This is a genomic window from Sporocytophaga myxococcoides, assembly GCF_000775915.1.
Taxonomy (GTDB): Bacteria; Bacteroidota; Bacteroidia; order Cytophagales; family Cytophagaceae; genus Sporocytophaga; species Sporocytophaga myxococcoides_A.
Genome location: NZ_BBLT01000002.1, coordinates 461371 through 576474 on the forward strand (window position 1 = coordinate 461371; position 115104 = coordinate 576474).

Consider the following 115104-nt stretch of genomic DNA (forward strand, 5'->3'; position numbering starts at 1 on the left):
GGTTAAGAGAATATTCAGGTAACAATGCCATGTATTCCAGTATTTTTTGAGGACTCAGGTAATACTGGTCAATCCAGTCATTATCACCTTCCATTTCGGGAAGGCTTCTTACATAAGCAGCATATTCATAAAGTTGCCAACCTAAACCATGTCTTATGGTCCTGCGATCAGTATCTTTTTCAAACTGAGATCTAGTATTAGGAAAGATATAATCTAAGGCCACAGATGCCAATTCTTCTCCACTTTTATTGATATAAAAAGCAGTGTGCGCCAGTTCATGTCCGATAACGCCTATTTGAGCATTAAAAGATAGACTTTTCAGAATTATATTATCCATGATAGGACTACTTTGACTGCTAATAATGACCAAATATTCTCTTCGGTCTGTTTTTCTTAAAACTGTCCAGAGATTGGGCTGTGAGGTGAGAGGAATATAAGCTGGCTTCATGACAAATTTAATTTTTACTCCTTTCAGTTCTGGAAAATGAGATAGGGCTATCAAAGCCTGCAGTTCATAGCCTTGAGGCAATATTTTGTTTTGCCCGAACTCTTTCAAAAGGCTGTCATATTTAGAAATATAGTCTGCTTTTTTATACTCCTTTTTGACTTCATATTGAGTCTGCTCCATCTTTAATGTTCCTGAATACAGACTGTTAAAAAATGAGGCAAGGAGTGCTAAAGCCAAAAACAAAATGCTATTTCTCACCATCATATTAATTTACCTAAAATTGTTAGTTCAGTACAATTTGCTTTAAAAATGTCTATTAACCAATTTATTTAATAAATCTCATTAATAAGAAAGAGCAATATCATTTTAATAAAAATTACCTCTAAAATAAAATATTGTTTTAAAACTATTCTGGTATGTTGAGCTGAGTCAAATACCAGAATAGTTATACTTTCATTTTTGATCTGTACTGTCACTCCCACTCTCACTAGCCTGAGCGTCTGCGTTCTTTGTGTCAGACTCAGCTGCTCCGGGAGCAGACGGTTTTGTATTTACAAGATTTGCGGGATCTTTGTCCTGAAGTACTTTGTTGGGTACTCCATTTATCGTTAATGTGTCTTTAAATGCAGCATCAACGGTTTCATAATCTCTGCCACAAGAAAACATTATACTCACTGCAATCATTAACAATCCCGAATTGAAAATTCTTTTCATTGTATTGTTATTTTGATTTTATTCTTTAGTTCTCCCATTGAAAAACCATGCATTGGTACCGTGTGCCCCCTGTTGTCCTTCAATAGGACCATTTTCGGCTTCGGGACTTGCGCTATTATAATTGTATTCCGTGTTTTGGGATGCGCCTGCAGGCAATTCCCGCTCAGTATTGATGTTATAACTTTCGCTATTGGCCTGGCTTTTACAGCCAAACCCGAAAATTACCACTACCAATGAAAGAGCTATTGAAATCTTTTTCATAATTTTTACCAGTTATATTGCTGCCATTCCTGCTTATATGAGCTTGTATCAGAGTGTTTGTTGCTGCTATATGCAGTGTCCGGCTCAGGATAACTTTGTTCTATATATGCAGTAGTGTCAGTATAAGATTTTTGGACTGATGGGGAAGGCTTTGAAGGATGTTTCTTTTTTTCTGCAGCCATTTTCTTGTCTTCACCAGCGAAATAGGTAGATGCATAGCTTCCTCCCATACCCATTCCCGAAGCTCCCTGAAAATTTATTCTAGTTCTCGAAAAGCTGTATGCATAACCATCTGAATCAACATTGCTTTCTTCGGCTTCTTCTTTTTTTGTTGAAGGACTGGCAGAAATATTTCCCTTGTTTACCCCTTTGGTATTCATATAGGATCTGCCTTTAAATCTACCTTTGCTACTGCAGGATCCCAATACCAGGGAAAAAATTATTATGCTATAAAATACCCTTCTCATCACATACCTCCTTTTATAAAATTAAGTTGTGATTCTCAGGAAATGTTTTTTGAAAAATTATTGTGTGGTGATAATTAATGAGTTATACTGGTTCTCTAGGGAAGGGAGAAAGAAAAAATGTGAACAGATTCCTGATCAAATAAGAAGGCCTTTTGGTCGCTCAAAAGAGCAAAATTGTAATTCGTTCCGGTCGGCAGTTCTATTTCTCTTGCATTTTTGGTATAAAGATCAAGAATAACAAGTTTGTTGTCTTTAATATAATAAAGATTGTTTTTGATGAAACTGAAATAATCTAATCCTTGTACTTGAATTCTTTCTTTGAGATTACCCATGTTATCAAAAATTAGAATTCCCGAGTTTTTATCATTAATAAACAATAAATTCTGGTACTCTCTTAGAAAGGTTAAGTCATAATTCTGAGGATTCAGAATTAGCTCAAGAGGATTTCTGATATCAAGTTTATGATAAGTCAGATTATATTTTTTCAAAGAAAAGTCCGTCTCGTCCACAAGCCAAATATTATTGTCAGACGAAGGGGCAGCTATTCTGGCAAAGCCAACTAGTTCTTCATTTAAATCTGTATTAGGAGAGGGTGTCAGGAACCTGTTTAGAAACAGGAACTGTTGAAAGTTTCTGTAGAATACAAAGATGTTCACATTTCTCCATGCTTCCAGCAAAGTAACATTACTTTTTTTCTGAGGAGAAAAGGTTAACAAAAAATTTCCTTCCGAATCAAATTTACTAATGTTACCATTGGCATCAGCTGTATAAAAATTGAAATATGTATCTATAGAGACTTTTTTTACAGTACTGTTGATTTTTACAGATTTTAAAAATTTGAGATCATTTTCTTGTGCAAATGAATTTTGGAGAGAAAGGAAAAGGAGGATTGAGGAAATAAAAAATTTAATTCCTGAATTCTTTAAGCTCAAGTTTATTTCCATCAAATTCTGCATAGGTATAGTAATTAATCCAGTCTCCAATATTGACATAAACGGAATCAGGTCCCACTTTCATCTCAAGTTTCAGATGTCTGTGGCCGAAAATGTAATAATCTCTGTGTTTAAGCTTCTCCTGTTCTAGGCAATATTGGTAAAGAAATTCTTTATCGCCCAGAAACTCCTCTCCATGTTTACGAGTTTTGTTTCGACTGTTTTTAGAAAAATAGTTTGCAAGTCCTATACCAATATCTGGATGGATCCAACTAAAAAGAAATTGACAAATGGGATTGTCAAAGAATTTTCTGAGCAATTTAAAAGTTCTTTCACCAGGTCCCAAGGCATCTCCATGTCCTATCAGAAATTCTTTGCCTGCCACACTTATTTCTATTGGATTTCTGTAAACCGGAATATTTAATTCTTCAGTGAAGTAATTAAATATCCACATGTCATGGTTTCCAGTAAAAATATAAATCGGAATGCCAGCATCTGATAATTCTGCCAGTTTGCCCTGAAGCCTGATAAATCCTTTGGGAATTGCATGCTTGTATTCAAACCAGAAATCGAATAAATCACCCAGCAAGTAAATTGCCTGAGCATCATTTTTGATAGATTCCAGCCAGGCTACGATTTTTTTTTCACGGAGAAGGCTTTCCTCTGCAGTTGGCACGCCAAGATGGAAATCAGAAGCGAAAAATATTTTTTTCCCGGGGGGAAGTGAATTAATTACCTGTTTCATCAATTAAAAACAAAACAACTTCTTTTGGCGGTTGCTCTGTATTTGAAGAAGATTTTGATCCTGTTAAAATTGAGATTAAAGATGGTAAATTTTTCTGATACTTTTCTTCCAGATGTCGGATTCCATCACTGCGGGAAAGTAAGACCTGGTCAACAAATGCAATGATAATATGAATGTTAGAATGAAAGTATATTGGAGATTGAATTTGTTGTTGGTTGGAAGAAACTATTATACTCCCCGAATCTGCTAGCAATGACTCGCAAGTTGATATAAATAGATTATTATCTGAAAGTTTATCAATTTTATTCTTGCACTTTATCCCAAAATCTCCTGCCATTTCACTGATAAGTGTTTCAGCACTATAAGAAGCACAGTTTTTTTTCTGCTTTATAAATTTAATGAATGCGTTCTGAAAATGAACGGTTGATTCGCAGTAGACAAATGTACCTCCTGCTTTCGTAAATTTTTCAGCAAATGATATTTCCGCATCTTCAGATTTATCGATGCAATAAATAGGGGAGGAAAAATCAGGAGTGCGAGCTGCTCCCTGAACGGTAGAACTCGCACTCCTGATTTTATTAAAAATTTTGTCTTTTGATAAATTGAATCCCATTAATTATTTGGCTGATCTCCCTCTTCTTCTTGTCTTACCTTTTCAGACTGAGATTCTGATTCTTTCTTTTTTTCCTGCTCTGAAATCTTTGCTTTGTGTTCATCTTCAAGATTTTTCAAGGCATTTGTATTCAGGTCAACATTACCATCGCCAGATACTTTTCTATTCGTGTATGCCTGGTAAGTTGTTTCTCTTTCAAATGGCCTTTTTCCGATTAACACTTCAAGATCAGTCTGGAAAATGATTTCTCTTTTTAAGAGTTCCTGAGCAATTAACTCAAGTTCATTTCTTTTATCCGAAAGAAGTTGTTTAGTTCTATCGTATGCTTCCTGAATAATTGTCCTTACTTCCTGGTCAATTGTTTCTGCGGTAGCTTCTGAATAAGGCTTGTTAAAAGAATATTCACTTTGTTTTGAATCATAAAATGAAATATTTCCGATTTTATTATTCATACCGTACATGGTTACCATGCTGTAAGCCATTTTAGTGATTCGTTCAAGGTCACTTAATGCTCCGGTAGAAATTTTTCCGAAAACAATTTCTTCAGCAGCTCTTCCACCAAGCGTCATGCACATTTCGTCAAACAACTGCTCTGTAGTGTAAAGAAACTGCTCTTTTGGCAGGTATTGGGCATATCCAAGAGCAGCAATACCTCTTGGTACTATACTTACTTTTACCAAAGGATCTGCATGTTCCAGGAACCAGCCAGCAACTGCATGGCCAGCTTCATGATATGCAACGATCTTTTTCTCTTCCGGAGAAATAATTTTGTTTTTCTTTTCAAGACCACCTATGACACGGTCAATAGCATCTTGAAAATCATTCATATCAATCTCCTGCTTATCTTTTCTTGCTGCAATTAAAGCTGCTTCGTTACAGACGTTTGCTATTTCAGCTCCTGCAAATCCGGGAGTTTGTGCTGCCAGTTTTTTAGCATCAAGCTCCTTTGACAGTTTCAATGGTTTTAAATGAACATTGAAAATTTGTTCTCTTCCGACAATATCTGGTTTGTCAATGCTTATTTGTCTGTCAAAACGTCCTGGTCTAAGAAGAGCAGAGTCAAGAACGTCAGGTCTGTTTGTAGCTGCAAGTATGATTACTCCTGAATCAGTAGAAAATCCATCCATTTCTACAAGTAGTGAGTTAAGAGTGTTTTCTCTCTCATCATTAGCTCCGGGAATCTGGCCTCTGCCTCTCGAACGTCCTATAGCATCTATTTCATCTATGAAAATGATACAAGGTGCTTTTTCCTTGGCTTGCTTAAATAAGTCACGAACCCTTGCCGCTCCGACTCCCACAAACATTTCTACAAAGTCAGAACCTGAAAGAGAGAAGAATGGTACACCCGCTTCTCCTGCAACTGCTTTAGCAAGTAAAGTTTTACCTGTCCCGGGAGGGCCTATCAAAAGTGCTCCTTTAGGAATTTTACCTCCAAGTTTAGTAAACTTCGTAGGATTTTTAAGGAAGTCTACAATTTCTTTTACTTCTTCTTTACCTTCTTCCAGGCCGGCCACATCAGCGAAAGTGATTTTTACTTTATTCTCTGCATCAAATAATGCCGCTTTAGATTTTCCAATATTGAAAATCTGACCGCCAGGACCTCCTGAGGTCATTCTTCTCATAAGGAACCAGAATCCCAGTAGTATAAGAAATAGTAATCCCCAGTTTACAAGGAAGGTAGAAAAGTCAGATCTATCATTGTCAACTTCATAAGCAGCTCTTTGATCTTTAGGTACTTTGCTCGCAAGTTTGTCCAAATCTTCTTCAAATTTTTCAGCAGAACTTATCTGGAATTGAAAATGAGGTCCCTGTGTAAGGGCAAACGGCCCCCTCTGAGCAAACTTATCTTTATACTTCTCATTCTCAAGAGCTGTATCTTTAAGATATACCTCTACATATTTTCCGTTTACTACCACTACCTTTTTTACATCATGGCTTAGGTACATGTCTTCAAACTTCTTCTTGTCAATTTCAATGACAGAATTGTTTTTGTTAAAGTAGGTAATACCAAATACCAGCAACAGGAGGATAATTATAACCCATATCTGATAATTTGGTTTTTGTGGTGATTTTGGAATGATCTTCTTCTTGGATTTATTATCAGTCATTTTGCTTATTATAAAAAAATTAAATTAATCTTCAATATTAATGATTTTAGCGTCTCCCCAAAGTTCTTCGAGTCCATAAAATTGTCTTCTGTCGCGCTTAAAAACGTGTGCTACCACCTGAACGTAATCCAGAAGTATCCACTCTTTGTTGGTTTTACCCTCCTTGCGCCATGGATTTTGAGCTATTCCTTTATAAACTTCTTCTTCTATTGAGTCTGCTATTGCATCAATTTGTGTATCAGAACCACCTGTACAGAGAATAAAATAATCTGCCACTGCATTCTTAATACTTTTTAAATCTATTATTGTTATGTTAGTAGCCTTTTTTTCCTTCATTCCTGATACTATCAGGTCTTTCAGATCTTCTTTTTCTTTAACTATTTTTTCTTTCACTCTTAATTTAAAATTAATTTTGATTCTTAGTTCATCTACAAATATAGAAATACCTTGTACAATATTACAGCCAACACGCTTTTTATCGGAAAACCTTTGATTTATCTGCCATCTTGTCATTCAACTAATGAAATTGCTGCAGAAATGGTTCAAAGTCCGAATATTACGGAAGGAACGACGATCATTGCAAATTTCCAGACAGCAGGAAAGGGGCAAAGGGGTAATTCTTGGGAATCTCAAGAAGGAAAAAATCTGATGTTTTCAATCATTTTAAAACCTTCTTTTCTTTCTCCTACAGAACAGTTTCAGCTGAATATGACAATTTCACTTGCCGTATCTGAGTTTTTAACAACTTATCTGGGAAAAAAGATCAAAGTGAAATGGCCCAACGATATTTTTTTTGAGGATAAGAAAATTTGCGGAATTTTAATACAAAATTTTATTAAATCTTCAAAGATTGAAACTTCAATAGTGGGAATTGGCATCAATATCAATCAGATTGAATTTTCGGAGGGCAGGGCCACTTCTTTAGCCAAAGTTCTCCTCAAAGAATTTGATCGGAACGTTCTCTTAAATGAATTTCTCATAATCCTGGAAAAAAATTATTTGAAGTTAAGAAACGGAGGAGTGGAAAGTCTGAAAAACAGATACATTGATAATTTATACAAGGCTGGTGAAATAAGTTTTTATAAGACAAAAGAAAGTGTTTTTAAAGGGATGATCATTGGGATAGATGAAATAGGTCAGCTTTTAATCAAAGAAAATGATGATATACACTCATTTCAATTTAAAGAGGTTGAGTTTCTTAATATTAAGGATAAATGAGCTGATTTCGTTGAATTTAATAAACCGACTGGGTATATTTGCTGAAGTGAAAAGATAAATCTATACTTAATTTTAAACTTTTGCGATCAAATGGTTGAGACGTATATTAAATACAAAGTTAAAGACATTGCCCTTGCTGAATGGGGAAGAAAAGAAATAAAACTGGCGGAAGCTGAAATGCCAGGTTTAATGTCTATAAGAAAAGAATTTGGCCCTTCCAAACCATTAAAAGGCGCTAGAGTTGCAGGGTGTCTTCATATGACAATTCAGACTGCTGTCCTTATCGAAACTCTTATTGAATTAGGTGCAGAAGTTACCTGGTCATCTTGTAATATTTTTTCTACACAAGATCATGCTGCTGCCGCCATTGCTGCTGCTGGAATTTCTGTTTATGCTTGGAAAGGCATGAACGAAGAGGAATTTGATTGGTGTATAGAGCAGACTTTGTTTTTTGGTGAAGACAGAAAACCTCTTAATATGATCCTTGATGATGGTGGAGATTTGACTAATATGGTATTAGACAAATATCCTGAGCTAGTTAAAGATATCAGAGGAATTTCTGAAGAAACTACTACTGGAGTTTTGAGATTACATGAGCGAGTGAAAAATGGAACACTTCCTCTTCCTGCTATTAACATTAATGATTCTGTAACAAAGTCTAAATTCGACAATAAATATGGCTGTAAAGAGTCTCTGGTAGATTCAATCAGAAGAGCAACAGACATTATGATGGCTGGTAAGGTTGCCGTAGTTGCTGGTTATGGTGATGTAGGAAAAGGCTCAGCTCTGTCTTTAAGAGGTGCAGGAGCAAGAGTTATTGTTACTGAAATAGATCCAATCTGTGCTCTTCAGGCTGCTATGGACGGTTTCGAAGTAAAGAAAATGGATGATGCAGTAAAAAGAGCAGATATTGTTGTTACTGCAACAGGAAATAAAGATATCATTGTCGGAAGACATTTCGAGTCGATGAAAGACAAAGCTATCGTTTGTAACATTGGTCATTTTGACAATGAAATTGACATGGCTTGGTTAAACAAAAACTATGGTGCTACAAAGGATACTATCAAACCTCAGGTAGATAAATATACTATAAAAGGTAAAGATGTTATTGTACTTGCGGAAGGAAGACTTGTAAATCTTGGTTGTGCAACAGGGCACCCATCTTTTGTAATGTCTAACTCTTTCACGAACCAGACTCTGGCTCAGCTTGAACTTTGGCAGAATTCTTCAAAGTATGAAAATAAGGTTTATACTTTGCCTAAGCACCTGGATGAAAAAGTTGCCAGTCTCCACCTTGAAAAAATCGGTGTTGAACTGGATGTTCTTTCTCCTGATCAGGCTAAATATATTGGCGTGGCAGTGGAAGGACCGTTTAAATCTGATTCTTACAGATACTAAAATAAAAAAGCCCCGAAGAGGGGCTTTTTTTATTTTTATTTCCATCCTGTAGCAGGCACATATACTACTTTTTTCGTTTCGAAGAATTCTTCTTCAAAGAATTCACTTATATCACGAACCCGAAAGGATTTAATATTTTTCAATTCTTCAGTAAGATCGCCACCTTTCAGGTAAAGAAGACCATTATCAAGATCATTAAAACCGCCTTTCAGGTATTTACCTTTTGCCCATTTCCCGATTTCATCAAGAGTTGTTACGGCTCTACTCACAACAAAATCAAATTTTTCAGGAATTTGCTCGGCTCTTGCCTGTCTCGCTTTAAGGTTATGCAAACCAACCCCGGAGCTTACTTCTTCTACAACTTTTATCTTTTTACCAATCGAATCCACCAGTAAGAAATCAGTTTCAGGGAAGTAAATAGCTAGGGGAATTCCTGGGAATCCTCCTCCGGTGCCAATATCCAAAACAGTTGTCTGAGGTTTAAATTGAATGACTTTGGCAATAGCCAAAGAGTGTAATATATGACGTTCATACAAAAGATCAATGTCTTTACGGGAAATAACATTGATCTTTTGATTCCATTCTTTATATAAATCTTCTAGTTTTTCAAATTTGGTAATTTGATCCGAAGATAATTCTGGAAAATATTTTTTGATTAAATCCAAAGGTTTAGATAGCGTCTTTTCTGTTTTTAACCAGATCATAGAGCAATTCTCTTGCCCTGTGCAGTTGAGCTTTTACAGTTCCAAGAGGTGCATCTATTTCAGCAGCAATTTCTTCATAGGAAAGCTCATTGAAATATCTCAACTTTACTAATACCTGATACTTTGGAGGAAGTTTTGTTACTATAGTCTGAATGATTTCAACTTTCTCAGATTTGATAGCCTCTTCCTGAGGGTTTAGGCTGGCATCTTTTATGTCAATATCAACATTATCTCCATTGTCATCTTTGAAAGTATTGCTGATACTAAAGGTATCAAGCTTTTTCTTCCGGATAAAATCGATACAGTTATTGGTAGCAATTCGGAAAAGCCATGTACTGAATGTAAACTCAGGATTGAATTTTTTCAGATTTTTAAATGCTTTAGCAAATGCTTCAATGGTAAGATCTTCGGCATCATCAACATTTCTTACCATTTTTAAAATCATATGGTAAACCGGCTTTTTATACCTTTGCATTAATTCTGCGTAGGCTTTTTCATCTCCACGCTCCTTGGCCAGCTCTATAAGTTGAAAATCTTTTTTAGCCTTTTCTGAAAATTGCTTATTACTTAAATCCATTTAATTTTTCTTGAAAATAAGGCAGATATGCCAACCAAAAGATAATTTAGATAATAAAAGAAATCTAAAATGGGGAACCAATACCATGCTAGGGAATCTTTTAGCTTTCTAGTTATCAACACAAAATTAGAAATTATCAACAAAGTTCTCAAAATAAATACAATTATAATAATTTGATGAATACTTTCAAGATAAACCATTAACAAAAAGCTAGCATAAAATCCTAAATTGGCCATTACGAATATCCCTAAAATTAGTTTGCTTTTTAGAGTATAAAGTTTTCCTACAGACAAATGCCGTAGTTTTTGTTTAAACCATTGTCTATAAGTATTTTTTGGTATTGAAATAGTCTGACTGCATTTTTTAGTTATGATTGCTGTTTTTGAATACTTTGAAATTTCCTGCACTGTAAGATCATCATCACCTCCTTGTATGCTGCAATACCTGTCTAAAGAATTGGATTGCATAAGGGTCTTTTTGCGGTAAGCAAGGTTTCTGCCGACTCCCATATATGTCATCCCGGTTAATGACAGAGAGAAGTATTGCATTGCTGTATTAACGGTTTCAAAGCGAATTATTTTATTCAAAAAAGTATTTTCTTTCGAATAGGGGGAATAACCAAGAACTAGTGAAATCTCTGAGGTAAATTTTTCCGCAACTGTTTTAATCCAAAATTCTGAAGCAGGAAGACAATCGGCATCCGTAAGAAGGATGATTTCTCCACCTGCAAGATCGATTCCTTGTTTTAAAGCATATTTTTTTCCATTCCAGCCCTCGGGCAAAGAATATACATTTAAGAATCTGAACTTTGAATCTTGGAGAAATTGTTTTTCAATAAATTCCTGAGTACCGTCTTCCGATCGATCATTAACCAGAATTACTTCAAAATCAGGATGTTTTTGAGCTAAAAGATTTGGGATTAATTTTTTTAAATTATCTTTTTCATTTCTCGCACAAATAATTACACTGACTTTTAATGATTTAACATTCCCTGAAATTTCTTTATAAAACCAAAGTCGGGAAAATACAAAAAGGATATAAACCGCCTGAATGATTGTAAATAATATAAATAAAACTGTTAGAATCCCCATCAGGCAAAAATTAAAAATTAAAATTAATAAGAATTACGATATTTTTGTGGAATTGAATTAGCAAGAATGGTATTTAAAATACAATCAACAGACAAAAAAAGTAAGGCAAGAACGGGGACAATCCAGACAGACCATGGAGAAATTAAAACTCCAATTTTTATGCCTGTGGGAACTGCCGGAACAGTTAAAAGTATCCATCAACGAGAACTGGAAAGTGATATCAACGCACAGATCATATTAGGAAACACCTATCACTTGTATCTGCGTCCTGGATTAGATGTATTATCACAGGCTGGAGGGATTCATAAATTCAATGGCTGGAACAGACCTATCTTAACTGATAGTGGAGGGTACCAGGTATATTCGCTATCGGGTACAAGAAAAATTAAGGAAGAAGGGGTAACTTTTGCTTCCCACATAGATGGTAGCAAGCATACCTTTACCCCTGAAAATGTAATGGATATTCAAAGAACCATTGGGGCGGATATTATCATGGCGTTTGATGAATGTACACCATATCCTTGTGAATATAAATATGCCAGAAAATCCATGGAAATGACACATCGCTGGCTAAAAAGATGTTGTGATAGATTCGATTCCACAGAACCTAAGTATGGATATGGCCAGACTTTGTTTCCAATTGTTCAGGGAAGTTGCTTTAAAGATCTGAGGTTGGCTTCTGCAGAGAAAATAGCTTCTTTTAATCGTGAGGGAAATGCAATAGGTGGCCTTTCTGTGGGTGAGCCTGCAGAAATTATGTACGAAATGACAGAAATTGTCTGCTCCGTACTTCCATGGGAAAAACCAAGGTATCTGATGGGAGTTGGAACTCCAGCAAATCTGCTTGAATCTATAGCTTTGGGAATCGATATGTTTGATTGCGTAATGCCTACCAGAAATGCCAGAAATGGGATGATTTTTACAACAGAAGGGATTATCAATATAAAAAATGAGAAATGGAAAAGTGACTTTTCTGAAATTGATCCCGGTTTGCCTTCTTTTCTGAAAAATTATTACAGCAAAGCATATCTTCGACATTTGGTGGCTTCCAAAGAAATTTTAGGTGCCCAGATTGCAACTTTGCAAAATCTTACTTTTTACCTTTGGTTAATGAATGAGGCCAGGACTAAAATAGAGGAGGGAACATTTTCTGAATGGAAAGACTTGACTGTTAAAAAAATAATGACAAGACTATAAACTGATTTAAAGTGAAAATTATAGACAGATATATCTTAAAGAAATTTTTAAGTGCATTCTTTTTTACGGTAATACTTTTAGTGGCGATTATTTGTGTTATTGACTTTACTGAGAAAAATGATGACTTCATTAATAGCCATGCCCCTTTTAACCTGGTAGTGAAGTATTATTTAAATTTTGCTCCATACATAGCCAATATGCTGAGCCCAATTACAGTATTCATTGCAACTGTATTCGTTACAGCAAAAATGGCCTCTCACACCGAAATCATTGCAATTTTGAATGGAGGAATCAGCTTTAGAAGAATGCTTTTGCCCTATCTGATGGGGGCCAGTATGATTGCTGTGTTTATTTTTATCCTGATCGGGTGGCTTTTGCCGAAGGCGAATAAGGAAAGGGTAGCATTTGAGAATGTCTATGTAAAAGATCAGTTCTATTATGAGGGCAGAAATGTCCATCTCAAAATAGCTCCGGAGACGTATGTTTATATGGAAAGTTATAACAACCAGATCAGTACTGGATATCAGTTTACTTTAGAAACAATTGATGGAAAGGACTTAAAAAGTAAACTAAAGGCAATGAGAATTACCTGGATGCCAGAAAAAAATAAGTGGGAACTGGAAAATTACATGGTCCGAAAGTTTGTGGATGGTAAGGAATCTATCAGTTTCGGAACCCGCACAGATACTACAATAAATCTATACCCCAAAGATTTTGAAAGTACCTACTTACTCCATGAAACTTTTACAATACCGGAACTTAAAAATTATATACAGGAACTTAGGGATAAAGGGGTAGAAAGTGTTGCAGTCTACGAAATTGAGATGTATGAGAGATATACTTATCCTTTTGCAATCATTATCCTTACTGTAATTGGGGTGGTAGTTTCCGCAAGAAAGACGAGGGAAGGTGCAGGATTTCAGATTGCATTCGGATTTTTACTGGCCTTCATATATATCATATTTGTAATAATGAGTCGAAGCATAGCAAATGCAGGAACGCTTAGTCCATTATTAGCAGCGTGGCTTCCAAATTTAGTGTTTGCTTCAATAGGTTTAATAATGTATAAAACGCTCCCGAGATAATTCAGAAAGAAAAAGAAAAACTAGTGCATCCTGATAATGATACACTGTGAAGTTGGTCTTTATTGGTAAATATTCCGAACATTGTGGAGCCACTACCGCTCATGCAAGCATATATTGCTCCTGAAGAATACAATTTTTCCTTGATGTCGTTTAACATTGGATAGATTTCAAAAACCGAATCTTCAAAATCATTATGCAACTTATTTTTCCATTGTGCGATGTCTTCTCCTATGACTTCTTGCACCGGATATAGAGGGGCCTTGGGGGTAACTTTACTATAGGCTTCTTTAGTTGAAACTCCAAAGGGAGGAAATATCAACAATCCAAAATAACCATCTAAAGACAAATTGATAGGGGAAAATACATTTCCTTTTTCTTTTCCTATAACAGGTTTATTATTTATAAAAAATGGACAATCACTGCCAATTGGAGCAACTATATCTTCCATTTCGTGCGTTGAAAGACCAAGTTGAAATAATTCGTTGAGAAGTTTGACCGTAAATGCAGCATCTGAAGAGCCTCCGCCCAAACCTGCACCCATTGGAATAGCTTTGTGAAGGTGAATCTTTACCTGCCCAATTCCATATTTCTTTTGCATTGCCCTGTGAGCCTTTATTACCAGATTATCTTCTCCGGAAGAACTTTCTAAACCGGAATGAGTAAACTCAAACAGATCTGAATGAAGTATTTCAAGGGAATCAAAAATTTTTACAGGATAAAAGCATGTCTCAAGATTGTGAAAACCATCAGGTCTTTTAGAAACTATATTTAATCCAAGATTAATTTTGGCATTAGGAAAAGCAATCATTAATGAATAAGAAGCTATTTTTGAAACAAAAATAGAAAAAACGCTTTAAAATTCGTTAGACTTCAAAAGCAATGTATCAAAGGATTGTAAAACCGGTTTTTGATTTTCTTTTTGCCTCTTTGGCAATAGTAGCTTTATCCCCCCTAATATTTCTTATTACACTCTTTATTTTAATTTTTTCAGAAAAACCTGTATTTTTTATTCAGGAAAGGATCGGATATAAAGGGAACAGATTTAAAATAGTAAAATTCAGGACAATGAAGAACAACTTGCCTGATGGTCAGGTAGAATATACGTTCTATGGTGAATTTTTAAGGAAAACAAGTCTGGATGAATTACCCCAGTTATTAAATATTCTCAAAGGGGATATGAGTTTTGTAGGCCCTCGCCCTTTATTAACGGAGTATCTACCACTGTACAATAAACAACAAGCAAAGAGACATGATGTTAAACCAGGAATGACGGGTTGGGCTCAGATAAATGGACGAAATGCAATTTCATGGAATACTAAATTTGATTTTGATTTATATTATGTAAATAATTGTTCGATGTTCCTGGATTTGAAAATATTGATACTTTCGATTAAACATGTACTTTCAGGAGCAGGTATTAATACAAATTCAGGTAGTTTTGTAGAAAAATTTAAAGGAAACTAAAATGTTGTTATACGGGGCAGGTGGCCATGCTAAAGTAATAAGGGAATGTGTAAAATCGATGGGAGATGAAGTGTTCTTTATCTTTGATGATTTCAGTAAGTCTGTTATGTTGGAAGACATTCCGGTTATTGGTCCTTACAATGCTGAATTTAATATTTACGATAAAATTCTAATTTCCATAGGGGACAACCTGACCAGAAAAACAGTTGCAGAAAAGATTGTACATAAGTTTTCAAACGCTATTCACCATGAATCTGCAATTATATCTCAATATGCAGCTCTGGAAAAAGGAACAGCAGTAATGCAGGGGGCAATTATTCAGGCCGGAGCTCAGGTTGGAAAGCACTGTATTATAAATACAGGAGCCAATATTGATCACGATAGTAAAATATCAGACTTCGTTCATATAGCTCCGGGGGCGATATTATGCGGAGATACAGAAATAGGAGAGGGGGTATTAGTCGGGGCGGGTGCTATAGTAGTTCCAGGAATTAAAATAGGGAAATGGTCGGTGATTGCTGCAGGCACAGTTGTTACAGAAAATGTGCCGGATTATTCTTTAATTGCCGGAGTCCCAGGTAGGTTTATTAAATCTCTGGTGAAAACTATCTGAATTATCATTTAAATGAATAAAAGAATTTACCTCTCTCCACCTCACATGAGTGGAGCAGAGGAAAAATATATCAAAGAGGCATTTGATAAAAACTGGATTACTACAAGTGGAGAAAATATCGAATCATTTGAAAAGGGTTTATCATCATATTGTAACATACCTTTCGCTTTAGCTGTCAATTCGGGAACATCCGCCTTGCATCTTGCTTTAATGGCATTAAATGTAGCTGAAGGAGATGAAGTAATTTGTTCTACGCTGACTTTTTCTGCAACAGCGAATCCAATTTTGTATTGTAAGGCCACCCCTGTATTTGTGGAGAGTGAAAAATGCACTTGGAACATGTCTCCTGAATTTCTCGAAATTGCAATTAAAGAAAGATTAAAGAAGGGGAAAAAAATTAAAGCTATTATTCCTGTACACTTATTCGGAAATCCGGCGCAAATGGATGAAATTATGTCATTGTCAAGGAATTTTCAGATCCCTGTCATAGAAGATGCTGCAGAATCATTAGGGGCGACTTATTCAAATAAGATGACAGGAACAATCGGAGATATTGGAATTTATTCATTTAACGGAAATAAAATCATCACAACATCCGGGGGAGGGGCTCTTATAACTAGTCACCAGAATATTTATCATACAGCTAAATATCTGGCTTGTCAGGCTCGTGAAAATGTGAAATATTATCTTCATAAGGATGTTGGGTATAATTATAGAATGAGTAATGTACTTGCAGGTATTGGAAGAGGGCAACTAGAAGTTATTGAAGATAGAATAAGGTCCAGGAGAGAAAATTTTGAAACTTATAAGAAACTTTTAGAGCCTTCAGGCAAATTTAAATTTCAGTCTGAGATAGAAAATTGTTCTTCAAACAGGTGGTTATCAGCTGTATATATAGATGGAGATACTCATCTGCGAGATAATATTATGACGAACCTTGAATCATTTAATATTGAATCAAGGCATGTTTGGAAGCCATTACATACTCAGCCTATTTTTAGTAAATATCCATATTACGGAGATCGGTTTTCAGAATCACTTTTTTTGAATGGATTATGCCTTCCTTCCGGTTCAGAGTTGAAAAAAGAAGAAATTCAGTTTATTGCAGAAATGTTAGTAAAGACAATTTCTCGCAGTTAATTAATGATTTTAGACTCTGGATATCTTTTTTGCGTAGGCTAAAATGGTTAAGTTTATTAATAGTTAATTAGTATTTTGATTTTGCTCAATTATGGGAAAGTTCCTCACTCTTTTCGTTTTTACATTTTTTATTGGTTTTCAAATCTCTTTAGCAGCAGATAATCACGATGATGTCTTACTAAAAGTAGACAAAGATTACAACAAGGGTGACTACAAACAAGCTTTATTGAAGGCCAAAAATCTTCTGGCAAAATCCCAGGAGTCTGAAGATTTATTGAAGATTGCCCGAGTGAATTTTAAACTTGCCAAAATTTATGATGCTCTTTGCAGATTTGAAGAATACAAACAACACGTGGAGGAAGGAGCAGCGAGGTTATTAAAAGCAGACCGCAAAGACACCGTTTCCTACATTAATGCTTGTCTTGAAGGCAGTGCTGCATACATGGAGTATGGAGAATATTATAAGGCTTCAGTATTGCTGGAAAATGCGAAAAAATTTACACATAAAATCGGCAGTCGCTGGATCAGGGCCAATCTGCAGGAAAAGGAAATTCTTAACCTATTTCTAATGGGGTATTACAATCGAGCAGAACAGTCTTCTATGGATCTGGTAAAAGTGCGCAAAGAAATATTGAATGATCGTTCAGAAAAATCAACTGCTAAAGAATTGCGTTCAAAAAAATCGGACCTGGCAAGAGCAATAAATCTACTGGCTGAAATAAAATTAATTAATTCTGATTTTAAAGTTGCCGACTCTCTGATCTCCTTAAATCTAAAATGGATATCATCCAATATTGGAAAAAAGAGAATTGAATATTCGAGAGCACTCTTTCTAAAAGGATTGATTTATGAAAATAGGGGAGAAGCAGCAAAAGCCGGAGCAAAATTTTCAAAAGCTTTAAAAGTCTCTTATAAGAGTAGAGATATAAAACATAAAATTCATAGTAAGCCAGCAATAGCCTATTTTGAAAAATTGATTCCGGCTTTAAGAAAAGCAGGCCATCCGAGAAAAGCCAGTAAAAGAGAAAAACAACTTGAAGCACGAATAAAGAGATATTATGGAAAAGATAATTATGCTTATGCCAAAACTCAACTGATTACCGCAGATCGTTTATTCAAGGAAAAAGATTATCATAAAGCTCAGTCTAAGTTACAATCTTTACTGAAAGAGAAAAATTTTTTCCCCCAGGATCATATTGAGAGAGCAACTGTGTTAAACACTCTATACAGGGCTCAAATTGAAAATGAAGATTATATAACGGCAGAATCAACCCTTCAGGAAATTTCAGAGTTAAATCTTAAGGTCTATGGGAAGCTAGCACCTAGGTATCACCTGGGACTTGTAGAAGAAGGAAAGTACATAATTAATTATGGATCTCAGTTGTCGAAAGCAGAAAGAATATTTGCAGTAAGTCTTAATGGTGTTTTGGCATTAGAAGTACCGCACAATAATGTCCAGTATATAGAAGGGCTTTATAGCCAGGCTCAGTTGTTACAATATGTTGACAAATTTCCCCAAGCACTAGCAACACTTCATCAGGCCAAAGATAAAGTAGAAAAATTTTATGGAAATACTTCAGATTATTATGCAGTAGCTCTAAATAAACTGGCAGCTATACAAATTGCACTTGGCCAATACAATGAAGCTGAGGAAAATATAAATAAATCTCTTTCTTTTTATAATACCAAAAAGAACAAAGAGCAGAACATTGATTATGCACATAGTCTTGAAACATTATCAAAATTTTACATTGTCCAGGGGAAATTTCGTGAGGCCGAAAGAACGGTTAAAAAAGCATTAAAGATTACAAAGAGTGCTAATGAAAATGAAAAGGTTTCAACAGTTGCAGAAGAGCTGATAAACTTGAATATCCTCAGAGGAAAGTATGCTTCAACGGAAGGAGCTCTTTTAGAAATTATAAAAACAAGAGAAGGCAAATTTGGCATCAAACACCGCAGCCTTATCAGCCCTGTGAGTCAGCTCTGCAACCTTTACCTAATTACAGGAGATTATAATAAAGCTGAAAAACAGGCCAGAAGAGCATATGCAATAAGTGAAGAAATATTTGGATCTAATTCTGTCATTCATGCAAATAGTATTAAGCTACTAGCAAAGACATTTACAGCTATAGGAGACTATGAAAAGGCAGAAGATGCCGGCAGCAAAGCTTTATCCATTCAGTCACTTCACTATGGCCATAATCATTTAGAGATAGCTTCAACACTGAATGAACTTGCTAAAGTAAAATTCTATAACAATCCTTATGATCAAGAATCAGAAAGACTTTATACAGAAGCAGCGTCCATAATCAATTCTTGCCTTGGGAGTGACAACCTTCATTATGCAGAAATATTGAAAAATTTATCAATGTTTTATATTGAAAATAGAAAGAATAAACCTGCAGAAGATAGTCTGAACAAAGCTAATGCTATTTGGATTGCAAAACTTGGAAATGCTAATATTCATTCAGCCGAGGCAGCTTATATGAAAGGAATATTCTTTTCCAAAATAGAAAAGTATACAGACGCCAGAGAATCCTTTGAAGCTAGCAAAAACCTTTACGGAAAGATATTTGATGCCCACCATCCTTACTACATAAAAGCACTCAGTAAGGAAGGCCAGATGGCATTTATTTTAGATGATTTCAAAGCCGCAATAAGATGTCTTGATGAGACAACTGTTGCTGACTTAAAATTTATTAGAAAATACTTTCCATCTCTAAGTGATAGAGAAAAGAATAAATTCTGGAATCTGATTAAAGATGACTTTGAATTTTATAATACCCTTGCTATAAAATTAGCAAAAGAAAACCCAGAACTACTTCAAAATGTCTATGACTTTAGCCTTAAAACAAAAGCAATTTTGTTGAACTCATCCATTAAGGTTAAAGAAAGGATTCTGAGCAGCAATAATCCGGAATTAATAAAAAAATATGAGAGCTGGATAGATAAAAGAGAATTCCTTACATCTGCCTTATCTATGGATGCAGCACAACAGAAAGAAAATAACATTGATGTAAAGCTATTGGAAAAAGAAATTGAAGCACTTGAAAAAGATCTGAGTGAAAAATCAGAATTCTTCTTTACAAATTATGAAAAGTCTGATGTCAACTGGAAACAAGTAAAAGCAGTTTTGAAGCCCAATGAATATGCAGTAGAAATAATTAGATTCAGGTACTTCGATAAAAAAATTTCTGATTCGGTAGTTTATGCAGGCCTGGTTATCAATGAAAATTCAAAAGCACCGGAGCTTGTGCTGATACCGTATGGAAATGACCTTGAAAATAAATATCTTAACTATTACAGAAACTGTATTAAGCTTAATGTTGAAGATCAGTATTCCTTTGAAAAATTCTGGAAACCATTTAATAATCTGATTAAGCAAAATGCCACAGTTTTTATTTCTGGAGATGGAGTTTATAACCAGATCAATATAGAAACAATTTGCGGCCCTGATAAGAACTATCTTTTGAACAAATATGAATTTGTTCTTGTCAGCAATACCAGAGATTTGCTGAGTATACATGTTAAAGCTTCAAAAAAAGATAAATTAAAACCTTCAGTAGGGAATAAAATAAAATTGTTTGGCAATCCAACATACTATGAAGAATCAATTGATGCAAATGGAGATATAAAAGATTCCATTTATTTCAGAACTTCTCTTAGCTTGACAGACGGAAAAAGAATACCACAGCTCCCTGGGGCAGAGGGAGAGGTAAAGCATCTCAATGATTTAATGACTAAAAATGGCTGGGAAACAGAAATCTATTTAAATAATCACGCCACGGAAAGCAATTTGAAATCAATTAAAGATCCAAAAGTATTTCATATCGCAACTCACGGTTTTTTTATGGAAGATATTGAGCCGGATTATAATGAAGGGCTTTCAGACAAAAATCTTCAAAATCCCCTTTTAAGATCAGGGTTACTGTTGAAAAATGGAGGAGCACTTCTTGCTAAAAATAAAGTATATGAGTTGAATTCAGAAGATGGAATATTAACAGCCTATGAAGCAATGAATTTATATCTGGATCATACGGAATTAGTAGTATTGAGTGCTTGTGAAACAGGAGTTGGGAAAGTTCAATTAGGAGAAGGCGTCTGCGGTTTACAAAGAGCCTTTTTGATTGCAGGTGCAAATTCAGTGATAATGAGTCTATTTAAAGTTTCAGATAATGTAACAAAAGAGCTTATGACTATTTTTTATGATAAATGGCTTTCTACAGGAGCTAAAAGAAAATCTTTTTTAGAAGCTAAGAGAGTGATCAAAGAGAAGTATAATGATCCGATCTATTGGGGGGCTTTTATTATGGTTGGATTGGAATAAAAAAATATTTTTCTTTTAAGAAGAAGATGAATTGCTTGTTTGTTATTGATAATTAGTGTGTTATCGTTTTTTTGTGGATTGAACAACAATTTTTTAAAAAAAATATAAAATATAGTTTTTGCAAAAGATTCTAATTTCCGTATCTTTGCCCTTCCAAAAAAAATAAGGGATTTAATTCTTTTTAAGTAAATGCCTACTATACAACAATTAGTAAGAAAAGGTAGAGAGAAACTGACCTCTAACTCTAAATCTCCCGCGTTGGATTCGTGTCCACAAAGAAGAGGAGTATGTACAAGGGTATACACCACCACTCCAAAGAAGCCAAACTCAGCAATGAGAAAGGTTGCAAGGGTAAGGTTGACTAACGGAAAGGAAGTTAACGCTTATATTCCGGGAGAAGGTCATAACCTACAAGAGCACTCAATAGTGCTAATCAGAGGCGGAAGGGTAAAAGACTTACCAGGTGTAAGATACCATATTGTCAGAGGTGCCCTTGATACCGCGGGTGTAAATGGAAGATTACAATCAAGATCAAAATACGGTGCTAAAAGACCTAAGCCAGGTGCTGCTGCAAAAACACCTGCCGCAAAAGGTAAAAAGAAATAATACGTTATGAGAAAGGCTAAACCTAAAAAGAGATACCTTCTGCCTGATCCTAAGTTCAGGGATACACTGGTAACTAAATTTGTGAACTCTTTGATGTATGATGGAAAGAAAAGTATCGCATATGATATTTTTTATTCTGCATGTGACCTAGTAGAGAGCAGAACCAAGGAAAATGGACTAGAAGTCTGGAGAAAAGCATTAAATAATGTAAGTCCACATGTGGAAGTAAAGAGCCGTCGTGTTGGTGGAGCTACTTTCCAGGTTCCTACTGAAGTAAGACCAGAGAGAAAGGCAGCTTTAGGTATGAAATGGCTTATTCAATATGCTAGAGGAAGAGGCGAAAAAACCATGACTGAACGTTTGGCAGGCGAGATAATCGCTGCATCAAAAGGTGAGGGAGCTGCTGTGAAGAAAAAAGACGATACACACAGAATGGCAGAGGCGAACAGAGCATTTTCACATTTCAGAATATAATTCTCTATAGAAATTAAATGGCACGCGATTTAAAATATACAAGAAATATAGGTATAGCTGCACACATTGATGCTGGTAAAACCACAACAAGTGAGCGTATACTTTACTATGCGGGTGTGAGCCACAAATTGGGAGAGGTGCATGATGGCGCGGCTACGATGGACTGGATGGCTCAGGAGCAGGAAAGAGGAATCACGATTACTTCTGCTGCAACAACAGTAAACTGGAGTTACAAAGGGGAGAAGTATCACGTGAACGTAATTGATACGCCAGGTCACGTGGATTTTACTGTTGAGGTAAACCGCTCTCTTCGTGTATTGGACGGTTTAGTGTTTTTATTTAGTGCAGTTGATGGAGTAGAGCCTCAGTCTGAAACTAACTGGCGTTTGGCAAACAACTATAATGTGCCTCGTATTGGTTTTGTAAACAAGATGGATAGAGCTGGTGCTGATTTCTTGAATGTTTGCAAGCAGGTTAAAGAAATTTTAGGTAGTCATGCATTACCTCTTCAGTTACCAATCGGCTCGGAGGATACCTTTAAAGGCGTAGTTGATCTTGTAAATTTCCGTGGAATTCAGTGGAATGAGCATGATAAAGGAATGACGTTTACGGAAATTCCTATTCCTGCAGATTTAGAAGAGGAAGCTAAAGAATATAGAGAAAAACTACTTGAAGCAGTTGCAGAGTTTGATGAGAAGATCATGGAAAAATATTTCGATGATCCTTCTACTATCACTGAAGACGAAATTCTTACTGCACTTAGAAAAGCAGTAATTGCGATGAAAGTAGTTCCAATGGTTTGTGGTTCATCTTTTAAGAATAAAGGTGTGCAAACAATGTTGGATTATGTAATGGCACTTTTACCTTCTCCTCTTGATAAAGAAAGTATCAAAGGAACAGATCCTGATACAGGAGAAGAAATTTCTCGTAAGCCAGATGAAAAAGAGGCTTTCACAGCTCTTGCATTTAAAATTGCCACTGACCCTTATGTTGGTCGTCTGTGCTTTATAAGAGCTTACTCTGGAATACTTGAGTCTGGATCTTATGTATATAATTCTAGATCTGGAAATAAAGAGCGTATTTCACGTGTATTCCAAATGCACGCAAATAAGCAAAATCAAATAGAACGTTTACATGCTGGAGATATCGGAGCAGTTGTTGGTTTTAAAGATATTAAGACCGGAGATACTCTATGTGATGAGAAATCAAAAATTGTACTAGAGTCAATGACTTTCCCTGATCCTGTAATTGGGTATGCTATTGAGCCAAAAACTCAGGCAGACGTGGATAAGATGGGTATGGCAATTGCTAAACTAGTTGAGGAAGATCCTACACTTCATGTGTCAACTGATCAGGAGACAGGCCAGACAATCCTTAGGGGAATGGGAGAGCTTCATCTTGAAATCATCATTGACAGGATGAGAAGAGAATTTAAGGTTGAAGTTAATCAAGGAGCTCCTCAGGTTGCATATAAAGAGTCTCTTACTAAAAACTTTGAGCACAGAGAGGTTTATAAGAAACAAACAGGTGGTAAAGGTAAATTTGCAGATATCGTATTTGAAATAGGGCCTAGACAAGATGATAAGACAGGTCTTGATTTTGCAAATGAGATCGTAGGTGGTGTTATACCAAGAGAATTTATTTCTCCTATTGAGAAAGGTTTTAGAGAAGCAATGAGTAATGGCCCACTGGCTGGTTACCCAGTAGAAGCTATGCGAGTGAGGTTATTCCACGGATCATTCCACGATGTCGATTCAGATGCATTATCATTTGAACTTGCAGCAAGAGGAGGTTTCAGAGAAGCAGCGAAGAATGCAGGACCGAAGTTAATGGAGCCTATCATGAGTGTGGAAGTACTATGCCCTGATGAGTATATGGGACCTATAACTGGAGACTTGAATAGAAGAAGAGGTATTATGAAAGGGATGGATACTAAAGCAGGAAGCCAAGTTATTAAAGCTGATGTACCTTTGTCTGAGTTATTTGGATATGTAACAGATCTTAGAACAATTTCTTCAGGTCGCGCAACAGCAACATTGACATTCTCTCATTATGAATTTGTTCCGAGTAACTTAGCGGATTCTATTATAGCAAAAGTAAAAGGAGCAGCAGTAACGAAATAATTTTATGAATCAGAAGATAAGAATTAAATTAAAATCTTACGATCACAATCTAGTAGATAAATCATCTGAAAAAATTGTGAAGGCAGTAAAAGCAACTGGAGCAGTTGTAAGTGGACCAATTCCTCTTCCAACAGAGAAAGAAATCTTTACTGTTTTAAGATCTCCACACGTTAGTAAAAAGTCACGTGAGCAGTTTCAACTTTGCACCTACAAAAGACTTGTTGATATTTATTCCACAAGTACCAAAACAGTTGATGCATTGATGAAATTAGAATTGCCAAGCGGAGTTGATGTTGAGATCAAAGTCTGATTTAACATAGTAGGTACTACAAAAAGGACCAATAATAGTAATATTGGTCTTTTTTTTCCCCTCCAATACCCATTTTTAAAAATATTGTTCAAAACAAATTTGCTGGGAATTTAAATTTTGTTAACTTTGCAGTCCGTTTTTAGAAATACTAATAAGTTAACGGAAAGAGTCCTTAGATTAAGAAATAAAGCGACAAGAAAATGTCAGGGATTATAGGTAAAAAAATAGGCATGACAAGCATCTTCCAAGATGGTAAATCAATTGGGGTTACCTTAGTGGAAGCTGGACCTTGTGTGGTAACTCAGGTTAAAACTGTCGAGAAAGATGGTTATACTGCAGTTCAATTAGCATATGGAGATAAGAAGGAAAAAAACACTCCAGCTGCTTTGTTAGGACATTTTAAAAAAGCAGGAGCTACGCCTAAAAGTAAATTGGTTGAGTTTAAAGAGTTTGAAAAGGCTTTGAATTTGGGAGATTCAATAGCAGTTGCAGATGTTTTCGTTGAAGGAGACTTTGTTGATGCTATTGGAACATCTAAAGGTAAAGGTTTTCAAGGTGTTGTTAAACGTCACGGCTTTTCAGGAGTTGGAGGACAAACTCACGGTCAGCATAACAGACAGAGACACCCTGGTTCTGTAGGTGCATGTTCTTTCCCTTCCAGAGTATTTAAAGGTATGAGAATGGCTGGTAGAACTGGAGGAGATAGAGTTAAAATTCAAAACCTTAGAATAGAAAAAATTTATCCGGAGAAAAATCTGCTATTGGTTAGTGGATCAATTCCCGGCGCTAAAAATTCATTCGTAATTCTGGAGAAATAACAATGGAACTTTCTGTAGTAAATAATAAAGGAAAAGATACTGGTAGAAAAGTTGTTTTATCAGATAATATATTTGCAGCTGAGATCAATGATCACGCAATATATCTTGATGTTAAGCAATTTCTTGCAAATCAGCGTCAAGGAACGCATAAGGCAAAAGAAAGAGCTGAAGTTGCATTCTCAACAAAAAAGCTGAAAAAACAAAAAGGTACCGGAGGTGCAAGGTCAGGAAGTAGAAAATCACCTGTATTTGTTGGAGGAGGTACTATATTTGGTCCTAGACCAAGAGATTATAGATTTAAGCTAAATAAAAAGCTAAAAACTCTTGCTAGGAGATCTGCATTGACTTATAAAGCTAAATCAAATAATATTTCTGTTTTAGAAAATCTATCTTTTGATAAGCCTAAAACTAAAGTATACATTGACTTGCTTAAGAATCTAAGCTTAAGTGATAAAAAAACACTCTTAGTACTTGGTGATTCAAACAAGAATGTATTTTTGTCAAGCAGGAATTTGAGAAATGCTAAAGTTATAACTTTTGATCAATTAAAAACATTTGATGTTCTTAAAGCTGATAAAGTTGTGCTTGCAGAAGGTTCAGTTGCAAAATTAGAAGAATTACTGGGTTAATATGAAAAATATTTTAATTAAACCCCTTGTAACTGAAAAGGTTACAGTCCTTAATGAAAAGGGAAAATATGGGTTTGTTGTAGATAAATCTGCTAATAAGATCCAGATAAAGCAGGCTGTTGAGAAACAGTATGGTGTAAATGTTGAAGAAGTTAAAACATTGATCGCACCTGGAAAGAAGAAAACGAGATATACCAAAGCTGGAATTATGGCAGGTAAAACTTCTTCTTATAAAAAAGCAATTGTTAAAGTTGCTGAAGGTGAAATTATTGATTTTTACGGAGGACTATAGAATTTAATCAAGATGGCTGTTAAAAAATTCAGACCCATAACTCCAGGAACTAGATTTAGAGTCGGTTCTACTTTCGATGAGATTACTTCAGATGTACCTGAGAAATCTCTTTTAACTTCGGTTAAAAGAAGTGGAGGAAGAAATAACTCCGGGAAGATGACCATGAGATATATCGGAGGTGGTCACAAAAAGCAATATCGTATTATTGATTTTAAAAGGGATAAGAATAATATTCCAGCGACAGTAAAATCAATTGAATATGATCCAAATAGAAGTGCAAGGATTGCTTTGCTTTATTATGCTGATGGAGAGAAAAGATATATCTTAGCACCAGATGGATTAAAAGTTGGTACAAAGGTAGTTTCGGGTAAAGGTATTGCACCAGAAATTGGAAATAGCTTAGCTCTTTCAGATATACCATTAGGTACAATTATACACAATGTTGAGCTTAAGAAAGGTAAAGGCGGTGCTTTAGCTAGAAGCGCTGGAACTTATGCTCAATTGGTTGCTAGAGAAGGAAAGTACGCAACTGTTAAGCTTCCTTCCGGCGAAATGAGATTGGTACTTGCTGAATGTGTTGCAACCGTTGGCTCAGTTTCTAATCAAGATCACATGAACCTTACTGCTGGAAAAGCGGGAAGATCAAGATGGTTAGGTGTTAGACCAAGAACAAGAGGTGTTGCAATGAACCCTGTTGATCATCCAATGGGAGGTGGGGAAGGTAGAGCTTCGGGTGGTCATCCAAGATCAAGAAAAGGACTTTTAGCTAAAGGCAAAAAGACTAGAAATAATAATAAATATTCCAAGGATCTAATTGTTTCAAGGAGAAAATAAAGGCTAAACGATGGGACGTTCTCTAAAAAAAGGGCCATATATAGATTTCCGTCTGGACAAGAAAGTTCAGACTATGAATGAATCAGGAAAAAAATCAGTTATTAAAACTTGGTCTCGCAGATCAATGATATCACCTGATTTTGTAGGCCACACATTTGCAGTTCATAACGGTAATAAGTTTATACCTGTATATGTAACAGAAAATATGGTAGGACACAAGCTGGGTGAATTTGCACCTACTCGTAACTTTAGAGGTCACACAGCTAAAAAAGACAAAGGTAAAAAATAATTATGGAAGCAGCTGTTAAACAAAGAAGATCTGTAGTTAAAAAGAAAAAGAAAGAGGCTGCATTAAAAGCTTCTTTTGATGGATCTGTAGTTGCGAAACTACGCAATGTTCCTACATCTCCAAGAAAGATGAGATTAGTTGCTGACTTAGTTAGAGGTATTAAAGCAAATGCAGCTTTAGCTATGCTAAAATATCAGCCTCAGTCTGGTGCTAAGAAAATTGAGAAATTATTATTATCTGCTATTTCTGATTGGCAAATTAAATATCCTAATGAAAGACTTGAGGATGCTGACTTAGTAATAAAGGATATATTTGTTGATGGTGGAAGAATCCTTAAAAGATTACGTCCTGCCCCACAAGGAAGAGCTCACAGAGTTAGAAAAAGATCTAACCATATAACACTAGTATTAGCTAGCCTTAATGGTGTTGCTTCACCTGCTACCGAAGTTAAGAAGGAAGAGACTAATTCAAAGTCTGTTGAAGGAGAGAAGAAGGAGGCTAAAGCGAAAAGTCCAAAGGCAAAGAGTGCTGCAAAAACCGAAGTTAAAAAAGCTACCAAAAAATCCGAAAAGTAATAAACATGGGACAGAAAGTAAATCCTACTGGTTTTAGATTAGGAATCGTAAAAGGATGGGATTCTAATTGGTATGGAGGTAAAACCTTCTCTGATAAGTTAGTTGAAGACGAAAAAATCAGAAAGTATGTTTTTGCCAGAATTCCAAAAGGTGGTATTGCTAAAATCATCATAGAAAGAACTCTAAAAAGAATTACACTTACTATAAATACAGCTCGTCCAGGTGTTGTTATCGGTAAAGGTGGAGCTGAAGTTGATAAGATCAAGGAAGAGTTAAAGAAAGTTACAGGTAAAGATGTTCAAATTAATATCTTTGAAATTAAGAGACCTGAGCTTGATGCTAAACTTGTTGGAGAATCGATAGCTCAGCAATTGCAAGCTAGAATTTCTTACAGAAGAGCTATGAAGCAAGCAATTGCTTCAACAATGAGAGTTGGTGCTCAAGGTATTAAAATTAAATTAGGTGGACGTTTAGGTGGTGCTGAGATGGCTCGTAATGAGCAATATAAGGAAGGAAGAATACCACTACATACATTAAGAGCTGATATTGACTATGCTGTCTCTGAAGCCTTGACAGTTTATGGAAAAATCGGTATCAAGGTATGGATTTTCAAAGGTGAAGTTTTTGGAAAAAGGGATTTGTCTCCTAATGTAGGTCTTGCAAGTGCATCTGCAAATGTTCCTGCTGAAGGTAATGCACCACAAAATAGAGGTGGAAAGAAAAAGTCCGAAGGTGGACCAAAAAGAAAAAGAAAATAACAAGAGGTTTTTACTGCAATAGTAAAGAGTTGGTTAGGCAACTGTAAAAGTTTAAAAGAATGTTACAGCCAAAAAGAACAAAATTTAGGAAGCAACAAAAGGGTAGAAACAGAGGGATTGCGACAAGAGGTTTTAGTATAGAATTTGGATCTTTCGCTATCAAGGCTCTGGAGCCTGGTATGATAACCAGCCGTCAGTTAGAGGCTGCTCGTATTGCTATGACTAGAGCAATGAAAAGAGAAGGACAAGTTTGGATAAGAATTTTTCCAGATAAGCCAATAACTAAGAAGCCTGCTGAGGTTCGTATGGGTAAAGGTAAAGGAGCTCCTGAATATTGGGTGGCTGTGATTAAGCCAGGAACTATTCTTTTCGAATCAACAGGTATTTCGAAAGAAACTGCAATGGAATCTCTGAGACTTGCAGCCCAAAAATTACCAGTAAAAACTAAATTTGTTGTTCGTCCAGATTACGAAGGTTAATTCAATGAAAACTTCTGATATAAAATCTCTAAACGCTGCTGATTTAAAGAGTAGAATCTCTGCAGAGCAAGAGGCTCTTGCAAAATTAAAATTTGCACATGCTATTTCTCCAATTGAAAATCCTATGAAGATTAGGGAGGCAAAAAAAGTAATAGCTCGTCTTCAGACAGCTTTGAGTGAAAAGGTTAAATCCAAATCCTAATCTTTAGATTATTATGGAGCAAAGAAATTTTAGAAAAGAGAGAGTTGGTAAAGTCGTTAGTAATAAAATGACAAAATCAATTACAGTAGCTGTAGAAAGAAAAGTTAAGCATGCTAAATATGGTAAGTTTCTAAACAAGACTACTAAATTTATGGCTCATGACGAAAAAAATGAATGTGGTATCGGTGATACTGTAAAGATCATGGAAACTCGTCCGCTGAGCAAATTAAAAAGATGGAGATTAGTTGAAATTATTGAAAAGGCGAAATAACCATGATACAGCAGGAATCAAGATTAAATGTAGCTGATAATAGCGGAGCTAAAGAGGTTTTAGTTATTAGAGTTTTGGGTGGAACAAAAAAGAAATATGCTTCCATCGGCGATAAAGTAGTAGTAACTGTTAAACATGCTCTTTCGTCTAGCAACTTAAAAAAAGGAACAGTTTCTAAAGCTGTTATAGTTAGGACAAAAAAAGAGGTTAGGAGAGTAGATGGTTCTTACATAAGATTCTCTGATAATGCTGTTGTTTTACTAAACAACAATGATGAACCTAGAGGAACTCGTATCTTCGGACCAGTCGCTAGAGAATTAAGAGAGAAACAGTTTATGAAGATTGTATCACTTGCTCCTGAAGTATTATAATATTATGGCAACTACAAATAAAAAATTACATATAAAAGCAGGTGATACTGTAAAAGTTATTGCCGGCGATTTTCGTGGTAAGACAGGAACAATTAAAAGTGTTGATGTTACTGGTAACAAGGCTATTGTTGAAGGCCTTAATATGGTAACAAAGCATACAAAGCCTACGGCTACGAATCCAAATGGTGGTATTGTAAAAAAAGAGGCGCCTATTCATGCTAGTAACTTAATGGTAGTGGATTCAAAGGGGACAGCTTCAAGAATAGGAAGAAAGTTAGATTCAAAAGGTAAGCTTCAGAGATACTCAAAGAAAACTGGAGACATAATAAAGTAAGGATATGGCTATTCCAAGACTAAAGGATAAATACAATAAAGAAATTGTTGCTCAATTAAAAAGCAAATTTCAGTATAAATCTCAGATGCAGGTTCCAAAATTAACAAAGATTGTTGTTAATAAAGGTATGGGAGCCGCTGTTTCAGATAAAAAGATTGTTGATGTTGGAGTTGAAGAGTTGACAATAATTACTGGTCAAAAGGCATTAGCAACAAAATCGAAAAAGGCTATCTCAAATTTTAAGCTTAGAGAAAATATGCCAATTGGCGCAAAAGTAACTTTGCGTGGAGATAGAATGTACGAATTTATGGATAGATTAATGTCAATTGCATTACCAAGGGTTCGTGACTTTAGAGGGATAAGCGATAAAGGTTTTGACGGTAAAGGCAATTACACTTTGGGAGTAAAAGAGCAAATAATATTCCCTGAGATTAGTATCGATAAAGTAAGTAAAATTTCTGGTATGGATATTACTTTTGTTACTACAGCAAATACAGACGAAGAAAGTCTGGAGTTATTAAAATCATTCGGTCTACCTTTCGCAGGACAGAAAAAATAATTGAAATGGCAAAAGAATCAGTAAAAGCTAGAGAGAGAAAAAGAATCAAACTCGTAGCTAAATACGCTAAAAAAAGAGAAGAGCTTAAAGCTAACGGTGATTTCTTAGGTCTGGATAAATTACCGAGAAATTCCTCAAAGGTGAGATTACACAATAGGTGTAAATTAACAGGGAGACCAAGAGGTTATATGAGGAAGTTTGGGATCTCCAGAGTTACATTTAGAGAAATGGCCTCTGCAGGAAAAATTCCTGGTGTAACGAAAGCAAGTTGGTAATTTTTTAATAAAGATTTTCTTTTTCAAAAAATCTTCTTAAATTTGCAGCCCTGATTCGGGGCTTTTAATTTTAATATATAAAGAAAAGTTTAAAATGGATCCTATCGCAGATTATTTAACAAGATTGAGAAACGCTATTAAGGCGAATCATAGGATAGTTGAGGTTCCTGCTTCAAATATAAAGAAAGAAATAACCAAGGTTCTTTTTGATAAGGGTTATATTCAGAATTATAAATTTGAAGAAGATGATAAACAAGGGAAAATAAAAATTGCCTTGAAATATAATCCTCTAACTAAACAATCTGCAATTGTTAAAATAGAGAGAATAAGTTCTCCAGGATTAAGAAAGTATTCTAAATCAGCTACTTTGCCTAGAGTTTTAAATGGCTTGGGTATTGCAATTTTGTCTACTTCCAAAGGTGTTATTACTGACAAGGAAGCTAGAGAATTAAATATTGGTGGTGAAGTACTTTGTTATATTTATTAATATTATAAAAAAATAATATGTCAAGGATTGGAAAAAAGCCAATTGCAATACCTGCTAAGGTTGAAGTAAAGGTTGGTTCTGGAAATTTGGTAGAGATTAAGGGCCCTAAAGGGACTTTGGTTCAAGCTGTTGACTTAGATATTAAGGTAACTGTTGAAGGATCCAACTTGAATGTAGAAAGACCTACAGATCAAAAGAGACATAAGGCTTTACATGGATTGTATAGATCATTGCTTAGTAACATGGTGGTTGGAGTTAGTGAAGGTTATAAAATTGATCTCGAATTGGTCGGGGTTGGTTATAAGGCTGCTTCTACTGGTTCCGTGCTAGAACTAAGTTTAGGATATTCACACAATATATTTGTGGCATTGCCTAATGAAGTTGCTGTAAAAACTTTAACTGAAAAAGGTAAAAACCCAATTGTAACTTTGGAATCAATTGATAAACAGTTGATTGGACAAGTGGCTGCAAAAATTCGTTCTCTGAGAAAGGTTGAACCATACAAAGGTAAGGGTATCAGATTTGTTAACGAAGTTGTTAGACGTAAAGCTGGTAAAACTGCTGCTAAATAATAAATTGATTTAAGATGGCTACTAAAAAAGATTTAAGAAGACTGAGGATAAAGAGAAGTATCAGAAAGAAAATTTCTGGTACAGGAGTTAAGCCAAGACTCTCAGTTTTTAGAAGCAATACAAGTATATATGCTCAAATTATAGATGATATAGCAGGAAAAACAATTATCAGTGCATCTTCTGTAGAGCTAAAATCCCAAAAAGGAACTAAATCTGAACTTTCTAAAAGTGTCGGTTTAAAGATTGCTGAAAAAGCAAAGAGTAATGGTATTTCAGAAGTAGTATTTGATAGAGGTGGATATCTTTATCATGGTAGAGTTAAAGCTTTAGCTGAAGGAGCTAGAGAAGGAGGCCTTAAATTCTAATCGATATGTCTCAGGTAAATATTAGATCAGTAAAAGCTAGCGAAATTGACCTTAAAGAAAAGGTAGTAGCTATTCAAAGAGTTGCAAAAGTTGTAAAGGGAGGTCGTAGATTTAGTTTCTCTGCAATTGTTGTAGTAGGAGATGGTCATGGTGTAGTTGGTTACGGCTTAGGTAAAGCTAATGAGGTAACAGATGCTATCACAAAAGGTATAGATGATGCAAAGAAGAACCTTATTAAGGTTCCGGTTTTGAAGGGTACCGTACCTCATCCGATTCATGGAAAATATAGTGGAGGATTTGTATTCTTAAAACCTGCAGCTCCTGGTACTGGAGTAATTGCAGGTGGTGCAATGAGAGCTGTACTTGAAAGTGCTGGCGTTAAAGATGTCTTAGCTAAGTCAAAGGGGTCTTCTAATCCTCACAACGTTGTTAAAGCTACTTTTGATGCTCTACTAAGAATGAGAGCTCCACACGTTATTGCTCAACAAAGAGGTGTTACATTGGCAAAAGTATTTACCGGAAAGTAAAATGGCTAAGATTAAAATAACTCAAGTTAGAAGTACTATTGATCGTCCAATCGATCAGAAGCTTACAATTAAAGCTTTAGGACTTGGTAAAATTAATAAAAGTGTTGAGGTAGAAGCAACTCCTCAAATACAAGGAATGGTTAAGAAAGTAAATCACTTGGTAACTGTTAGCAAAATCTAATTATGAACTTAAGTAATTTGACTCCTGCAAAAGGGTCTGTTAAAAATAGAAAGAGAATTGGTAGAGGTACCGGATCAGGACGTGGCGGAACTTCAACAAGAGGTCACAAAGGAGCAAAGTCAAGATCAGGATATTCTAAAAAATCAGGTTTTGAAGGTGGTCAAATGCCTCTTCAAAGAAGAGTTCCAAAATTTGGATTTAATAATCCTGACAAAGTAATATTCAAGCCCATTAATTTAGATATAATAAATAATCTTGCAACTGAAAAGAAGTTATCATTGGTAGATGATAAAGTTCTTTTAGAGAACGGATTAGTTGCTAAATCTGATAAAATTAAAGTTTTGGGAAGAGGAGAGCTAAAAGCGAAATTAGAGATCAAAGCCCATTCTTTTTCTGAATCAGCTGTTAAAGCAATTGAAAATGCAGGTGGTAAAGCAATAAAAATTGCATAATGAAAAAGTTTATCCAAACCATTAAGAATATATTTTCAATAGAAGACCTAAGAATCAGGATACTGAACACTATAGGTTTTCTTTTGATTTTTCGTCTGGGATCTTATGTTGTACTTCCTGGTGTTGATCCAGCTTCAATAGAACAGGGTTCTAATAAAGACAACATTTTAGGATTGTTGGATACCTTGGTTGGAGGTGCATTCAGCAATGTTTCTATTTTTGGTTTGGGTATCATGCCTTATATTTCAGCAAGTATAGTTTTGCAACTATTAACCTTCGCTGTTCCTTATTTTCAAAAACTTCAAAAAGAAGGAGAATCTGGTAGAAAAAAGATCAATCAGATTACAAGGGTACTTACAATATTTATAACCTTAGCTCAATCGGTTGGATATTTGGCAGCTACGGTAAACCAGGAAATGTTATTTCCAGGTGTTGACAGAGCTTTCTTTACAATTAGCGCTATGTTAATTCTGACAGCAGGTACGATGTTTTGTATGTGGCTGGGTGAGAAAATTACAGATAAGGGTATTGGAAATGGAATCTCTATGCTTATAATGGTAGGGATTATCTCAAGATTCCCTCAAGCTATTGTAGTTGAAGGAGCAGCAAAAGGAATGAAGGGAGCTTTACCATTTATAATTGAGTTAGGGGTATTATTCTTTATTGTTATGGGAGTGGTGATGTTAACACAAGCCACAAGAAAAATACCTGTACAGTATGCAAAACAAGTAATTGGTAATAAGGTATATGGCGGTCAAAGGCAATATATTCCTTTAAAGGTAATTGCTGCAGGAGTTATGCCAATTATCTTTGCTCAGTCAATAATGTTTTTGCCAGCAATGGTTGCTTCTATGTTTTCTGATACTAGTGATTTTGCAGGATCGATAGGTGCAACATTTTCAGATTTCACTAGCTGGCAATATAATTTAACATTCGCTGTATTAATTATCCTGTTTACCTTCTTCTATACAGCCCTATCTGTTAATCCAAATCAGATTGCAGATGATATGAAAAGAAATGGTGGTTTTATCCCTGGTATAAAACCTGGAAAACAAACTTCAGACTACATTGATGATGTTTTGTCTCGAATCACTCTTCCTGGTGCTGTTTTCCTGGCGGCTTTAGCTATACTACCAGCAATTGCACATGTTGCTGGAGTAACCAGAGATTTTTCGTACTTCTTCGGTGGTACTTCTCTTTTAATAATGGTTGGTGTAGTATTGGATACACTTCAACAAATAGAAAGTTACTTACTGATGAGACATTATGAAGGTATGATGCAATCAGGAAGAATTAAAGGAAGGTCAGAAAATGTAGCGATTTCTTCTTCTAACTAATGATATATTATAAAACTGAAGAAGAAATTGATCTAATAAAGAAGAGTGGAGATCTTTTAGGCCGTGTACATGGTGAAATTGCAAAGGCTATCAAGATTGGAGTAACTACTCAAGAGTTAGATGATTTAGCATATAATTTTATTATTAGTGGTGGAGGGGTTCCTTCTTTTAAAGGGTACAACGGATTTCCTTATACATTGTGTATCTCCGTTAATGAGCAAGTAGTTCATGGTTTCCCAGGGAAGTATGCCTTGAAAGAAGGAGATGTTATATCTGTTGATTGTGGCGTAAATTTAGGTGGATATCATAGTGATAGTGCTTATACATATGGTATAGGCAAAGTTTCGGAAGATGTCAGGCAATTGTTGGAATTTACAAAGCAATCTTTGTATTTGGGTATTGAAGAAGCTGTTGTTGGGAAAAGAACAGGTGATATTGGTTTTTCAATACAAAACTTTGTAGAATCTAAAGGATATTCTGTTGTGAGAGAGTTGGTTGGTCATGGTGTAGGAAAAAAGTTACATGAAGGTCCAGAGGTTCCTAATTACGGTAAAAGAGGTAAAGGCGTTAAGTTGGAAGAGGGTATGGTCATAGCCATTGAACCCATGATAAATCTTGGTAAAAAGGAGATCGTTCAAGAAGAAGATGGTTGGACAATTAGAACTAAAGATAGAAAGCCCTCAGCTCATTTTGAACATACCGTTGCCATACGAAAAGGAAAAGCTGAAGTATTAACTACATTTAAATACATAGAAGAAGTAATATAATGGCAAAACAGTCCTCGATAGAGCAAGATGGAACAATAGTAGAAGCATTGTCTAATGCTATGTTTAAAGTAGAGTTGGAAAATGGACATCAGGTTATCGCTCATATTTCTGGTAAAATGAGAATGAACTATATAAAAATTTTACCAGGTGATAAAATACGTTTGGAAATGTCTCCATACGATCTTTCAAAAGGAAGAATTGTATATAGATATAAATAGGTTTTAGCGAATAGCTACTTAAATTTATCAAAAAATGAAAGTTAAAGCATCTATTAAGAAAAGAAGTGCTGATTGTAAAGTAATCAGAAGAAATGGGAAACTTTACGTTATCAATAAAAAGAACCCAAGATTTAAACAAAGACAAGGTTAATAATTATTACTATGGCTAGAATTTCAGGTGTAGATATTCCGGATAACAAACGCGGGGAAGTTTCATTAACTTATATTTACGGTATAGGTAGAAAATCTGCTCAATTTATTTTAACAAAGGCAGGCGTTAATTGGGATAAAAAAGCTAGTGAGTGGACCGAAGAGGAATCAACTGCAATTAGGAATATTATTGGTGCTGAGTTTAAAGTTGAAGGAGTTCTTAAATCAGAAGTTCAACTAAGCATTAAACGTTTATTGGATATTGGATGTTACAGAGGCTTAAGACATCGTAAAGGACTTCCAGTTAGAGGGCAAAGAACTAAGAATAATTGCCGAACTCGTAAAGGTAAACGTAAAACAGTGGCTAACAAGAAAAAAGCTACTAAATAATAAATAAATATCTAGATAGATAAATTATATGGCTCAACAACAACAAGCAGGCAAAAGAAAGGATAAAGCCAAAAAGAGAGTAGTAGTTGTAGAATCTACAGGTCAGGCTCATATTAAGGCTAGCTTTAACAACATCATTATTTCCATCACTAACAATGCAGGTCAAGTAATCTCTTGGGCTTCTGCAGGAAAAATGGGTTTTAAAGGTTCTAAAAAGAATACTCCTTATGCTGCCCAAGTAGCTGCTCAGAATTGTGCCCAGGTAGCATTTGATTTAGGATTAAGAAAGGTAGAAGTTTTCGTTAAAGGACCTGGTTCTGGAAGAGAATCTGCAATCAGAACTATTCAAAATGCTGGTATCGAGGTATCGATTATTAAAGATGTAACTCCTCTACCGCATAATGGATGCAGACCTCCAAAGAAGAGAAGAGTTTAATTACAGTCTAAAGGTTAATTCCTTTTACTTTTAAGTATTTAAAATAAATAATTGTTCAGAAATGGCAAGATATACAGGCCCGAAAACAAAAATTTCAAGAAAATTCGGAGAACCGATCTTAGGAGCGAGTAAGGCATTACAAAAGAAGAGCTATCCTCCTGGCATGCACGGTAGAGGAAGAAGAAAAAAGCAATCTGAGTATGCTGTTCAGCTTGCTGCTAAGCAAAAAGCAAAGTATACTTATGGTGTATTGGAGAGACAATTTTCTAATACATTTGATAAAGCTGCCAGAATGGGTGGTGTTACTGGTGAGAACCTACTTAAGCTTCTTGAATCAAGGCTTGATAATGTTATCTATAGATTGGGGATTGCCCCATCAAGAAGAGCAGCTAGGCAGTTGGTATTGCACCATCACATAATTGTTAACGGAGATGTTGTTAACATTCCGAGTTTCTCTGTGAAACCTGGTGATATAGTAGCTGTTAGAGAGAAATCAAAATCTTTAGAAGTCATAACTGCAAGTCTATCTGCTAAAGGTGGAAAAAAGTTTGCATGGTTTGAGTGGGATAGCAATTCAATGACTGGTAAGTATATAAACTATCCTCAAAGAGAGGAAATACCTGAGAATATTCAGGAACAGCTTATAGTCGAGCTTTATTCCAAATAATATATTGTTTTATATTTTCTTTTTATCGGATCCAAAAGAAATAACGGAATATGTCAATATTAGCATTTCAAATGCCTGAGAAGGTTGTAATGGAAAAAGCAGACGATTTTCATGGTCTGTTTGAATTTAAACCTCTCGAAAAGGGCTATGGAGTAACGATAGGTAACGCTCTTAGAAGAATTTTGCTTTCTTCTTTGGAGGGTTATGCTGTAACAGGAATTAAAATTCCAGGAGTTCTTCATGAGTTTTCTACAATAGAAGGTGTAATGGAAGATGTATCAGAAATTATCTTAAATCTTAAAATGGTAAGATTTAAAAAGATTGCTGATACAAATGAAAGTAAAATTGTAGTTTCCCTAAAGAAGCAAGAAGTTTTTAAAGCTGGAGATATAGGTAAATTTACTTCATCATTTCAGATTTTAAATCCTGAGCATGTAATATGCCATCTTGATAATTCTGTTAGTATGGATGTTGAACTTACTCTTGAGAAAGGTAGAGGATACGTTCCGGCAGAAGAAAATAAGCCAGCTGAACAAGTGTTTGGTTTTATTCCAATTGATGCAATTTTTACGCCTATAAAAAATGTCAAGTATAGCGTAGAGAATACAAGGGTTGAACAAAAGACTGACTATGAGAAATTGATTCTTGATATCGAGACCGATGGCTCTATTCATCCAGAAGATGCATTAAAAGGTGCTGCCAATATTCTTATTAAGCACTTCATGTTGTTCTCTGATCAAACTATGACTTTTGAAACGGCAAAGCCGGACGAAGAAGAGACTGTAGACGAGGAGCTATTGCACATGAGGAAATTATTAAAGACACCAATTTCTGAGTTAGATTTGTCAGTAAGGGCTTATAATTGTCTTAAAGCAGCAGATATTAAATCTCTAGGAGATTTAGCAGCTTTAGATATTTCAGATATGATGAAATTTAGAAATTTCGGTAAAAAATCATTAGCTGAATTAGAAGCTTTAATTGCCGATAAAAACCTAACATTTGGGATGGATTTGGCTAAGTATAAACTTGATGAAGATTAATTACAATGCGACACGGTAAAAAAGATAACCATTTGGGGAGAACCCATAGTCATAGAAAGGCTTTACTTTCAAATCTAGCCTCTTCTCTAATTATTAGTAAAAGAATTTCAACTACAGTTGCAAAAGCTAAAGCTTTGAGAAAGTATGTTGAGCCTCTAATTACAAAAGCAAAAGATGATACTACACATTCTAGAAGGGTTGTGTTTTCTTATCTTCAGAATAAAGATTCTGTAAGCACTTTATTCTCTGACGTAATTGAAAAGGTTTCAAATCGTCCAGGTGGATATACAAGAATCCTTCGTACTGGAAATAGATTAGGTGATAATGCAGAAATGTGTATCATTGAATTAGTTGATTTCAATGAACTTTACACTAAATCTTCTGCAAAAGAGGCTGGAAAAGCTAAAACTAGGAGAAGTAGAAAATCTTCTAAGGCTGGTGAAGCAGTTGTTGAAGCTAAATCTAAAGCTAAAGTTGAAAAATCTACTGAAAGTAAGTCAAGTGATAATACAGAAGCTAAAGACAGCGAATAATATAGCTATTTTAAAATAGTATAAATAAAAAAAGGATTTGACTTTTGTCAAATCCTTTTTTTATTTTGCGCAAATATATTCCTCAATGAAATACAACACTCGCAAGGAGGCCCTCCTTGTTCTTGAAGATGGCACTCTATATAAAGGCCTAGCCGTAGGTAAAATTGGTACAACCAGAGGCGAAATCTGTTTTAATACAGGAATGACAGGGTACCAGGAGATTTATACTGACCCCTCTTATTATGGTCAGATTATTGTGAATACTACTGCTCACATAGGAAATTATGGTGTTGTGAATGAAGAGCAAGAGTCTGATTCTGTGAAATTTAGTGGACTTGTCTGCAAAACTTTTTCAGATATTTACTCGCGAAAAAGTGGAGAAGGGACACTTCAGGAGTACTTTGTAAGAAACAATATTGTTGGTATAAGTGAGATAGACACCAGAGAGCTAGTAAGGCATATCCGAAGTAAGGGAGGGATGAATGCAATTATTTCTTCTGAAATACTTGATGCTGAACAACTACTTGCTGAGGTAAAGAATATTCCATCAATGAGTGGATTAGAATTGTCAAGTAAAGTAAGTACACCAAATGCATATTATGCGGGTGATGAAAATGCTTCCTTAAAAGTTGCAGTTCTCGATTTAGGGATTAAAAAAAGTATTTTAAATAATTTTACAAGTAGAGACGTATTTTGTAAGGTATTTCCTGCAACTACTTCTTTTGAGGAAATGCAAGAATGGGGACCTGATGGTTATTTTATATCAAATGGACCCGGTGATCCAGCTGCGACTATATATGCAATAGAAACTGTTAAGAAGATCTTGAATTTTGATTTACCTCTATTTGGTATTTGTCTAGGGCATCAGATTTTGGCTGAAGCTAATGGAATTCCTACTTACAAAATGCACCATGGCCATAGAGGATTAAATCATCCTGTTAAGAATCTACTTACTGGTAAAAGTGAGATTACTTCACAAAACCATGGATTTAGTGTAGATGCTGAAGCGGTTAAAACTAGTGAAACAGTTGAGGTTACTCATATCAATCTTAACGATAATACGGTAGAGGGGATTAGAATTAAAAATAAAAAGGCGTTTTCAGTTCAGTATCATCCTGAGTCGTCCCCAGGACCGCATGACTCCCATTACTTATTTGAGGAATTTATTTCATTACTTAGAAAATAAATTTTTAATTAAATTTTTAACAAAAAAATGAGCTTAATAGAACAAATCGTTGCCCGTCAAATATTTGACTCAAGAGGTAACCCTACTGTAGAAGTAGATGTAATTACAGAAAATGGGTTTCTTGGGCGTGCTGCCGTTCCTTCAGGAGCTTCAACAGGAAGTCATGAAGCTGTAGAATTGAGAGATGGTGATAAATCAAAGTACATGGGCAAAGGAGTCTTGAAGGCTGTTGCCAATGTAAATGATAAGATTGCTGCAGAGTTAGTTGGTGCTTCAGTTTTTGAGCAGAAACTAATTGATCAGATCATGATCGAGATGGATGGAACCCATAACAAAGGTAAGTTAGGTGCTAATGCAATACTTGGTGTTTCTCTTGCTGTCGCTAAAGCTGCAGCTCAAGAGGCTAGTATGCCACTTTATAGATATGTAGGTGGTGTAAATGCAGTAACATTGCCAGTTCCAATGATGAACATATTGAATGGTGGAAGTCATGCTGATAATTCTATTGATTTTCAGGAATTCATGATTGTTCCAGCAGGTGCAGCTTCGTTTACTGAAGCGATGAGAATGGGATCTGAAATTTTCCACAATCTGGCAAAAGTGTTGAAATCTAAAAAGATGTCAACCAATGTTGGTGATGAAGGAGGTTTTGCTCCTAATATTCCATCCAACGAAGAGGCTTTAAAGATCATTCTTCAGGCAATTGAAACTGCTGGTTACAGACCTGGAGAAGATGTGTTTATTGCACTTGATGCTGCTGCTTCTGAATTTTATGATGCTGAAACCAAAATGTATCATTTCAAAAAGTCTACAGGAGACAAATTATCATCTTCTGATATGGCCAATTTCTGGAATGACTGGGTTAATAAATACCCGATTGTTTCTATTGAAGATGGCATGGCAGAAGATGACTGGGCTGGCTGGAAGCAATTAACTGACCTTGCTGGTAAGAAAACTCAGTTGGTAGGAGATGACCTTTTTGTAACAAATGTTAAACGTTTACAAGAAGGAATTGATAAGGGGGTTGCTAATTCAATCCTGATTAAAGTAAATCAAATTGGTTCTCTTTCTGAGACTATCGATGCTGTAACTTTAGCTAAGAGAAATTCTTACTCAAGCATTATGTCACACAGATCTGGAGAAACTGAAGATAATACTATTGCAGATCTGGCAGTAGCTTTGAATACTGGTCAAATTAAAACAGGATCATCTTCTCGTTCTGATCGTATGGCTAAATACAATCAACTTCTTAGAATTGAAGAAGAGCTCGGAGAGATTGCTTATTACCCAGGTAAAAACTTCAGAAAAATCTAATATTGAAAGTCCCTTGAGAAAGGGACTTTTTTTTTACCCTCTCATTTTCTATTTTTAGCAAAATATCTTCTGTAAAAAATCATGTTATCAAAACTTCCGCCATTTACTAAGAACTTCTTTTTTATTTCAAGTATCATTTTTTTAATATGGATGATATTTTTCGATTCTAATGATTTTATTAATCAGTTTAGAGCTAGCCGAAAAATTAAAGATTTGGATGGTCAGAAAGTATTTTATGAAGAAAAGATAGAAGAAGTGAAGAAAGAGCGGGAAGCACTTTTTAATAACCCTAAAGAATTGGAAAGATTTGCCCGTGAAAATTATTTAATGAAAAAGAAGAACGAGGATGTTTTTATCATCGTAGATGAAGAATAAATTTCGAACAATAACACACATTAAGATTAGAAGTTAGTTGCGGGGTCATGGAGAATACCAGGAAGTTTGATTATCAACAATTAGCCAAATACATTTGGATTATAGGGGGCGGAGTTCTTTATTATATAATTGGATTTGTAATATTGTTGCAAATTAACTTTTTATGGCTGTTTGGACAGATTCCAGGCATTGATGATCTTGAAAATCCCTCTTCAGATCAAGCTTCAGAAATTTATTCAGCAGATAATATTCTATTAGGTAAATATTTCAGGGAGAACAGAAGTCCAGTTGATTTAACCCATATATCTCCCAATGTTATTAAGGCCCTGATATCAACTGAAGATGTACGATTTTATGAACATTCGGGAATAGACGCCAAAGGATTTTTCGCAATATTCTGGTATATGGTCAGAGGTGATCAACGAGGCTCGAGCACATTGAGTCAGCAATTGGCTAAAAACCTTTTTAAAACTAGAAATGATGAATTTCAAGGAATACTTGGCTCTGTACCCATAATTAATGTCCTTTTGTATAAGGCCAAAGAGTGGATGTTGGCAATAAAGTTAGAACGAAATTATACAAAAGAGGAAATTATAAATATGTACCTGAATACTGTTGATTTCGGAAGTAATGCTTTCGGAATTAAAGTAGCAGCAAGGACATTTTTTAATACGTCACCAGATAGCCTCACAATAGAACAATCTGCGACTTTGATAGGGGCATTAAAAGCAACTACTCTTTACAATCCGGTGTTCAGACCTGAAAATTCTTTGGAGAGAAGAAATGTTGTACTTGATTTGATGGTTCAGAATAAAGTTCTTGATGCAAAAGATTACGATTCCATAAGAAAAATTCCATTGAAAGTAGATTTCAAAGTAGAAAATTCCATAGATGGCATTGCGACATATTTCAGAGGAGTTTTAAATAAATACTTATTGAAGTGGTGTAAGGAGAACGGAAAAGATTTGTACGGCGATGGATTGAGGATTTACACTACAATTGATTCAAGAATGCAAAAGCATGCGGAAGATGCTGTTGGAGAGCATATGAAAGTTGTTCAAAAAAAGTTTTTTGAACATTGGAAAGGGCAAAATCCTTGGAGATATGAAAATAAAAAAGAAATTACCACCTTTATTGAGGAGGTTTCTAAAAGGACATCGACCTATAAAATGCTTGTTAAGAAATTTGGAGAAGGTCATGATTCCATAAATATTGTGATGAATACACCTGTAAAAATGACTGTATTCAGCTGGGATGGGGAGAAAGATACAATAATGAGTCCTATAGATTCTTTAAAGTATTACAAGCATTTTCTTCATTCTGGATTTATGTCGATGGATCCTTCAAGTGGTGAAATTAAAGCATGGGTTGGAGGAATTAATTACAAATACTTTAAATATGACCATGTAAAACAAGGAAGAAGACAGCCTGGTAGTTCTTTTAAGCCTTTTGTTTATGCAGCTGCTATTGAGAAGGGGTACACACCTTGCTATCTGTTGCCAGACGCGCCAATTACCTTTAGATATGAAGAAAAAGGTGAAATGAAAACCTGGTCACCGAAAAACGCAGATTGGATATTTACAGGTGATAGTATGACTTTAAGACAGGCTATGGGGCGTTCTATTAATTCAGTAGCAGCACAGGTTCTAAAATTAATTGGTATTGATGCTGTTATTAATGAAGCAAAAAAATTAGGAATTACAAGTAAGCTTGAACCGGTTCCATCTATTTGTCTTGGTTCCAGTGATGTAAGTGTCTATGAAATGGTAGGGGCCTACAGTGCTTTTGTAAATAGCGGGGTCTGGGTAGAGCCATATTTTATTTCAAGAATAGAAGACCGTAATGGAAATATTCTTCATGAAGTAATTCCTAAAACCCGAGATGCGCTATCTGAAGATGTAGCATATGTAATGGTACATATGCTGAAAGGAGGAGTTGAAGAAAGAGGAGGCACCTCTCAAGCTTTATTTAAATACAATATTTTTAGAGGAAATGAGGTTGGGGGGAAGACAGGAACAACTTCTAATCACTCTGATGGCTGGTATATGGGCATTACAAAAAATTTGGTTTCAGGTGTATGGGTAGGAGGAGAAGATAGAAGTATTCACTTTAGAACTTCGCAATTGGGAGAAGGGTCAAAAATTGCACTGCCAATATTTGGCCTCTACATGGAAAAAGTATATGCTGATGAAAGTTTAAATATCCCTAAAGGTTATTTCAAACGACCTAAAAAATTGTCTATTAACATAAGTTGTCCTCCCAGACCAGAGCCAGTATTAGCAGATAGTATTGCATCTGATTCGCTATTGGAAGTAGAAGACCAAGAAGGTTTTTATTAAACTTGGCAGTAATGTTAAATTTTTCCCTTTAATAGTACAATTTTTTAAAGGATATTTCCTTTTTTAATTGTTAAGAATGAGTTAATTTCGCTTTTTGTTGGTAGATTTTGTCCAGTTTTGATGGTTTCTAGTTGTAAGTCTACCAATTTAAAATTTTTAACGATTAATCTCACTATGAAAAGGAACATCTACAGTTTGATCTGTATTATTTTGTTTTTCGCATCTTTTACAAAAGCGAATGGTCAAAGTCGTGCTGTGAAAAAACTAGAGCAAGAAGCAACTAGTTATTACCAGACGGAGCAATTCCAAAAAGCTTTAGTATTATATGAAAGATTGGACAGCTTAAAACCCGGAGATGCTGAAATTCCATACCGTATAGGAGTTTGCAAGTTTAATCTTCAACATAGAAGAGAATCTTTACCTTATTTTCAGAGAGCTCAAAATCAAGGCTATTCGTTTTTAGATTTAAATTATTATTTGGGAAGAATTTCTCATTTAAATCATCAGTTTGATGAAGCTATAAATTATTATAAAAGTTATCAGATCTCATTAAGTGATACCCTTACTGCAAAAACTAAAGTTAAAGACAGACTTCCAGTTGAAGAGTACATAGAAATGTGTCAGATCGGAAAAGAACTTGTAAAAGACACATTGACCCTTGAGGTTAAAAACATGGGACCTGGAATTAACAGTTCTTATCCGGATATTGTACCATTGACATCAGCTGATGGTTCTACTCTTGTATTCACTTCCAGAAGAGCAAGTACTACAGGTGGGAAAATTGATATTCAGGATAATCATTATTACGAAGATATTTATATAAGTTATAAGGATTCTTTGGGGAAATGGAGAACTCCTGTAGATCTGGTGTCCTTGAACACAGAATTGCATGACGCTTGTATAGGAATATCACCTGATGGGCATAAACTATTTCTTTATAGATCTCACATAGGTAAAGTCAGAAGTGGTAGTATTATGGTAAGTACTCTTGAAGGAAATCATTGGTCTGAGCCCATACTACTGGATGAGAGCTTTAACAACATTAACTGGGAGCCCGGAGCAACTATTGCAATAGCTGCAGATGAAAAAACTATTTTCTTCAGCAGTGACCGCTTGGGTGGTTTTGGAGGGAGTGACATTTATGGTGTAAGAATGGATGCTTCTGGAAAGTGGGGACAACCTTATAACCTTGGAAGAAAGATTAACTCCGAATTTGACGAAAAACCTACTTATTTAAGCATAGATAATAAAACACTTTTTTTCTCCTCAAATGGGCATAAATCAATGGGTGGTTTTGATATACTGACTTCAGTTTATGATGATGTAAATAAGGAGTGGTCAACTCCGGAAAATGCGGGGTATCCTATTAATACAGCTGATGATGAAGATAACTTTATCTGGTCTGCAGATGGTACCAAGGGGTATTTTTCATCTTCCAGACCTGATAGTTATGGAGAATCTGATATTTATGTAATTAATAGACCGCATCCTACTTCTAATCTTGCTCTGGTAAAAGGAACAGTGCTGGATGAAGAAACAGGGAAACCAGTTTCAGCAACTATATCAGTTGTGAATAATAATAATCAGGAAAAAATAGGATTTTATAATTCCAATTCACTTACCGGACAGTATACTTTAGCGTTGCCTCATGGAACTAATTATGGAATAACAGTAGAAGCTAACGGATATATGTTTCATTCTGAAAATATCAATATAGATACTAAAAACCCATTTTTTGAGATTACAAAAAATATAAAGTTGGAGTCTCTCAAAGCTGGAAATTCTATTGTGCTAAACAACATGTTCTTTGACTTTAATAAATCAGAACTAAAAAAAGAATCTAAGTCAGAATTAGAAAGATTGGTGACTTTCTTAAAAGAACACCCAGAGTTGAAAATAGAATTGTCTGGACATACGGATAATGTAGGAAAGGCTAAGTATAATAAAAAATTATCTGAAAAAAGAGCGACAGCAGTATTGAAGTATCTTGCCGAGAAAGGAATTGGTAAAAGAAGAATGGTAGCTAAAGGTTATGGTTCTACAATGCCTATAAGTACAAATGAAAATGAAAGAGGCCGGCAGTTGAATAGAAGAACTGAAATGAAAATACTCGATAATGATATGGTGGTATTGAACAGATATCAAGATATTCAGATAAATTATGCTATTCAAAATCAGGCACATTTAAATAATCCACCTGTAAAAGAAGTGCAGTCCGGTGACGTTCCTACAAAAAGTTCTCCAGCTGTTGGAAGTGTTTTAAAGCCTAAAGTTCATTTCACTTACAATTCCTATCAGGCACTTACAGAATATTCTACACAAAAAGTAATGGAAGTAGTGAAGATGATGAAAGAGTATCCCAAAATGAAAATTAAGATTTGTGCATATGCTGATCCTATAGGAAGCTCTACATACAACCAGCAATTGTCTGAAAAAAGGGCTCAGACGATCATGAATTTTATGATTAAAGAAGGGATTGAAAAGGACAGGCTTACGATTGAAAGTCTTGGTGAGCAAAAGGGAGTAATACAAAGCAATGATAAAAAAGAGAATTTGGTAAACAGAAGGGTTGAATTCATTGTAATTGGCGAGTAAAGAGATTTCTCAAAAAAAGAAGAGGCTGATTCATTAAAATCAGCCTCTTCTTTTTTACCAATTTTTATCTTTCGTTACATACGAAGGATTAAAGCTAAAGCAAACACCTGCGTAATAATCTTCTCTTAAAGAATTAAACAGATGTACGAAGATAGTCTCTCCTAGTTCAAGGATTTCACACAATTGCCCTTTATAATTTACAACGATATCAGACAACTCTCTCTTCTTATCTTTCTCCATATCACCCTTTTTTCTATAAAAACAATGACATAGAAAAGAAGGTGTCATTTTTTCCTTTTGGTCTCAAACTTAGGATTAAAGGCGAAGCAAATCCCATAAATCAAGTGTTCGCGAAGACAATTAAATTTTATTTCTACTGTTTCCCCCTCAAAGGCGATCATCTCACATAATTCTCCTTTATTATTTATGCATAGTTTTGAGAACAATCTTTCCGACAAGTAATCTCTATCATAATAGTGGTGCATAATGCCCTCCTCAGTTTCCGTTTTAAAAAAATAACTCAATATTCTGGAAGAAAGTTATAAGGGTGCATATTGTTGCTCTTTTAGCTAACACTACTGTATGATCAAAGTATTATGTTCAATTTGCTCTTTTACCCGTGGATAAGCTAATTGATTTTTCTATTAAAGGGATAATTAGAAGAAATAAGAACTTTCTACAAATTGTTTCGGAATAACTTTCATAAATTTTCAGAAGTTACTTTAAGTAAGGAGAAATGAAGGGATGAGAATTATGAAAAATAATATAGTTATTGGGTTGATGATTACACTTTCTTTAGGTTGGGGGGGAGCAACTCAAACTTTTGCATACTCTCAAAAAGAAGCGAGTGAAGTTTCCCCATTAAAAGGGCCGAAAAAGATGAAAAAGAATCTTTTTAAAAGGAAAAAGAAAAGATATAAAAATAACACCGTTGTAAAAATAAAAAGGAGTGGAAAAGGTCCTAATAGAGGGAGAAGAAATTACTCAAGTAATTTTAGATAAGAGCAAATGGGGTAATTCCCCATTTTGCTCTTAAAGAGTTTATTACCAATCTTCTGATTTTTTTTCTGCAGCTGCAGGAGCTCCTGCAAGCTCTTGTTTGAGGCTGTTTACTGTAGCCTGAGCAGATTCAGCCGATTTTGTTTTGATGGTACTCCAACCCGCAGGAACCAAAGTGTATTTGCCACACTGTGGTAGTTCATTTTCAAGTTTACCACCATTCCCTTTCGGAGATTCATGTACAAAGTCAACCAGCTCATATTTGTACTTACCGTCTTTCACTGAAATAGAAAAAAGATAGTTGACTGTTCCTGAATGGTTCATTCCTCTCATCGGACTGGGATACTGAACACCAAAATGTCCTTTTGCGACAAATTTGCCCTCTGCTTTAGAATCCGTTACTTGTTTGAATCCATTAGCAAGCGCCCAATTTTTAGCTTTCAGATATAGATCATCTTTTTTGGCTCCATCTACCTGGACAACCTCTGTATAAGTTATTTTTTTAGTTTCAGCATCTATTGGAAGCTGATTCTGAGCTATCAAATTGCTGATCATGAGCAATGAAAGAGCAAATGAGAATAGGACTTTTTTCATCTTAATACCTGTTTGTGGATTTAACAAAGATAAATTTTAATAATTTAAATAAAAAGACGGACTGGTTTGATAAGGCTAATAATTTATTTCTTGTTGTTTTTGTTTTGTTTTTTATTGAAATAATTATATATTTTAAACAAAAACGAAATAATGTTGTAAAATATTTGTAAACTAACCAAGGATAAAAATGAAAGAAACTAAACTTACCTACTCATTTTTCCTCTCGCTAATTTCGTTTGTTGCTCTGTTTGTTTTTATTGTAGGCCTTTCGATTTTGCTTCGAGTGCTTTCTTTTGGAAGGTATAAATTTAATTATCCATTAAAATATTTAAAGAAATACATCGAAGCCCAGCAAAACGTTAATGTCTTTGATGGTTTTTAATTTATATGAGAAATCTATCATTACTTTCTTGTAATTTTGTAAAATGACTTGGGAGGAGTATTGTATTAGTAAAAAAATTGATTCTAAGGCTTTTAAGGAATATGATCCTTTAAAATGGCAGGAATTGAAAGAAATCTTTGAGCAGGTTCATCCGAACAGCTTTACAGAACAAAAGAAATTTTTAATTAATGATATTCGCAGAAGATTTTTACTTCAGGAAGTTGTGGAAAAAAAATCTGACGAAGCAATTGTTAAAAAGGTTGCCCTTCCATTTATGAAAAAGAAGGAATAGACTTTAATTTTCTATTTCCTCTTTTTCACCCTCTTTTATTTTTTCCTCATCTTCAAATAAATAAAAGTGGAGCTTTTGTTTCAATTCTGATTTTGAAAGATTGGTATGTATTTTACCATTAATTGCCAACGAAATCTGACCTGTTTCTTCAGAAACAATTAAAACTATACTATCTGTAACTTCAGTAAGGCCGATTGCAGCTCTATGTCTAAGACCCAGGTGGGCAGGTAAATCTGTGTTTTCACTAACAGGCAGGATACATCGGGCTGCCTTAATTCGGTTATTTGCGATAATAACTGCGCCATCATGGAGAGGACTATTTTTTTGAAAGATAGCAATTAGCAATCTTTTAGAAATCAGTGCATCCATTAAATCGCCTGATTCCGCATAGAACTTCAATTCTGAACTTTTCGCAAATACAATTAAAGCTCCTGTATTAGTTCCTCCCAATATTTTAGCACTTTCAATTACCGGATTTAAATTGAGGCCATCGGCATTGGGCTGAGAATTTTTTTTCCAGAGAAGTCCCTTTAAGAAAGATCTGTTAAATGCTGTTGTTTTCCCGATGATGATTAAAAATTTTCGAATTTCCTGCTGAAATAAGATAAGTGCGGCAATGACACCAACTCCAATAAACTGACCCAAAATGGCAGTCAATAATTCCATTTTAGCAGCTTTTACAACGAGATAAATAAGATAAATAGAAAGAAATCCCAGAAAGATTTTTACAGCGATACTTCCTTTTAATAATTTGTATAGTTGGTAAAGCAAGAAACTAACAAGCAGGATATCAAGGATATCTATCCAGCTAATTTCTAAGAATCCTATTTTATACAATAATGTCAATTCTTTAATTTTTCTAATAGAGCTATAATTTGCTTAGCTTCCCGGGTATCATGGACTCTGACAATGCTAAGATTTTTTAAGAGTCCTATGGTATTAACAACAGTGGTGCCGTTTAAAGCTTCTTCCTGAGAAATGTTTAACGTTTTGTATATGAAAGATTTCCTGGAAGCACCTAAAAGGACTGGTAGATTTAAGGCACTGAAGATATCTAACTGGCTAATCAAATGAAAGTTTTGCAAACTATTTTTAGAAAAACCTATTCCCGGATCTATTATTATATCCCAGACCCCCAGGTCATTTAGACGATATATTTTCTCCTGGAAATATTGCAGCATTTCTCCAATCAGATCGTCGTATTGGTTAAGTTTTGCCATGGTTTCCGGAGAACCTTTCATGTGCATTAAAATATAGGGGAGCTTCAACTCTGCAATAGTTTCAAACATTTTTTCATCTAATTCCCCTCCGGAAATGTCATTTATTATTTCTGCTCCTTCTGCCGCTGCAATTCTGGCAACTTCAGATCTGAATGTATCTACAGAGACAATACAATCAGGGAACTCTTTTTTTATGATTATTAAGGCCTTGGTAACTCGTGATTTTTCTTCTTCAATTGATATATTTTCAGCTCCAGGTCTTGATGAATAACCTCCAAGATCGATAATATCAGTTCCGTTTTCCAGCATTGAGGCGGCCCTTCTGACAATATTTTCAGAAGTAAGATATTTTCCGCCATCATAAAATGAATCAGGGGTTACATTTAGAATCCCCATTATCAATGGACGATTGGATAAATCAATTAATTTACCTCTAACCAGAAGTGTTTTTTTTGTCTCAAAAATTCTATGTTTCAAATTCTAGTATTGTAAATTTGACCTAAACAAAACTACTAAATAGAAATCAAAATTGGCAAACAAGACTGAAAATGAGTATAGGAAGGTAATAAATAAGTGTAAGGACTTATTTATCAAAAAGACGCAGGACTATGGAACCGCATGGAGAATTTTGCGTTTGCCTTCAATTACAGATCAGATATTTATCAAAGCCCAAAGAATCAGATCAATTCAAGATAAAGGAACTCAAAAAGTGGCTGAAGATATCAATTCGGAATTTATAGGAATAATAAATTATTGTCTTATCGCAATGATGCAGCTTGGGCTAAAAGATACTGATCCCATGGAGCTTCCCGCAGAGAAAGTAGCTGAGCTATATGATAAATATTCTGAAGAAACTCTTGAACTTCTGATCAATAAAAATCATGATTACGGAGAAGCCTGGAGGGATATGCGTGTAAGTTCAATAACAGATATCATTCTTATGAAGTTGTTAAGGGTCAAGCAAATTGAGGATAATAGCGGCAAGACATTGGTTTCTGAGGGTGTTAATGCCAATTATCAGGATATGCTTAATTATAGTGTGTTTTCTTTAATTAAATCCAACTTCATAGATGGTGAAAATCATTAATACTATAAGCAGGATCATAGTTGGCTGCTTGTTTATTTTTTCCGGATTGGTAAAATTGAATGATCCATACGGAACAGCTTTTAAGCTTGAGGAATACTTTCATGTTTTTAGTGCGGATTTTGGATCTTTTTTTGAGGTATTTACCCCATATTCATTATTCTTGTCGATTGCCATTGTAGGATTGGAAGTGATTCTGGGTATAGCATTATTGCTTAATTACAGGATGAAACAAACAACATGGATACTTTTGCTTTTAATAGTGTTTTTCACATTCTTAACATTTTATTCCTTTTATTTTGATAAAGTGAAAGAATGTGGATGCTTCGGAACCTTGATCGTTTTAACCCCAAAACAGTCCTTCATCAAGGATCTTATTCTTCTGTTTTTCATTCTAATAATATTTTTCCTGGGAAGAAATCAAGTTTCTGTTTTTAATACTTTAAAAGGAGATTTATTGATGCTAATCGTTTCGTTTGTGACTTTCTATACCGGATATCATGCTGCGAATCATTTACCATATTTTGATCTTCTGAATTTTAAAGTGGGGAACAATATACCTCAATTAATGAAAGCAGAAGAAACTCCGAAATACAAGTTTATCCTGTCTAAAGGAGGTAAGGAATTCGAGTTTTTACAAGAAAACTATCCTTCTGATACCTCGTATAAGTTTGTCAGGTATGAGCTTTTGAATAAAGACACAACCAAACTTGTCCCTAAAATTATTGGATTTAATGTTGATAGCGACGAAGGTGACAAAACCAAAGAAATTCTGACAGGTAAAAGATTACTAATTACAATACCTGACGTGAATAAAGCTTTTAAGAATTGTGAAGGAGGATGTGTTGAAAAATTAAGGAATTTGATAACTCAATCAGAAAAAATGGGATTTTCACCGGTTATTTTAACCGAACCTGGTTCTTCAGATGTAATGGAGGCATTCAGACATGAGTTACAGCTTGCGGTACCATATTATTTCATGGATGATGTCATTTTGAAAATGATGGTGAGGTCAAATCCGGGGATATTGGTGTTGAAAGATGGAACAGTGCTCGAAAAATGGCACTATAATGATATTCCCGATAGTGATAAATTAAAAATGCTACAGAAGTAGGTAAATGATAAAATTTATATCGACTAGGTTTTTATATGGCTTTCTGGTACTGTTCGGTGCTTTGATAGTTGTATTTTTTCTTTTTAATGTATTGCCGGGTGATCCAGTAGCCATGATGGCAGGTCAGAGAACTGACGTTTCCACCCGAGAGGCCATTACCAGAGAGCTTGGCCTTGATCAGCCACTTCCAGTGCAATTGGGCTATTATCTGAATGATCTTTCTCCTGTTTCTATTCACCGAGATACTGAAGCAAATGAAAAGAATTATGAATATAAAAAGCTTTTTAAAGTAAAAGATAAAGTTGTTGTAGTAAAATATCCATATCTGAGAAGGTCATTTCAAACCAACAAAAAAGTTAGTGAGATCATAATTGAAAATCTTGAGGGAACTTTCTGGCTGGCTTTTGCAGCAATGTTATTTGCTACAGTGTTTGGAATACTCTTTGGAATGATGGCTTCTGTCAAGCCCAACAGTCTTCTTGATCATTCGACCATTTCCCTTTCAGTTTTAGGAATTTCAGCCCCTCCATTTGTAATGGGGGCATTAATTGCAATGGTTTTTGGATACTACCTTTCTGATTATACGGGTTTGAATACTTCCGGGCAGTTATGGGAGGATGATTTAAATGGAAGAAAGCTGGTGTTGAAGAATCTTATTTTACCAGCATTTACTTTGGGCCTCAGGCCATTGGCTATAATTATTCAGTTAACAAGAAGCAGTATGCTGGATGTTTTGTCACAGGATTATATAAGAACGGCGAGAGCTAAAGGGCTTCGATATTATAAAATAATACTTAAGCATGCGTTGAAAAATGCTTTGAATCCAGTTATTACTGCAGTTTCAGGGTGGCTGGCTTCGCTAATGGCAGGAGCATTTTTTATCGAATACATATTTAACTGGAAGGGAATTGGCTCCGTTACAATCGATGCGGTATATAAGCTCGATTTCCCTGTAGTGATGGGTACCACCTTATTTGTAGCTCTCGTTTTCATAGTTGTTAATATTTGTGTAGATATTTTATATGCAGCCATTGATCCACGGGTCAGATTGCATTAATTTTACTTGCATGAAGCTTTTTTTAATTGGACTTCCGGGTTCTGGGAAATCTACCCTTGGCGTAAAGCTTGCGGAACTACTTAATTTTGACTTTTTAGATACCGATGCATCAATAGTCAAAACAGAAGGATTGACAATTAATGAGATATTTCATCAGTTTGGTGAAGAATATTTCAGACGACTGGAAGAATCAACCTTAAAGCAACTCAATCATCTGGATAATATTGTCATATCGACAGGAGGAGGTTTACCATGTTTTTATGATAATATGAATTTAATAAAATCAATGGGGTTCAGTATATATCTGAACGTTTCTCCGGAATTAATTACAGAAAGGCTGTATGCTGTAAATGATCAAAGCAGACCGATGGTAAAGGGCAAAAGCAAAGAAGATATGCTGGCTTTTCTTATTCAAAAAAGTGCAGAGAGAACAGATTTTTACAAAAGGGCTAACCTGGAAATAAGCGCAGGTATTTCTCCGGAAGAAGTAATAGAATTGTTGAAAGAAAAGAAAATTATTTTTTGAAGAAGGTATTAACAGTTCCTTCAAGGCTGATGTAGTAATTGCCGGAAGAAAGATCCTGAACCATAATAACTTCTCCAGATCCTTTCTTAATCAGTTTACCTCTTTGATTGTATATTTCGAAATTAGCGTTTTTAGATAAAGTAATTTGATCATCTACCCTTTGGGGATAAAAAGTAACAAGCGCCTGATCGTTTACTTTTTTGAGAAAGAGAGATGACTTACCTTCGTACCTGATAAGGTATTCAGAGGCCGCTAATCCTGTAATATCAACTTCTTCACTTTTGCCTTTCAGTAAAACATTTCCTTTTAGATCTTCAATCTGATACTTTGCTTTTGCGGTGAAAAAAAGTTTGCCGGCGGCGGTTTGTGGATAAAACTGAACTTGCTCATTGAATAGAAAGTTAAGCTTTTTGTCAAGATCGTATTCGTCAAGATCAGTCCCGATGATAATACCCTTTTCATCAATTAAAAAGGTAGCGGGAATTCCTGAAATGTCATAAAGTTCAGCTACTTCATTTTCCCAGCCTTTTAAATCACTTCCATGGAAGGGCCATGATAGCTGGTCTTTTTTTATGGCATTAAGCCAGGCTTCTTTTTTAGTATCCAATGAAACACTGAAAATTTCAAATCCTTTATCATGATACTTATGATAAAGTGCAACTATTTCCGGATTGACTTGGCGGCAAGGCATACACCATGAAGCCCAAAAATCAAGTAATACGATTTTGTCAGAAAGATCTGAAAGACGGATTATTTTTCCGTTAGGATCTTCAATTTTAAAATCAGGAGCTTTTTGGCCCACTTTGGGTTGTGCGAAAGAAAAAAAGAAAGATGAAGAGAAAGCCGCCCATAATATGATTATTTTAAGCACTTTGCTCTTCATCTTGATATAAATTTTCATTTAAAAATTAAAAACTAGTTCCAATTGTAATTACAACACTCGTATTTCTGTTATTTACGATTGCCATAGGTTCTCTGCCACTGTTTAAGTGATAAGAATAGTAATTACTTTTGTAGAATGTATTTACAAATGCAATATCAGCATAAAAGCTTTCGGATTTCAAACCAGCTCCGAATGTAAAAGTATTGATAGTTCTATCCAGATTATCGACTATTCCATGCCTGTATGGATCTCCCAAACGGGCATATCCTGCTCTAAGTCTATAGTCTCCAAGTCTGGCTTCTGCTCCGAGGTTAAAGTTTAGTGTAGTTTTATAAAGATTCTTTATTACATCATTATCAGCATCCAATTCCTGAGGATCAGCACCTTTTAATCTTGCCCCGCTATAACCAACAACTTCAACATCTCCTGAAATAAACCCTGATTTTCCAGCAAATAAGGCTACTCCTGCTTTAGCCCTTGCCGGAGTTGTCAGATTATAATTATAAGTTCCGGGAAGGGTGGAGTATGTAGGATCAGAGTCAGGTATGACAAATTCATTTACAAAATCGGCATTTAAATTTGTTCTTAATTTATAATCGTAAATGGTTCTGATAGCATAATATGTTGGTGTTTGGCCGGTAACTCCAATTCTTATCCAATCAGCAGGTTTTATAATTGCACCTACCTTGAAATTAATTCCGGTTCCCCTTAGTGATAAATTATCATAAAATGAAAAGCTATCAATAGTATCTCTTGTTTGAGTATTTGTTTCTGTAAATACCTTGTTAGCTTCATATCTTATTGTTGCAATGCCTAAAGAGGCTCCTAAATACACTTTATCATCAATATTTCCACCATATGCTATGTCCCATTGACTCTGATTTCCTTTTGTAGCAACAATTTCTTTTTGCTTTACTATATTGTCGCTCATAAGTGAATGCCATGGATTTCCAGGGCATTGAATTGGATTTTTATCTGCGTCAACTCCACAATTTACCGGATCAATAAGATAGGTATTGTAAGCTATTCCTACAATATCAGTAAGGGCATTAATATCTTGATTTGAAACTTCATCAATTGAATATCCTCTTGCTAATTCAGCTACATACTGTCCGAATGTATTAGATTTATTAAACCCACTATAACTAAATTGATTTTGAAAGTTATTGGTTCTTGTCATGCTGATACCAAATGAACCTCCGCGGTATTTTCCAGGAACAATATCATCTTTAGCTCCTGAAAAGACAATTCCGATATTAGCTATATTAAAGCTGACTTTATTATCCCTTGTCTCTGTGCCAAGCATATTGGTTGTGGTTCCTGCGAAGTTTAGACCAGGGCTAATACTCACATCAGATTTTCTGTAAAATCCCAGACCTGCAGGGTTGCTATTAAGTGTTCCCATATCTGCACCAAGTGCCGTTGTGGCTCCTGCGATACCCTGGAAGCGGGCAGTACCTCCAAATGTACTTTGAGAAAATCTCAATGCATCATTATAGTAACCAAATGGACCTTGAGAAAAAGCAGAAACAGAAAACAGGCTTAAAAAGCCTGTTGTAAAAATGAATTTTGATATCTTCATATTATTATGCTAAAACCTTCTTCTTCCTGCAGGAGAGCTGTTTTGGGATGGAGCCGAACCACCTCCGCTGCTACCACCTCTTGGAGAAGGCGAACTGTAGTTATGATTATTATAGTTATTGCTATTGTTATAATTGTGATTATTATAGCCACTGTTACTATTGCTATTGCTATTACCATAAGAAGAACCTCTCTGATTATTGTAAATCTGTCTTCTATTGCTATTGTTATTGTTATTGCTTCCTCCTCCTGAGTTCCCTGAATTATTTGAAGGAGAAGAATAGCGGTCATTAGATTGATAAGTTGAACGATTATCGGGAGTAGTAGTAGGTGAAGACGTGCCAGATTGTTGGCTATTACTGCCGGAATTATCTCCCGGATAATAGATTTGTTTTCTGCCATTCTTGTCTTCTTTGATTACTCTGCCTTGATTGTTATAGGTTTCTTGTGTATTTCCGTTAGAGTATCTTTGCGTTCTAGGGTCATTATTATTTTGAGGAGTATTAACTCTCCCTGCTGTTCTGTCTTGTCTAGGACCATTGTTAACTGGTTTGGATTTTACATTTCCATTATGATAGCCTTGAATGTATCCATTATAATATCCTCGGTCAAAGCTGCTGTATGGATATCCATAGTAGGGATAGCTATAATATGGAGTGCCCCACCAAGAGGTAGCCCAGTGAGGAGAGTAGAATCTGTTATATGGTGAATACCAAGGAGAATAATAATCATAAATACCTCCGTAATAAGGGTTTCCCCAGCCTGTGCCGCAAAAGATATAATTACCATAACCATATCCAGGATAGAATGAATTGTAGCCATAATAGCTATTCCAACCCCATCCTGTATTGTAACCAAAGCTTACCGTAATTCTTGAAGTTGGTCCAAAGAAAGCGTAAGGGTTCCAGCCCGTTGTATAACCCATTCCCCAGTTATATCTTCTTGCAGAATTGTTACTATAGTAGTAATCGTCGTTGTCATAGTAATTATTATTCGTGATATATGTATCACCTCCAGAGCTTGAAGAAGATGATGTACTGCTTTTATATGTATATCTTGAATAATCTACAGGTTTATCACTTGAAGAGTAACTGTATTCTTCGTTGGATGAAGACTGGTTATAATTATTTGAATAATTTTGATTATTATCAGAATTGTAATTCTGAGGTCTATCATTTCCTGTATATGTCTGGTTAGTAGTGGCAACAGGTTGTATCTTCCTTTTATCTTTAGAAGAAAAATAAAGGTCATCATTTTCAGGAGAAGATGATGTGAACTGATTACCGGTACAAGCACCCATTATTCCCAATACTGTCAGCACCAGTAATTTTTTGAGTCCAAATGATTTCATAGAAATACTATTTATCTGTATTAATAACTAACGACAAGGACCTTCAGTCCATTATGCATAAGCAAATTAATTTATTTTTGGCTAAAGGACTATGAAAAACCGTTTTATTCAACTTTTAAAAACAATTTTCTAGTCTTATAGTATATTTGCCACTTCAATAATTAAAGATCAAAAGGTATACCAAAATAAATAAAAATAATGAGCAAAGGATTGCCAAAAAGAAGTGAAGATTATTCTGCATGGTATAATGAACTGGTAAAAAGAGCGGATCTGGCTGAAAATTCGGCGGTTAGAGGTTGTATGGTTATTAAACCCTATGGTTTTTCCATTTGGGAAAAAATGCAGTCGGTTTTAGATAAAATGTTTAAAGATACAGGACATTCCAATGCCTATTTTCCTCTTTTTATCCCCAAATCTTATTTAAGCAAAGAAGCAAGTCACGTCGAGGGTTTTGCAAAGGAATGTGCAGTAGTAACGCACTACAGATTAAAAAATTCTCCGGATGGAAAAGGTGTAATTGTAGATCCGGAAGCAAAACTTGAAGAAGAACTTATAGTAAGGCCTACTTCAGAAACCGTAATCTGGAGTACATATAAAAACTGGATTCAGTCATATAGAGATCTTCCATTGCTTGTAAATCAATGGGCTAATGTGGTTCGCTGGGAAATGAGAACCCGGTTGTTTCTGCGTACTGCAGAATTTCTGTGGCAGGAAGGTCACACTGCACATTCTACCTCTCAGGAAGCAATCAGAGAGACCGAACAAATGCTTGAAATATATGGAAATTTTGCTGAGCAATTTATGGCAATGCCTGTTGTAAAAGGTAAAAAGACAGCAAATGAGCGTTTTGCAGGAGCGGAAGATACATACTGTATTGAGGCTCTAATGCAGGATGGAAAAGCTTTACAGGCAGGAACTTCGCATTTTCTTGGGCAAAATTTTGCCAAAGCTTTTGATGTAAAATTTGCAAACCAGGCAGGTCAATTGGATTTTGTCTGGGGAACATCCTGGGGAGTGAGTACCAGATTAATGGGAGCACTTATTATGGCTCATTCAGATGATGAAGGCCTGGTTTTACCTCCGGCCCTGGCTCCGATTCAGGTGGTAATTGTACCTATTTTCAAAGGAAAAGAACAACTAGAACTAATAAGGGAAAAAGCTGATGTTATCAGGAAACAACTTCTTGCAAAGGGAATTTCAGTGAAGTTTGATGACAGAGATACCCAGACTCCTGGTTTTAAATTTGCTGAATATGAGCTTAAAGGAGTGCCTGTTCGTCTGGCACTTGGTGCACGAGACCTAGAAAATGGAACAATTGAAATTGCACGTAGAGATACAAAAGAGAAAAAATCTTTTAAAATTGAGGAAGCCGTTACGCAAGTAGAATCCTTATTAACGGATATTCAGCAGAATATTTTTAATAAAGCTTTGAAGTTCAGGGAAGAAAATACCACAAAAGTTGATTCTTTTGATGAATTCGTAAAAATTCTGGATACTAAAGGTGGATTTATTTTAGCCCACTGGGATGGTACTTCTGAAACTGAGGAGAAAATTAAAGAAGAAACAAAAGCCACTATCCGATGCATACCTCTTGATGCCAAAGAGGAACCTGGTAAATGTATTTATACAGGCAAGCCTAGTACAAAGAGAGTGGTATTTGCCAGAGCATACTAAACAATTTAAAAGATTGTCCCAATTATTGCTTGGGACAGTCTTTTCTCACTGTAAGACATTGTTCCACTCTAATTCCTTGAAAAATAAACCATTTTTCTTTTATTTTAATGGCATCATAGGATAATTTCATTGTTTTTCCATTCATATCCTGAACTGCCATAAATACAGTATAATTATAGTCATTTTTTTTCATCTCCTGCTGATCTACCAACTCTGTCTGCGACCAGTTTAATTGATGATCAATTCCTGCTTCCTCTACAATTTCAAAATTTTCTTTGGTTTGATTTTTAAAGGTTTCAGGATCAATTTCGTCATAGATGTACTTATCTTTTTGAGAAGCGTGTTTTTTAAGATAAATAAGTTCATTTTCTTCTGGAATATATGACGAAAGTAGATCAAAACTATTCATTTTAAGAGCGCTGGCTATAGCTCCTGTAATCTCCTTACGCTTTAAAGCTCCTCTTTTTTCAATATCAACTTCATCATCCACGAGATTGATTGAAAAAAAGATTAATAGAATAGGTATAGTTTTTAGCATGTTTTTTTACATATATCAATACAACCCTGGATAAAAACCAATAGTTATTTGGGTTATAATACCTCCTGTAAGTCACAGATTTCAATAATAGGAAAGGGAATAAAATTGGCCTATTTGGATTAATTACATACCTTTAAGGAAATTATCAATTTAAATAACCGTTTTTACAGAGCATTATTAAAGTCAGATGTCTGTTCACAAATCAGAAATTAGAAAAGTAACTACCCACCAGTTACAGGAAATGAAGAATCGTAAAGAGAAGATCTCCATGCTTACTGCTTACGATTATTCAATGGCAAAAATTCTGGACACAGCTGGTGTTGATGTTCTGCTTGTTGGAGACTCTGCTTCGAATGTGATAGCAGGACACGAGACTACCTTGCCAATAACTCTTGATCAGATGATTTACCATGCGAGTTCTGTGATAAGGGCGGTAAGCAGGGCTTTGGTCGTAGTGGATCTTCCTTTCGGATCTTATCAGGGAAACTCTTCTGAAGCTTTAAGATCTGCCATCAGGATCATGAAGGAGTCAGGGGCCCACTCAGTAAAGATTGAAGGCGGTATAGAAATAAAAGAAAGTATTCTAAGAATATTAAGCGCTGGTGTACCAGTTATGGGGCATCTCGGACTCACTCCTCAGAGTATTTATAAATTCGGAACATACACAGTAAGAGCAAGAGAAGAGGCGGAAGCTAAGAAACTTATTGAAGATGCCAGACTTTTAGAAGATTGTGGGTGTTTTGCTATTGTACTGGAAAAGATTCCTGCAGAATTAGCAAAAACAGTTGCCGAAGAGCTAACTATTCCTGTGATTGGTATTGGAGCCGGTCCATTTGTTGATGGACAAGTACTTGTTACTCATGATATGCTTGGAATTACCAAAGAGTTTAAACCAAGGTTTTTGAGAAGATATGCGGAGCTTGATAATATCATTACCAATGCTGTTGAAGAGTATATTAAAGATGTAAAGTCTGTGGACTTTCCCGGACAAGATGAATATTATTAAATTTATTATTATCAGTCAGACTATTTGACCTGACTTTAAGGCTTACCAAAGTGGATTTCTCAGATAAATTTGAGGTTGTCTTCGAGGACAATCATCTTATTATAGTTAATAAAAGAAGCGGCATTCTGGTGCAGGGTGATGAGACTGGAGATAAGGCATTACCTGATTATATCAAAGATTACTTAAGGATTAAATACAATAAGCCGGGAAATATTTTTGCCGGTGTTGTACATAGACTTGACAGACCTGTAAGTGGGCTCGTCGTCATTGCCAAAACTTCCAAAGCTTTGGAAAGGATGAATGAGATCTTCAGAGAAAGAAAGGTTGAAAAAGTATATTGGGCCATTGTTGGAAATAAGCCTCCGGATCTTTCAGGAAAGCTGGTTCACTGGATGAAGAAAGATGGTAAAATTAATGTATCCAAAACCTATGATAATCAGATAAAGGATAGTTTACGAGCAGAACTGGACTATCAGATGGTTGGTAAATCGGGGGAGTCATATTTGCTTGAGGTGAGTCCTCATACAGGCAGACATCATCAAATAAGGGCTCAATTGTCATCTATGGGATGTCCGATTAAAGGCGACGTGAAATATGGATTTTCTGAAAAAAATGCTGATCACAGTATTTGTCTTCATGCCAGGAGATTAAAATTTATTCACCCAGTAAAAAAGGAACCCATTGAACTTATTGCCAATTTGCCGGGTTCGGGAGCTTGGGGGAAGTTTAGAATGTTTGAATAACTTCAGAATTTATTCATAATTGATAATTAATTTTCAGTTAAATAAAATTATAAAAGAATGAGCTTTTGGTTAAGATTGAAAGATAAGTGGGGGATAAGGAACAATTGGCAGATGGCGATTATTTTTATCGTTTTTGCAATAACAGGAATGTCAGCCGTTGAGGTCAGAAAGATTTTATTTCCATTGATAGGAGTAGTAGAGGATACTCCCTTTTATGTGAAGTTCCTTCTCTGGTTATTTGTGATCTTCCCATTTTATTATGTTTTTCTATTAACATATGGATTTATTTTTGGCCAGTTTCCATTCTTTTGGGCAATGACAAAAAAGACATTCGGAAGGTTTGGAAAGCCTTTTAAAAGGTAAAAAGTTATATCATAAAATATAACTTAAATACAAAGGGGAAGAAATTCCCCTTTGCTATTTAAGCACCCCTATAAAGCTATTTTACTCCGGAACTTCTGATAGCCTGAAGTCCGGAGTAAAAATAACCACACTTAATAAGATTATTATAATACATAGTAAGATTCTATGTGAGCTTTTGTGGTAGTTGCATCTTCACTAAGTATTTGCATAAGATTTTTTTCAATAGTATTTGCTAAAGCGGTTACAGGTATATCTGTTGGTCTGTTTTCAAAAGGATCCTGTAAATGAATAGCCATTTTCTCAACGAGTAACAATGCTGAAGTAATAGCAATCATCAATGGAATTTCGAACAAGCCAAAGTAGCTGGTAAGCGCAAATGGAAACAACATAATGAATATCCACAGGGTAAAGTTTATGTACATACTATAAGTAGTAGGAAAAATAGTATTTTTTATTCTTTCGCATTTACCCATAGAGTCGCATAGGTTGGTTATAATATGTTCTATTTTTACCTGTTGATATGCATTGATCCAGCCTTTTTCCAATGCAAGATTTATATCCTGACTATGGAGATACAGTAGTGCGTTCGGCTTATTATCATGTTTGGAAACATATTCCAGTTCCTGCTCTGAAAGAAAAGGTTTTATTCTGCTAAGGCTTACTTGATTGCGCAGAGAGTCTCCCAGACAGTAACACCAGGCGATATGGCGTTTGATAAACTTTTCTTTGAAGGAGTGTTTTTCGACAGAGAAGTCAGGGTCGTTTATAAAAGAAGATACAAGTCTGGAAAGTGTCCTTGAATCATTCACGATTGCTCCCCAAATAACTCTTGCTTCCCACCATCTGTCATATGCCTGGTTGGATCTAAAGGCAAGGAGTAAAGAAATTATGGTACCTAATATTGTAGGTACACCGGTAGAGACCGATATGTTTTCCAGATGTAATGAAGAATCAAGGTAACCAATAACAGATGCATAGATAACTATAAAGACAAGTTCATATTTGATCTTGCCCAATACATATTTTATGGGAATATTTTTCTTTAATAGCATAGGTTTATCTTAAGCATTTTAATAATAATTGACTCTTAATAAAGGAATACCTATTTCGAATTGAAAGTTTGCAGATGTACTTTTCTTGAGTAATGATTTTTTTCTTTTTGAATTCATCTCAATCAATAAATTAACCTGCATTTCTTTTAACACTGAAGCTGCCTTGGAAACAGGAACTGATTTATCATTAATGTTCACCAAGCTATCAGACTCGTTAAATATAAAAAGCCGTCGTGAGGGCAATATGTTCTGAAGATCCGAAGGTATTGCTTTATAACCTTTGGGAATGATAATCCCGACAGAAGGATTCGTGTTAATTTTACATCCCTGAGGAATATGTATGACTGGTGCATTACTTTTCTTTAATATATCAAACAATTCCCGGTCTGTGGAGTGCCTGTCAGATAATACAGAAAATTGTATACCATATTCATTAATTATATGATTAAGTATAGCTTCAGAGATACCATATTGACAGTGAATGTGAATATGCATATCAGATCTATTTGCTTCTGCCTTTATCTTATCTAATTCTTTTTGAAAATCACTGCCTCGGTAATCTTTGTATTTAGGCAGAAATAATGTTTCAATGATTGAGTTTGGAAGTGGTACTGAATAAAATAAGATAATCTTTAAAGAACCGGAATTAACCAATGCTTTAAGATTTTTAATTGTTGTAAATGTTTCTTCCGAGAAATCTGTTGGAATCAGAAATGTTAGCATATCTGCTCTGTTTCCTTACAAAAGTAGACTACGGAAATTAAAATGAGTTGAGACAGTTATAAAAATGTGATTAGTAATTTCCGGAAAAAAGTTAACTCTTCTTCTTTAAATCCCCGCATATTCTAGCAGTTTTATTAATCAACGAAGTTTGGATTAAAATAAAATTAGAAGAATGTTAAAGTGAATTAATATTTAATTACTATTCACTTAGCTCTTCCCGGTTAAAGTATATACTTATTTTTGTTCCGATATCTTTTTCGGAGTTGATGGAAATTTTTCCATGATGCAGACGGATAATCTTTAGTGATAGCGGAAGACCTATGCCATGCCCGGCAAAGTTGGTTGTATTGCTGCCTCGGTAAAAGGGCTCAAATACATGAGTAATGTCTTCAGCAGGTATTCCTATTCCAGAGTCAGTAACGCTTATTTCAAGAAGTTTTTCGTTAGCAAATAGCTTTACAGTTACCATTTGATTTTCGGAATATTTAATGGCATTGTGAATGATATTGATAATAGCAAGTTTCATCCACATTCTGTTTACAGAAAGAGATATCCACTCAATTTTTTCAGGTATTTCAGAAAATTCAATACTGACCTGGTTGTCTGGTATTCTTCTGGTAATATCTGCTTTTATTGCAAGTAAGAGTTCATCCATCTGAACCTTTTCAGTAATCAGTTTTTTTCCGTCAAAGCCAAGCTGAGACATTTTTAATAAACTCGTAATGAGTTGGTCCAGTTTATTCGCCTCCGATGCGATTGTATGTAACGACTGGATATATTCTTCCGTACTTCTCGGCCTTTTCAGGATGATTTCAGATTCACCCAGTATCGTAGTCAGAGGGGTTCTCAATTCATGAGAAGCATTGCTTACAAAATGACTTTGCATTTCAAAAGAAGCTTCCAGCCTGTCCAGCATATTGTTGAAAATATTTGCCAGATGAGATAACTCATCCTTGCCATTTCCTGGCTTTAGCCTGAGGTGAAGATTAGATGCACGTATCTGGTCAACTTCTTTTACAATTCTGGTAATGGGTTTTAAAATTTGAGTTGAAAATAATATGGCAGCCACGAGTATAATTACACAACATGCAATGAACCCGACAATAAGCAGATTTCTCAGAGATGACAATAACTCATTTCCCTCCTGATCAATGGCAGTAAGTATTACGACATAACTAGGATACTCATTTTTATAATATACACCAACATAAAAATCATCTCCGTCTTTATATTCAGCATATCCCGTCATTAAGATTTCATCAAGAAATGCTGAAGGCAAAACATTTAAAATACTTCCTTTAGATTTGGAGTATATTGTATCTTTTTTAATTAAATATTCTTTTTCGCCTGTTAAAGGTACAAGATGTTTTTTCCGGACTTCTTCATATACTGGTTTAGCATTTAAATCTTCCTCCATGTGATTGTGGGCAGCTATAGAAGCCCTGGCCTTTAGTCTGGTAAAAAAATTTTTGGTAGCGAAATGAGAGGTAAATAAGAAGATAAAAATGCTTAACAACAATAAGGTTGCTGCAGTTAAAGAAATATAAAGAATAATAATTTTACTACGTATTGTCATTTCAGTCGTCTTTTCTCATAACGTAGCCCATGCCTACTACAGTATGTATTAGTTTTTCTTCAAAACCTTTATCTATTTTTTTTCTGAGATAGTTAATGTAAACATCCACCACATTCGTGTTCATGTCAAAATTGATATCCCATACATTTTCAAGTATGCTTACCCTTGATAAAACTCTACCCTGATTAATCATGAGATATTCCAGAAGCTTGAATTCTGTGGCAGTGAGTGTTATTTTTTCGTCTCCTCTTTTGACAGTTTTATTAGAGGTGTTTATTTCCAGATTGGAAAACTTTAAAATAAAATTTTTGGGATTATTTTTCTGTGTTCTTCTTTTAATAGCTTCTATACGTGCTAGTAGTTCAGAAAATTTGAAAGGTTTTATCATATAATCATCAGCACCAGCATTCAGACCGGATACAACGTTTTCGGTCGTGCCAAGTGCTGTTAGCATAATGATAGGGACATCGGTATTATCCTCTCTTATTCGTCTGCAAATTTCCATGCCATTGATGCCAGGAAGCATCAGATCCAATATTACAAGGTCAAATGTATGATCAGTCATCATCTGAAGACCGGTAGCACCATCCATAGCTATGCTTGCGGAATGTCCTTCTTCCTGGAAGCCCCTCATAATAAAAGAAGCGACATTTACTTCATCTTCAATGATAAGAATTTTCATTTTTTTTTATAAATCTAAATTCAAATATACTTACCGTTTTATTTTAATTTTTAGTATGAAGAAAATTTCCTGATGTTTTTATGAGTTTTTACCTAAAAAACTTGAGGTTTTAAGGGCAGATTAGTTAGGTAGTGTATTGATTTTTAGTAATTTTTTAAGAGTTTTGAATTATGTTTTTTCAACAGAAACTTTTTTATGATAGTTTGAAATAATTAAATAAGTTTTATTTTTACCTCATACAATTCTATTAAAAGAGTCTCCCGCTCTTTCCCTTGAACTTAATAATACCAGGAAAATGACAATGCAAACCGAGGTCATTCAGCGGACATATGCTGCTTTAAATATGGATATCTCCTGGCTGGAATCTGTTCTTGATCTGAGAATTTCATTCCAGGTTTTTGAAGGAGATCTGCTCTCTCTTGTACCCGCACCTAGCGTGGTAAATGAAGATATCTATGGTTCTATTATTGAAAAATGTAAACTCTCGCCAGCAGAAAGACTGATCCTTGTCCTTAGCCTTAGTCCATTTCTGAAACCGGAGCTTAGCAATAGGTTTCTTACTGTAAAGAATCAGATGGAAATGATTCCGTCGGAAATAGGCGGTGCTTTGGGAAAGTCTTACAGAGGCTTTATTCCTACTATACAAACAGCTCTCTATCTGCTTGCTGGAAGACAGGGGAATGTGCTCGATTGGTTGTATTTATTTAATCCGGAAGAGAAGCTAAATGCATTTCATCTTATATCTCTGCATTTAACTCAGCCTGATGAACCATTCACAAGTCAGTTGCTTAATCCTTCAAAAGAAGTTATGGATTGCCTGATTAATGGAAAGGCGCTTGAACCCCATTTTTCTCCAGATTTTCCTGCACAGAAAATATCGACTTCACTGGAATGGGAGGATCTTGTGCTAAATAAGGAAACAATGGATCAGGTAGAAGACATCCTTGATTGGGTTCGTTTTGAAAAACAGTTGTTAAGTAATAAAGACTATACGCGGAAAACAATGCCAGGCTATAGAGCATTATTTGCAGGGCCTCCAGGAACAGGGAAAACATTAACAGCATCCTTAATAGGAAAGGCTACAGGAAGAGAAACTTATAAGATTGATCTGTCTATGATTGTCTCTAAGTATGTGGGCGAAACGGAAAAAAATCTTTCAAAGATTTTTAGCAGGGCACAAGGACAAAATTGGATTCTTTTTTTTGATGAAGCTGATGCATTATTTGGTAAAAGGTCAGAGACGAAAGATGCACATGACAGATATGCTAATCAGGAAGTAGCTTACCTGCTTCAGCGTGTGGAACAGTATGATGGGTTGGTGATACTTGCCAGCAATTACAAAAAGAATATAGATCAGGCTTTTTATAGAAGACTTCAGTCCATTGTAAATTTTCCCCTGCCAGATTATTCTGAGAGGTTATTGCTATGGGAAAAATCAAAGCCGGAAGGTTTTGTTTATGATGAAGATGTGGACCTGTCTAATCTGGCTGAACGATACAAAATTTGTGGCGGCTCCGTTACGAATGTATTGCGTCACTGCTGTCTTAAGGCAGTTTCCAGAAATTCAGATAAAATAAAAGCTGGAGATTTAATGACTGGAATTAACAGAGAATTTGCCAAAGAGGGAAAAACTGGTGTTTAACATTTGTAAGAATTAGTTCTGCTAAGTATGACTTCAAATTCAGAAAGAGTTCAGAAAGAATCCTCTATACAAAGAAGGAGTAGCCAAAATTCCCATAGTACATCCAGTGCTCGGCAATATGGCAAGGTATCTGGCCTGTTTGGTCAAGGTGAAGTAAGCGGATATGGTGATGCAGTGTTGCAGTCTATGCAGACGAAAGAAACCGATGTTAGTTATGGTTCAATCCACAACCCTATTCAACAAAAGGAAGAAGAAAATCCACTCCAAAAGAAAGAGGAAAAAGGAGCGTCTGGGTTTAGTGATGAAGGTAATTCAGCAAAAAAATCAGGAGGCTTGCCAGAAGGGTTAAAGAGCGGAATAGAATCTTTGTCTGGGATCTCTATGGATGACGTTCAGGTGCATTATAATTCGCAAAAACCTGCAAGTGTCAATGCGCTTGCCTATGCTCAGGGGACAGATATCCATTTGGGGACAGGTCAGGAGAAACATCTTCCTCATGAAGCTTGGCATGTGGTGCAGCAAAAGCAGGGCAGGGTGAAGCCAACGATGCAGATGAAAGGCGCTGTTAATATCAATGATGATGAAGGGTTGGAAAGAGAAGCTGATGAAATGGGAGAAAGGGCAGTGCAAAGAAAGGCATCGGGCAGTAATAATAAAGTTTCCAAAAGTAGTTCAGCATTCAATGTAATGCAAAGACGAATTGGTTTTGAAATTGAAACAGGGATACCTATCACACGTAGAATTCCTAATCCGGACCCTTTAACAGTGGGCATTCACCCACATCTATACAGAGATGCGCATCCGCAAACAATGGCTCAGAATTTAAGACAGGGAACATTAACAATTTCAGCAGATCATTCAGGAGCACATGCGCAAACGATACTGGAGCCATTTAATCAATGGTCTATTATAGAAGCTGTAACAGATCCGATAGATGACAGTCTGACACCTAGCCAATTCGATGCTATTGCTACGGTATGGTTGTCAAGAATTATAAACATAAAACAGCTTGCGCAGCAGGGGCCACCTGCACAGCAGCTATTAGGAACAAACTATTATGTGGGCCTTCCTTCAGCTCAGAATTATGCAAACTGGGATCGTATAGCTCCTCAGGTTACAGTTGGTGTTCCTCTTGATCAGGCTGCGAAACTCATAAGCGCATTCCCCTTAAGTGGTACGGCAAGTACATATAATGCAACAAAATTGGCCAAAGAGTCTCCGGCTAAAGCCCTTAAAGTAATGCAGGGACTTATTGGTGCTATACCACCAGGTTCACAAAATGGAGTTCCTGAACTAAAAGGTTTGGTAACATTGATGATGAACTACCTTACTGCCGGTAATGATAACGACATTGCCAAAGTGATTTATATGAAAAACAGACCTGCAAATGTTTTTTATAAAAGTAAACTCTCTGATGTCAGAAACAATCTGCTTACAACTACTTATGGAAATCTGATACTTAATGATGCCAATAACAGGGCTGCATTAAGAACATTATTATTGCTGGAATCCGGAAGAACTTCAGGAGACTCATTATTCAAAGCGGATCCGAGTCCGGTCAATCCACAGGGCATTGCGTCAACGGTAACTGTTCATCAGTGGATTACAGAAGTATTATCAGGTGTAGATGACAGAATTTTTGATGAAATGAAGAACCCATGGGCAAATCCAATAGCCCCAGATGCAAATGATGAGGTGGTGATTGAATTGAGAAAATTAGGTTATGATCTTACTCATTCTAATTTTACACTGGAAGATTTTAACGGAGGTTTGCTTCAATATATGAAAAAAGTATACCTTGCTAATAAGCGGCTGAAAAATCATGAAGTCTAAAATTTTCCTTTAAAAGTTTTATGATAAAAGATAAAGGAGTACAACAATATTTCAATTCATTGCCAGAAGATAGAAAGGTAGCAATGACAGAGCTTAGGGATGTTATTGTAAATAATCTTCCCGAAGGTTTTGAAGAGGTAATAAGTTATGGCATGCCCGGATATGTAGTTCCGCATTCTTTGTTTCCACAAGGGTACCATTGTGATCCTAAATTACCACTGCCCTTTATTAGTATTGCTTCTCAGAAAAATTTTATTGCCCTTTATCACATGGGTATTTATGCTGATAATACTTTGTTGAAATGGTTTGTCGATGAATATGAAAAATTGGGCAAAACAAAGCTGGATATGGGTAAAAGTTGTATAAGGTTCAAAAAGATAGATCAGATCCCTTTTAAGTTAATTGGAGAACTTGTATCTAAAATGACTCCGCAGTCTTGGATAGCGCTTTATAAGAAACAGCTAAGGCCGTCATGAAAGGATTTTAAGCGCAAAGTAATGTAATTTAATAATTGTAATTAGTTAGTAATTTTGATAAAGACATGGGATTTGAGTATTTTATTCACGTCGATCTTTCAGACGGTAATAAGGAAGAGCTAAGGCAACTGGTGGATTTTGAATCAGATGATGAAACCTGGGGAGATGTAATTGAGGTGGAAGAATCGGGTATTTATGTATGTAAAAGTATTAAACGAGAAGTTTGGGAAGGACTTGAAGAGCTTAAGTCGTATCTTGATAGAAATAAGCTAGTTTATAGTATTGAAGAATTGTAGTTTTGATCATGTACCAGATAATATTTTCATTTCATTCAATAATAAGATGGTTATTGGTATTGGGGCTTATAGGTACCATCATGGTTTTTGCAACCAATAGAAATAATGAAAAGCCTGCTTTTAAGTTAGGTGATATATTTAAATCAACAACAGTTTCCTTTGCTCATATCCAGCTTATTCTTGGTTATTATCTTTATTTTGAAAGCCCAATGGTAAAATATTTCAGAGCTAATATAAAAGAAGGCCTGGCTATACCTGAAATGACTTTTTTTGGTTTATATCATGTGATAATGATGACAATCGCGGTGTTCGTATTAACAATAGGATCTTCTATTATAAAAAGAACCCAGACATATGAGCTAAAAAGAAAATATGTATTGATCTATTTCGGAATAGTGATACTCATAATATTTCTTGCTGTACCATGGCCATTTTCTCCTTTTATATCAAGGCCATATTATAGAAGCTTCTGATATGAAGCCAAGAGTATTAGGAATAATACTCTTGGCTCTTTTAATGTTCAATTTCTTCTCCAGTTAGCACTTTTTTATCCTGTTTTTGGAAATATATTTTATCCATTAATTTTCGGTTAGGCATAATTTGTTTGTCAAGATAGGTGAGTTTCCAGTTGGTCCCGTCTTCAGGATCTTCAGCAGCATATCTAGCAATACCTGCGTCTGCCCATATTTCAAATTTGGTAATAAGTAGTGTAGATAATTTTAAAACAGGGAAAAGGAGTTTTAACCATTTGTTATTAACTGCCATTTGCACGAATACCTGGATTTTTGATTCATTAGCATTTACAGGGACAAGAAAGCTTGTTATGATAAAAGAGACAGCCCGTTCGGCCTTGGTATCTTTATCAGTCCAATAGTTTCTGTATGATCCATGAAGAGGTTTAAACCTAAACACCCAATCATTATGATAGTGATCACCTTTTTTTATTCCGAAAAATGAACTTAAAAACAACGGCATGTTTCTGTATTTACAATCCAGAAATCCAAAAGTCTGTTCTTCTTCAATTTTAACTTTAAAGTCTACAGTATTCAGTTCATTAAGTCCTGGCCCTATAAAAGTATGCACTTTAAATGCATGTTCAATTTCACCGAAATTATCCAGTGCAACCTTTATTGGTGCATCAAAGTGAGAGGAAAATTTGCCTATCAGTTCATATCCAGGTCTGATAAACTCCGGAAATGCTTCATCTGGTGTGTCTTTATTTGCAATCCATATAAAGCCATATTTATCCCATGTTTTTAAGCTATGTACTTCGCAGGTTTTGTTAGGTACCGAAGGGCTCTGAGCTTTGCCTGAGGCATTGATTCTCCACGCATGATACGCACATACAAGTTCTCCTTTTTTATTTATTTTACCTTTTGATAAAAGGGCACCCCGATGTGGGCAAGCTATGGGAAATGCAACAGGTTTACCGTCGTTGTCCCTGTATAGTACATATTTTTTTTCATTCAATGTAATCTCTTTTATCTTTTTCTTTAATGAAGAAGACTTAAGTACAGGATGAGGAAATTTAAGTATATCTGACTCTTCACAATGTTTTTTCATATGAGATCGATTTATTTGTCTGAAATTCTGGCATGTACCATTCTTACATGTCCTAGTGTCTGGCCAATAATCTTTCCATTTCTGTTTCTCAAATACATATTCTCTTGCTCTTCAGGTCCACAATCAGTTACCACAGACAAGTTTTGTTTGGATAAAAAAGGACTTATTTCATCTGCATTTAGACCGAACAGAAATGGTTCTTTAATTTTTGCCAGCCACTTAGCAATTTCTTTACCTCCATGCGTGCTATGGTCTCCATTTACAAATTTTCTTGTAGCATAGTCAAAAACTATAGAGCTTCCTGCTGCACATTGAGATATAAAGCTAAGTACTCCTACAACGACTTTTTCAGGTAGATAATAAGAAACACCTTCCCACAAAAACAAGGTCCGTTTTTTCTTAGAAAACCCTGCTTCTATGAGACCTTCTTGAAAAGGTCTTTCATTAAAGTCCAATGGAATATAATGAATATTAGAAGGAATTTCTTCTGGAAGATGCACAAGCTTTTTTCTTTTATTTTTCTGTGTTCCCGGGAAGTCGACTTCAAATACTTTTATATTCTTAAGATGTGCTTTGAATCTGATTCCCCTTGTGTCATATCCTGCGCCAAGTATCACCACTTGTTCTATATCTCTGGATATTTCTTTGAGAAGGATTTCATCAAAGAATTTTGTTCTGATGATAGCAAAACAGTAACTTCCAGGAGACATGGCTTCAATGAGCTTTTGAAGAAGCCATTGAGGTTTTATGCTTGTAATAAGACGGTACTTGTATCCAATGAAAAATTTAGCAAGATAATCTTCACACTGGATACAAATATCCTCTTCTTGAGCCGTGGCTGCTCTTAGGGCAGCCACGGTTTCCGCAGAGCGGATTGCATTGCTTTTTTGTTTATTCATGAATTGGATTGAAGGCAAGTACAACAGACCCTTTGCATTTAATACCATCTCCATCGGAGAATGAAACAGTAGTGTAAGCAAAGTGAGCATCATTAGAAGAGATTACTTTATCAATCGATATTTCTCCAAAGAAACCATCGCTGTCAAGTTGTTTTAAAAATTTTCCTTCTATTTTTACTATAAGCATTGAGGAAAGTTGTTGCCTCAGGAAAATGTCATAGTCAAGTTTTATTTTACTTTCCCATATTGGTATCAGCCTTTGAAAGATTCCTTCCTGAAGGCATTTCCCAAACATTACATATGCAAGTTGATTAAAACATATATTGAACTCAACAGCATTGAAATGTCCAGTATCATCTATATAACAGCTTTCAGGAATTGAAAATTTTCCTCTGGCAGTGATCAGACTGGTGGTAGAATTAGGTTCCAGTTTTTCCAGGAAATGAGTAATCTCTGCTTCATACAGGTATTTTGCATGATTTCTGTATGGCTTTAGTATAAGATCAAGAAAGTCAGGGGAGATTTCTATTACAGGTGCCCCACTTTTATAGGTGTTTTTTATTGCAGTTGTCATAGTGGTTTCAGTTTTGTAATGCGTTAACATTTTCATGGAGTAGAGAGGCACACAAAGGAAATGCATCCTTTAAGGTAATTCTGTACATCATCGTTTCTTCTTCTTTCTTTACATCTTCGTGGATGTTTTCAGTGACGGCTTTTTTTCTTCCTGAACAATGAGCGAGAAAGCGATTATCCCATATGATAAGATCACCAAGAGACCAGGTAACTTCTCTGATAAACTGATCTGTTTCTGCAAAGTCAAAAATTTCATTTAATATTCTTTGAGAGTCATCCAGAGATTTATTCTTAATCCCTATTGTAAAGCCTCTTGTACCGTATACAATTTTTTCTTTAGTATATGGATGTTCAAGAATGGCTGGGTGATTGACAGGAGGGGCGTAAAAGTCAATCATTTCAAGCATTTCAGAGATATCTATACCTGCATCTTCCGGACGGATTTTATATTTCCATCTTCCGCTATGGATAAATTCTTCTCCTTCTATTTCCTTGAGAAGCTTCTTGGGAAGTGCTTTGTATACAGCGTTCATGTCAATAAATTTAGTTGTTCTTTTAACCGTTGAAGGAAGTACTTTAGGCAATAACATAGTAAGTACTTTTGGATCCTTCTCAAACGATGTGTCAGAATGCCAGTATCCACCCGTACGAGGTACGCCTATTTGTTTTCCATCTTTTTTTACATTTGATGATACGAAGATCAGCGGAAACTTCGGATGGTGATAGTTCTCTTGAAGATAGGGTATGGGAGTTCCGAATCTAGTAGCAAAGTTACAATAAGCTTCATCGGATATATCCTGATTTTTAAGAATGATAATCCGGTTTTTGTACAACTCATTTTGGAGTGAACTTATTTCAGTATCTGAAAGGTGGTTTACGTCAACGCCGTATATATTACAGCCGATAGCAATTTTTTCTGTTTTCATAAATGTTTTTAATAAGTATTGTTTGAATATTTTAAAGGGTATAGCTTGCCTGGCTCAGGTTCATTTTAACTGAATGAGATACAGAGAAAGCCAAAACGGTACTTTGTTATTATGTCCTAGTAAGACATAACAGATTGGTGGTTTTTTAAGAATTCAGCGCGCTTGAGTTCCTAGATATATGAGGGTTACAGAAGAACATTGTTCATAAACATAGCTAGCGTTTGTGACCATAACCCGGATCAAAAGTATAGAATAAAAATACATCTAAAAATTTTTGAAATACTTTTTTTGCTTTTGTAATTAAAAATGCAGTAAAGGGGTAGAGCTTTTAAATGGTTGTCTTTAAGGAAATTAAATTACATCGTTATAGTCTGCCTTTTCGGCGATACGGAGATTAATGTTATGGGTATTTGGGATTTTATGAAGGGGATATTGAATTAATATATGATTGTGTATACATAGTTAACGGAAGAAGTAAGGGGAAAAAGTTATATTTTTTACTTTGTCATAAAAGAACAGATCTTTTTTTGTTTGTCTTCTTCTTTCAAAGAAACCAAAAAAATAATTCTACAATATGAGAGAAATAAAAAGCAAGCCCTTTGACTCAACATGTAATCAAAGGGCTCGCTTTTATATTATTCAGATAGTTTAATCAGCAAAAACGCCACCTGTCTTTTTCTTTCTTTCCATTTCTATTGCCATTACATTATTTGCAGCTACAAATATTTCATTTTCTACAGGATTTGGAAAAATGATCTCAGTAAATTTTTCATTTTTATCTCCCAGATCAACTTTATGTTTGCTAAGTTTAATCTTACCTTCTTTTACTTTTTTATCTGTTAAGAAGATATAATAATGATCATCTTCCTGTAACAAGCTGGAGCGAGGTACAGTTGGAGCGGGAGTGTTATTACTCTTATTCTCTAGTATAGCCATTATGTTCATGTCTGGAAGGATAATGCTTTTGCCCGGAGCAGTGAATTTAACAAAGACATTGATTGCTTTTGTGTTCTCATCAATTACTTTAGCTATATTGAATACAGTTCCCTGTACTTCTCCGAATGAGTGATTGATAAAGTCAAGGGTTACAGATTGGCCGGCTTTAATTAAATCAATATCTTTTTCATAAACATAAATTTCAGCAAGAAGCTGACTCACATCTATCAATTCAGCCAGAATTGTTTCAGCAGATGCAATCATCCCAACGCTGACAGGCAGTGAATGTATGTATCCGGAGATTGGAGCTTTGATTGATAATTTTGTTCTTATTGCTTCAGATCCATTTCCTTCCATATCAATACCCAGCAACGCAAGTTTTGCTTTCAGCGATGCTTGTCTGTTTAGGGAAGCCCTATGCTTGGTTTGTACTGTCTGAAGATCTACAAGTGCACCGACATTATTTTTTCTGAGTTCTTCCTGTCTTTTAAGTTCAATAGTTAAGAAATCAGTTTCATTTTTAGCTGCAAAATATTCTTCCTGAAGTTCTACCAGCCTCATGCTGCTTAGTTCGACAAGGGGTTTACCTTTTTCAACAAAATCACCTTCATGAACAAACACTTTTTCTATTTTCCCTTGCACATTGGAACTTACCTCTGCTCTATAGTTTGGTAAGGCCACAATTTTTCCATTAAAATGAACATATGATTCCAATGCCTTTTTCTCAGGAGATACAAGGTTTATATCCAACCTTTTCATTTGGTCTTCAGTCAGCTCAATAGAATTTTCTTCTACTACCGGCACAGATGCACTTTTGTTATCTTTATGGCAAGCCTGAAATACTACGATAAGCATGCAACATAGATAGCTTGTTATTAATTTATTCAGAATTGAATTTATCATGATAAATATAGTTAGAGAATATTAATTGTTTTCGGGAAGGTATTTTTTATACCAGCTTTCTGATTGATCTTTCTTAAATATTGTATAAAATACGGGTAATACAATTAGTGTGAGGAAAGTCGCAGTAAACAATCCCCCGATAACCACAGTGGCAAGAGGCTTTTGAACTTCAGCACCAGCGCTGGAAGATATAGCCATTGGAAGAAAACCCAAAGCAGCTACAAAACTTGTCATTAATACAGGCCTTAATCTGTCTTTAAGTCCGATTAGTACACGTTCTTTTGGATCTGTTATTCCTTCAAGCAGCAAGTCGTTGAACTTACTTACAAGTAAGATCCCATTCAATACTGCAACACCGAAAAGTGCAATAAATCCTACTCCTGCAGATATACTGAAGTTCATATCCCGGAGTAATAAAGAGAAAACTCCTCCCACTGCTGAAAGGGGAACAACTGAAAATATAAGGAAGCTATCTCTGAAAGTGTTGAATGAAATAAACAGTAGTATAAAGATGATCAATAGTGCTATAGGCACTACTATTGATAATCTGTTTTTAGCTCGTTCAAAATTTTCGAATTCGCCACCGTATTCTACTGTATAACCCTGAGGGATGAATATTTCATTATTGATTCTGTTACGCACATCTGATACTACAGAGGCAAGGTCTCTGCCTCTTACGTTAAATCCTATGTTGGATTTCCTTTGAAGGTTTTCATGTCCTATTTCGGAGGGACCTACATCTTCGCTAATTTCTGCAAGGTGCTGCAATGGAAGTGGATTTCCGTCTCTATCACTAATTAGAAGATTATGGATGTTTTCAGTTTTGCTTCTTTCATCACTGGAAAGTCTGACACTTAAGTCAAAACGTTTGTTGTTTTCGTAAATAATACCGGCAATTCCTCCCGCAAATGCTGTCTGAATTGCTCTGTTAATTTGTGAAACAGTAACACCATAATAGGCCATATGATCTCTGTTATATTTTATATTAATCTGAGGAAGCCCGTATATTTTGTTCTCCTGCACATCAGTAGCACCTTCTACTTCTTTTATAATGCTGATGATCTGGTTGCTTTTATTCACAAGGGTATCAAGGTCCGGGCCGAAAACCTTTACGACAACATCTGTTCTTGCACCACTCATCAGTTCATTTACTCTGTTTTCTATTGGCTGCTGAATTGAAACTACGATCCCTGGAAACTTTTGCATTACATCAGATACCAGGTCTGCGAGGTCTTCCTGAGTTTTGGCTTTTTCCCAGTGTTCTTTATCTTTTAATACGACTACAATTTCCTGAGCTTCCAGAGGCATTGGATCTACAGGCACTTCTGAGGTTCCGATTTTAGAAACAATCCGTTCAATCTCTTCAGGAAATTCTCTGAGGAGTTCTGCCTGGATCTTGTCGCTTAATTTTAAAGATTCAGAAAGTGATGTTCCTACAGGAAGATTTACTTCTATAACAAGATCACCTTCCTGAAGTTTTGGAATAAATTCTCCACCGATGATAGCAAATCCGAATATCCCGGCGCCAAGTACAGCAAGAGCAAATCCGACAATTGCAGCTTTTTTTTCCATACCCCATACAAGGATCTTTCGAAGGAAGTTGTATATCGCATCGATGAGCTTTTGAGAAATTCCATGATCTTCGTGGGAAGAAGGTTTTATGATCAATGCAGACATCATAGGTACATAAGTGATCGATAAAAGTAACGCTCCGATGATTGCAAAGCTTACCGTTTTAGCCATAGGTGTAAACATTTTACCTTCTATACCTGTAAGCGTGAGTATGGGAAAATATACAATAAGAATAATCAGGCCTCCGAATACTACTGATTTTTTTACATCTGTTGCAGCATTTATAACAATTTCCTGTCGTTCTGCATAGCGCATTTTCTGTGTCTGCCTTCCGGCCATTTTTAAGGAAAGGTGCAAAACTGCAGCCTCAACAACGATGATGGCAGGATCTACAAGTAGACCGAAGTCGATTGCACCAAGACTCATCAGGTTTCCAACTACACCAAATTCTTTCATTAGTCCGAATGCGAAAAGCATGGATAGTGGAATTACAGAAGCCGCAAGCAAACTGGCTCTCCAATTGCCCAGGAAGAAAAGAATTACCAGCACTACTATTATAGCGCCTTCGATAAGATTTGTATAAACAGTCTTTATTGCCTTGGATACAAGCTTCTCTCTATCTATGAATGGTTCAATGATCAAACCTTCGGGAAGGGAAGCTTCGATTTGTTTCATTCTACTTTTTATTCTTGCGATTACCTCACTTCCGTTTTCACCCTTCATCATCATGATAATACCTCCGACTACCTCTCCATTCCCATTCATTGTCATAGCTCCATAACGTATACTATTACCATAATCTACTTCAGCTACATCTCTTATTAATACAGGAGCTCCCACGTTGTTTTTAACAACTGATTTTCCAATTTCTTCAAGTGTTGTTGCTAGTCCGATTCCTCTTATGGTAAAAGCTTTATTGTTCTTTTCAATATATGCTCCTCCTGTATTGCTGTTTCCCCGGCTTAGCGCATCAAATAGCTCATCAATTGAAACTCCCAGCGCTTTCATTCTGTCTGGTTTTATCTTAGCCTGGTATTCTTTTTTGTATCCTCCAAAACCGCTCACTTCCGCAATTCCAGGGATTCCCAGCAGTTGTTTTCTTATATTCCAGTCCTGTAGGGTTCTGATCTCCATTAAAGAAAAACTTTTATCTTTAGGATTTTCAGGTCTTACTACATATTGAAATACCTCTCCAAGACCTGTTGAAACAGGCCCCATATAAGGTTTTCCAAGTTCTTCCGGAATCTCAGCCTGTACTGCCTGGATTCTTTCAAATACTTGTTGCCTTGCCCAGTAAACATCTGTATTATCTGTAAAGACGAGTTTTACAACACTTAGTCCAAACTTAGAGGTTGATCTCATTTCAATAAGCCCAGGGATATTGGACATAGCCATTTCAATAGGGGCTGTAATGAATTTCTCAATCTCAAGAGAGGCAAGACTTGGACTATTGGTAATAACATCTACCTGATTGCTCGTTACATCAGGGACTGCATCCACAGGAAGCTCAGACAAAGAGTAACTTCCCCATAAGATCAATATTAATGTTAAAACAAGAACAACAATGTAATTGCGTACACTGAAACTTATAATCTTTTCAATCATGATTAAATGTCTCCTAAAAGATAATTAAGGTGAGTAATGGACTGGTTGTAGTTTTTCAGCGCTTCAAGATGATTGAGCTCTATTGAGAATGCTTGTTCGATATTTAATAAGTATACATAATATGTTATACTTCCAAGTCTATAGCTCTCTGAAGCGGACTTTAATGTCTGGGCAGCTTCCAGAAGGCCAGCGGATTCATAGTAGTTTAACTCCTGGGTAAATTGTCTATACCTGCTTACTGCCTGTACATATTCTCCGTTAAGTTTGTACTTGCCAAGTATCAACTGATTTTCTGCTATTTCAATGCCTTTGTTCGCTGCTTTTATTCTGGAATGATATCCCCAGTAAAATATAGGTAAGGTAACGCCAAATCTCAATCTGTATTTAAATGAAGTGTGTTCATCCCCCTGATTTAAATAACCTACAATCAATCCAGGCATTCTTCTGGCTCTTTCAAGTTTTAAAAGCCTTTTACTCAGGTCCTGTTGTCTTTGATAGTAGTGATATACAGGATTGTTGGTTATGTTTTCCGTTGAGGAGGTGTTAAGAATAAGAGGGGGAAATTTTTCTATGGTTCTATCCGGAACAATAGAAGTATCTTCCGGAGTACCAATGGCAAGTAAAAATTGTTTTCTTGAATTTCTGAATTCCGCAGAAGCTTGCAATAGCTGAAGTTCAATTCCTTTATACTTTGCTTCTCCGCTTATTTTCTCGAGTATACTAATTTGACCCACATTGTATCTTACCTCATTGATCTTCAATAGTCCTCGCAAAATGGAATCTTGATTCTTAAGTATTTGAAATCGCTCTCTCCAGTATTGATAGCTAATATATGTGTTTCGGACATTATACTTTATCAGGTTTGTATTAACAGCCCTGTCAGCTTTCATCAGGTTAACATTTGCCTGCTGTGTTTTATACTGCTGCATATAAACAGTAGGAAAGTCAATAGCCTGAAGTATGCCTGGCCTTAGTTCATCTCCTTGGGGAGCCTCAAACAGCAATTCAGTATTGTAAAACTGAAGGGTACTTCCTTTTAAAAGTTGTTGTTGCTCAACCTGAAGATTGGAGACTTTTATTTGGGGGTGATTAATCAATGCTATCTGGATAGCAGAATCCGGGGAAATACTTTTTTGGCTGTAGCCAAGCCTGTAAAGCAGGAATAACCCTCCCCAAAGGAGAAATTTTACTTGTAAACTCATTGTTAAAAATTAAAATTAAATCTTCGAATTGTTCAATCCTTGTCATATTCTCCTCTATTAGAATAAGACAATTTTGGTTTTTTCTCCTGAGGTAACGTTAGGAGCTGAATAAATATATTTCAATGTTTTGTAATTGTCAAGTGAGATTAATGAGACTAATAAACTTGGAATTGTAATAATTTGGCTCTTTATTGTCGTGTTTTTGTCTTAAGAAAAAGACAATTGTATTGATTTTTAATGCCTTGTCAGAATGTAAAGAAATTAAAATGCAGTTAAAAGTACATTAAAATGTTATTAAAAAATACTAATCTTTTTCTTCGTAAACATCCTTGCTGGAATAAGTGAGAGCTTGAATGAGGATTCTAAAAGTGGTTCAATCTTTGAATGACAGTAAATTAAAAACAAATTATATAGATAAATAAATTTATGTAATTATAGAGATCGGGATTTTCCACATCGGGGAATATTGTTCGTTCAAACTTTAAGCTTTTAATAAATTACTTTAATTTTTATTTACCTAAACATGGAATTATTATGAATCAAAAACCTTCAAATGCATTTATTGCAGCTTCCTGGATAGCTTTAGGCGCAGGAATGTTTGGCTATTTAATTGGTCTGTGGAGAGCTGAAATGCTACTTAATGAAAAAGGATATTATTTTACAGTACTAATGTTTGGTTTGTTTTCAGTAATATCAGTACAGAAAAGTGTGAGAGACAAGCTGGAAGGCGTTCCTGTAACGGATCTGTATTATGGATTAAGCTGGTTTGCAACCTTATTGTCAATAGTATTGCTGGTTGTAGGACTTTGGAATGCTGTGTTATTGCCTAGCGAAAAGGGCTTTTACGCTTTTGCATTTCTGTTAGCGATTTTCGGAGCAATAACAGTACAGAAAAACACTAGGGACGTTCAGGCATCCAACAAGGCCGCATAAAAAAGTAATTCACTTCAAATTAATTAGCCAGTCAAAACGAGACATCTTTCGGTTGACTGGCTTTTTTAATTAGAGTATTCTGCAAATCATTGACCTGTATCAAGATCCTTTCTTAATCTGGATCAAGGAGGATTAGGAATATGGTGTTCTATCTTTGTGTTATAGTTCAGAAATGGAGAAGGTTTTCCGCTTCTGAGAACAATTGAAGAAAGTTATACTTATACTAATAACACTAAAGTTATGAAAGACACTATATTAGGTTTACATCATATAACTGCAATTGCAGGTTCTGCACAAATCAATCTTGACTTTTATACAAAAGTATTAGGTCTCAAACTAATAAAAAAGACTGTGAACTTTGACGATCCTGGCACTTACCATTTTTATTTTGGTGATCAGATTGGTACTCCGGGTTCTATTCTGACTTTCTTTCCCTGGGAAGGTATAACTCCTGGAAGAAGAGGTACCGGAATGGCCACTGAAATAGGTTATGCTGTTCCGGAAGGTAGTCTTGAATTCTGGGTTAAAAGGTTTGAAAGCCATAATGTTACTTATAATAAGCCGTCAGAAAGATTTGGAGAAAAGTATCTGACCTTTCTTGATCCCGATGGATTAAAGCTTGAATTGTATGAAGCAACTGATAGCCGGACGCCTTATGTATCAGGTGATATTGCGGAAAATGTAGCAACAAGAGGGTTTCATAATGTTACGCTGACTCTAAGCTCAATCAAAGATACCGCTGCGGTATTAACTGATATTTTCGGTTTCAAATTAGATGCTGAAAATATAAATCGTTTCAGATTTAAGACAGATACAGTAGAAAACGCCAATATAGTAGATCTGGTAGAAGCTATGGGAGAAGGTCGTGGTCATGTTGCTGGTGGTACTGTTCACCATGTGGCCTTTAGAGTAAAGGATGAAGAAACATTGATGAAATACAGAGATATCGTAGAAGGTAAAGGTTTTAATATTACTCCTAAGATTGACAGGAATTATTTCTATTCCCTGTACTTCAGAGAGCCAGGTGGGGTTTTGTTTGAAATAGCAACAGATAATCCGGGTTTTGCAGTGGATGAAGATGTGAATGAATTAGGAAAAAACTTGAAACTTCCAGCTCAATACGAATCTAAAAGAAGTCAGATTGAAAAAGTTTTGCCTAAACTTGTAGAAGCTTAATAATTTTAAATATGCATCAGAATAATATTGTATATAGGGGCAAAAAACTTGAAGAGGCAGGGAAAGTGCTTATTATGTTGCACGGAAGAGGGGCATCAGCAGAAGATATCCTTTCCCTGTCTTCTTATTTTAAACTGGATAATGATTTTGCAATTATAGCTCCTCAGGCAACTAATCACACCTGGTATCCTTATTCTTTTCTCGCAGAGCCCTCTCAAAATGAGCCGTTCCTGTCATCTTCGATCGATTTATTGAATGGGGTAGTAAATGATATAGTTTTGAAGGGAATAGCGAAGGATAAAATTTATTTCCTAGGCTTTTCACAAGGGGCTTGTCTTACTTTGGAATTTGTTGCCAGAAATGCAACCAGATGGGGCGGAGCCATTGCATTTACAGGAGGTCTGATTGGTGATAAGTTGTATCCCGATAAATATAAAGGCGATTTTGCAGGTACTCCAATCTTTATAGGTACAAGTGATCCTGATTTTCACGTACCCGTTCAAAGGGTGCAAGACAGTACTTCTTTACTTACAAAATTGAATGCAAATGTTAAAGAAATTGTATATAAAGACATGGGGCATACTATTATTCAGGAAGAGATAGACTGGGCCAAAAAATGGGTTTTAAATAATGCTCAAAATGTTTAGTGTTACCAAAGTATACAGTGATGTTAATGGAGATAGTCATTTTGAAGATATCTCTATTGATTTGAAAGAAGCCGGTACCATAGGAAGGCTTTCTGATACTTATCCTGCTAATGGAGTAATATTCAGAGAAGTGGAGCCCACTTATGATTTTGATTTTCATACAGCTCCTCAAAAGCAATATATTATATTAATTGATGGAGAAATTGAAATTGAAACTTCCCTGGGTGTAAAGAGAAATTTTAAAGGAGGAGATATACTTCTTATGGAAGATACAAAAGGGAAGGGGCATAGAACAAGAAACGTTACTCCCATAAAACGAAAATCAATTTTCATTACTCTGCCAGAATAGTTTAGAGGGGATTATAATTTAAGAGATAATCCTTCATTCTTGATGTAGATCAATCTGTTTAAGTATATAAATTTTTATTTTTATATCGTTTACTGTTTTTCACCACCGATATGAAATACTTGATTTTATACTTTCTGTCCGCATTGGTTTTAAATGCTAATGCTCAGACAAAACCTGAAGGTCAATTTAAATACGTTCTTCATAAAGCTAATACCAGGGGAACTTCTGAAATAGCCTGGCTGCTCAGTTATCATACATTTTCCTTCAGTGATTATTATGACCCTGAAAGAATGAATTTTGGCGCACTCAGAGTTTTGAATGATGACAGAATAGACGGTGGAAAAGGATTTGGAACACATCCTCATAATAATATGGAGATCATAACCATTCCTTTGGAGGGAACTGTTGAACATAAAGACAATATGAAAAACAGAGGCCTCATCAATGCAGGGGATGTACAAATAATGTCTGCTGGAACAGGTATTACGCATTCTGAATATAACTATTCTAAATCTGAACCTCTAAAACTCCTTCAGATCTGGGTATTCCCTAATCAACAGAATGTTAAGCCAAGGTATCAGCAGAAAAATGGTATTTTAAAAAATCAGCCTGATAATACCTTGGTAAAAGTAGTTTCTCCTACAGATACCAACGCACTTTTTCTTTATCAAAATGCTGTATTCTCTGTCGGGAAGTTTAAAAAGAATTATAAGTTGAACTATTCTTTGGCTTTTAAAGGGAATGGCGTATATGCTTTCATCATTAAAGGAAAAGCAAGAATAAATGGTATAGATCTGGATGTAAGAGATGGGCTTGGTGTCTGGAATACTGAAAAGATTTCCATAGAGGCTTCTGAAGATCTTCAGATTTTATTGATGGATGTTCCAATGATTGATTAATGTATCTGCATATTCTTTACCATCTATTTGACGCTGAGTTTTCAGATTACTTAAAACTTGGTTGGGATCATATCATAGATATTAAAGCCTATGATCATCTCTTGTTTGTTATGACTTTATGTGCCTTGTTTACCTTTAATGAGTGGAGGAAGATACTGGTAATTATTACAGCCTTTACTATTGGTCATTCTCTTACCCTCGCATTGTCAACACTTAACTATGTACTTTTACCTCAGAATTGGGTCGAAGTACTAATTCCTATGACGATATTTCTTACAGCAATGACAAATATTGTAAGGAAGAAAAATGTGTCTGCTGAAAAAACTTTTGATAAAGCTGTTGTGGTGAACTATATCATTGCCTTATCCTTTGGACTGATTCATGGTTTGGGGTTTGCCAATAATTTTAAATTTATGATGGGAGAGGATTCGAGTATTATAAAGCAACTATTTGCATTTAATTCCGGACTTGAACTTGGGCAGATAACAATCGTAATGCTATTCCTTGTCATCTTATACATTTCAACAAGGGTTTTTAATGTTTTGCACAGGGAGTGGACTGTATTTTTTTCTGGTGCAGGTGCAGGTCTTTCATTCATGATGATTGTAGATATACTGTTTAAATGAAAAGGGCTTTATTATGTGTGGTTGTATTTTTTTTTATTAAAGATGAGTCTTCAGCTCATCCCTTAAAAATGGCATATACTTCAGTAAAATATTCTGCTGTAAAAAAAGTATTTGAAATCACTCACAGAGTATTTCAGGATGATTTCGAAAATACTTTACGGGAAGAATATAATTATTCAGGAGGGGATGTTTTTATCAACCAAAAAAATCAAATTACCCAAAAGTTTGTTAATGATTTCTTTCAAAAGAATTTTTCAATAAAGTTTAATAAAACAGCTGTGAACCTGAAGTTTGTAAAAACGGAACAGAAGAACCAGATGGGAATAATTGTTTATTATGAAACAGAAAAAGTGGATTTATCAAAGATCAGTTCAATTCAAATTTATAATTTCATTATGATGGAGAGTTTCAAAGAACAGGTAAATATGTTTCACCTGAACATCAATGATGAGATCAAGAGAACGATAAAGTTTGAGATTGATAAAACTAATGAAAATTTATTGTTTTAAGCATAATGTTATAATTTCAGTATATGGATATTCAGAATAAAGAAACTGAAGATGAAGGTACATTTTTCATTGAGGAAGGAAATGAAAGATTGGCAACTATGTATTACAGATGGAGAGGTGATGATAGAGTCATTATTGAGCATACGGAAGTTTCAGAAAAGCTTAAGGGAAAAGGTATAGGCAAACAACTGGTTGATCATGCAGTGGCATTCGCCAGAGAAAGACATGTAAAAATTATCCCCTTGTGTCCTTTTGCAAAATCAGTATTTGAAAAATCTAAAGGGTATGAGGATGTCTTGTGAATCATACATTCCAACATTCAAAGTCAATTTCTGACTTTTGCTGAATATTTTTGTGTTTTTTAGATTTAAAATTTTTCTTGTAAAAAAGCTAACTTTTTCTACTTTCCTCTATTGACAATGGATTCAAAGGTTTTAGTAACTTATTGATACGTTAACTCGTTTGAATTTATAGAACGTATTCTCTCACGTTTTTTTCAACAAAAGTTAATTAGAGCTATAGATTCATGAGTTATTTACAGAACTATAAATATGTTGTTCTCGGCAAAATTTTCAAGAGAAAACAATTTTCTTCTTCCTGTTTAGCTTTGATTTTGATAATATTCCTATACTGTTTAGTTAATACCGGATTTGCGAATGAAAACCAAATGCGCATAAGCGAGATTGGGGGGATTAATGTAAATAAAACATTATTAGTAAGGGGACCTTACCTTCAAAAGGCTACCCCGACTTCAATTGTATTGCGTTGGAGAACTAATAACAAAGTTAGTAGTATAGTGAAATATGGATTGTCTCCTTCTGAATTATATCAAAGTGTTGAAGATCAGCTTGCAAAAACGGAACATTCAGTGTCGCTTTCTAATCTGAAGCCATATACAAAATACTATTATTCTATTGGGTTCGGAGATAGTATTTTACAAGGAACAGATAAAAATTATTTTCTTACACCTCCTGTTAAAGATTCTCAGGGGAAGTATTCTTTCTGGATAGTAGGAGATTGTGGTAATAATTCAACAAATCAAAAAAACGTAAGAGATCAGTTTTATAAATATAGGGGAAATGCCCCTACCAATGGCATGCTCTTATTAGGTGACAATGCCTATTGGAATGGTTATGATGGTGAATACAGAGCTGGCTTTTTTTCAATATATGAGAGTGACGCATTAAAAAATATACCCGTCTATCCGGCTCCTGGAAATCATGATTATGCCATGAGCAGTGACAGACAAGTGGATCATAAAATAGCGTATTATGATATTTTTGATATGCCCGCAAATGGCGAAGCAGGTGGGGTACCTTCTGGAACAGAAGCTTTTTATTCTTTTGATTACGGAAATATTCATTTCCTTTCCCTTGATTCATATGGTAAAGAGGGTGGTGAAACCAGACTCTATGATACTCTGGGTGCTCAGGTGGAATGGGTGAAAAGAGATCTCGAAGCGAATAAGAGTAAATGGATTATCGCTTACTGGCACCATGCTCCATATACTATGGGGCATCACAACTCTGATACAGAAATTGAACTTGAATTGATTAGAAGGAACTTTATAAGAATACTTGAGCGCTATGGTGTAGATCTTATCATATGCGGGCATAGTCATAGTTATGAGCGAAGTAAGCTAATCAAAGGGCATTATGGTAAGGAAAATTCCTTCGATCCTAATGTTCATAATATAAGCCATTCTACAGGAAGATATGATGGCTCAGAGAACTCATGTACATATCTTAAAGATTCTTTTCGCAGGTCGGATGGGACAGTTTATGTAGTTTCAGGGGTTTCTGGCGCTGTAGGAGGAAATCCACATTTGCCTTATCCCCATAATGCGATGGAAGCATTTAATGATATAACAAATGGAGGGTCTTTGATCCTGGATGTGGAAGGTTCCCGGCTAGATATGCAATGGCTTAATGCAGATGGCCTAATCAGAGACAGATTTACAATTATAAAAGATGCCGGAAGAGTGAAGGATATCAAAGTCAATCTTGGGGATTCTGTTTCTTTACGTGCGTCCTGGAAAGGGGATTATGTTTGGTCTTATGGTAATAGTGAGGATCGAGTTCTTTCGTTCTACCCAGAAGAAGACCAGGTTGTTGTAGTGACAGATAAATATCAATGTATTGCAGATACGTTTAATATAAAGGTAGAAGCAACTATAGAGCTGATTACAGATGTCTCTGCTCGGGAATTTGAAGAGGAAATTAAAGTTTCTCCAAATCCTTTTAATGAGGAAATTGCAATCTCCTACAATGGTTTCTTGCCCGTTACTATTGAATTATTCAAACTTGACGGATCTCTTGTAAAAACTCCTGTTATTTCAAGATCAATAACTCCAGGAAATAATTCTTTTACTTTAAATGCAAAGGCCTCTGGAATTTCAACAGGTATTTATCTGCTTAAAATAGGAAACGAACACAAAAGCAAGATTTTCCGTATCAATTATATTTCAGATTAAAAAAGAATTGTCCGGCTTTTCATTTATGAGTTGTAATAGAAGTGAACCTAACAGTATTTAACTTCTTTATAACAGAGTTATTATTGAAGATTTTTATGCTATAAATAACTACTTAAAATGGTTACTTTGTTAATTTTAATTTAATCATTTGGAGATTTATTTAATGAAGTATCCTAAGCTTGAGATTCAGCTATGGAAATAACATTGGTTTTGAATTCAGGTATATACTTTTTGAAGGGTGACTCCCTAAAGCTACTGTTTAAAGGACAGTTCTTATTTCCATTTTATAATCAGTTGGTATGAGATCCTGGATATTTATTCTGTCAATAATAAGTTTTATAGCTTCCACAGGAGTATGCTTATATAAAAGCCCCCCAGATAAAGCATCAAAGCTATTCAGACCCTATATGCTTGAGGAGATGTCAAAATGCAAAGAGCATCTTTACCTTATTTTAAATGAAAAATCTTTTAGCCAAAGCAGATTAAAAAAGCATTATATAAATGCAAGAAAGCATTATAAGCATATTGAGTTCATAGTTGAATATATTTCTCCTAAAGAAGCTAAGTATTACGTAAACGGGCCCTTGGTTCCAAAGTTTGATCCCGATATGGGTAGCAATGTCTTTTATCCGAATGGATTTCAGAAGATTGAAGAGATTATCTATGAGGGAGAAGTTAACCAATTACAGTTGCTTAAAAAAATAACAAGTGATTTAATTGATCAGTTAAATTTACTGAATGACTATTATTCAAATATAGCAATTAATGATGGCCAGCTGCTTGAAATGATGCAGTTACAACTCTTCAGAATAGCCACAATGAGTTTCAATGGCTACGATGCAACCATTTCCCTTGATGGTATTAAAGAATCTGAGTGGAGCCTGGAAGGGGTGAATAAGACATTTAATTTTTTTGACATATATGCAGAAAGCGAGCCTTCGGTGATGCTTTTATTTCATAGAAATGTTGCTTTGTTTAAATCAGCACGTAAGCAATTGAGCGCTCATACGGATTTTAATTCATTTGACAGACTGGGCTTTATTGTAAAATATATAAATCCTCTTAACGAAAGTCTTGTTAAATTTCATAACGCTGCTCATCTGCCCTGGTCAGCAAGAAAACAGGCTTTGAATCTAAATAAAAACTCCCTTTTCAGCAGAGAAAATTTTAATCTGCAATATTTCTCTATTTATTATGATGATACTTTGTACAATGCAAAGCAGGCTGCGTTAGGAAAATTATTATTTTTTGATCCGAGGCTTTCAGGCGGTAATAACATGTCTTGTGCTACTTGTCACAATCCTGAAAAGGGGTTTACAGATGGAAGAATTACAACAGTAACTGCAGGGTTGATTAATGATAATGTCAGGAATACTCCATCTCTGTTGGATGTGGCTTTTCAGAAAGCATTCTTTTATGATGGCAGGGCTTATCAGCTGGAACAGCAGATCTTTGATGTTGTTCATAATGAAAATGAGATGCATAGCACTTTGGATGAAGCAGCAAGCAAGCTGAATAGGAGTTTGGAATACAGAATGCTTTTTGACAATGCATTTGAAGATAAGTCTGGGATTACTGTTTATAAAATTCAAAAGGCTATTTCAGAATACGAAAAAACTCTGGTGACTTTCAATAGCCCATTTGATAAATATATTCAGGGAGATCTTACCAGTCTTAGTAAAGAAGCTATTGATGGGTATAATTTATTTGCAGGAAAAGCGCTTTGTGGAAGTTGTCATTTTTTTCCAGTATTCAATGGTGCAGTACCTCCATTTTACAATGATTCAGAATTTGAAGTGTTGGGTGTGCCAGCTTCTCCGGGATCCAAAGAAATTGATACAGACAAGGGACGATTTAATGTTATCGGTATAAAAGAATTTATGTATGCATTTAAAACACCGACAGTACGAAACAGCGCATTAACTGCTCCATATATGCATAATGGAATTTACAATACATTGGAGGAAGTGGTAGACTTCTATCACAAGGGCGGAGGTGCAGGAATGGGAATTGCAATCGAGAATCAAACATTGCCTTTTAACTCTCTTGATCTTAGTACATATGAGAAGAAAGCTATTGTTTCTTTTTTACAAGCTTTGACAGATACGGTGGGTGTGATTTCAAGGCCGGAGAGATTGCCAGAGATAAAGGAGGTTATAATTAAAATGGATGATTCTTATTAAATAGATTGAAGTTTTTAGAAATCTTCTCAGTATAACTCTTTGTCTTCTCTGTGAAATAATTACAAAGAAATGCAGAGGTCATATTTAGTATCTTTAGTTTGAGGGGATTTAGCTATGACAAAAGTAGAGTTAACCTTTCTGAGTATCTTCATCATTTCGACTTTTTACTTTCCTCTTGGAACCGATATCTTGGTCCAATACAAACTCGATGAACTTTAGTGATAAAGTGTCTATAATTTTTTTTATCGCGGTATATCTTCCTGATCTCACCCTTTTCATTAGGACCTTTTTGTTTAGTCGACCATGAAGTGATTTCTCTCAAGTTGGATTTATAATATACTTTTGCTTTTCTGGAATCAATCATGTTAAAAATTTCATTTCTAAATGATATATATATACTATCCTGTTCGTTACTATCATTTATAAATTGAAGACTCATTTTATCCATTTGAATTTCGTCAGTCTTCGTAATAGAATGTCTACGAGAAATTTCTCTTTTTATTTGTGCTACTTTGTAGGCTGGATAACTGTTACCAATGGCATTATAAAAAGAAGCAGTATCAACTTTTATAAAAACTTTTTCAGATTCAAAAACCAAAGTATATCCGAAGTTTTTAAAAAACGGAATAAAAGTTAGCAAAAAAATTAATGTTATAGTTTTCATTACTTTCAACTTTTAACTTTCAACTTCTGAAAGCACTTTCACAAGCTGTTCCACCCTGATATCTTTCGCGCATTTGAAATGTCCTTGAGGACATGCCTTATATCCATGAAGGTTACAAGGACGGCATTGCAGTTCGGCTTCCATCTGAACTACTCTTGAAAAATCACTTAGTGGTCCGAAACCAAAAGACGGCACAGTAGAGCAGAATATCGCACACACATTTGCATTTACGCTGCTTGCAAGGTGAAGAGGGCCTGAATCATTTACATAATTAAGCACAGCGTCCTTCATCAGTGCACATGACTGAAGCAGAGAAAGTTTTCCTGCAAGGCTTTCAACCTTTTTATTTTCAGTTTTGTTTATGATAGAATTACAAAGGGTTGAATCACCTGGACCCCCGAGTAAATATATTTTGTATTTAGAGGTTATCCTGTTGATAAGCTCCACCCACTGATCTTCCGGAAATTGTTTGGTAAACCAGACAGATGCCGGGGCCATGCATATATAGGAATTACCTTTAAGTGGTTGTACCTTTTGCTCGTCTTCTTTGCTGTAATAAAGTCTTGGTTTTTCAGGCTTGCTATCTGTTATGTCTTCAATAAGGCTCAGATTACGGCTTACCTCGTGAGTGTTGTCGCCGATTTGATGTATTACTTTTTTGTTATAGCAAAACGCAAAAGGATTTTTATCAAAACCTATTTTATACTTTGCTCCTGATAAAAAACTTATAATACCTGAAGAACCGAAGCGATGAAGATTGATAAGGAGATCATATTTATTGGAGCGAATCTTTGAAATGATTTTAGACAGGTTTCTGATCTTATCTTTTTTCTCAAATACCAATACTTCGTTCAGGATAGGATTGTTATTCAGAAGACTTTCATTGCCTTTTTTTACAAGGAAATCAATTTGGGCATTGGGGTAATGTCTGCGCAGTTTTTCTGCAAGAGGGGTTGCCAGAATTACATCGCCCAGAAAGGCTGTTTGAATAATCAGTATTTTTTTAAAATCTTTTTTCACACACTTCAATATTAGGCAAAAATACTGTTTTCTTAAACCCAAATTAAGCATTAACCATTGAAAAAATCCTGTTAATCGTTATAATCAATAGCTTAATTTACCCCAGATTGGGATTGTTACTATCTACCACTTTTTAAATGCTTAATCCCGATTAGGTTTTGTTTAGCCTGACTATTAACGAAGAACCTTCCTTTTTCAACAAAATATTTTCATGTTTAGTTAATTTCTTAAGGGAAATGGAGGAAGAAAAATGAGATCAATGTGGTCAGGTGCAATCAGTTTTGGTTTGGTGAACATACCAATTAAACTGTACAGTGCCTCAGGGGAGAGCAGTCTGGATCTGGATATGCTGGCAAAAAAGAATCTGGCCCCTATACGATATGCAAAAATTAATACCATTACTGGTGAAGAAGTTGATTTTAAAGAGATTGTAAAGGGGTACGAAATCGATAAGGGCAAATATGTGGTGCTGGAAGATAAAGATTTTGAACAGGCTAATGCCCGCAAAACAAAAGCAATAGAGATAAAGGAATTTGTAAGTGAAGAGGAGATAGATCCGCTTTATTACGAAAAACCATATTTTCTTGAGCCTGATAAATTTGCGGAGAAACCGTATGCCTTGCTTAGGGAGGCTCTTAGAGAGTCAAAGAAAGTAGGTATAGGAAGTTTCGTTCTTCGAAACAGAGAACATATCTGTGCTTTGAAAGCTGTAGGAGATGTGATTATCCTGAATCAACTGCGGTATTATGCAGACCTGAGAGACTATAGAGAATTGAAGCTTCCTCCGGCTGATATAATTGGTAAAGGAGAAAAATCAATGGCGCTTAAGCTTATAGACCAGTTGACAGAGAAGTTCCAGCCTGAGCAGTTTAAGGATACCTATATCGATGAATTGAAAAATATAATTGAGGCTAAAGCTAAAGGGTTAAAAATAGAGGTAACAGAAAAAGCACCTGAACCTACGCAGGTAAGAGACCTGATGGAAACATTAAAAGCCAGCTTGTCTGCTTCAAAAGAAAGAGTTCCTGAAAACAGAGAGCCTGAAAAGAAAAAGGTTGCAGAAAAGAAACCTGCAGCAAAGAGAAAAGCTAAAAAGGAGTAAGGAACTATGGGACTTCAGGAATACAGAAAGAAAAGAGCATTTGATGAAACACCAGAACCACAAGGCGAAGAAAAGGAGGGGGAAGGAAGACTAAGTTTTGTTGTTCAGAAACATGATGCCTCTCATCTACATTATGATTTCAGACTTGAGATAGATGGTGTGTTAAAGAGTTGGGCTGTTCCAAAGGGGCCATCATTGAATAACAAAGATAAACGGCTTGCTATGATGGTAGAAGACCATCCTATTGAATACGGAAGTTTTGAAGGCATTATTCCAAAAGGAAATTATGGGGGAGGTACGGTAATGCTTTGGGATCGGGGTGTATTTTATGCTCCAAATATCGATCCTGAGAACAGACAGGAAAATGAAAAAGCTCTGAGAGCTGGGCTTCATGCAGGAAACCTGAAGTTTATTCTTCATGGAGAAAAACTCAATGGAGAGTTTGCTCTCGTAAAGACGTACAGGCCTGGAGGAAAAGGGAATGAATGGCTGCTCATCAAAAAGAATGATGGATATGCAACTGAGGATGATGTGAAAGAGCAGGATAGGTCTGTACTTTCGGGTAGATCGATGGAGGAAATTGCCAGGCAGTCTGAAAAGGAAGGAGATGTATGGATTTCCGGTTCTAAAGAAGTTCCTTTTGATTTGAGTGATGCAGTTGAAAAGCCCATGCCCCATCAGATTCAGCCCATGATGGCAACACTACTGGAGGAGCCTTTTAATAATAAAAATTGGATCTTTGAAATTAAGTGGGACGGTTATCGTGCAGTAGCAGAAATCAATCATACGGATGTTCAGTTGTATTCCAGAAATAACAATTCCTTCAACCAGCTGTTTAAACCTGTTCTTGTTGAGCTTAAAAAGCTGGGGTTGCAGGCAGTTTTTGATGGAGAGATCGTAGTCCTCAACGATCGTAATATAGCTGACTTTGGATTAATTCAGAATTACAAAAGAACAGGAGAAGGAAATCTTGTTTATTATGTCTTTGATCTTCTTTACCTCAATGGATATGATCTGACTTCTTTGCCATTATTGAAAAGGAAAGAGTTATTGAAACAGGTTTTGCCTCACAATAATATTATCAGATATAATGATCACATAAAAGAAGCTGGTATTCCATTCTTTGAGAAGGCCGTACAGCAAGGAGTTGAAGGTATTATTGGGAAGAAATCAGATAGTGTTTATATACTGAATAAAAGAAGCCGGGACTGGGTTAAAATTAAAACAACTCAAAGGCAGGAAGCTGTTATTGCCGGGTTTACAGAACCAAGAGGATCACGCAAACACCTTGGTTCATTGATTCTTGGTGCATATGAAAACGGCCACTTTGTTTATATCGGGCATTCAGGAGGAGGCTTTGATGATGCTGCCCTCAATGATATTTATGACAGATTAGTCCACCTGGAAAATAAAAAGGCTCCTTTCAAAAGCGTTCCGAAGCTTCCTGGTATTATTCACTGGGTAAAACCTGAAATCGTATGTGAGATAAAATTCCAGGAATGGACATCAGAAGGATTAATGAGAATTCCAATCTTCATGGGACTTAGAGAAGATAAATCTCCTGAAGAAGTGGTGAAAGAGATTAAAGCTGATAAGAGGGAGGCTGAAGTAATCATTAATGCCCCTAAAGAAAAACCATCCAAAGGGCAGCGTGAAGCAGTTCCCCGGAAAAAAGCACTGGAAGGAAAAATAAAGAAGAAGTCGAAAGTTGTTACAGCACTTCCGGATGAATCATATGAAAGCGTTATCAGTGAAGAGACTCTGGATAAAAAGAAGCAGGATGCTTTGGTGGAAGTAGAAGGAAAGTCATTAAAATTTACAAATCTTAAAAAGGTCTTTTGGTCTGAAGAGGGCTATGTGAAACAAGATCTGATAGAGTATTACGATCACATAGCCCCCATTATACTACCTTATCTGAAAGACAGACCGGAAAGTCTGAGGAGGAATCCCAATGGTTATGATAAACCAAGTTTTTTTCAGAAAGATATGCCTGATTCCATTCCTAAATGGGTAGAAACCGTGAAAATATACTCAGATTCAAATGAGAAGGAACTGAACTATATGTTATGTCAGGACAAAGCGACTTTACTTTATATGGCCAATCTGGGGTGTATTGAAATAAACACCTGGAGCAGCAGGATACAGTCTCCGGAGTACCCTGATTATACTGTGATAGATCTAGATCCTGTAGGGGTCTCATTCGACATTGTGGTGGAGGTGGCGCAGGCAGTGAAGCATGTACTGGATAGAGGAAAGATAGCAGGCTTTTGTAAAACATCCGGTTCAAAAGGAATTCACATTTATATTCCATTAGGTGCTCAGTATACCTATGATCAGGGCAAGGACTTTGCATTTCTCATTGCTATGCTTACTAATAATCTGGTGCCTCAGCTTACAAGCCTTGAACGTATGCCTAAGAACAGGCAGAATAAAGTCTATCTGGATTTCCTTCAAAACAGAATGGGACAAACCCTTGCAGCACCTTATTGCCTGAGGCCTAAGCCTGGAGCTACTGTTAGTACACCACTCGAGTGGAGTGAGGTTAAAAAAGGTTTAGATCCAGTGGAGTTTAATATTAAAACGATATTTCAAAGGATTAAAGAAAAAGGAGATATATTTAAGGAGATGTTAACTCATGGCAATGATATGGATAAAAGTCTGACTTACCTCAGACAGAACGGTTAATAATTCTTATTTCAACTTAATTCTAAATGGCGCAATTGATTATCGTTCGACACGGGCAATCTGTCTGGAATCTTGAAAACAGGTTTACAGGAATGACAGATGTAGACCTGACACCGCTGGGAAGAGAAGAGGCAAAACAGGCAGGTATATTGTTAAAGCCTTATAACTTTGAAATAGCTTTTACTTCTGTACTAAGAAGGGCTATAGAAACTTTAAATATCATTCTGAGGGAATGTGATAAAATAAGAATACCGGTATTCGGTTCACCTGCATTGAATGAGCGACATTATGGGGACTTGCAGGGGTTGAATAAAAAGCAGACAGAGCTAAAATACGGAGAGCAACAGTTTCTGTTATGGAGAAGGAGTTATGACGTTGCACCTCCTCATGGAGAAAGTCTGAAGGATACCAGAAATCGAGTGGTTCCTTACTATCAGAAAGAAATTGAATCGAAGCTAAAAGCAGGTAAAAATATTCTTATCTCTGCACATGGAAATAGCCTCCGAGCATTAATGATGTATATGGAAAATATTAGTCCTGAAGAGATTCCGAATATTACGTTAGCCACAGGAGTGCCAAGAGTGTATGAGTTTGATCAGGATATGAAGGTTTTAAAAGTTTTTAATTTGTAGAGACGCTATGCATGGCGTCTCAAAATGTTCAATTTCAGTAAGAATAAACCTACATTAATTCATGATTTTTAGTAATTTTTTTGAATTCCGAAAAAAAAATAAAAATTCTGGGTGACCTTTGCAATTCGGACCCATTAAGCCAGAAAATTAAGACATTTTATGAATGATTCAAAAATCTTAGAATTATTACGGCTGGGCAAGCATTCTCCCGCATTTGATATACTGTATAATGCATATCCTCCTATCTGCAAGTTTATAAAGAACCATGGAGGTTCTGATGATGATGCCCGGGATATATTTCAGGAGGCATTAATAATTTTTTGCCGAAGAGCTGAACAACCTAACTTTCAGTTGACTTCAAAGATAAGTACATACCTTTTCAGTGTGTGTAAATTTTTATGGAAAGACAAACTTCAAAAGGAAAATCGCTATATCCATTCCTACGATTTTGATCAGGCTGCAGACGAATCGGATTTAACAGAAGAGTATCAACAAGAACAGAAATACCGGTTTCTTGACAATGTATTATATGCAATAAGCGCCAAATGCAAAGAAATTCTGGAAGCTTACTATTTTCATAAATGGAGCATGCTACTAATTGCGGATAGACTGGGCTATGGTTCGGAAGCATCTGTCAAAAACCAGAAATACAAATGCCTGGAGAAAGCAAGGAAGATAGCCAAACAGGAACAATTATCATTTAATCAAACGGAGGAGGCCTGATCATGGAAAAGTTTACAGTAGAAATGATTGAGCTTTATCTTGAAGATAAACTGGATTCTGGAGAAAGAATAAAAATGGACGAAGCCATGGCTATAAATCCGGAGCTTAAAGAAGAATTGATGCTTCAGAAAGTTTTGGTTCAGAAACTTAAAGATCAGGCATTAAGGTCATTGATACATGATGCCCATTTACGTCATCTAAATTCAGGGAACTCAGGCTTCTTATCAGGAGGTAAATGGATCTTTGGAATTATATTCTCAGTAATTGTAGTAGCTGGTTTAATACTTTATTTATTCACAAAGAATGAGAACAAGGACTTGAATAATAAAGAGGTAGTGGGGATCAGTAACAAAGAGAATATAATCTCTTCTATTAGTCAAGGAACACTGGAAACAGCAAATGAAAACTTTCCTGAGTTGCCATTTATGGTCTATAGGTTTTTCGCAGAGAAAGGTGCAATAATAAAAGATCGCAGATCTGGAGCTGTTATCAAAGTGCCTGCTAATATCTTAACCCGTAAAGATGGTACAATTGTAAGAGGCGAAGTCATGTTGAAATATCGTGAGTTCAGAACCTGGGCCGATTTTGCTTTGTCAGGAATTCCCATGACATATAAAGAACAGAATTTTGATTCTGAGGGGATGTTTGAAATATATGCTTTACAAAATGGAGATACATTAGGTATTATGAATAATGCTGAAATATCTATGGAATATGTAATGACTAAAGATGGAGAAGGAATTGGATTTTATAAGCTAAGTGAAGAAAGCAAAGAATGGGAGTTCATACATCCGATAGAAAGTAAAATAAGGGATGAAGCTGATACCGTTATGTCTCTAATGACGGAATCTATAAATCGATCTTATAAAGGTCCCTTCATACGGTCATTAATTTATCAAAAAACAGCTATAGGGGGGAATGCTTTGCCTGCAGAGCCGAGAAAGGATTTTAATACTCAGTTTGCTGATAAAAATTACAAACAAATAGCTGGTGTTGATACAAATACTTCGAATCGTATAGTGGTCGAAGAAATTAACAAGCAGCTGAAGAAAAAAGAATCAAAACTCGTTTCCTTCCTCAAAAGAATTTTTCTTTCCGGTGGAGCTATTACAATTCCTATTAACACGAACGAAGCCCCAAAGGTGGATACAAGTCTGAGTATTGTGGTTAAAGATAAAAGGTATACTATTTACGAAAATGGCAGGAATGTAGTAATGGGAGAACTGGCATCTTTAAAGGGAACGCAGTTTGTTTATGATGGTGATGATGTTTTTGATCGACTTACTAATCTAACTTTTTACGATGTACGTCTTACAAGAGATACAACTGTCTTGAATAGATTTTATCTTGAACTAAAGACAGATGGAAAAATCTTAATGTATCAATTGAGATTGAGCAAGCCTGACTTTACATCTTTTGAAGAATATGAGAAGCAGCAAAAACTACGTATACTCACTTACGATAAAAGAATAACCCTTAAAGAAAAAGAATACCAGGAGTTAATTAAATTAAGTAATGAAAGATCAAGGGTGCTTGATAGCCTAAGTTTTTATGGAAATGAAAGTATATTCCGAATGGCGCGTCTCATTATGACTGAAGATGAACTGAATATGTCACAGAGAGAATGGTTTGCTTCACTGGATACAAACAGAGCATTACGGAAAAGAATAGATTCGCATCTGGATTCCATTAAAGCATATGGAGATAATGCGGATCAATATATAAATAAGCTTGCAAGAGAGCGTAAGTTAGACCTTTTTAGATCTGGTTTAAATCGGGTAATTAATCAAGGTATAAATGAACTGGTCATTCCTGGTCAATATATTGATCCTCTCGTGCGCAATTTAAAGATAAAAGGCTTTGGGGTATATAATTGTGATCAGGTATACCGAATAAAAAGACCGATCTTAATTAAAGGAAAGTATGTAACAGAAGACAAAGTTGAAATAAGCAATTTCAAAGGACTTTCTCTTATTGATCCGAATATAAATGCTGCGTTTAGTTTTGATCCGAAGATATTTCAATGCAGTTCGACAGGAGATAATATGTTATTACTTTTTACAAGGAATAATAAAATCTATTTCTTTGATAGAAGCAAATGGAAAACTAAACAAGTTAAAAGAGGAGGAGTGTATACTTTTGAGATGACAGACATCACTGATAGAGTACGAACCTCCGAAGATTTACAAAGAATATTAGAAGGTAATTTATTGTAGAGACGCCATGCTGGCGTCTCTCCTGTCAAAAACAGTATCTCTTTCTACTTGTATAATTTTTCAATTGAATAAAAGTGTTTTTTGATTGTCGATAGATTGGGTTGAAATTTATTTAATATCTGCTATTGAAAAAGGAGACGCCAGCAGGGCGTCTCTACGCTTTTATTGTCTTATTAAACTCTTATCAACGCTTAAAATTCTTTCTTGCCCGTCTTCCTTATTATAAGAAATCAAAAGCTTGTTTTCATTTAAGCCTATAATAGTACAAGGCTTAACAGTCTTGGTATTTGTTTTAAGGTTTAGAACTTCTACAGAAGCCTTTTCCCCTATGTCATAGCCAAAGTAGTTTTTGTTGGAAGTATGTTCTGTTATTTTAAATATAACATTTTGACTCACATTTTGCTTTTTGAGACGACCATTGTTGTATTGGAAAGTAATGGCACATCTTTCTTTACTCAGATGTTTTGATACCAATCCTTTATGGAAGCCATTGTACTCATATATAATGCTGTCTCCTGGTAATAGCCCTCCAATCATAGATTGATTGTCAGAGTCAGCATTAGGAGAAGAATCTTCTGTACCACTACAGTCAAAAAGGTCTGCAGACACTGTTGCAATGGTTGAAGAATAAAAAAGAATGTAAGTAGTCTTAAAATCAACTGAAAAATTGGTAAGCTTTAAATTCTTTTTGACACTAATTTTTCTGTAAAGGTCTTGCTTGGCATCCACAATCAAAGCATTTTTACTTAATCCTCCCAATCCTAAAAATTTAGAGGTAGATGCCTGACCTGTTATGATGGTCTTCATAGGGCAATCAACTATGGATCCCGAAGACACATTTCCTGAGTGAAAGGCGCATGAGGATAAAAATGCTATAAATGAAATAGCCAGATAAAAATTTTTCATAATTTTTTAAAATTCTTTAATGGTAACTTTCAATTAATTTAACTGTTTGTGAACGTGTAATTTCGGCAAATATTTTTTGGGATAAAAAGTTGTCTATAGTAAAAATATTAAGCACATCGCATTGGTTTGATAGATTATAGATATATGTATTGAATATCAATAGATAAAGGGTGTTTGTTCTTTTTGGAAAAAATTAAAATTGTAAAAAAACTTCCTGACCTGCATTACGATGAATGACAAATCAAGAAGTTTTATAAATGATTAAGTTGATGACGCTTTATGAAGCCATCAATTTATACATCACATCTGATCTTAGCGCATATTTTACACCTTTCTTCACAGGGCAGCCTTCATGCTTCAATTCATGAATAAAGCACAATGCCATACCTGTTCTTGGGAAAATTGTCACCTCATCAAATGCTGTTTCTCCTCCTTCATATTCCTCATTTAAATAGATCATAAATGTGATACGGCTTTCTTCTGTTTCGTTTCTTCTGAATCTACCATCGATATGTCTTTTAAATCTCTGATCCAGTTCATACTTATAAAATCTGAATTGTTCATTTAACCCTAAAGGAAAAGAGTTGTCAAGATCTTTAGGACAAAAGTCTTCGAGCCTGGTCCAAAGCATAGAGGCGAGGCCAATATCTGAATGGAGTACTCTTTCATTGTTTCTTAAACTCTTGATCATCTTTGCGCCGGAAGGAAGGCTAACTTCAGCTTCTTTAAATCCGATATTTTCACTCAGTGTTATCAGGTCATTACACTCTGACCTGGAAAGGAAGTTTTCAATAGACCAGATTTGATCGGTGTGAAAAATTGCATTCATAATTTTACTAGATTAGGTGTTAGTATTATAAGACTGCTTAATATCCAAATTAGAAGTTTAATGGATAACTAAAAGTGAATTGAATAGAATTTTCAGCAGATAAGAAAATCTGGTGGAAGGTTAATATTTTAACTTGAAAATTCCTGTATGCTCTGTTTTTTTATCTAAGACTATCCATAAGTTTTGTTATGGAGAATTTATCTGATTTGGTTTTCGAAAGCTCTAAAGCCTTTACTAAATAAGACTTTGCTTTCCCTTTATTTTCTTTTTTATAAAGTTCAGCAAGAAGGATAAAGTAAAAGTGGCTATCTGTTAGTTGTAGCTTTTCAGCTTCTTCAATCGCTTCTGCATTACTTTTTACTTTAGAAAGTGCATATGCTCTGTTAAGTGCAACAATAGGAGAGTAGGTTATTTCCAATAATCTATTATAAAGTTGTAATATATTTTCCCATTTTTCAATCGTATCATTCTTTTGAGTATGCCAATATGCAATAGCAGCTTCCAGATGATATTGTGAGACATAATCTCCTTGAGATGCTTTGTTGAGATAGTATGCACCCATAGATATTAACTCATAATTCCATAAGGATTCATTCTGTTCATGATATAGAATCATTTCTCCTGAGTTATTTATCCTTGCTGGAAATCTTGAGGCATGCAAACACATAAGAGCATAAAGAGCATTTACTGGTGGAATGTCAGTTTGTTCATTTTTAATCAGTAGCATCGTAAGTCTCATGGCTTCCATACAAAGATCTTCACGGATCAGGTTATCATTGCTTTCTGAATAATATCCTTCATTGAATAATAGATATAATGTTGTGAGGACGGCATCGAGTCTTGTATTAATTTCAGATTCTGAGGGAAATTCAATTTTTATTTTTTCTGTTTTTAATTTTTCTTTCGCTCTGTATAGCCTTTTATTGATGGTTTCTTTGTTGGTTAAAAATGCTGAGGCTAATTCTTCAATACCAAATCCGCAAAGAATGCGTAATGCCAGTGCAACCTGGGCTTCATTTGGAATAGCTGGATGGCAGATTGAAAACAACATTTGCAATTGACTATCAGTAATGTTTTTTTCTGAGAGATCTAATTCAAATGTAGTTACCAAATTGCCTGACAGTTGTGGAATAATTTTATCAGTAAAAAGCTGAGTTCTGTTGAAATGATTTCTGGCTTTGTTTTTCGCAACTGTATAAAGCCAGGCAACAGGATTTTCCGGAATTCCTTTGTAAGTCCATGTTTCCAGGGCAGATAAGAAAGTTTCGCTTACTATGTCCTCAGCAGTATCACAATGTTCAATACCCAGCAGTCTGGTGAGAACGGAGCATATTTTGCTAAACTCCGTTCTGAATAGATGTGGTATCAGTTCATTCTGTTTCATTCGTGGAATGTAAATAAGGTAATCATTGCTTAATGTGTTCCATCATCTTTAGCAATTTTTCGAACCTCAATGCTATTTCCTTCTCCCTGCAATACAGGGCTCCCTTTTGCAAATTCCACTGCTTCTTCAACCGAAGCAGCTTTGATTACAATAATGCCTCCGATAGTTTCTTTGATATCACCGAATGGACCATTAGTAACGATTTTTCCTTTATCGCTTGCTTTTATCACGCGGGCATTATCAAATGGAAGGCCAGTCCCGCTTACAAATTTGTTCTTAGCGGATATGCTGCCAATCCAGTCCATTGTTTGTTGCATCCATATTTGAATTTGTTCCGGAGAAGCAACTTTTTTGCCGTCCTCATGTCTCATAATCAGTGCGTATTGTTCCATGATTAATTTTTTTTAATGAAATTGAATTTTGATTTCAATCTTATAACAATTGACATTTCCTGTATTGGACAAGATTGATAAAAATATTTTAAAATCCTTTTACTTCTTAAATAATGAAATTATTTAGGATTAAAAGATAAAAATCGAATGGTATAATTGGTTGTATTAATTCCTGTTGCTAAAAACTATTTTAAAGGATGTGCCTCTTCCTTCTTCGCTTTCAACCGAAATTGTTCCTCCGTTCTTTTCGACAAAATCTTTTGAGATTTTGAGTCCCATCCCTGACCCTTTTTCATTTGCTGTCCCTGCTTTCGAATAGGTGATATCCTTTTTAAATAATTTGTTTTTTACTTCAGGTGGCATTCCAACTCCATTGTCAGAGACGTAAATCTCGATGTTCCCATTTTGATATTTGGAAGTTACCTTAACATAGCCGTTTAAATCGGTAAATTTTATTCCGTTTGAAATTAAGTTACGGATAACAGTGCTTAACATTTCATAATCTGCCCAAACGATAGTAGAGAGCTCTGTTTCATTTAGAAGTTTAATGTTTTTATTATTTGCCATATCGCTTAAAACATTAATGTTCTCTTCAACTAATTCATTCAGCCTAATACTTTTTGGTGATATTTTGATCGAATTCATTTGAATGCTTGCCCAGTTCAGTAAATCGCTTAGTAGTACATGTACCTTCCTGCTTGACAATTCGATCATTTCATTAATTTTCCTTAATTCTTCCTGGTCTTTGGTTTCTACTGCAAGTTCTGACAGTTTTAAAATGTTGCTCACAGGTCCTTTGAGGTCGTGACTGATTATGGAGAAAAATTTATTCTTGTTTTCGTTTATTTCGATTAAGTTGTCTTTTATTTTTTTCTCATTTGCAATATCTTTTATAATGAATATAAATAAATAAAAGCCAACAATGCAGCTAGCAATAAAACTGAATAAAACTCCATAAATAGTTTTCTTGATATCCTCATTGGAGGCATTTTGTTTATGATCCAAAATTGTAGATTCTTCCGCCTCCATCACCTGTTTGATTTTTTTTATTTTTTCAAGATAAGTTCTCCCTAGGTTAAATCTTAACATTGTCTGTTCGATTGTTAAAGCTTCAGTTTTGATAAAACGTATAGCTTCATTCTGGAGAATTAGTTTTTTCCTTACCAGTTTTTTGATCTCTTTAAAATTATCGATTTGGACGGGATTAACTGATAGCGATTTTTCAATGTTTTCAATGTCTTTGTTTACTGATTCTACCGTTTCGTTATATCTTTTTAAGAAGGTATCGTCTTTGGTCATTATAAACCCAAATAAAAGGGATTCAGATTCGGAAATATTCAGAGTCATTGATTCTAGTCTGATAATTAAATTGCTGGTGTGTTTTACCCATTTTAAAGTACCTTGTAATTTCTGAACCTGAACCAATGCAAATAAAATAGAAGATAGTAGGGCAAGAACAGGTATTAAAAAAAATATTAGTCGTTTAGAGATTACCAATTTCATATCATAAAAATTATTTCATAAAAGTATTTAAAAGATTGTTATGGTTATTAATGAAATAAAATGTTAAAAAGATTCAAGGTAATCTGAGTTATATCATAATTCCCGTTTTCGTTTATTTATGATTTTTCTTATCAATATACTCAAAAACTCATTCTTGTAAAGAATGTTTCTTGTAGTAAAAAGTTGATTTTTAGGTGTTTTTTTCTTGTGGTGAAATCGTCGAGGATTATATCCCCGATAGTTTTTTCTGTGCTTCCTTAAGGGAAGAGACAAAATTGACATGCCCTAGTTTATTACTTTCAAACATGAAATCCTTTAGACTTTTACTTGGATATGCTGAAAAATCTCCGATAATAGCCAGCTTTATTCTGTAGTTTGAAAATTTCTGCAATATTTCTCCTGCGAGGCCTGAACTGAGATCAAAAAAAGTAGGAGCAAAATTTTTCTCATAAATCATAATACCATCGAAACCTTGATAATAAAGATCAGCAAGCAAGTCCAGGGCATCCTGAAGATTTGTGATAAGAATTGAATCTGATATAACCTCTGCCAAAGGAATATTATTTAAAGTCTGTGCCTCGATCTTCATATTTATGTCTGTTTTCTATGTTTGACAGAACTATCAGTTTTGTATAAGGCCAATTTAATGAATATTCCTTTAATCATACTTAAAATACTTTCTATGTTCTATTGCTCCCATTGACCAGATTCTTTTGCTATGTCAATCATCAGTTGTCCATATTGAGTCATCCTGCCTTCTTTAATCATTCTTTCTGCCCTTTCAATATTGGGTTTACTCCATTTGCTCCTTTTGGGATTGCGAGGTGTAAATGTGAGGTAATAACTTTCTTCATCTCTTTTTTTGGCCAGACTGTCGATCCAGCCAAAGCAAAGCGCTTCCTCTGTTGCTTCAATAATATTCACAGAAGGGAATTTGCTTTTTTTATGATAAAGAATAAGCCAGACAGATTTTTCTGTCTGACTGTTCTGCTTTAGCCAGCTTCGCCAGTCCTCCCTTGTTTTAGCATAAATAGCAGGTTTTCCATCTTTAAATTCCATAGTCTATCTGTTTGTTTTTTCAAGGATCTCCAGATAATGTTTGTTAGTCATAATGCCAAGAATGTTTCCGAAGGGATCAGTAACAGAGGCTGTAACAAACCTTCCAGCACCCTGACTATGGTCAGTAATTGGTTGATAAAGGGTTGCTCCAAGGTTGATGAGCCTATCAAGGGTCTCCTGCAGATGATCAACATGCCAGTAGGCAATGGCTCCAGCTGGTTTTTCTGACGCTCCGGAAGGAGCATATTTACTGTCAATGATACCCAATTCGTGCTGATAGTCTCCGAGACGAAACTCTGCATATCCAGGAACATTGAAATATGGTTCTACTCCTAAGAAAACGCTATACCATTTCTTTGCAGCTTCATGGTCTTCAGCGTAAAAGCTTATGGTTGCTAACCCTCTCAGTACATGTTTGTTTTTCATTTTATTCTTGATTTTAATTGATGATGAATCAAAATTAATGGTCAGGAGTGACAGCAGTATGTCAGTAGCTGGAAGTCTTTTTTTAAAAATACCGGAAGGAGGGGGGTAGAGAAACCATGTATGGCGTCTCAAATGTTCAATAATATTCAAACATTTCGCATAGCAGTTATTAAATTATATCAATTTGTCCGTTTGTTCATATGAAGTTCTGGAATTCAATAGAAATTATTACAACAAGTTTCGTTCTCATTTTGTCAGGATTAATGATATTATTCTTGCAAAAGTATAGCTCCCTAGAGGTAAGATGAAAAAGCAAGAATAAATTTTTACCTTAAATCTTTATTATCCCATCTCTATACAAATCCAGAGCTTGTTTCAGAATAAGATGAATCTTTTTTATAGGTAAATTTCTATTCGGATTAACTCTAAAGATCTTCATCCTTGCTCTGTTGCCCACTTCTAATTCTGGGAAATCAAGGTGTTTTCCTTCAACCATCAGAATATAGGGTTCATTCGTTTTTTTATCTGTCCATAGATAACAGAATGCCTTTTTTTTATAGATGAAGCAAGGCATTCCATACTTTTGAGTTTCTGCAACGTCTTTATCTTGTTCGAGGATAATACTTCTCAAAGCAAGCAAACAACTTTTATTAGGTTCTTCCTTGGTCAAATAGTAGTTGTCAATATCTCGTAGCATGGAAAAAAAGGTTATTGGTAGTAGAGTTTAGCAGGCAAAATACATTGATATTAAAATCTGATTTTAATCTCTCTATCTGTTCCATCTTTTAGTTAAAAATTTTAAAGATAAAGATAATCGTTCTTTAAATTGTCAGTAGTAATAGTTAAACAAAAAGAGTCTGCCTCAATATAAAGCAGACTCTTTCTGTTCTCCCCTTTTAAAAGACAAATAGAAGGAGATGAGTTTCTTTTAAAACAATCCCAGGATATTATCCCAAAGCTTTGCATAGTTAGTGTTGAAAAAAGTCCTTAAACTTAGCACTATAATTAACAAGGAAACTGTAATCATAATTGGCTTACGTTTAACTCTCGAAACTAAGAATGCTGCAAAAGGAGAAGCAATGATACCGCCTATTACAAGTCCTATGATCGTTTGCCATCCTGATATTCCGGTAAAGATCAGGAATGTACCGGCACCAGCAAGAGCAATGAAGAATTCGGCAAGGTTTACAGATCCGATTGTATAGTTTGCTGTTCTTCCTCTGCTTAAAAGAGTAGAAGTAACTATAGGACCCCAGCCACCGCCACCAACGGCATCCATAAATCCTCCGAATCCGGCAAGCCATCCAAGGTTTTTAGTTTTCTTTTTAACCTGGGTTTTACGGAATGCTTTTCTGAGTATAATAACTCCGAGTATTAAAAGATAAACAGAAATGAATGGTTTTATAATATCGCCATTAATGATATCAGACAGGAGGTAAGCTCCCAGAATAGCTCCAAGCATTCCTGGTATCAGAAGGTATTTAAATAATTTTTTATTGACGTTACCGAATTTAAGGTGCGAAATTCCTGAGGCTCCTGTTGTAAAAATTTCAGCAACATGTACACTTGCACTGGCTACTGAAGGAGGAACTCCTAAAGTTAAAAGAAATGAACTACAGGTTGCTCCATATGCCATACCTAATGCCCCGTCAACCATTTGAGCTGCTAAACCTACAAGTATGAAATCGATAAGATGTACGTTAAAGACGCTCTCTAGAAATAGTGCGATTGGTTGAACCAAATCCGGCTGAGAAGCTATAATGTTATAAGAAATCAGGAATGCTGCAACTACAAATGCAATGGTACCACCAACAATCCAGCGCATTTTAGGACTCTTAGCATTAAATTCATTAATCTTGTCAATGAGCTGTTCGTTTACCTCAAGATTAGCTCCGGCATTCTCTAGCTGTTCTATTTCTGTTTCAATTTTATTCAGCTCTTGATCTTGTGCTTTCTCTTTATCAGTACCTTCCGCAGGTAAGAATGTCGAATTTGGCTCCATGGGCATATTGTTTTTGGGTGGTTCTTGTTTGTAATTCTGAAAATCCTATCGAGGTTGTTTCATCATACAAATATACAAAAGTTTTGATGCAATACTCATACTCTATAGAATTAATATAGAATTAAATTAAAAATGGAGCAATTTGTTTTCTTTTTTTCACAATATTCAAGACTAAACTCTTCTGGATTGCCTTTTAAAATGTTGAATGGTAGTGTTTTTGTTAAATTTCTATCTTCTAATATTTTAGTAGTTTTTATCAAAATTGGTTTGATGTTTAATCTTCTTGTTAGTGGAAAAAGATCCTCTTTTTTCCCAAGTGCCCCCTCTCATCCAAAAATTGTCTCTGAAAAGGCAGTCCAAATAGTCGTATATTTAAATGTCGAAATTTATATATAATGTCTTTCAACTCTCTCGGTTTGTCTCTGCCTTTGATAAAAGGCATTGAAAAACAGTATCAAACAGCTTACCCGATTCAGCAACAAGCTATCCCTGTAATTCTCAGTGGAAAGGATGTTTTAGGAATAGCACAGACAGGCTCAGGCAAAACTGCAAGTTTTGTATTGCCGGTTTTAGACCTTTTACAAAATAAAATTCCTTCAAGAAACAGGTATGTTAAAGTCCTGGCACTGGTGCCAACGAGAGAACTCGCTGTGCAGGTCTCAGAAGTTTTTCAGCAATTCAGTTCAGGTCTTCCTGAGAAATTAAAGACCCTTGCTGTTTATGGCGGAGTCTCCATCAATCCTCAGATGATGGCTATGAGCGGAACGGATATTCTGGTTGCAACGCCTGGTCGTTTGCTTGAACTCATTGATAATAATGCAGTATTTCTATCAGATGTCAGAATATTGATTCTTGATGAGGCAGATAAAATGCTGAATCTGGGTTTTGAAGAAGAAATGAATAGAGTATTTAAACTTCTACCAAAGCAGCGCCAGACAATACTTTTCTCAGCAACCCTTGGAGAAGCTGTTAATTCTATCAAAGAAAATTTCCTTAAAGATCCTGTTACCATAGAGATTAAAAAAGATGAACAATCAGTTGAGCTGATAAAACAATTGGCCTACCACGTTCATCCGGACAAGAAAGGAGTGTTATTAAGATATCTTATCAAAAGCCGTGATATGCAACAGGTATTGGTATTTGTTTCTTCCAAAAAGCGGGCTGATAATGTCGTCGTTAAGCTAAATAAAAATGGGATTGAGGCAGCAGCTATTCATGGAGATAAGAGCCAGGGAGCACGTATGGATGCATTGAAGAAGTTTAAGACAGGAAAACTAAGAGTGCTCGTAGCTACAGATATTGCTGCCAGGGGTATTGATATTCAGTTTCTTCCTTTTGTTATCAATTATGAACTGCCGAGATCGCCGATAGACTATGTTCATAGAATAGGGAGGACGGGAAGAGCAGAATCTCCGGGTGAAGCCATTACTTTATTATATGAAGAAGATCATCATCATTTTGGCATCATTCAAAAGAAGATGAAAAAGCAGGTTCCTATAATTGATACCAATGAACTGGACCTTAAAGGTTATTGATATGATATTAAAGGCGTTAAGACATCATGAATTTATTGAGAAATTAGAAATACCTTTGCTGAATGTTTGAGATAGGAAAATTTAACAAATTAAGAGCTTTAAGGCTGACACCTCCAGGAATGTTTTTGGGTAAAGACGGTGAAGAAGAGGTTGTATTATTACCTCACAGGTACATTCCGTCTACCCTTGTTGTGGATGATGAAATAGAGGTATTTATATATCTGGATTCTGAAGACAGAGTTATTGCCACTACCCAGATTCCTAAAGTGCAATTGAATCAGTTTGCATGCCTGGAGGTAAAAGATGTAAACAGCGTAGGTGCCTTTCTGGATTGGGGGCTGGAAAAAGATCTGATGGTTCCTTTCAGCGAACAGAAAAAGAATATGAAAAGAGGCGAAAGCTACCTTGTCTATTTATTTCTTGATAAAGAGAGTAACAGACTTGTCGCAACCAGTAAGATTGAGCCTTTCCTTGAAAAAGAAATCATAGAGCTTAATGAAGAAGATGAAGTAGACCTGCTCATCGGGGAATCTTCTGAAGTTGGTGTAAATGTGATTATTAACAATCGATATAAAGGATTGATATATCATAATGAAATATTTAAAAACATATACCCCGGAGATAAAACAAAAGGCTATATCAAAACAATCAGAGAAGATAATAAAATTGATGTAAGCCTTCAGCAACAAGGAGTTAAGAATATAGATCCAACTGCTGAATTCATTCTGCAAAAACTTAAAGCCAATGATGGATATCTTGACCTTAATGATGACAGTGATGCCGGTGAAATAATGGTCAGATTGCAGATGAGCAAGAAGTCTTTTAAAAAAGCTGTAGGACTTTTATATAAGAAAAGGCTTATTGTACTGGAACAAGATGGAATTAGACTGGCTAAATAAGTAGTAAAGTATAAGGTTTTCACTTACAATCAGATGCTTGTTTTCCCTTAGTGTTAATGTTATATTTGTAGGGAAAAACCCTTAATTAACTTTACTATATGAAAAATCCGTTACTATTAATAGTTTCAATGTTAGTCATCTGTGTTGCACATGCACAGACAAAGGACTATCTCCAAGGCCATGGAAAAGAAGTTCAGGCTGTTATAAAAAGTGAAAAAGGAGTCATAAGAGGATATGATTTTGGAGTTCCTGCTGAAACGGTGAAAAAAACAGAAGATGCTCAGTTCATTGCAGATGGTAAGAACTTTATGATCTTCAAGAAAGAAATAGATAAGAAAGAATATGCTGAAATCATTTATTATCTTGATGATCAGCAAAAAGTAAATGGCTTTGGTATAGCATTCATCGAAAATATTAATCTATCATTTGAAGAGTCTCTTATCGATGATTTTCAAAAATATTTTAATGAACGTTATGGTAAATTCATTACCAATGACAAAAACGATGAGGTATGGACTTCTAAAGAAGGCGGATATTACGTGGAAATGGGGGACTCTAGTGAAGGTGGTGATTTGATGGAGATTGAAATAGAAATTTATAAGAAATAAGTTATTTGTTTTAAAATGCAGTTGCTGGAAAAAGCATCTGCATTTTTTCAAGAGTTAAAGGTTTCTGAACTACTTTGAAATCACCTAGAAGACGCAGCTTTTCTTCTTCTCTGTTAAAATTAGTAAATACTAGAACCGGTATTTTTTTATCCAGTCCCGATTTTTTTAATTGATTTATAAATTCATATCCATCCATCACCGGCATATCAATATCAAGAAAAATTAGTGAAGGAAGCTTTTCTGATACAAGAAGATGTCTATATGCTTCAAGGCCATTGGTAAAGATTTTTACTTCTTTACAGAAATTTAATTTTACAAGCAGCTTCTCTACAAGAAAGTTACTTATGGAATCATCATCAATTACAAATATCTGATCCATTATTCTATATAAATATCGTTGTAGCAAAATACAAAATTGTTTTGTTATAATAATGATTTAATCGTTAATAATACTCGTTTAGTCCTATAGTTGTTAATGGTTGTAGAATCTTTCTACAGGTTTTTCAAATTTATTTTATGATACAAAAAAAGACAGTTTGATAGAATTGTTTCATAATCAGGTTGAAATGCGTTGTATCATTAGATGTAGTATAAAATAAGACTGCATAGATTGAAACATGAATTTGATAATCAAATTTCTTAGTAAGATATTAGCTGAATAATAACAGCTCCCTTCATGAAAACCCTGGAAAGCAGAATATCTCAGGAAAGAATTAATAAAGCATCAACAGTCATTGATCCGGTATTCCTGAATTCTCCTCAATATTTGAGTGAATCATTATCTGAAGTTCTTGGAACTAATATTTATTTAAAAGTTGAAATTCAGAATCCTGTCGGTTCCTTCAAAGGAAGAGGTGCTGAATTACTGGTATCAAATCTGAAAGACGAGACTGAGCTAATTTGTGCAAGTGCCGGAAACTTTGGTCAGGCAATGGCTTATTCCTGTCAGAAGAAAGGCATAGATCTTACTGTATTCGCAAGTTTTAATGCCAATACCGTTAAAGTGAACCTTATGAGAAAGCTGGGAGCCAATGTGATTTTATTTGGTGATGATTTTGAAGGAGCTAAGGAAGGTTCAAGATATTTTGCTAAAAGATCTGGTGTAAGAGTTGTTGAAGACAGCCTTGATATTGAGACTGTTGAAGGTGCAGGAACTATTGGTGTGGAGCTTGCTGCATTGCCGGAAAAATTAGATTACCTGTTAGTTGCATTGGGTAATGGAGGCTTATATAATGGAGTTGCCAGTGTTTTTAGAAAACTTAGCCCACAAACTAAGATGGTGGCCATTCAGGCTGAAGAAGCATCTGCAATGATTGACTCATGGAAAAAAGGGGAGGTAGTTGTTCACCATAGAAAATTAAATACCGTGGCTGATGCCATTGCTGTACGTGTACCAATTCCTCAGGCGCTTCAGGACATGAATGGATTAATTGATGAAGGCTTTTTAGTTAAGGAAAAGAGTATCATAGAAGCAGTTAAATTGATCTACAAACATACGGGCCTGAAAGTGGAGCCATCCTCTGCTGTAGGTATTGCTGCCGTGATGGAATACAATAACAAATTTAAGAACAAGAATGTAGGCATAATCCTTTGCGGAGGCAATCTGACTGAAGAGCAGGAGAAGGAGTGGTTTGGGTAAAGAACAATTCAATTTTTCTTTGATGAGGATATTTTTATTAACACTAATTTTTTTGTGCGGAAGAAATGATTTGTTTGCCCAGACATTTAATAACATTTCTTTTGACCTTATTGTAAACTCAGTTCGGAACTGTACTCAAGAAGTTCTGTTTGATACTTTAAGGAAGAAAGGTTTTGATATTGACATGTATAAAAGTGAGTATCTGGGTTTTAAAGTGACATCCAGTGATACTTCAAAACCGGATATGTCAATTAAGAAATTATTAAGCAAAGAACCTCCTTATCTATTATATTTTAACTGCAATCCTACAGAAAAGGAGAAAATATATCAAGCCGCCTTATTCTATGTATTTAGTATTAAAGACCTGCCGCATTATTTATTGGAAGCGAATAAATCAGCAGTAATTTTTGAAGGAGATAGTTCTAATAATATTTGGGCATATAATTTTATTAAAGATCTCAATAAAGAAGCTTCTATTTTTCATTTCTACCCACTACGTAAAAAGGGAAAAATTACCTTTCATACAGAAATAATATTGTATGATAAAAAGGCATTATTGATGATTTCAGAAATACCTGCTCAATAAAGAATTCAAAAGCAGTGTATATTTAAACTTGACAATTGAGAATGTGCAATATTTATAAGTGTTACGCTTTAACTTTTACTCTTTTTATCTTTCTAACCAGTTCCATCTTTGCGCAAATACCCCGAAATATAACATTTGATTTCATTAAAAAATCATTGGCTCAAAATGATTATAAAATTAGTGATAGTTTACAGTCTTGGGGATACGTTAAAAACGGTATAGGTTGGGGGATTGATTCATCTTATAATGATACATTTAAAACAGAAGACCTCTCGGTTAAGAAATTATTCTCTCTGCCTGCTCCCTTTATTGCATTTGATTTTATTGGATCGGGTACCAAGAGATGTGTTTATTATGTGATTAACATTGAAGATGTGCATTATTATATTAAGGAAGCATTGAAAACTGTTAATAAGGATAAAGTACAAACAAATATCGTGGTTGAAAATTCTAATAAAGGTTTAGAAATGGAGGTAACCAAACTTCATTTTGAACCTAAGAGAATTACTAAAGGAGCTATAATTACAGATATTTATTTGATGCCGCTGTTTTGGTTTCCAGACCTACTCAATAACATTTATATCTTTCAGCACATTTTTACTTTCATAAAAGATCTCATATCTTTGCATTATCATAAAAGACAATTTTTTAAATAATTGAAGTCATGTAATTTCTTTTATTCCTCACCTTTAATTACTTGCTGCTAAAAAAATAGCAGTCAGATATCCTATTATCCAAAACAATTCATTTTACGGGACTTGTAGCAAGCTGAAAAAGCGCAATTGCCCTTTGCTTTAATTTTACTTTTATGAGCCTTTCGAATAAATACGGAAGGACATATCATTATCCCTTTTCTCCTGGTACCACCAGCGACGACAGGATAAGCCATCATTATTGGAATGATATGTCCGCTATAAAGCAGGTGATCCATACAGAAAAACTGGATGGTGAAAACTCCTGCCTGAATAAATATGGTGTTTTTGCTAGATCACATGCGGCACCTACTGTCCATCCATGGGCAAGGCACCTGCAACAAAAATGGGAGTTGATCAAAAGTGATCTCGGTGATCTGGAGATTTTCGGTGAAAATCTTTATGCTGTTCATTCCATTAAATATGTAAATCTGCCAGAACACTTCTATGTATTTGGTGTCAGAGAGCATGATCAATGGCTTTCGTGGGAAGAGACTAAGTTCTATGCAGCAATGCTTGATTTTAGTACTGTACCTGAAATAAAGACAGTAAACCCTTCCAGCGAAGAGGAGTTTAGAAAAGATGTTCTTTCCATTGTATCTCAGCAAAGTGTATTTGGTTCTGAAGATGTTCATACCAAATCGGCATGTACAATGGAAGGCTTGGTAACGCGCAACACAGAAGGTTATCGTGTTGGCGCTTTTAAAAA

At 35.3% G+C, this 115104-nt stretch carries 129 protein-coding genes (2 of these 129 cut by a window edge); 84 read left to right on the forward strand and 45 right to left on the reverse strand.

Annotation, left to right across the window (positions count from 1 at the left end):
- From MYP_RS24800 to rsfS, 9 genes are all read right to left on the reverse strand, one after another.
- Window positions 1-712: the 5' portion of a hypothetical protein gene (locus MYP_RS24800; protein ID WP_156140360.1), read on the reverse strand. 5 nt of this gene lie to the left of the window's left edge; 712 of the gene's 717 nt are visible here — the first part of the coding sequence; the start codon lies at window positions 710-712; its stop codon lies off the left edge, out of view.
- A gap of 189 nt (window positions 713-901) precedes the next feature.
- Window positions 902-1162 (reverse strand): hypothetical protein, encoded by a 261-nt coding sequence (locus MYP_RS06260; protein WP_156140361.1) that lies wholly within the window; start codon window positions 1160-1162, stop codon window positions 902-904.
- Between the two features lie 18 nt (window positions 1163-1180).
- Entirely contained in the window at window positions 1181-1423 is a 243-nt protein-coding gene (locus MYP_RS06265) for a hypothetical protein (protein WP_045460049.1), read from the reverse strand.
- A gap of 5 nt (window positions 1424-1428) precedes the next feature.
- Complete coding sequence (locus MYP_RS06270; protein WP_045460053.1) at window positions 1429-1890, reverse strand: hypothetical protein; 462 nt, start codon at window positions 1888-1890, stop codon at window positions 1429-1431.
- Window positions 1891-1985: 95 nt separating this feature from the next.
- Window positions 1986-2834 (reverse strand): hypothetical protein, encoded by an 849-nt coding sequence (locus MYP_RS06275; protein ID WP_197060021.1) that lies wholly within the window; start codon window positions 2832-2834, stop codon window positions 1986-1988.
- Window positions 2797-3567 carry a UDP-2,3-diacylglucosamine diphosphatase gene (locus MYP_RS06280; RefSeq protein WP_045460056.1) on the reverse strand — a complete coding sequence of 257 codons (771 nt, stop codon included), beginning with the start codon at window positions 3565-3567 and terminating at the stop codon, window positions 2797-2799. Before MYP_RS06280 ends, MYP_RS06275 begins: the two co-directional genes overlap by 38 nt.
- Window positions 3551-4180 (reverse strand): LUD domain-containing protein, encoded by a 630-nt coding sequence (locus MYP_RS06285; RefSeq protein WP_045460060.1) that lies wholly within the window; start codon window positions 4178-4180, stop codon window positions 3551-3553. The genes MYP_RS06280 and MYP_RS06285 overlap by 17 nt, the downstream gene beginning before the upstream one ends.
- Window positions 4180-6288 carry an ATP-dependent zinc metalloprotease FtsH gene (gene ftsH, locus MYP_RS06290; RefSeq protein ID WP_045460063.1) on the reverse strand — a complete coding sequence of 703 codons (2109 nt, stop codon included), beginning with the start codon at window positions 6286-6288 and terminating at the stop codon, window positions 4180-4182. The genes MYP_RS06285 and ftsH overlap by 1 nt, the downstream gene beginning before the upstream one ends.
- A gap of 24 nt (window positions 6289-6312) precedes the next feature.
- The gene (gene rsfS, locus MYP_RS26540) at window positions 6313-6681 is read right to left on the reverse strand and encodes a ribosome silencing factor (RefSeq protein ID WP_045460067.1); all 369 of its coding nucleotides are present in this window, start codon (window positions 6679-6681) and stop codon (window positions 6313-6315) included.
- Between the two features lie 54 nt (window positions 6682-6735).
- Here rsfS and MYP_RS06300 point away from each other — a divergent pair, with 54 nt between their 5' ends.
- Together MYP_RS06300 and ahcY are read left to right on the forward strand one after the other, a co-directional pair.
- On the forward strand, window positions 6736-7506 hold the full coding sequence (locus tag MYP_RS06300) for a biotin--[acetyl-CoA-carboxylase] ligase (RefSeq protein ID WP_045460070.1): 771 nt from the start codon (window positions 6736-6738) through the stop codon (window positions 7504-7506).
- 90 nt (window positions 7507-7596) lie between these two features.
- The gene (ahcY, locus tag MYP_RS06305) at window positions 7597-8904 is read left to right on the forward strand and encodes an adenosylhomocysteinase (RefSeq protein WP_045460073.1); all 1308 of its coding nucleotides are present in this window, start codon (window positions 7597-7599) and stop codon (window positions 8902-8904) included.
- Between the two features lie 35 nt (window positions 8905-8939).
- On the opposite strand, the gene rsmG is transcribed toward ahcY, so the two are convergent.
- Genes rsmG through MYP_RS06320 form a run of 3 tightly spaced genes read right to left on the reverse strand, consistent with a single transcriptional unit; the run spans window position 8940 to window position 11276 of the window.
- Window positions 8940-9608 carry a 16S rRNA (guanine(527)-N(7))-methyltransferase RsmG gene (gene rsmG, locus MYP_RS06310; RefSeq protein WP_081990414.1) on the reverse strand — a complete coding sequence of 223 codons (669 nt, stop codon included), beginning with the start codon at window positions 9606-9608 and terminating at the stop codon, window positions 8940-8942.
- Window positions 9574-10185: an RNA polymerase sigma factor gene (locus tag MYP_RS06315; protein ID WP_045460075.1), complete on the reverse strand. Its 612-nt coding sequence runs from the start codon at window positions 10183-10185 to the stop codon at window positions 9574-9576. The genes rsmG and MYP_RS06315 overlap by 35 nt, the downstream gene beginning before the upstream one ends.
- Window positions 10176-11276 carry a glycosyltransferase gene (locus MYP_RS06320; RefSeq protein ID WP_045460077.1) on the reverse strand — a complete coding sequence of 367 codons (1101 nt, stop codon included), beginning with the start codon at window positions 11274-11276 and terminating at the stop codon, window positions 10176-10178. The genes MYP_RS06315 and MYP_RS06320 overlap by 10 nt, the downstream gene beginning before the upstream one ends.
- Before the next feature lie 66 nt (window positions 11277-11342).
- Between MYP_RS06320 and tgt the strand changes: the two genes are divergently transcribed.
- Window positions 11343-12473 (forward strand): tRNA guanosine(34) transglycosylase Tgt, encoded by a 1131-nt coding sequence (gene tgt, locus MYP_RS06325; protein ID WP_045460079.1) that lies wholly within the window; start codon window positions 11343-11345, stop codon window positions 12471-12473.
- Between the two features lie 11 nt (window positions 12474-12484).
- Window positions 12485-13558 (forward strand): LptF/LptG family permease, encoded by a 1074-nt coding sequence (locus tag MYP_RS06330; RefSeq protein WP_045460081.1) that lies wholly within the window; start codon window positions 12485-12487, stop codon window positions 13556-13558.
- A 1-nt stretch (window position 13559) separates the two neighbouring features.
- On the opposite strand, the gene ispE is transcribed toward MYP_RS06330, so the two are convergent.
- A complete protein-coding gene (ispE, locus tag MYP_RS06335) occupies window positions 13560-14366 on the reverse strand; it encodes a 4-(cytidine 5'-diphospho)-2-C-methyl-D-erythritol kinase (protein ID WP_045460083.1) in 807 nt (268 codons plus the stop codon).
- Window positions 14367-14437: 71 nt separating this feature from the next.
- On the opposite strand from ispE, the gene MYP_RS06340 reads away from it, so the two are divergent.
- From MYP_RS06340 to MYP_RS06545, 42 genes are all read left to right on the forward strand, one after another.
- Window positions 14438-15022, forward strand: coding sequence for a sugar transferase (locus tag MYP_RS06340; protein WP_045460086.1), 585 nt, complete (start codon window positions 14438-14440; stop codon window positions 15020-15022).
- 1 nt (window position 15023) lies between these two features.
- Complete coding sequence (locus MYP_RS06345) at window positions 15024-15635, forward strand: acetyltransferase (RefSeq protein WP_045460089.1); 612 nt, start codon at window positions 15024-15026, stop codon at window positions 15633-15635.
- A 12-nt stretch (window positions 15636-15647) separates the two neighbouring features.
- Window positions 15648-16775 carry an aminotransferase class I/II-fold pyridoxal phosphate-dependent enzyme gene (locus MYP_RS06350; protein ID WP_045460092.1) on the forward strand — a complete coding sequence of 376 codons (1128 nt, stop codon included), beginning with the start codon at window positions 15648-15650 and terminating at the stop codon, window positions 16773-16775.
- A 91-nt stretch (window positions 16776-16866) separates the two neighbouring features.
- Window positions 16867-21102, forward strand: a complete 4236-nt coding sequence (locus MYP_RS06355) for a CHAT domain-containing protein (protein WP_045460096.1) — start codon at window positions 16867-16869, stop codon at window positions 21100-21102.
- A gap of 189 nt (window positions 21103-21291) precedes the next feature.
- Window positions 21292-21708 carry a 30S ribosomal protein S12 gene (gene rpsL, locus MYP_RS06360; RefSeq protein WP_045460099.1) on the forward strand — a complete coding sequence of 139 codons (417 nt, stop codon included), beginning with the start codon at window positions 21292-21294 and terminating at the stop codon, window positions 21706-21708.
- A gap of 6 nt (window positions 21709-21714) precedes the next feature.
- Window positions 21715-22182: a 30S ribosomal protein S7 gene (gene rpsG / locus MYP_RS06365; protein WP_045460103.1), complete on the forward strand. Its 468-nt coding sequence runs from the start codon at window positions 21715-21717 to the stop codon at window positions 22180-22182.
- Between the two features lie 17 nt (window positions 22183-22199).
- A complete protein-coding gene (gene fusA / locus MYP_RS06370) occupies window positions 22200-24305 on the forward strand; it encodes an elongation factor G (protein WP_045460105.1) in 2106 nt (701 codons plus the stop codon).
- 4 nt (window positions 24306-24309) lie between these two features.
- A complete protein-coding gene (rpsJ, locus tag MYP_RS06375; protein ID WP_028981539.1) occupies window positions 24310-24615 on the forward strand; it encodes a 30S ribosomal protein S10 in 306 nt (101 codons plus the stop codon).
- Between the two features lie 200 nt (window positions 24616-24815).
- On the forward strand, window positions 24816-25433 hold the full coding sequence (gene rplC, locus MYP_RS06380; RefSeq protein WP_045460108.1) for a 50S ribosomal protein L3: 618 nt from the start codon (window positions 24816-24818) through the stop codon (window positions 25431-25433).
- Window positions 25434-25435: 2 nt separating this feature from the next.
- Complete coding sequence (gene rplD / locus MYP_RS06385; RefSeq protein WP_045460112.1) at window positions 25436-26062, forward strand: 50S ribosomal protein L4; 627 nt, start codon at window positions 25436-25438, stop codon at window positions 26060-26062.
- 1 nt (window position 26063) lies between these two features.
- Window positions 26064-26354: a 50S ribosomal protein L23 gene (gene rplW / locus MYP_RS06390; protein WP_045460115.1), complete on the forward strand. Its 291-nt coding sequence runs from the start codon at window positions 26064-26066 to the stop codon at window positions 26352-26354.
- Window positions 26355-26366: 12 nt separating this feature from the next.
- Window positions 26367-27188, forward strand: a complete 822-nt coding sequence (rplB, locus tag MYP_RS06395) for a 50S ribosomal protein L2 (protein ID WP_045460118.1) — start codon at window positions 26367-26369, stop codon at window positions 27186-27188.
- Between the two features lie 10 nt (window positions 27189-27198).
- Entirely contained in the window at window positions 27199-27477 is a 279-nt protein-coding gene (gene rpsS, locus MYP_RS06400) for a 30S ribosomal protein S19 (protein ID WP_028981544.1), read from the forward strand.
- A 2-nt stretch (window positions 27478-27479) separates the two neighbouring features.
- Window positions 27480-28052 carry a 50S ribosomal protein L22 gene (rplV, locus tag MYP_RS06405; RefSeq protein WP_045460122.1) on the forward strand — a complete coding sequence of 191 codons (573 nt, stop codon included), beginning with the start codon at window positions 27480-27482 and terminating at the stop codon, window positions 28050-28052.
- A 5-nt stretch (window positions 28053-28057) separates the two neighbouring features.
- Entirely contained in the window at window positions 28058-28810 is a 753-nt protein-coding gene (gene rpsC / locus MYP_RS06410) for a 30S ribosomal protein S3 (RefSeq protein WP_045460126.1), read from the forward strand.
- A gap of 59 nt (window positions 28811-28869) precedes the next feature.
- Window positions 28870-29289, forward strand: coding sequence for a 50S ribosomal protein L16 (rplP, locus tag MYP_RS06415; RefSeq protein ID WP_028981547.1), 420 nt, complete (start codon window positions 28870-28872; stop codon window positions 29287-29289).
- 4 nt (window positions 29290-29293) lie between these two features.
- Window positions 29294-29491 carry a 50S ribosomal protein L29 gene (rpmC, locus tag MYP_RS06420; protein WP_028981548.1) on the forward strand — a complete coding sequence of 66 codons (198 nt, stop codon included), beginning with the start codon at window positions 29294-29296 and terminating at the stop codon, window positions 29489-29491.
- A gap of 13 nt (window positions 29492-29504) precedes the next feature.
- Entirely contained in the window at window positions 29505-29762 is a 258-nt protein-coding gene (rpsQ, locus tag MYP_RS06425) for a 30S ribosomal protein S17 (protein WP_028981549.1), read from the forward strand.
- Window positions 29763-29764: 2 nt separating this feature from the next.
- A complete protein-coding gene (rplN, locus tag MYP_RS06430) occupies window positions 29765-30133 on the forward strand; it encodes a 50S ribosomal protein L14 (RefSeq protein WP_028981550.1) in 369 nt (122 codons plus the stop codon).
- A 4-nt stretch (window positions 30134-30137) separates the two neighbouring features.
- Window positions 30138-30467, forward strand: coding sequence for a 50S ribosomal protein L24 (gene rplX / locus MYP_RS06435; protein WP_045460129.1), 330 nt, complete (start codon window positions 30138-30140; stop codon window positions 30465-30467).
- 4 nt (window positions 30468-30471) lie between these two features.
- On the forward strand, window positions 30472-31026 hold the full coding sequence (gene rplE, locus MYP_RS06440) for a 50S ribosomal protein L5 (protein WP_045460131.1): 555 nt from the start codon (window positions 30472-30474) through the stop codon (window positions 31024-31026).
- Between the two features lie 5 nt (window positions 31027-31031).
- The gene (rpsN, locus tag MYP_RS06445) at window positions 31032-31301 is read left to right on the forward strand and encodes a 30S ribosomal protein S14 (RefSeq protein WP_028981553.1); all 270 of its coding nucleotides are present in this window, start codon (window positions 31032-31034) and stop codon (window positions 31299-31301) included.
- Between the two features lie 94 nt (window positions 31302-31395).
- Entirely contained in the window at window positions 31396-31788 is a 393-nt protein-coding gene (rpsH, locus tag MYP_RS06450) for a 30S ribosomal protein S8 (protein ID WP_045460134.1), read from the forward strand.
- 17 nt (window positions 31789-31805) lie between these two features.
- Window positions 31806-32360 carry a 50S ribosomal protein L6 gene (gene rplF, locus MYP_RS06455; protein WP_045460139.1) on the forward strand — a complete coding sequence of 185 codons (555 nt, stop codon included), beginning with the start codon at window positions 31806-31808 and terminating at the stop codon, window positions 32358-32360.
- Between the two features lie 14 nt (window positions 32361-32374).
- Window positions 32375-32725 (forward strand): 50S ribosomal protein L18, encoded by a 351-nt coding sequence (gene rplR / locus MYP_RS06460; protein WP_045460142.1) that lies wholly within the window; start codon window positions 32375-32377, stop codon window positions 32723-32725.
- A 5-nt stretch (window positions 32726-32730) separates the two neighbouring features.
- Window positions 32731-33252 carry a 30S ribosomal protein S5 gene (rpsE, locus tag MYP_RS06465; protein WP_045460145.1) on the forward strand — a complete coding sequence of 174 codons (522 nt, stop codon included), beginning with the start codon at window positions 32731-32733 and terminating at the stop codon, window positions 33250-33252.
- A gap of 1 nt (window position 33253) precedes the next feature.
- Window positions 33254-33433 carry a 50S ribosomal protein L30 gene (rpmD, locus tag MYP_RS06470; protein ID WP_045460148.1) on the forward strand — a complete coding sequence of 60 codons (180 nt, stop codon included), beginning with the start codon at window positions 33254-33256 and terminating at the stop codon, window positions 33431-33433.
- 2 nt (window positions 33434-33435) lie between these two features.
- Window positions 33436-33885 (forward strand): 50S ribosomal protein L15, encoded by a 450-nt coding sequence (gene rplO / locus MYP_RS06475; RefSeq protein WP_045460151.1) that lies wholly within the window; start codon window positions 33436-33438, stop codon window positions 33883-33885.
- Window positions 33885-35222 (forward strand): preprotein translocase subunit SecY, encoded by a 1338-nt coding sequence (gene secY, locus MYP_RS06480; RefSeq protein WP_045460154.1) that lies wholly within the window; start codon window positions 33885-33887, stop codon window positions 35220-35222. The genes rplO and secY overlap by 1 nt, the downstream gene beginning before the upstream one ends.
- The gene (gene map / locus MYP_RS06485; RefSeq protein ID WP_045460157.1) at window positions 35222-35989 is read left to right on the forward strand and encodes a type I methionyl aminopeptidase; all 768 of its coding nucleotides are present in this window, start codon (window positions 35222-35224) and stop codon (window positions 35987-35989) included. The genes secY and map overlap by 1 nt, the downstream gene beginning before the upstream one ends.
- Window positions 35989-36207: a translation initiation factor IF-1 gene (gene infA, locus MYP_RS06490; RefSeq protein WP_028981562.1), complete on the forward strand. Its 219-nt coding sequence runs from the start codon at window positions 35989-35991 to the stop codon at window positions 36205-36207. The genes map and infA overlap by 1 nt, the downstream gene beginning before the upstream one ends.
- Before the next feature lie 34 nt (window positions 36208-36241).
- Window positions 36242-36358: a type B 50S ribosomal protein L36 gene (ykgO, locus tag MYP_RS06495; protein WP_045460160.1), complete on the forward strand. Its 117-nt coding sequence runs from the start codon at window positions 36242-36244 to the stop codon at window positions 36356-36358.
- Window positions 36359-36369: 11 nt separating this feature from the next.
- Window positions 36370-36747, forward strand: coding sequence for a 30S ribosomal protein S13 (gene rpsM, locus MYP_RS06500; protein ID WP_045460163.1), 378 nt, complete (start codon window positions 36370-36372; stop codon window positions 36745-36747).
- A gap of 28 nt (window positions 36748-36775) precedes the next feature.
- Window positions 36776-37183, forward strand: a complete 408-nt coding sequence (rpsK, locus tag MYP_RS06505) for a 30S ribosomal protein S11 (protein ID WP_028981565.1) — start codon at window positions 36776-36778, stop codon at window positions 37181-37183.
- A 61-nt stretch (window positions 37184-37244) separates the two neighbouring features.
- Window positions 37245-37850 (forward strand): 30S ribosomal protein S4, encoded by a 606-nt coding sequence (gene rpsD, locus MYP_RS06510; protein ID WP_045460167.1) that lies wholly within the window; start codon window positions 37245-37247, stop codon window positions 37848-37850.
- 50 nt (window positions 37851-37900) lie between these two features.
- Window positions 37901-38890, forward strand: a complete 990-nt coding sequence (locus MYP_RS06515; RefSeq protein WP_045460171.1) for a DNA-directed RNA polymerase subunit alpha — start codon at window positions 37901-37903, stop codon at window positions 38888-38890.
- 5 nt (window positions 38891-38895) lie between these two features.
- A complete protein-coding gene (rplQ, locus tag MYP_RS06520; RefSeq protein ID WP_045460175.1) occupies window positions 38896-39423 on the forward strand; it encodes a 50S ribosomal protein L17 in 528 nt (175 codons plus the stop codon).
- Window positions 39424-39508: 85 nt separating this feature from the next.
- Window positions 39509-40609 (forward strand): glutamine-hydrolyzing carbamoyl-phosphate synthase small subunit, encoded by a 1101-nt coding sequence (gene carA / locus MYP_RS06525; protein ID WP_045460178.1) that lies wholly within the window; start codon window positions 39509-39511, stop codon window positions 40607-40609.
- A 27-nt stretch (window positions 40610-40636) separates the two neighbouring features.
- Window positions 40637-41923, forward strand: a complete 1287-nt coding sequence (gene eno, locus MYP_RS06530; protein WP_045460181.1) for a phosphopyruvate hydratase — start codon at window positions 40637-40639, stop codon at window positions 41921-41923.
- 81 nt (window positions 41924-42004) lie between these two features.
- Window positions 42005-42298: a septum formation initiator family protein gene (locus tag MYP_RS06535; protein ID WP_045460184.1), complete on the forward strand. Its 294-nt coding sequence runs from the start codon at window positions 42005-42007 to the stop codon at window positions 42296-42298.
- 47 nt (window positions 42299-42345) lie between these two features.
- A complete protein-coding gene (locus MYP_RS06540) occupies window positions 42346-44637 on the forward strand; it encodes a penicillin-binding protein 1A (protein WP_045460188.1) in 2292 nt (763 codons plus the stop codon).
- A gap of 174 nt (window positions 44638-44811) precedes the next feature.
- Complete coding sequence (locus tag MYP_RS06545) at window positions 44812-47232, forward strand: OmpA family protein (RefSeq protein ID WP_052429993.1); 2421 nt, start codon at window positions 44812-44814, stop codon at window positions 47230-47232.
- Window positions 47233-47286: 54 nt separating this feature from the next.
- Here MYP_RS06545 and MYP_RS06550 read toward each other — a convergent pair whose 3' ends face one another.
- Window positions 47287-47472 carry a hypothetical protein gene (locus tag MYP_RS06550; RefSeq protein ID WP_156140367.1) on the reverse strand — a complete coding sequence of 62 codons (186 nt, stop codon included), beginning with the start codon at window positions 47470-47472 and terminating at the stop codon, window positions 47287-47289.
- Between the two features lie 513 nt (window positions 47473-47985).
- Here MYP_RS06550 and MYP_RS06560 point away from each other — a divergent pair.
- The gene (locus MYP_RS06560) at window positions 47986-48234 is read left to right on the forward strand and encodes a hypothetical protein (protein ID WP_156140369.1); all 249 of its coding nucleotides are present in this window, start codon (window positions 47986-47988) and stop codon (window positions 48232-48234) included.
- A gap of 42 nt (window positions 48235-48276) precedes the next feature.
- Here MYP_RS06560 and MYP_RS06565 read toward each other — a convergent pair whose 3' ends face one another.
- Entirely contained in the window at window positions 48277-48825 is a 549-nt protein-coding gene (locus tag MYP_RS06565; RefSeq protein WP_045460201.1) for a DUF4468 domain-containing protein, read from the reverse strand.
- Between the two features lie 187 nt (window positions 48826-49012).
- Here MYP_RS06565 and MYP_RS26035 point away from each other — a divergent pair, with 187 nt between their 5' ends.
- Window positions 49013-49207, forward strand: coding sequence for a hypothetical protein (locus MYP_RS26035; protein ID WP_156140372.1), 195 nt, complete (start codon window positions 49013-49015; stop codon window positions 49205-49207).
- Between the two features lie 43 nt (window positions 49208-49250).
- Window positions 49251-49499: a hypothetical protein gene (locus tag MYP_RS06570; RefSeq protein WP_045460205.1), complete on the forward strand. Its 249-nt coding sequence runs from the start codon at window positions 49251-49253 to the stop codon at window positions 49497-49499.
- A 3-nt stretch (window positions 49500-49502) separates the two neighbouring features.
- Here MYP_RS06570 and cdaA read toward each other — a convergent pair whose 3' ends face one another.
- Together cdaA and folP are read right to left on the reverse strand one after the other, a co-directional pair.
- Window positions 49503-50345 carry a diadenylate cyclase CdaA gene (gene cdaA, locus MYP_RS06575; protein WP_045460209.1) on the reverse strand — a complete coding sequence of 281 codons (843 nt, stop codon included), beginning with the start codon at window positions 50343-50345 and terminating at the stop codon, window positions 49503-49505.
- Window positions 50342-51196: a dihydropteroate synthase gene (folP, locus tag MYP_RS06580; protein ID WP_045460211.1), complete on the reverse strand. Its 855-nt coding sequence runs from the start codon at window positions 51194-51196 to the stop codon at window positions 50342-50344. The genes cdaA and folP overlap by 4 nt, the downstream gene beginning before the upstream one ends.
- Window positions 51197-51248: 52 nt before the next feature.
- Between folP and MYP_RS06585 the strand changes: the two genes are divergently transcribed.
- From MYP_RS06585 to MYP_RS06600, 4 genes are read left to right on the forward strand one after another with little or no spacing between them, the layout of a single operon-like run.
- Complete coding sequence (locus MYP_RS06585) at window positions 51249-51806, forward strand: DUF1599 domain-containing protein (RefSeq protein ID WP_045460214.1); 558 nt, start codon at window positions 51249-51251, stop codon at window positions 51804-51806.
- Window positions 51790-52917 carry a BT_3928 family protein gene (locus MYP_RS06590; RefSeq protein ID WP_045460218.1) on the forward strand — a complete coding sequence of 376 codons (1128 nt, stop codon included), beginning with the start codon at window positions 51790-51792 and terminating at the stop codon, window positions 52915-52917. The genes MYP_RS06585 and MYP_RS06590 overlap by 17 nt, the downstream gene beginning before the upstream one ends.
- A gap of 4 nt (window positions 52918-52921) precedes the next feature.
- Window positions 52922-53974, forward strand: a complete 1053-nt coding sequence (locus MYP_RS06595; protein WP_045460221.1) for an ABC transporter permease — start codon at window positions 52922-52924, stop codon at window positions 53972-53974.
- A gap of 10 nt (window positions 53975-53984) precedes the next feature.
- Window positions 53985-54500: a shikimate kinase gene (locus tag MYP_RS06600; protein WP_045460224.1), complete on the forward strand. Its 516-nt coding sequence runs from the start codon at window positions 53985-53987 to the stop codon at window positions 54498-54500.
- Here MYP_RS06600 and MYP_RS06605 read toward each other — a convergent pair.
- The 3 genes from MYP_RS06605 to MYP_RS06615 are packed head-to-tail and all read right to left on the reverse strand — an operon-like array spanning window position 54490 to window position 58315.
- Window positions 54490-55401, reverse strand: coding sequence for a redoxin domain-containing protein (locus MYP_RS06605; protein WP_052429994.1), 912 nt, complete (start codon window positions 55399-55401; stop codon window positions 54490-54492). The genes MYP_RS06600 and MYP_RS06605 overlap by 11 nt on opposite strands.
- Before the next feature lie 7 nt (window positions 55402-55408).
- Complete coding sequence (locus MYP_RS06610) at window positions 55409-56965, reverse strand: OmpP1/FadL family transporter (protein ID WP_045460227.1); 1557 nt, start codon at window positions 56963-56965, stop codon at window positions 55409-55411.
- 9 nt (window positions 56966-56974) lie between these two features.
- Window positions 56975-58315 (reverse strand): hypothetical protein, encoded by a 1341-nt coding sequence (locus MYP_RS06615; RefSeq protein WP_045460231.1) that lies wholly within the window; start codon window positions 58313-58315, stop codon window positions 56975-56977.
- Window positions 58316-58513: 198 nt separating this feature from the next.
- Between MYP_RS06615 and proS the strand changes: the two genes are divergently transcribed.
- Window positions 58514-59989 (forward strand): proline--tRNA ligase, encoded by a 1476-nt coding sequence (proS, locus tag MYP_RS06620; RefSeq protein WP_045460235.1) that lies wholly within the window; start codon window positions 58514-58516, stop codon window positions 59987-59989.
- A 22-nt stretch (window positions 59990-60011) separates the two neighbouring features.
- Here proS and MYP_RS06625 read toward each other — a convergent pair whose 3' ends face one another.
- Window positions 60012-60527: a hypothetical protein gene (locus tag MYP_RS06625; RefSeq protein WP_045460239.1), complete on the reverse strand. Its 516-nt coding sequence runs from the start codon at window positions 60525-60527 to the stop codon at window positions 60012-60014.
- Window positions 60528-60714: 187 nt separating this feature from the next.
- Between MYP_RS06625 and panB the strand changes: the two genes are divergently transcribed.
- The 3 genes from panB to MYP_RS06640 are packed head-to-tail and all read left to right on the forward strand — an operon-like array spanning window position 60715 to window position 62639.
- Entirely contained in the window at window positions 60715-61533 is an 819-nt protein-coding gene (gene panB / locus MYP_RS06630) for a 3-methyl-2-oxobutanoate hydroxymethyltransferase (protein WP_045460243.1), read from the forward strand.
- 50 nt (window positions 61534-61583) lie between these two features.
- Complete coding sequence (locus MYP_RS06635) at window positions 61584-62276, forward strand: RluA family pseudouridine synthase (protein WP_045460247.1); 693 nt, start codon at window positions 61584-61586, stop codon at window positions 62274-62276.
- A 57-nt stretch (window positions 62277-62333) separates the two neighbouring features.
- Window positions 62334-62639, forward strand: a complete 306-nt coding sequence (locus MYP_RS06640; protein ID WP_045460250.1) for a DUF6787 family protein — start codon at window positions 62334-62336, stop codon at window positions 62637-62639.
- A 143-nt stretch (window positions 62640-62782) separates the two neighbouring features.
- On the opposite strand, the gene MYP_RS06645 is transcribed toward MYP_RS06640, so the two are convergent.
- The 4 genes from MYP_RS06645 to MYP_RS06660 form a co-directional block, all read right to left on the reverse strand.
- Window positions 62783-63691 carry a bestrophin family protein gene (locus MYP_RS06645; protein WP_045460254.1) on the reverse strand — a complete coding sequence of 303 codons (909 nt, stop codon included), beginning with the start codon at window positions 63689-63691 and terminating at the stop codon, window positions 62783-62785.
- A gap of 18 nt (window positions 63692-63709) precedes the next feature.
- Window positions 63710-64414 (reverse strand): universal stress protein, encoded by a 705-nt coding sequence (locus tag MYP_RS06650; RefSeq protein WP_045460258.1) that lies wholly within the window; start codon window positions 64412-64414, stop codon window positions 63710-63712.
- A gap of 199 nt (window positions 64415-64613) precedes the next feature.
- Window positions 64614-65990 carry a sensor histidine kinase gene (locus tag MYP_RS06655; RefSeq protein WP_045460262.1) on the reverse strand — a complete coding sequence of 459 codons (1377 nt, stop codon included), beginning with the start codon at window positions 65988-65990 and terminating at the stop codon, window positions 64614-64616.
- A gap of 1 nt (window position 65991) precedes the next feature.
- Window positions 65992-66672 carry a response regulator transcription factor gene (locus MYP_RS06660; RefSeq protein ID WP_045460265.1) on the reverse strand — a complete coding sequence of 227 codons (681 nt, stop codon included), beginning with the start codon at window positions 66670-66672 and terminating at the stop codon, window positions 65992-65994.
- 295 nt (window positions 66673-66967) lie between these two features.
- Between MYP_RS06660 and MYP_RS06665 the strand changes: the two genes are divergently transcribed.
- The 5 genes from MYP_RS06665 (at window position 66968) to MYP_RS06685 (ending at window position 71392) form a co-directional block, all read left to right on the forward strand.
- Window positions 66968-68314, forward strand: coding sequence for an ATP-binding protein (locus MYP_RS06665; protein ID WP_045460269.1), 1347 nt, complete (start codon window positions 66968-66970; stop codon window positions 68312-68314).
- Window positions 68315-68341: 27 nt separating this feature from the next.
- Entirely contained in the window at window positions 68342-70147 is a 1806-nt protein-coding gene (locus tag MYP_RS24805) for an eCIS core domain-containing protein (protein WP_052429995.1), read from the forward strand.
- A gap of 20 nt (window positions 70148-70167) precedes the next feature.
- Entirely contained in the window at window positions 70168-70623 is a 456-nt protein-coding gene (locus tag MYP_RS06675) for a DUF1801 domain-containing protein (RefSeq protein ID WP_045460272.1), read from the forward strand.
- Window positions 70624-70688: 65 nt separating this feature from the next.
- The gene (locus tag MYP_RS06680; protein ID WP_045460275.1) at window positions 70689-70919 is read left to right on the forward strand and encodes a hypothetical protein; all 231 of its coding nucleotides are present in this window, start codon (window positions 70689-70691) and stop codon (window positions 70917-70919) included.
- 8 nt (window positions 70920-70927) lie between these two features.
- Window positions 70928-71392, forward strand: a complete 465-nt coding sequence (locus MYP_RS06685; protein ID WP_045460279.1) for a hypothetical protein — start codon at window positions 70928-70930, stop codon at window positions 71390-71392.
- A 40-nt stretch (window positions 71393-71432) separates the two neighbouring features.
- Here MYP_RS06685 and MYP_RS06690 read toward each other — a convergent pair whose 3' ends face one another.
- The 7 genes from MYP_RS06690 to MYP_RS06720 all read right to left on the reverse strand — a co-directional run bounded on the left by MYP_RS06690 (window position 71433) and on the right by MYP_RS06720 (window position 81098).
- Window positions 71433-72482, reverse strand: a complete 1050-nt coding sequence (locus MYP_RS06690) for a Rieske 2Fe-2S domain-containing protein (protein WP_045460283.1) — start codon at window positions 72480-72482, stop codon at window positions 71433-71435.
- An 11-nt stretch (window positions 72483-72493) separates the two neighbouring features.
- Complete coding sequence (locus MYP_RS06695) at window positions 72494-73381, reverse strand: class I SAM-dependent methyltransferase (RefSeq protein WP_045460287.1); 888 nt, start codon at window positions 73379-73381, stop codon at window positions 72494-72496.
- Window positions 73374-73955 carry an FcoT family thioesterase gene (locus MYP_RS06700; RefSeq protein ID WP_197060022.1) on the reverse strand — a complete coding sequence of 194 codons (582 nt, stop codon included), beginning with the start codon at window positions 73953-73955 and terminating at the stop codon, window positions 73374-73376. Before MYP_RS06700 ends, MYP_RS06695 begins: the two co-directional genes overlap by 8 nt.
- A gap of 7 nt (window positions 73956-73962) precedes the next feature.
- Window positions 73963-74880 (reverse strand): TauD/TfdA dioxygenase family protein, encoded by a 918-nt coding sequence (locus tag MYP_RS06705; protein ID WP_045460291.1) that lies wholly within the window; start codon window positions 74878-74880, stop codon window positions 73963-73965.
- Window positions 74881-75528: 648 nt separating this feature from the next.
- Window positions 75529-76719 (reverse strand): efflux RND transporter periplasmic adaptor subunit, encoded by a 1191-nt coding sequence (locus MYP_RS06710; RefSeq protein ID WP_081990420.1) that lies wholly within the window; start codon window positions 76717-76719, stop codon window positions 75529-75531.
- A gap of 21 nt (window positions 76720-76740) precedes the next feature.
- Window positions 76741-79896 carry an efflux RND transporter permease subunit gene (locus MYP_RS06715; RefSeq protein WP_052429997.1) on the reverse strand — a complete coding sequence of 1052 codons (3156 nt, stop codon included), beginning with the start codon at window positions 79894-79896 and terminating at the stop codon, window positions 76741-76743.
- A 2-nt stretch (window positions 79897-79898) separates the two neighbouring features.
- Window positions 79899-81098 (reverse strand): TolC family protein, encoded by a 1200-nt coding sequence (locus MYP_RS06720; protein WP_045460297.1) that lies wholly within the window; start codon window positions 81096-81098, stop codon window positions 79899-79901.
- 534 nt (window positions 81099-81632) lie between these two features.
- On the opposite strand from MYP_RS06720, the gene yiaA reads away from it, so the two are divergent.
- The 10 genes from yiaA (at window position 81633) to MYP_RS06770 (ending at window position 90893) form a co-directional block, all read left to right on the forward strand.
- Window positions 81633-82031 carry an inner membrane protein YiaA gene (yiaA, locus tag MYP_RS06725; RefSeq protein WP_045460300.1) on the forward strand — a complete coding sequence of 133 codons (399 nt, stop codon included), beginning with the start codon at window positions 81633-81635 and terminating at the stop codon, window positions 82029-82031.
- Between the two features lie 240 nt (window positions 82032-82271).
- Entirely contained in the window at window positions 82272-83207 is a 936-nt protein-coding gene (locus tag MYP_RS06730) for a ring-cleaving dioxygenase (RefSeq protein WP_045460302.1), read from the forward strand.
- An 11-nt stretch (window positions 83208-83218) separates the two neighbouring features.
- Complete coding sequence (locus MYP_RS06735) at window positions 83219-83854, forward strand: alpha/beta hydrolase (protein ID WP_045460304.1); 636 nt, start codon at window positions 83219-83221, stop codon at window positions 83852-83854.
- Window positions 83838-84203 (forward strand): hypothetical protein, encoded by a 366-nt coding sequence (locus tag MYP_RS06740; protein ID WP_197060023.1) that lies wholly within the window; start codon window positions 83838-83840, stop codon window positions 84201-84203. The genes MYP_RS06735 and MYP_RS06740 overlap by 17 nt, the downstream gene beginning before the upstream one ends.
- Window positions 84204-84313: 110 nt before the next feature.
- Window positions 84314-85102, forward strand: coding sequence for a pirin family protein (locus MYP_RS06745; RefSeq protein WP_081990421.1), 789 nt, complete (start codon window positions 84314-84316; stop codon window positions 85100-85102).
- Window positions 85102-85728 carry a HupE/UreJ family protein gene (locus tag MYP_RS06750; protein ID WP_045460309.1) on the forward strand — a complete coding sequence of 209 codons (627 nt, stop codon included), beginning with the start codon at window positions 85102-85104 and terminating at the stop codon, window positions 85726-85728. Before MYP_RS06745 ends, MYP_RS06750 begins: the two co-directional genes overlap by 1 nt.
- Window positions 85725-86237 (forward strand): DUF6702 family protein, encoded by a 513-nt coding sequence (locus MYP_RS06755; protein WP_045460312.1) that lies wholly within the window; start codon window positions 85725-85727, stop codon window positions 86235-86237. The genes MYP_RS06750 and MYP_RS06755 overlap by 4 nt, the downstream gene beginning before the upstream one ends.
- A gap of 23 nt (window positions 86238-86260) precedes the next feature.
- The gene (locus MYP_RS06760) at window positions 86261-86539 is read left to right on the forward strand and encodes a GNAT family N-acetyltransferase (protein ID WP_045460315.1); all 279 of its coding nucleotides are present in this window, start codon (window positions 86261-86263) and stop codon (window positions 86537-86539) included.
- Between the two features lie 365 nt (window positions 86540-86904).
- Window positions 86905-88710, forward strand: coding sequence for a metallophosphoesterase (locus MYP_RS06765; protein WP_197060024.1), 1806 nt, complete (start codon window positions 86905-86907; stop codon window positions 88708-88710).
- A 299-nt stretch (window positions 88711-89009) separates the two neighbouring features.
- Complete coding sequence (locus MYP_RS06770; RefSeq protein WP_045460318.1) at window positions 89010-90893, forward strand: cytochrome-c peroxidase; 1884 nt, start codon at window positions 89010-89012, stop codon at window positions 90891-90893.
- Window positions 90894-91044: 151 nt separating this feature from the next.
- Here the strand turns inward: MYP_RS06770 and MYP_RS06775 are convergent, their stop codons facing one another.
- Both MYP_RS06775 and MYP_RS06780 read right to left on the reverse strand, forming a co-directional pair.
- Complete coding sequence (locus MYP_RS06775) at window positions 91045-91557, reverse strand: hypothetical protein (protein ID WP_045460321.1); 513 nt, start codon at window positions 91555-91557, stop codon at window positions 91045-91047.
- Window positions 91558-91569: 12 nt separating this feature from the next.
- Window positions 91570-92577: a glycosyltransferase family 9 protein gene (locus MYP_RS06780; RefSeq protein ID WP_045461155.1), complete on the reverse strand. Its 1008-nt coding sequence runs from the start codon at window positions 92575-92577 to the stop codon at window positions 91570-91572.
- 250 nt (window positions 92578-92827) lie between these two features.
- Between MYP_RS06780 and ku the strand changes: the two genes are divergently transcribed.
- From ku to MYP_RS06805, 5 genes are all read left to right on the forward strand, one after another.
- Window positions 92828-93679, forward strand: coding sequence for a non-homologous end joining protein Ku (gene ku, locus MYP_RS06785; RefSeq protein ID WP_045460324.1), 852 nt, complete (start codon window positions 92828-92830; stop codon window positions 93677-93679).
- A gap of 6 nt (window positions 93680-93685) precedes the next feature.
- Complete coding sequence (ligD, locus tag MYP_RS06790; RefSeq protein WP_045460327.1) at window positions 93686-96364, forward strand: DNA ligase D; 2679 nt, start codon at window positions 93686-93688, stop codon at window positions 96362-96364.
- A 26-nt stretch (window positions 96365-96390) separates the two neighbouring features.
- Window positions 96391-96996, forward strand: coding sequence for a 2,3-bisphosphoglycerate-dependent phosphoglycerate mutase (locus MYP_RS06795; protein WP_045460330.1), 606 nt, complete (start codon window positions 96391-96393; stop codon window positions 96994-96996).
- 159 nt (window positions 96997-97155) lie between these two features.
- On the forward strand, window positions 97156-97719 hold the full coding sequence (locus tag MYP_RS06800; RefSeq protein ID WP_045460333.1) for an RNA polymerase sigma factor: 564 nt from the start codon (window positions 97156-97158) through the stop codon (window positions 97717-97719).
- A gap of 2 nt (window positions 97720-97721) precedes the next feature.
- On the forward strand, window positions 97722-99935 hold the full coding sequence (locus MYP_RS06805; protein ID WP_045460336.1) for a signal peptidase II: 2214 nt from the start codon (window positions 97722-97724) through the stop codon (window positions 99933-99935).
- Between the two features lie 162 nt (window positions 99936-100097).
- Here the strand turns inward: MYP_RS06805 and MYP_RS06810 are convergent, their stop codons facing one another.
- The 10 genes from MYP_RS06810 to MYP_RS06855 form a co-directional block, all read right to left on the reverse strand.
- The gene (locus MYP_RS06810) at window positions 100098-100841 is read right to left on the reverse strand and encodes a DUF6567 family protein (RefSeq protein ID WP_045460339.1); all 744 of its coding nucleotides are present in this window, start codon (window positions 100839-100841) and stop codon (window positions 100098-100100) included.
- A gap of 277 nt (window positions 100842-101118) precedes the next feature.
- Entirely contained in the window at window positions 101119-101670 is a 552-nt protein-coding gene (locus MYP_RS06815) for a prolyl hydroxylase family protein (RefSeq protein WP_045460342.1), read from the reverse strand.
- A 160-nt stretch (window positions 101671-101830) separates the two neighbouring features.
- Window positions 101831-103054, reverse strand: coding sequence for an RNA polymerase sigma factor (locus MYP_RS06820; protein WP_045460345.1), 1224 nt, complete (start codon window positions 103052-103054; stop codon window positions 101831-101833).
- Window positions 103055-103083: 29 nt separating this feature from the next.
- Window positions 103084-103446 carry a YciI family protein gene (locus tag MYP_RS06825; protein ID WP_045460349.1) on the reverse strand — a complete coding sequence of 121 codons (363 nt, stop codon included), beginning with the start codon at window positions 103444-103446 and terminating at the stop codon, window positions 103084-103086.
- A gap of 165 nt (window positions 103447-103611) precedes the next feature.
- Window positions 103612-104949 carry a sensor histidine kinase gene (locus MYP_RS24810; RefSeq protein ID WP_052429999.1) on the reverse strand — a complete coding sequence of 446 codons (1338 nt, stop codon included), beginning with the start codon at window positions 104947-104949 and terminating at the stop codon, window positions 103612-103614.
- Window positions 104950-105175: 226 nt separating this feature from the next.
- Complete coding sequence (locus MYP_RS06835; RefSeq protein ID WP_045460352.1) at window positions 105176-105538, reverse strand: DUF4180 domain-containing protein; 363 nt, start codon at window positions 105536-105538, stop codon at window positions 105176-105178.
- A 98-nt stretch (window positions 105539-105636) separates the two neighbouring features.
- On the reverse strand, window positions 105637-106008 hold the full coding sequence (locus tag MYP_RS06840) for a YdeI/OmpD-associated family protein (protein ID WP_045460355.1): 372 nt from the start codon (window positions 106006-106008) through the stop codon (window positions 105637-105639).
- 3 nt (window positions 106009-106011) lie between these two features.
- The gene (locus tag MYP_RS06845) at window positions 106012-106434 is read right to left on the reverse strand and encodes a VOC family protein (RefSeq protein WP_045461161.1); all 423 of its coding nucleotides are present in this window, start codon (window positions 106432-106434) and stop codon (window positions 106012-106014) included.
- A gap of 331 nt (window positions 106435-106765) precedes the next feature.
- Complete coding sequence (locus tag MYP_RS06850; RefSeq protein WP_045460358.1) at window positions 106766-107131, reverse strand: DUF1801 domain-containing protein; 366 nt, start codon at window positions 107129-107131, stop codon at window positions 106766-106768.
- 231 nt (window positions 107132-107362) lie between these two features.
- Complete coding sequence (locus MYP_RS06855) at window positions 107363-108436, reverse strand: sulfite exporter TauE/SafE family protein (protein ID WP_081990440.1); 1074 nt, start codon at window positions 108434-108436, stop codon at window positions 107363-107365.
- A gap of 395 nt (window positions 108437-108831) precedes the next feature.
- On the opposite strand from MYP_RS06855, the gene MYP_RS06865 reads away from it, so the two are divergent.
- From MYP_RS06865 to MYP_RS06875, 3 genes are all read left to right on the forward strand, one after another.
- Window positions 108832-109971, forward strand: a complete 1140-nt coding sequence (locus tag MYP_RS06865) for a DEAD/DEAH box helicase (protein ID WP_045460364.1) — start codon at window positions 108832-108834, stop codon at window positions 109969-109971.
- Between the two features lie 62 nt (window positions 109972-110033).
- Window positions 110034-110870: a CvfB family protein gene (locus MYP_RS06870; RefSeq protein ID WP_045460367.1), complete on the forward strand. Its 837-nt coding sequence runs from the start codon at window positions 110034-110036 to the stop codon at window positions 110868-110870.
- A gap of 98 nt (window positions 110871-110968) precedes the next feature.
- Window positions 110969-111478: a hypothetical protein gene (locus tag MYP_RS06875; protein ID WP_156140373.1), complete on the forward strand. Its 510-nt coding sequence runs from the start codon at window positions 110969-110971 to the stop codon at window positions 111476-111478.
- Window positions 111479-111488: 10 nt separating this feature from the next.
- Here MYP_RS06875 and MYP_RS06880 read toward each other — a convergent pair whose 3' ends face one another.
- The gene (locus MYP_RS06880) at window positions 111489-111857 is read right to left on the reverse strand and encodes a response regulator (RefSeq protein WP_045460372.1); all 369 of its coding nucleotides are present in this window, start codon (window positions 111855-111857) and stop codon (window positions 111489-111491) included.
- 297 nt (window positions 111858-112154) lie between these two features.
- Here MYP_RS06880 and MYP_RS06885 point away from each other — a divergent pair, with 297 nt between their 5' ends.
- The 4 genes from MYP_RS06885 to MYP_RS06900 form a co-directional block, all read left to right on the forward strand.
- Entirely contained in the window at window positions 112155-113117 is a 963-nt protein-coding gene (locus MYP_RS06885) for a threonine ammonia-lyase (RefSeq protein WP_045460374.1), read from the forward strand.
- A gap of 52 nt (window positions 113118-113169) precedes the next feature.
- A complete protein-coding gene (locus MYP_RS06890; protein WP_197060025.1) occupies window positions 113170-113703 on the forward strand; it encodes a hypothetical protein in 534 nt (177 codons plus the stop codon).
- 155 nt (window positions 113704-113858) lie between these two features.
- Window positions 113859-114359 carry a hypothetical protein gene (locus tag MYP_RS06895; RefSeq protein ID WP_156140375.1) on the forward strand — a complete coding sequence of 167 codons (501 nt, stop codon included), beginning with the start codon at window positions 113859-113861 and terminating at the stop codon, window positions 114357-114359.
- 152 nt (window positions 114360-114511) lie between these two features.
- Window positions 114512-115104, forward strand: partial view of an RNA ligase family protein gene (locus tag MYP_RS06900; protein ID WP_045460383.1) — the 5' portion only. 118 nt of this gene lie beyond the right edge of the window; the window shows 593 of its 711 coding nt (coding positions 1-593); the start codon lies at window positions 114512-114514; the stop codon falls past the right edge of the window.

Bases quoted from the DNA above. Each gene is read 5' to 3' on its own strand.
- MYP_RS06715 (WP_052429997.1), bottom strand. From the start codon at position 79,896: ATGATTGAAAAGATTATAAGTTTCAGTGTACGCAATTACATTGTTGTT.
- MYP_RS06755 (WP_045460312.1), top strand. From the start codon at position 85,725: ATGAAAAGGGCTTTATTATGTGTGGTTGTATTTTTTTTTATTAAAGAT.
- rsmG (WP_081990414.1), bottom strand. From the start codon at position 9,608: ATGATCTGGTTAAAAACAGAAAAGACGCTATCTAAACCTTTGGATTTA.
- MYP_RS06730 (WP_045460302.1), top strand. From the start codon at position 82,272: ATGAAAGACACTATATTAGGTTTACATCATATAACTGCAATTGCAGGT.
- MYP_RS06680 (WP_045460275.1), top strand. From the start codon at position 70,689: ATGGGATTTGAGTATTTTATTCACGTCGATCTTTCAGACGGTAATAAG.
- MYP_RS06270 (WP_045460053.1), bottom strand. From the start codon at position 1,890: ATGAGAAGGGTATTTTATAGCATAATAATTTTTTCCCTGGTATTGGGA.
- MYP_RS06265 (WP_045460049.1), bottom strand. From the start codon at position 1,423: ATGAAAAAGATTTCAATAGCTCTTTCATTGGTAGTGGTAATTTTCGGG.
- MYP_RS06850 (WP_045460358.1), bottom strand. From the start codon at position 107,131: ATGCTACGAGATATTGACAACTACTATTTGACCAAGGAAGAACCTAAT.
- rplF (WP_045460139.1), top strand. From the start codon at position 31,806: ATGTCAAGGATTGGAAAAAAGCCAATTGCAATACCTGCTAAGGTTGAA.
- MYP_RS06865 (WP_045460364.1), top strand. From the start codon at position 108,832: ATGTCTTTCAACTCTCTCGGTTTGTCTCTGCCTTTGATAAAAGGCATT.
- MYP_RS06675 (WP_045460272.1), top strand. From the start codon at position 70,168: ATGATAAAAGATAAAGGAGTACAACAATATTTCAATTCATTGCCAGAA.
- rpsC (WP_045460126.1), top strand. From the start codon at position 28,058: ATGGGACAGAAAGTAAATCCTACTGGTTTTAGATTAGGAATCGTAAAA.
- MYP_RS06765 (WP_197060024.1), top strand. From the start codon at position 86,905: ATGCGCATAAGCGAGATTGGGGGGATTAATGTAAATAAAACATTATTA.
- MYP_RS06345 (WP_045460089.1), top strand. From the start codon at position 15,024: ATGTTGTTATACGGGGCAGGTGGCCATGCTAAAGTAATAAGGGAATGT.
- rplR (WP_045460142.1), top strand. From the start codon at position 32,375: ATGGCTACTAAAAAAGATTTAAGAAGACTGAGGATAAAGAGAAGTATC.
- MYP_RS06285 (WP_045460060.1), bottom strand. From the start codon at position 4,180: ATGGGATTCAATTTATCAAAAGACAAAATTTTTAATAAAATCAGGAGT.
- MYP_RS06550 (WP_156140367.1), bottom strand. From the start codon at position 47,472: ATGGAGAAAGATAAGAAGAGAGAGTTGTCTGATATCGTTGTAAATTAT.
- MYP_RS06750 (WP_045460309.1), top strand. From the start codon at position 85,102: ATGTATCTGCATATTCTTTACCATCTATTTGACGCTGAGTTTTCAGAT.
- MYP_RS06650 (WP_045460258.1), bottom strand. From the start codon at position 64,414: ATGCTAACATTTCTGATTCCAACAGATTTCTCGGAAGAAACATTTACA.
- MYP_RS06570 (WP_045460205.1), top strand. From the start codon at position 49,251: ATGACTTGGGAGGAGTATTGTATTAGTAAAAAAATTGATTCTAAGGCT.
- MYP_RS06800 (WP_045460333.1), top strand. From the start codon at position 97,156: ATGAATGATTCAAAAATCTTAGAATTATTACGGCTGGGCAAGCATTCT.
- MYP_RS06625 (WP_045460239.1), bottom strand. From the start codon at position 60,527: ATGCTAAAAACTATACCTATTCTATTAATCTTTTTTTCAATCAATCTC.
- MYP_RS06660 (WP_045460265.1), bottom strand. From the start codon at position 66,672: ATGAAAATTCTTATCATTGAAGATGAAGTAAATGTCGCTTCTTTTATT.
- rplV (WP_045460122.1), top strand. From the start codon at position 27,480: ATGGAAGCAGCTGTTAAACAAAGAAGATCTGTAGTTAAAAAGAAAAAG.
- MYP_RS06810 (WP_045460339.1), bottom strand. From the start codon at position 100,841: ATGAAAAATTTTTATCTGGCTATTTCATTTATAGCATTTTTATCCTCA.
- MYP_RS06600 (WP_045460224.1), top strand. From the start codon at position 53,985: ATGAAGCTTTTTTTAATTGGACTTCCGGGTTCTGGGAAATCTACCCTT.
- MYP_RS24810 (WP_052429999.1), bottom strand. From the start codon at position 104,949: ATGAAATTGGTAATCTCTAAACGACTAATATTTTTTTTAATACCTGTT.
- ykgO (WP_045460160.1), top strand. From the start codon at position 36,242: ATGAAAGTTAAAGCATCTATTAAGAAAAGAAGTGCTGATTGTAAAGTA.
- rpsQ (WP_028981549.1), top strand. From the start codon at position 29,505: ATGGAGCAAAGAAATTTTAGAAAAGAGAGAGTTGGTAAAGTCGTTAGT.
- proS (WP_045460235.1), top strand. From the start codon at position 58,514: ATGAGCAAAGGATTGCCAAAAAGAAGTGAAGATTATTCTGCATGGTAT.
- MYP_RS06535 (WP_045460184.1), top strand. From the start codon at position 42,005: ATGTTATCAAAACTTCCGCCATTTACTAAGAACTTCTTTTTTATTTCA.
- MYP_RS06350 (WP_045460092.1), top strand. From the start codon at position 15,648: ATGAATAAAAGAATTTACCTCTCTCCACCTCACATGAGTGGAGCAGAG.
- MYP_RS06710 (WP_081990420.1), bottom strand. From the start codon at position 76,719: ATGATAAATTCAATTCTGAATAAATTAATAACAAGCTATCTATGTTGC.
- MYP_RS06545 (WP_052429993.1), top strand. From the start codon at position 44,812: ATGAAAAGGAACATCTACAGTTTGATCTGTATTATTTTGTTTTTCGCA.
- MYP_RS06805 (WP_045460336.1), top strand. From the start codon at position 97,722: ATGGAAAAGTTTACAGTAGAAATGATTGAGCTTTATCTTGAAGATAAA.
- rpsL (WP_045460099.1), top strand. From the start codon at position 21,292: ATGCCTACTATACAACAATTAGTAAGAAAAGGTAGAGAGAAACTGACC.
- MYP_RS06815 (WP_045460342.1), bottom strand. From the start codon at position 101,670: ATGAATGCAATTTTTCACACCGATCAAATCTGGTCTATTGAAAACTTC.
- MYP_RS06885 (WP_045460374.1), top strand. From the start codon at position 112,155: ATGAAAACCCTGGAAAGCAGAATATCTCAGGAAAGAATTAATAAAGCA.
- MYP_RS06720 (WP_045460297.1), bottom strand. From the start codon at position 81,098: ATGAGTTTACAAGTAAAATTTCTCCTTTGGGGAGGGTTATTCCTGCTT.
- rpmC (WP_028981548.1), top strand. From the start codon at position 29,294: ATGAAAACTTCTGATATAAAATCTCTAAACGCTGCTGATTTAAAGAGT.
- MYP_RS06735 (WP_045460304.1), top strand. From the start codon at position 83,219: ATGCATCAGAATAATATTGTATATAGGGGCAAAAAACTTGAAGAGGCA.
- rpsS (WP_028981544.1), top strand. From the start codon at position 27,199: ATGGGACGTTCTCTAAAAAAAGGGCCATATATAGATTTCCGTCTGGAC.
- MYP_RS06845 (WP_045461161.1), bottom strand. From the start codon at position 106,434: ATGAAAAACAAACATGTACTGAGAGGGTTAGCAACCATAAGCTTTTAC.
- MYP_RS06615 (WP_045460231.1), bottom strand. From the start codon at position 58,315: ATGAAATCATTTGGACTCAAAAAATTACTGGTGCTGACAGTATTGGGA.
- rpmD (WP_045460148.1), top strand. From the start codon at position 33,254: ATGGCTAAGATTAAAATAACTCAAGTTAGAAGTACTATTGATCGTCCA.
- MYP_RS24805 (WP_052429995.1), top strand. From the start codon at position 68,342: ATGACTTCAAATTCAGAAAGAGTTCAGAAAGAATCCTCTATACAAAGA.
- MYP_RS06540 (WP_045460188.1), top strand. From the start codon at position 42,346: ATGGAGAATACCAGGAAGTTTGATTATCAACAATTAGCCAAATACATT.
- MYP_RS06260 (WP_156140361.1), bottom strand. From the start codon at position 1,162: ATGAAAAGAATTTTCAATTCGGGATTGTTAATGATTGCAGTGAGTATA.
- MYP_RS06775 (WP_045460321.1), bottom strand. From the start codon at position 91,557: ATGAAAACTATAACATTAATTTTTTTGCTAACTTTTATTCCGTTTTTT.
- MYP_RS06515 (WP_045460171.1), top strand. From the start codon at position 37,901: ATGTCAATATTAGCATTTCAAATGCCTGAGAAGGTTGTAATGGAAAAA.
- MYP_RS06700 (WP_197060022.1), bottom strand. From the start codon at position 73,955: ATGACAACTGCAATAAAAAACACCTATAAAAGTGGGGCACCTGTAATA.
- secY (WP_045460154.1), top strand. From the start codon at position 33,885: ATGAAAAAGTTTATCCAAACCATTAAGAATATATTTTCAATAGAAGAC.
- rplE (WP_045460131.1), top strand. From the start codon at position 30,472: ATGGCTATTCCAAGACTAAAGGATAAATACAATAAAGAAATTGTTGCT.
- rpsJ (WP_028981539.1), top strand. From the start codon at position 24,310: ATGAATCAGAAGATAAGAATTAAATTAAAATCTTACGATCACAATCTA.
- MYP_RS06870 (WP_045460367.1), top strand. From the start codon at position 110,034: ATGTTTGAGATAGGAAAATTTAACAAATTAAGAGCTTTAAGGCTGACA.
- MYP_RS06595 (WP_045460221.1), top strand. From the start codon at position 52,922: ATGATAAAATTTATATCGACTAGGTTTTTATATGGCTTTCTGGTACTG.
- ispE (WP_045460083.1), bottom strand. From the start codon at position 14,366: ATGATTGCTTTTCCTAATGCCAAAATTAATCTTGGATTAAATATAGTT.
- ftsH (WP_045460063.1), bottom strand. From the start codon at position 6,288: ATGACTGATAATAAATCCAAGAAGAAGATCATTCCAAAATCACCACAA.
- MYP_RS06280 (WP_045460056.1), bottom strand. From the start codon at position 3,567: ATGAAACAGGTAATTAATTCACTTCCCCCCGGGAAAAAAATATTTTTC.
- rplX (WP_045460129.1), top strand. From the start codon at position 30,138: ATGGCAACTACAAATAAAAAATTACATATAAAAGCAGGTGATACTGTA.
- rpsK (WP_028981565.1), top strand. From the start codon at position 36,776: ATGGCTCAACAACAACAAGCAGGCAAAAGAAAGGATAAAGCCAAAAAG.
- MYP_RS06320 (WP_045460077.1), bottom strand. From the start codon at position 11,276: ATGGGGATTCTAACAGTTTTATTTATATTATTTACAATCATTCAGGCG.
- MYP_RS06560 (WP_156140369.1), top strand. From the start codon at position 47,986: ATGAAAAATAATATAGTTATTGGGTTGATGATTACACTTTCTTTAGGT.
- rplQ (WP_045460175.1), top strand. From the start codon at position 38,896: ATGCGACACGGTAAAAAAGATAACCATTTGGGGAGAACCCATAGTCAT.
- MYP_RS06640 (WP_045460250.1), top strand. From the start codon at position 62,334: ATGAGCTTTTGGTTAAGATTGAAAGATAAGTGGGGGATAAGGAACAAT.
- MYP_RS06610 (WP_045460227.1), bottom strand. From the start codon at position 56,965: ATGAAGATATCAAAATTCATTTTTACAACAGGCTTTTTAAGCCTGTTT.
- rplO (WP_045460151.1), top strand. From the start codon at position 33,436: ATGAACTTAAGTAATTTGACTCCTGCAAAAGGGTCTGTTAAAAATAGA.
- MYP_RS06835 (WP_045460352.1), bottom strand. From the start codon at position 105,538: ATGAAGATCGAGGCACAGACTTTAAATAATATTCCTTTGGCAGAGGTT.
- carA (WP_045460178.1), top strand. From the start codon at position 39,509: ATGAAATACAACACTCGCAAGGAGGCCCTCCTTGTTCTTGAAGATGGC.
- rplD (WP_045460112.1), top strand. From the start codon at position 25,436: ATGGAACTTTCTGTAGTAAATAATAAAGGAAAAGATACTGGTAGAAAA.
- MYP_RS06695 (WP_045460287.1), bottom strand. From the start codon at position 73,381: ATGAATAAACAAAAAAGCAATGCAATCCGCTCTGCGGAAACCGTGGCT.
- infA (WP_028981562.1), top strand. From the start codon at position 35,989: ATGGCAAAACAGTCCTCGATAGAGCAAGATGGAACAATAGTAGAAGCA.
- MYP_RS06825 (WP_045460349.1), bottom strand. From the start codon at position 103,446: ATGGAACAATACGCACTGATTATGAGACATGAGGACGGCAAAAAAGTT.
- rpsD (WP_045460167.1), top strand. From the start codon at position 37,245: ATGGCAAGATATACAGGCCCGAAAACAAAAATTTCAAGAAAATTCGGA.
- rpsG (WP_045460103.1), top strand. From the start codon at position 21,715: ATGAGAAAGGCTAAACCTAAAAAGAGATACCTTCTGCCTGATCCTAAG.
- MYP_RS06275 (WP_197060021.1), bottom strand. From the start codon at position 2,834: ATGGAAATAAACTTGAGCTTAAAGAATTCAGGAATTAAATTTTTTATT.
- rpsM (WP_045460163.1), top strand. From the start codon at position 36,370: ATGGCTAGAATTTCAGGTGTAGATATTCCGGATAACAAACGCGGGGAA.
- tgt (WP_045460079.1), top strand. From the start codon at position 11,343: ATGGTATTTAAAATACAATCAACAGACAAAAAAAGTAAGGCAAGAACG.
- MYP_RS06855 (WP_081990440.1), bottom strand. From the start codon at position 108,436: ATGGAGCCAAATTCGACATTCTTACCTGCGGAAGGTACTGATAAAGAG.
- MYP_RS06820 (WP_045460345.1), bottom strand. From the start codon at position 103,054: ATGAAACAGAATGAACTGATACCACATCTATTCAGAACGGAGTTTAGC.
- MYP_RS06655 (WP_045460262.1), bottom strand. From the start codon at position 65,990: ATGACAATACGTAGTAAAATTATTATTCTTTATATTTCTTTAACTGCA.
- fusA (WP_045460105.1), top strand. From the start codon at position 22,200: ATGGCACGCGATTTAAAATATACAAGAAATATAGGTATAGCTGCACAC.
- MYP_RS06605 (WP_052429994.1), bottom strand. From the start codon at position 55,401: ATGAAAATTTATATCAAGATGAAGAGCAAAGTGCTTAAAATAATCATA.
- MYP_RS06795 (WP_045460330.1), top strand. From the start codon at position 96,391: ATGGCGCAATTGATTATCGTTCGACACGGGCAATCTGTCTGGAATCTT.
- panB (WP_045460243.1), top strand. From the start codon at position 60,715: ATGTCTGTTCACAAATCAGAAATTAGAAAAGTAACTACCCACCAGTTA.
- rplC (WP_045460108.1), top strand. From the start codon at position 24,816: ATGTCAGGGATTATAGGTAAAAAAATAGGCATGACAAGCATCTTCCAA.
- MYP_RS06880 (WP_045460372.1), bottom strand. From the start codon at position 111,857: ATGGATCAGATATTTGTAATTGATGATGATTCCATAAGTAACTTTCTT.
- rpsN (WP_028981553.1), top strand. From the start codon at position 31,032: ATGGCAAAAGAATCAGTAAAAGCTAGAGAGAGAAAAAGAATCAAACTC.
- MYP_RS26035 (WP_156140372.1), top strand. From the start codon at position 49,013: ATGAAAGAAACTAAACTTACCTACTCATTTTTCCTCTCGCTAATTTCG.
- rpsE (WP_045460145.1), top strand. From the start codon at position 32,731: ATGTCTCAGGTAAATATTAGATCAGTAAAAGCTAGCGAAATTGACCTT.
- MYP_RS06745 (WP_081990421.1), top strand. From the start codon at position 84,314: ATGAAATACTTGATTTTATACTTTCTGTCCGCATTGGTTTTAAATGCT.
- MYP_RS06740 (WP_197060023.1), top strand. From the start codon at position 83,838: ATGCTCAAAATGTTTAGTGTTACCAAAGTATACAGTGATGTTAATGGA.
- ahcY (WP_045460073.1), top strand. From the start codon at position 7,597: ATGGTTGAGACGTATATTAAATACAAAGTTAAAGACATTGCCCTTGCT.
- MYP_RS06665 (WP_045460269.1), top strand. From the start codon at position 66,968: ATGACAATGCAAACCGAGGTCATTCAGCGGACATATGCTGCTTTAAAT.
- rplB (WP_045460118.1), top strand. From the start codon at position 26,367: ATGGCTGTTAAAAAATTCAGACCCATAACTCCAGGAACTAGATTTAGA.
- MYP_RS06315 (WP_045460075.1), bottom strand. From the start codon at position 10,185: ATGGATTTAAGTAATAAGCAATTTTCAGAAAAGGCTAAAAAAGATTTT.
- MYP_RS06840 (WP_045460355.1), bottom strand. From the start codon at position 106,008: ATGGAATTTAAAGATGGAAAACCTGCTATTTATGCTAAAACAAGGGAG.
- MYP_RS06690 (WP_045460283.1), bottom strand. From the start codon at position 72,482: ATGAAAAAACATTGTGAAGAGTCAGATATACTTAAATTTCCTCATCCT.
- MYP_RS06875 (WP_156140373.1), top strand. From the start codon at position 110,969: ATGAAAAATCCGTTACTATTAATAGTTTCAATGTTAGTCATCTGTGTT.
- MYP_RS06590 (WP_045460218.1), top strand. From the start codon at position 51,790: ATGGTGAAAATCATTAATACTATAAGCAGGATCATAGTTGGCTGCTTG.
- MYP_RS06565 (WP_045460201.1), bottom strand. From the start codon at position 48,825: ATGAAAAAAGTCCTATTCTCATTTGCTCTTTCATTGCTCATGATCAGC.
- MYP_RS06645 (WP_045460254.1), bottom strand. From the start codon at position 63,691: ATGCTATTAAAGAAAAATATTCCCATAAAATATGTATTGGGCAAGATC.
- MYP_RS06760 (WP_045460315.1), top strand. From the start codon at position 86,261: ATGGATATTCAGAATAAAGAAACTGAAGATGAAGGTACATTTTTCATT.
- yiaA (WP_045460300.1), top strand. From the start codon at position 81,633: ATGAATCAAAAACCTTCAAATGCATTTATTGCAGCTTCCTGGATAGCT.
- MYP_RS06355 (WP_045460096.1), top strand. From the start codon at position 16,867: ATGGGAAAGTTCCTCACTCTTTTCGTTTTTACATTTTTTATTGGTTTT.
- MYP_RS06770 (WP_045460318.1), top strand. From the start codon at position 89,010: ATGAGATCCTGGATATTTATTCTGTCAATAATAAGTTTTATAGCTTCC.
- ligD (WP_045460327.1), top strand. From the start codon at position 93,686: ATGGGACTTCAGGAATACAGAAAGAAAAGAGCATTTGATGAAACACCA.
- MYP_RS06705 (WP_045460291.1), bottom strand. From the start codon at position 74,880: ATGAAAACAGAAAAAATTGCTATCGGCTGTAATATATACGGCGTTGAC.
- rpsH (WP_045460134.1), top strand. From the start codon at position 31,396: ATGGATCCTATCGCAGATTATTTAACAAGATTGAGAAACGCTATTAAG.
- MYP_RS06685 (WP_045460279.1), top strand. From the start codon at position 70,928: ATGTACCAGATAATATTTTCATTTCATTCAATAATAAGATGGTTATTG.
- MYP_RS06340 (WP_045460086.1), top strand. From the start codon at position 14,438: ATGTATCAAAGGATTGTAAAACCGGTTTTTGATTTTCTTTTTGCCTCT.
- rplN (WP_028981550.1), top strand. From the start codon at position 29,765: ATGATACAGCAGGAATCAAGATTAAATGTAGCTGATAATAGCGGAGCT.
- ku (WP_045460324.1), top strand. From the start codon at position 92,828: ATGAGATCAATGTGGTCAGGTGCAATCAGTTTTGGTTTGGTGAACATA.
- rplW (WP_045460115.1), top strand. From the start codon at position 26,064: ATGAAAAATATTTTAATTAAACCCCTTGTAACTGAAAAGGTTACAGTC.
- eno (WP_045460181.1), top strand. From the start codon at position 40,637: ATGAGCTTAATAGAACAAATCGTTGCCCGTCAAATATTTGACTCAAGA.
- rplP (WP_028981547.1), top strand. From the start codon at position 28,870: ATGTTACAGCCAAAAAGAACAAAATTTAGGAAGCAACAAAAGGGTAGA.
- map (WP_045460157.1), top strand. From the start codon at position 35,222: ATGATATATTATAAAACTGAAGAAGAAATTGATCTAATAAAGAAGAGT.